Below are 115,343 nucleotides of genomic sequence, written 5' to 3'. Positions count from 1 at the left end.
ACAAGCCATCATCCATGTGTACCGCGATGCGATTCAGGCATTCTATCAGGCAGGCGTCCGTTACCTGCAGATCGACGACGTTTATATCGCCGGCCTTTCTTCACCGGAGATTCCATTCAGCGAAGGCGATTACGACCGCGACTATTTAATTGATTTGGCACTTCGCGTAACCAATGGCGCACTTGAAGGAAAGCCAGAGGATCTGACAGTGACAACTCATCTATGCCGTGGAAACTATAAGTCGAAATGGGCTTTCGAAGGCAGCTACGCCTTAATCGCACCAACGATCTTCGCAAAAGAAAAAGCGGACGGGTTCTTCCTTGAATATGACGATGACCGTTCCGGCTCATTCAAACCGCTGGAACATATTCCAGCAGGCGGCGCAAAAGTCGTCTTGGGCGTCTTCACCTCGAAGAACGGAGAACTGGAAGACAAGGAATCCATCAAAGCACGCGTCGCGGAAGCTGCCGAATTTGTGCCGCTTGAGCAATTATGCATCAGCCCGCAATGCGGCTTTGCTTCTACTCATCACGGCAACGAACTGACAGAACAGCAGCAATGGGATAAATTAAAGTATATTGTGGACGTTTCTAAAGAGATTTTCGGATGAATGGAGATGACAAAGCTCTTTGCCGACCCGGCAAAGAGCTTTGTTCTGACTTCAGATTCATCAGCTGAGCGTTTGTGGTCGTTCAGAGATATTTGGTGCCGTTCAGGCAAAATCCACAGAAGCGAAAATGTTTTTACTTTGATTTACTTCTTTTTTAAATGGCTATTAAGAATTTACAATATTAGTTATATAAACCTATTATCTGTATGGAAATTGACCAAAAAAGCAAATTTTTTAATATACTTCACGAAGATTGATTGACATTCTCAATTAGCCCTCTATAATTGGTACTGAGAATGATTTTCATTTAACTTCTCAACTACATAACAAAGGGAGAGACATCTATGAACAAACTTTTTTACCTTGTACTAGCTTTCTTGCTTCTTGTGTTAACGGCATGCGGAAACGGCGATGCATCCGAACCGGCAACAACTGATGCTACCGAGGAAGCGCCTGAAAGCACTGAGGTTAACTTATACACTGCAAGACATTATGATGTTGACGATGAACTGTATAAGAAATTCGAAGAAGAAACTGGCATTAAAGTAAACCTCATCAAGGGGGAAGCAGATGAATTGCTTGAGCGTATCAAACGCGAAGGCGATGGCACTGAAGCAGATTTATTCTTAACTGCAGATGCTGGACGCCTATTCCGTGCAAAAGACGATGGATTGCTTCAGGCAGTGTCGAGTGACCTTCTAAACGAGCAGATTCCAGAAAACTTCCGTGACACTGATCAAATGTGGTACGGCTTAACTAAACGCGCACGCGTAATTGTCTATGATAAAAACACAGTGAAACCCGAAGAGCTTTCAACATACGAAGCATTGACAGAAGATGCTTGGAAGGGCCGTGTATTGATCCGTAGCTCCGAAAATGTCTACAACCAGTCATTATTGGCTTCATTCATCGAGCTGGATGGTGAAGAGCAGGCAAAAGAATGGGCTGCAGGACTGGTGGAGAATTTCGCCCGTGACCCTGAAGGCGGAGACCGTGATCAAGCCAAAGCGATTGCTGCAGGAGTCGGCGATGTCGCCATTATGAATAGCTACTACTTCGGACAGATGCTGAATTCTGAAGATCCGGCTGAAGTGGAAGTTGCAGAAAGCCTCGGCTTATTCTTCCCGAACCAGGAAACGACTGGAACCCACGTAAATGTCAGTGGCGCAGGAGTTGTCAAGGCTTCCAAGAACAAAGAAAATGCCATTAAACTGCTTGAGTTCCTATCTGCTCCAGAAGCACAAGGAACGTTTGCAGAAGCCAATTATGAGTATCCGGTAAATCCACAAGTTGAGCCTTCTGAACTGCTGAAATCATGGGGCGAGTTCGAGGAGCAGGACATCCCATTATCTGTTTTGGGAGAAAACAATGCAAAATCGATTTTGATTTTTAATGAAGTAGGCTGGAAATAATCGTTATGCTGTCCCCTTGCTGTGTGTGTTTAGCAGCAAGGGATTTCTTGCGATTGGAAGGGTGTAGAGGAACATGCAAAGAAGATTAGCAAATGTAAATGTTTGGACGGTTGCAGCCATCGCTATTATCGCTGCCTTGTTTTTGCCGAACTTAACGATTGTAACGGGCCTGCTCACACCCTCCAATGAAAACTGGGAGCATATGAAAGAGTTCGTCCTATGGTCCTTCGTCAAAAATTCTGTGATTTTGGTTGTTGCTACTGCTGTATCGACGATTATCATCGGCCTGAGCCTGGCGTGGCTGATTGCCCAATACCAGTTCCCATTCCGTCGATTTTTGAAATGGGCATTGATCTTGCCACTTTCCATTCCACCTTTTATCGGTGCTTATACATACCATGGCATCGTCAATTATACTGGCGTGATCCAGACAACGCTTCGCGAGCATTTTGGCATGGCATTGAATCCGGCGCACTTCGACATCATGAACCTGCCAGGTGCAATTTTCATCTATACGATTTTTCTCTTTCCATATGTTTATACCATTTCTCAAGTTTTTCTGTCGCAGCAATCCGCTTCTTTAATTGAGAGTACCCGGTTGCTCGGAAAAGGGGCATGGCGAACGTTTTTCCAGGTCGTTGTTCCGATTTCCCGGATTTCCATCATTGCGGGCGCCAGTTTGGTTGTCCTTGAAGTGCTGAATGATTATGGAGTGGTGAAATACTACGGCATTCAGACCTTTACAACAGCAATCTTTCAAACATGGTTCGGCTTGGGCGACCTCGAAACATCCATTAAGCTCGCAGCTTCCTTGATGGGTTTTGTCATAGTGATCCTACTTATTGAAAAAATACTGAGAGGCAGACGGCAGTACAGTTATTCTTCCACTAAAGTTCGCCCCCTTCCGCTTATCCAACTGACAGGCTGGAAGGCATTTGCAGCAGCTGGCTATGGTTTCGCCATACTGGGCTTAGGATTTTTCATACCTGTTGCCCAGCTGATCGATTGGACGATTTTGACTTTTGGAACCATTCCACTTGATGATTTCATGGCTTATATGAGAAACTCCATCTTTGTGGCAGGATTCAGCGCCGCAGCCATTATCATTTTCGCATTGATCGTCGGCAATTTCGCCCGCCTTGTTCAGGGACGATTGGCTAAACTGCTGCCGAAACTGACAGTTCTTGGCTACTCTATTCCCGGAGCAGTCATTGCAGTGGCTGTCGTAACCGCCTTTGTCGCATTGGATGAGTTTCTGGCCCCGCTTTATCGAATGGCCGGCATGAATACAACACTCGTCCTCAGCGTCAGTATCCTGTTGCTTATCACTGCTTACATCATCCGCTTTTTCGCGATCGGCTTTAGTTCGATCGAGACTGGCTATGATAAAATCGGAACGGATTTTCAGGATGCTTCCCGCCTCCTTGGTGCCGGGCTGACGAGAACTTTTTTCAAAGTGGATATGCCCTTAATGAAAGGCGCGATTATCAGTGGCTTCATCTTAGTTTTTATCGATGTGCTGAAAGAAATTCCGTTAACCTTGATTTTAAGGCCGTTTAATTTTGATACACTTTCTACAAAAGCTTTTCAGTATGCAAGTGATGAAAAAATCATGGAAGCTTCCCAAGCTTCTTTATTGATTGTTGGCATCAGTGCTTTAGCCATCGTCATCTTTTATAAGTTTTTGGAAAAGGAGATGGATTGACATGTTTGTATCGATTGAAAACCTAAGCTTTTCCTATCCGAATACAAGAGTTCCTGCACTCGATAATTTCTCATTGCAGATTGAAAAAGGAGAAGTGATCTCGATTCTCGGAAGAAGCGGAAGTGGGAAAAGCACGGTTTTGCGTTTGTTGGCCGGGCTTGAAAAACCGTCTAATGGAAAAATCGCGATTCAAGATCAGGTTCTTGTTGATGACCGCAATTTTGTACAGCCTGAAAAGCGTGGAATCGGCATGGTGTTTCAGGACTATGCGCTGTTTCCTCATTTGACGGTTGCTGACAATATCTTGTTTGGTCTTTTCCGCCTGAAAAAAGCTGCAAAGCAGAAGCGCCTCCAGGAAGTCTTGGAGCTCGTAGAACTGCAGGGCTATGCAAAGCGCTATCCCCATCAATTGAGCGGTGGCCAGCAGCAGCGTGTAGCGATAGCGAGAGCACTTGCTCCAAACCCTTACCTTCTCTTACTCGATGAACCATTCAGCAATCTGGATGCAGAGCTGCAGGAGAAAATACGCAAAGAGTTGCGGGATATTCTGAAAAAAGCTAACATCACTTCCATTTTTGTCACGCATGATGAAAAGGATGCCCATATCCTCGCAGATCGGATTGTCAAAATCAGAAATGGCCGAACCAACTTTATCGGTCGCCCATGTGATTTGCTTGATGTTTATCGAAATGAAAAACAAAGTATTCCATCAGTATCAGAAGATAAAGAACTCTTGTATACCTGAAAAAAGCCAACGCCCGCTCTGTAAGCAGCGGTGTGTTGGCTATTTTTTATTCCTATTCGTTTCAATTTCGAAGCATTTATAGTCGTTTAAATGGATTTGTGGGCATTCAGGCAGATTTGTGGGCGTTCAAAAAAATTTGCAGTCGTTCAGCCAAAATCCATGCAAAAAAACCCAGCCGCCTGATAACAGCGAATGGGTTTCTTCTATTAATATAAGTATGGTTTAGTTTTCTCCAGCTGCCGATAAGCTTGCCGTTTTTTGCTTCAGATCATCCGTTTCAATCGTTTTACGGGCAACACCTGTCTCTATTGCTGCTCTAGCAACTGCAGCCGCAACTGCAGAAGCTACACGCAAATCAAATGGTTTCGGGATGACATAATCTTCATGCAGCTCATCTGTCTCCAATAAACCCGCTATCGCTTCGACAGCAGCGATTTTCATCGCGTCGTTGATATCTGTAGCCAGGACATCCAAGGCACCTCTAAAGAGTCCTGGGAAAGCCAATACATTGTTGACCTGGTTCGGGAAGTCGGAGCGTCCTGTGCCCACGACTCTGGCTCCCGCCCGCTTCGCCAAATGCGGAAGAATTTCAGGATTCGGATTGGCCATTGCAAAGATGATGGCATCGCTGTTCATGGTTCTGACCATCTCTTCAGTCAAAGCACCTTCTGCCGAAACGCCGATAAAGACATCCGCTCCGTGGATGACATCTGCCAATAAGCCTTCCTTGCGGTCGTAATTGCTCATTTCAGCCACTTCTTCTTTATATGGATTCATGCCATTTTTGCGCCCTTTGTAAATGGCACCTTTCGTATCACACATGATCAGATGGCCGAAGCCGAATTTACTCAGTAATTTAACAATGGCAATCCCCGCAGCTCCTGCACCGTTTACAACGATTTTGGTTTCCTGCACGTCCTTGCCCACCAATTTCAATGCATTGATCAGGCCAGCCAATGTAACGATGGCGGTGCCATGTTGATCATCATGAAACACGGGGATGCCCATCTCTTTTTTCAGGCGCTCTTCCACAATGAAACAAGTAGGGGCTGAAATGTCTTCAAGGTTGACGCCGCCGAAACCCGGTTCAAGCAATTTCACCGTTTGGATGATGGTTTCAGCATCTGTCGTATCCAGGCAAATCGGGAATGCATCCACTCCAGCAAATTCCTTGAACAATATAGCCTTTCCTTCCATAACCGGCAATGCTGCCAGCGGCCCTATATTGCCAAGTCCCAGGACAGCTGTACCGTCTGTAACTACAGCAACCATATTGCTCTTCATCGTATAGTCGTGGACTTTCGCTGGATCTGCAGCGATCTCCCTGCAAGGTTCAGCAACTCCTGGAGAATAAGCGAGGCTCAAGTCCCTTTCGTTTTCTACTGCCACTTTCGACCGAATCTCCAATTTCCCTTGATGCGTCCGATGCAATTGCAACGAGTCGTTTTTCAGCTTAGACATTTGCCTCATCTCCCTTTGTTTATAATTGTTCATTATAAAGGGTATTCGAATAATTGAAAGAGTTTTCGCTCAATTCGGGAAATTTCAGACTTTAGGCGGATAAAGCGTTAAAGGTTCATTACAAGGTTCATTTTCTTATTCTGACTATAAATTTCTGGCTCTTGTGAATCCCCTCAAAAACAGAATCGTTCCAATTGCTTTTTAACCATCTTTATATAGCTGTCCAGCCTCCATCAACCTTAATCGTTTCACCTGTTACAAAATTAGCCAAATTCGAAGCCAAATACAAAACCGCACCAGAGATGTCTTCAGGCTGTGATAAACCATCTAGCAAGATTCGATTGTCGACATCTTTTTTGAACTCCTTATCTTCAAACATACTTGCAGTCAGCTCAGTCTCGATAAAAGTCGGCGCCACTGCATTAACTCGAATCCCATGACTCGCCCATTCTACAGCCAAAGCTTTCGTCAACTGCACAAGGCCGCCTTTGCTCGAACAATAGGCAGCCCTTTTAATGTAACCGACAAATGCCATTTGGGAAGCAATGTTAATGATGCGCCCGCTCTGTTGTTCGAGCATGTACCTCCCCGCCGCCTGACTAGCAAAGAATGCCGTCTTTAAGTTCAAGTCCAGCACCGTGTCCCAATCCTCTTCTGTCACTTCCATTGCTGGCTTTGCAATATTGACCCCTGCATTATTAATCAGCACATCGACGGTTCCAAATTCGGACGCTGCTGTGTCAATCAGTTTACGGATTTCCACAATATCGCTTAAATCTCCGGAAACAGCTATGCATTTTGGATTGTGCTTTTGCAGCTCGGTCAGTGCTGACTCCAGAACAGTTTGATTTCTTCCGGAAATTACTACATTGGCTTCCAACTTGGCGAAAGTCAGTGCGATGTCTTTTCCAATTCCCCTACTGCCTCCAGTAACAATGACTGTTTTGTTTTTCAATTCGGAGAAATAGTCGCTCATTCAGATTTCCCCACTTTCAAATCATTTTTTAAAAAGTGAATTAATATCTGTTCCCGCTCTTCGTTCAACCTTACTGAAGTATCAGGATTCCAGGAATAAAACCCTTCTCCACTTTTATCGCCCAACTTGTTTTCTTCAACCAGCTTTGACAAAGTTTCACCTGAGCGTTGGTCTGTCGCCAAATCCTCGAACAAATAATTGGAAATTGCCGAGAAGACATCCAGTCCTCCCATATCCGCCGTCATAAGTGGTCCTGTAACAGGTAACCTGCGTCCGATACTGTAGGTAACTGCCGCATCGATATCTTCTTTTGAAGCGGCTCCAGCATCCAATAATGCCTGTGCCTCTCGGAATAAAGCATATTGCAGACGATTACCGATGAATCCTGGAATTTCCTTATTGAGCAATATCGGTTTCTTATTCATAACTTGTAAAAGTTCCATTGCCCGTTGAATGGTTTTTTCATTCGTATACTGACCTTTTACCACTTCTACCAATGGAATAAGGTGTCCTGGATTCCAAAAATGAGTCACCACAAAACGCTCAGGATGTCTCAGATCTTCAGCCAATAAACTCGGTTTGAAACCGGAAGTATTGCTGGCAATGATCACTTCATCTCCAATTATCTTTTCCAATCGATTATACAAATCTTTTTTCAGATCTAAAATCTCAGGTATGACTTCGATAATGAAAGTGGAGTTAGAAATTGCTTCTTCAAGAGAAGTGGTCAAGACAATGCCTTTTTTAATTTCTTCAGCCTGCTCAACTGTGATTAATTCGTTGTCTGTCATTACTTTGAGTTTATTACTTAGTCCTCTATCAGCATTTTTAAGATCTTGCTCATTGATTCCGAAAACTTTTACGATTTGGCCGACCCATGCCGCTGACAAGGCAATTGAATGGCCCATCGTTCCTGCGCCAAGGATTGAAACTTTCTCCATCATCTGCACCTCTCCATCTTTTACTTGATAAAAAAACTGCCCAACAAACTTTATCATGCATCGTTTGTTGGGCGGTTTCATCTTATAATCCAAGTGAGAATAACACTACTGCCAGGACAGCACCAAGCAATGGTACGACAACTGATAATGCACCGAATGCCGGATAAGCATCACGATGCGTCTCTCCAGCAATCGAACGAATGGTTGTGACTACATAGCCGCCTTGCGGCAATGAATCCAATGAACCAGAAGAAATAGAAACTGTTCGATGCAAGGCTTCGGGATCGACGCCCATATCCAAGTAATGAGGTGCCAGCAACGGCAATGCAATTGCTTGACCACCTGAAGACGATCCTGTCAGTCCAGCAATGACCGCTACTGCCAATGCTCCGCCGATCAACGGGCTTCCAGGGATTCCTGTCATCACATCAACTGCCGCTTCAAAAGAAGGTGTCACTCTGACAACTCCACCAAAACCAACTACAGCCGCCGTATTGGCGATAGCGATAACCGCTCCCATAGCGCCGTCACTAAAAGCTTTGCTAAGATTTTCGAAGTATTTTCGATTGATGAGATAGGTGCTTAAAATACCACCGCTCAACGCAATAATTAAAGCCGAAGTACCAAGGGAATCATGGAATATATACGAGATAATCAATACGACTAAAAGCGGAATCATACTCAAAAGAGGATTCGGCAATTCTTTTCGGCTTTCTGCAGAAGGATCTGTTTTTCTAGAAACAAAATGCTCACCTTTTGCTACTGCTTTACCAATCATCTTCTTCAACCACCAATAACCGAAAACCATCATAAAAATCGCTACAATTAAACTGACTTGCCATCCTGCATAAGGGGATGTCCCTAAAAATTCAATCGGAATCCAGTTCTGGATTTCCGGTGATCCAGCAGAGGTCATCGTAAAAGTCGTCGATCCGAAAGCCAGTGCCGCTGGAATAAAGCGCCGCGGCAAGTCCGCCTGTTTGAAAAGGCTAAGAGCCATTGGATAAACAGAGAACGCTACGACGAATAAGCTAACTCCACCATAAGTCAAAACTGCACAAGCAATTACTACTGCCAAAGCTGCTCGTTTCATACCGATTTTGCTGACAATCCATTTCGAAACACTATCAGCTGCACCGCTGTCTTCCATCACTTTACCGAAAATAGCCCCTGTCAGGAACATCAAATACCAGGAGGCGATGAACCCTGTAAATCCAGTCATGTAATTTGTTAAAAAGTTGGCGGCCCCTTCTTCAGCAAGCTGGGGAAACAAAGGTAGTCCATTTAGTACAGCTACAAACAAAGCAGTCAAAGGTGCTGCGATGAGCAAGTTCATTCCGCGCATCGTCAAATATATCAATAGAAGCAACCCGCCAAACATTCCAATCATGCCAAGCATTTATACTACCCCCATACCCTTCAAGTTAAATAAGTTGAACTTAATATATTCAATAAAAATTATCTTTCTTTGTATCTGATTCTTAGAAGAATGGACGATCAACCCTTTAATCCACTATATGCAGTTTATTTATTGCCATATCTTCTGACTCTGAGGAGTGCTTGTTCTGCATGTCCTGCGAAGTTTTCAAGCTGACACAAACGTGCCGCATATTCACCGATATATGCACTCGCTTCTGGTGTCACTTTCTGATAGGTGACTGTCTTAATGAATTTTCCGACCCACAATCCCCCGGTATAACGAGCTGCGCCTTTTGTCGGCAAAGTGTGGTTGGTCCCAATCACCTTATCACCGTATGCAACATTCGTTTCCGGTCCAAGGAACAAACAACCGTAATTCGTCATATTTTCCAGGAAGTAATCCGGGTTTTCCGTCAGAATCTCGACGTGTTCAAAAGCTAAGCGATCCGCTTCAATCCTTGCTTCCTCTATTGAATCAACTAAAAGGATTTGCCCATAATCTTCCCAGGAAACACTTGCAACATCTGCAGTTGGCAAAGTCTTTAATTGACGTTCGATTTCCTTCACCGTTTCATTTGCCAGTTCTTCTGATGTGGTAATTAAAGCACCAGGCGAAGTCGGTCCATGCTCCCCTTGACCCAATAGGTCCGTTGCCACCATCTCGGCATCAGCTGTGTGATCTGCTACGACTAAAGTTTCGGTAGGTCCTGCAAACAAATCAATTCCGACGCGTCCATACAGCTGACGTTTTGCCTCAGCAACAAACGCATTACCCGGTCCGACGATCATATCAACCGATTCGATGGTTTCAGTTCCAATCGCCATGGCTGCCATTGCCTGAATTCCGCCCAGCAAATAGATTTCATCCGCTCCGGCAAGTGACATCGCTGCAATCGTCGCATTTGGAATTTCGCCATTGATTGGAGGCGTGCAAGCGATTACACGTTTAACCCCTGCGACTTTAGCGGTCAAAACGCTCATGTGCGCTGAAGCAACCATCGGATAGCGTCCGCCTGGAATGTAGCAGCCTACACTGTTGACTGGAATGTTCTTATGGCCCAGAATGACACCAGGAATATTTTCGACCTCAATATCATGCATAGAAGCTAATTGCGCTTCTGCAAACTCGCGGATATTCTTTTGAGCAAATTTTATATCTTCAATGACACTATCCGGCACTTTGGAAACGATTTCATTTATCTGTTCGGTAGATAAACGGAAAGATTCAGGTGCCCATTTATCAAACTTCTCGGAAAGTTCGCGTACCGCTTGATCGCCACGCTCTTCTACATCCTTTAATGCTCCGGCAACAATTTGCGAAACCTTTGAATCGTTAGCGCTTACTTCTTCCTGTGATTTACCTGCTTTTAAGACTTTCATCATAATTAACTCCTCCATTTTTCAATATGAATACGTATGCAAAAGTGAGACTATTTAGATAGTATGTGAATATTTCTTGAAAGTCAACATCTATTACGTTGTTTTCCGTTCAATAAATGCACCTTCTATTTCCAGGATCCTTGCGGTGCCTGTATATTCGGCTATTTCAGCTAATAAATAATCAACTGTTTCTTCAACCATCTTTTCAATCGGCTGTTCCCATGTCGTCAGTTCATAGGCTGGCCATGATGCCATATCAATATTGTCGAAGCCAATGACCTTGACCTGCTTAGGCACTTGAATCCTTTTTTTCCGCAATGCATCCAAAACGCCCAACGCCATAATATCATTCGCCACGAAAAAAGCGGTGGGCAGCCTGCCATTTTCGATTATGGTAAGAGCTGTGGCATATCCACCTCCATAGGTGTAATCTGAAGAATATTTTGCATAACTCAGCTTATGCTGTTCCAACACTTCCCTGAAACCTTTTTCACGTTCCAGACTTGTTGATGTATTTTCATTTCCCGAAATATACGCCATATCCGTTGAACCTTCCGCGATTAAGTATTCAGCGATTACACGTCCAGCATTCAAATTGTTGCAGCATACTGAATAGAAATCAGATAAGTTTAATTTTCGATTAAAAAACACCAAGGGAATATGGTTCGCCTTGAAGCTCTCAGCTACCTTCAACGACATCGTGGCATCTGTAATAACCACCCCTGCGACGTTATAATTCAATAAAGTTTCGACGTCCTCTGTTTGGATTTCATCGTTATTGGTATGGACAAACAGCACACTGTACCCATGCTTTTTAAACGAAGCGGTGAATTGCGTCAACACTTGGGGATAAAATGGGTTTTCCACACCTTTCATCACCAGGCCGATGATTTTCGTCCGGCTTGTGATTAGGCTTCTGGCAAATTCATTCGGGCGATAGCCCAGCTCTTCAGCTGCAGCCAAAACTTTTTTACGTGTTCTTTCCGAAACTTTGGCTCCTTCAAAGTATACTCTGGAGACAGATGATTGCGAAACGCCTGCCAGCTTTGCAACGTCTTTTGCATTAATCGGAGGTTTCATTTGGTTCAACCCTTTTCCACTATTCTTGAATTCTAGCTTACACTAAATCCGACTATCTGACATCCGTTGTTTTTTGATCGATAAAAAGCCTGCCATTCCTCGGCAGGCGCTCTTTTTCATTCTGTTTCAAGCTCTTCCAAAACGGAGGTCACGACAAATTCCTCTTGGCCTTCCTCCTGCATCCGGTATTCACGTTTTATCTCGCCATAACCTTCGGCAAAATAAGATCTGCTGAGTGAATCTTCCTCACCTTCACGTTCGAGCACAACCACTTGCTCAAAATTTTTAAAAGGGGTTTCAACTGTCGCATCCGTTTCGACGACTGTCCGCTCTCCGATAACCGTTCCGGATTCCAATGGGAAGGTCAGGTAAGTCCGGATGGGCTCGAGCGCCTCCAGTTCTTCGCGTGTTGCTGTGTAGTCTTCGTAAAACTCAACTTTTTCTTCCACCAGTTCGATTGCATCTTCGCTCAGCCTGTAAACTCTCAGTGCTACGGTTCCGCCATTGTCTTCATAAACGGCCACATGCTCGCCTTCCAGATAAACTGTCCGAAGTGTAAAACTGGCGTACTCATTTCCTTCACCGAGAAAAGAAGCTGTCGACCCGTCCGGCATAAAATAATCATACGGATCTACAGTCGCTGCCTCCTCTTCAGAAGCAGGCTCACTTACGGCTTCTTCTGCACGTTCCGGGTCATCCGCCGTTATGTTGGTATCCGACCCTGGGGGAATCTGCACTTCCGGCTCTTCATTGCCACACGCTCCCAAAAGCAGCACCAACGCGAAACTGCAACTTAGTAGTCTGGGCATACGAATCCTCTCCTCTTAAAGAAGTGGTGTAGTGGACTGTTCGGCTTCCAGATACCGCTACAAATGAAATGAATCATCATAAAGCGGCTTCATGTGCAAATCATATTCTTTTTTTACATCTTCAATATCGTAGATTTTACCGGGATTGTCGGGGCTGTTCATTTGCTCTACCTGCTCATGGACCAAATCGGCAAAATACTTTCCACAGGCAATGTCATTTGGATACTTTGCCTTCACTTTAGCCACCAGCTCTTCATTGAGTGTTTGATTGAACGCATGATACATGGCGGCATTAACAATCGTCAACGATTTTTTCGAAGCATAAGACACCATATAATAATTCCCGTAACGGTCCTTGAGCAAATCCCTCTTCGCCACAATCTCCATAACTTCGCCCTCCTTTAGTTCTATACTGTTCCATACCCTTCCACCTGTTCAAAAAAACAGCCCGCGAAAATATCGCGCGGGCTGCTTTTCTTCTAAATATTCCTTCGTCTGGAAATAACACAAAGAGACTTTTAGATTGGCGTTCCTTAGTCCAGCAATTCCGGGTCTTTCTTATCCGATCTGCTGTGGGCCGTTCAGATGTGCATGAGAATATCGTTTTTCCATAAAGTCATAAGCGCCATAAGCGGATTTTTTCCGGTTTCTTCTTTCGGTCGAGAATGCCCCTTACATCGAAGACAATCCCTTGCTGTCCAAGCAATAAGCTCTCAAATTGCTGCCAGCCTCCTTCTTTATAGGGCTTATGCGGCACGGCCAATATAACGGCATGTGCCGGTTTCAACTGGTGCTCGCTTAAGATATTCGATTCGTAATAACGTTCTGCATCCTCTTCTGATGCATAAGGATCGGCCAACTGCACTTCAATGCCGTATTCCTTCAGCTCCTTTACGATATCAATCACCTTGGAATTTCGCAGGTCGGGGATATCCTCTTTAGAAGAAAGCCCTAATACTGTGACGCGTCCGTCCGCTATGCTGATATTCTCCTGAATCATTTTTTTGATCAGCGACTGCGCAATGAATCTGCCCATCCCGTCATTGATGTTACGTCCCGATAAAATCACTTCTGAGTTATAGCCGACCATTTTTGCTTTATTCGCCATATAAAATGAAGCCACCTCAATCCCGTGTCCACCGACCAGATCCGGAAACGCCTTCACGAAATCCCGTTTGCTTCCTGCTGTCTCCAAAACCTCTTGAGTATCGATTTTTAAGCGCTCGCAAATCAGCGCCAATTCGTTCATCAACGCCACATTGACATCCCGCTGAATGTTCTCGATCAGCTTTGCTGTTTCAGCAACACGGATAGACGGCGCTTTATGGATGCCGCCAGTCACGACACTTCCATATACAAGTTCCAGAAAATCCGTCACTTCTTCATTTTGCCCTGCCACTACTTTTTTTATTTTTGTAAAGCGGTTTTTTTTGTCTCCCGGTAAAATTCTGGCAGGGGAATAGCCAACAAAAAATTCCTTCCCGCTTTCAAAGCCTGAATATTTCTCCAGCAGCGGAATACAAATCTCCTCGGTCATCCCCGGTGCCACAGTCGATTCCAAGACTACTACCGCCCCTTTTTTCATATGTCCACCCACACATCTGCAGGCCCCTTCCAAAGCAGAAAGTTCCGGCAGCTTCTCTTCATCCATGGATGCCGGCACAGCAATGATGATGAATCCTGCGTCATTCAGATCCGTTGGGTCAGCCGTAAAAAGGATGGTCGATTTCCTGAACTCCTCACGGCTTACTTCATTCGTTTTATCCATGCCAATCGTTAAGGCCTGAACTCTCTCTATACTTGTATCGTAGCCGATGACAGGGTATTTTTGGTTGAAGGCAACCGCAACGGGCAATCCGACATAGCCCAGACCGACTACGGCTATTTTTAAGTTTTGCAACATAGCACTGAATATCCCCCTTTTTCTACTACCCAGACTCAAGCAGTGGAATTGTCTGAGCTGGTTGTTCCAATCCTCTGCAATGGCCGCTGTCTTTTCTCTTTTATGGAATCCAACAATCAGCTGTATTTTGTTTAGTTTATGCAGAAATCCGGGAATACCGAGCTTCCCTAGGCTCACATGGTGGATTCTTTAATTGGCAGAGCGGCTTCAGGGCATCCTGAATTTAGGCAAGATGTTTTAAAAAAAGTTCGGTTAAAGCAGGTTTTCTTTTTCCATCAGTGAAGTGATCAAAATGGGCTGGCCTTTTGAATTCAATGCCAGTTTCCATGAAATCACATCATCGACGTTATTGTGGATGTGCATGTTGATGGCAAAGGACTTGAGTCGATCGAAATGGGGAATGCTGCTGCCTGCGAACACAAAACGAGTCTGTGGATGCTTATCGATTTTTTCCAATGTATTCAAGTCATAGGCATGTGATTTCAAGTTCCCCTGATGATCCACCCCGCATGAGATGCCTCCGATTTCGTCTGCAAATCCAGAAGCACTTTCAACAGTGCCAATTTCCAAACTGCCTGACAGCAATGAAACCGTATTGTTTTCACAATATGTCACCAAATGAATGGTATTCAGGGCATAGGGATAGATTTTGTTCAGGAAAGGATGCTGTTCGATCATGTCATCATTCTGAAATGGCAGATCCCTTCCGAACTCGCCCACATCTTCTTTAAAATAAAGCTCGCTGTGATATTTTTCTGCGTCCATTTGCTCCACCCTTTCACGCTTTAGTTCTTTATAATCGAAATAACCAGTTCCTTCGCTTTTTCCTCCGGCATCGTTTTCAACTGTTTTAAAAGGCGTGCCACCTCTATTTGACTAAGCCGGTCTTGTGGGGAAAACCCGTTTCCGGTGTTTTTGTCTGTTTGCTGAATCAAATTGCTGCTTCCTAGCACTTCCCGCTCTCTTCCAGCATGAAGTACATTTTGTACCGCCTGGATGACTGACGCGTCCTGCTCAAACAAGTGATAAGGCTTTCCGCCATGTTGCCGATGATCCAGCTTGTCGGGCAAACGGATGATCATGTACGCTGTCAGACTCGTCACTGCGATGCTTTCAACAATTATTTCCGTCAACCGTTTGGCGGCTTCGCTAAGATTGCGGGGCTTTACTGCCTGCTCTGAGGAAACCAATACAAAAGTGCTGATGCGATACCGGTTAGCCGCTTCCGAAATATTATATATTCCATAAACATCGGAATACAGCGCCTCGGCATATTTCTCTTCCGTAATATCAATTTGCTGATGTCCAGCTGTATGATAGATGATGTCCGGCCGATGACGCCGGACTGCTTCAAAAAGCCGCTTCTTGTCCTGCATGTTTAGAATAATAGGGATAATTTCGGTATTCCTTTCCAACAGCTTCTGCAGCTGGTGCTCCACCAAATAGATGGAACGCGGTCCATCTCCAAGCAACAGGATCCGGTCAGGCTGATATTGGATCAGTTGCCGGCTGATTTCTGAACCGATCCGTCCGCCGGCGCCCGTCACCATGACAGTTTTCCCTGTTAAATGCGGTGCTGTCAGCAAGACCGCATCTTCAAGTTTTTCTTCAATATTTTCAAACCCGACCAGTATGAATTGACGGATTTGGCGAAAGAAGACAAGAAACGGTGGTAGAGAATGATGAAGAATTCCGAGTAATCGCTGTTTATGCACCTTCATTCATTTTCTCCCTTTCCTGTCGAATGGACCGAACTAGTTCGTATAATTGTGATAATAATAATTTTCTTTAGTCAGTGGATAATTATTTAATACGACACCCAGGATGAATGCTTTTGCAGTCGCTAAGGAATCACGCGCTTTTTCAACACTTTGCTTTTCAGATTTGCCGGTATTGACGACCAGCACCGTGCCATCGCATTTATTTGCCAAAATTTTGGAGTCCGTTACAGATAGAATTGGCGGCGAGTCAAAAAGCACGTAATCATACAATCCCCGCATCTCTTCCATCAATTCATCCAACGCATCCGACTCCAGCAATTCCGCTGGATTTGGTGGAATCTGTCCACTCATCAGCAGGTCCAAATTTTGAATGCCGCTAGCTTTCACTGAATGTTTGAGCTGTCCTTTTCTGAGTAATAAGTTGGAAAGCCCGGTATTATTCCCTAATTGGAAAGTCCGATACAACGTCGGCCGCCGCATATCCGCATCAATCAGCAATACCTTTTTGCCGGTTTCCGCAAAGACGATCGCCATGTTTGCAGCGGTCGTCGATTTTCCCTCCTCTTTAGAAGCAGATGTGAATAGGATGATCTTCGAATCCAGTCCAGGTGTCGAAAAGTTAATGTTGGTCCGGATGGTCCGGTATTGTTCAGCCGCAATCGATTGTGGATTAGTACGAGCCACCAATTTTCGCGGCATTAACCTTTTTGTCTTTTTCGTTTTCTGCATGGACATCCTTCTCCAATCTGTCTTTAAGATTTAATGGTTTTTCCATTTTTAAATTGCTGTCTACCGGACTGACCACTCCTAAAATCTGCAGTCCTGCCATTTCTTCGATATCCTCTTCAGAACGGACGGTCGTATTCAATTGCTCCAGGATCAACGTGATGCCTACCCCGAAGACCAATCCAATAATGGTTCCAATGGCCATGTTGAATACAGGGTCGGGGCGAATGGGCTTGGCATTCGGATTCGCTTCCGCTGCAGCCAGTACACTGACATTGTCCACCTTCATCATTTGCTTGATTTCCGTTTGAAAAACCTTCGCTGTCGTATTGGCGATCAGCACGGCCTGCTCCATCGACGAATCTTCAACGGACAAGGTGACTACCTGTGAACTTTCGATATTGTTGACTGTAATCCGTTCCGTCAGTGATGAAACCGAATCATTCAGCTCCAATTCCTCTATCACATTGGACAAAATCGCCGGACTTTTTATGATGACATTATACGTTCCGATCAATTGAAGGTTGGTGTCGATATCCAGACTGTCGAAATTCTGGCTGCCCTCCGTGTTTTGATTGATCAGGATTTGCGTAGTTGCCTGGTAAACCGGCTTCATGACGGTATAGCTCGCAACAGCACTAAAGACAATGAAAGCCAGTGTGACGAGAATGATCAATGCCTTTCTCTTTTGCATCGCTTTCAGGAATTTGTTGAGATTAAATGTGCTTTCCATAAGTAGATCCTCCTAAGATTTATCCTTTGTACGCTTAATAATAAGGAGCAAAGGTTAAATAATAGTTAAATAATCTTAAAATTCTAACAAAAGAGAATTTTTCGGACCTGATCACATATCCACACAAAAAAGCATCCGGCCTATGGAAGCCGAATGCCTTTCACTCCAATATGAATTTGTAGCCAAACCCTCGTACAGTTTGGATGAAATTTGGGTTAGCGGGGTCCTTTTCGATCTTTCTCCGCAAATTACTGATGTGCACTTTTACTGTCTGGACATCCCCTTCGGAATAATAGCCCCATACTTGATCGTATAATTGTTCAGCAGTCCAAACCCGATTCGGCGTCTGCGCCAGCAGCAGCAATAATTGAAATTCTTTATGGTAAAGCTTCACCGGCTTTCCCGCAATGTACAGTTCGCGAGCATCTACATGAATGTGAAGATCTTTGTATTTGATGATTGTCAGCTGGTCTTCTTCGGCATTCTTCCAGCCATTTCTCCGAAGTATGGCCCGTATGCGGGCCTCCAATTCATTAAAATCGAAAGGCTTGGTAATATAGTCATCACCTCCGGCTTCGAGCCCTTGAATCTTATACACCAGCTCTTTCCGATAACTGACAAAGAGAATCGGCAAAGTCGTCTTCATGCGGATTTTCTCACATACTTCCAACCCGTTCATACCCGGCATTTCGACATCCAGCAAGATCAGATCCGGCTTTTCCTTTTCCAGCAGTTCAAGGGCATGAAAACCATCTTCTGCCTGCAGCACGCTGTAGCCTTTCTTTAACAGGAATAAGCGCATCAATTCACGGATTCCTTCATCGTCGTCCACTATCAATACAGTAGCATCCATTTTTCATCCACCCCTTAATGGAAAGTCAGCGGCAATACAATGATAAAGACGCTTCCTTTCCCTTCTGTACTGTCTGCCCAAATCTGTCCTTTATGGGCTAAAATAATTTCTTTGGCAATCGCTAGTCCAAGGCCGCTTCCTTTATAGGCGGTCGAACTGTCAATCTTATAGAAACGATCGAAGATATAAGGCAAGGCTTCTTTATTGATGCCACAACCATTATCGCCAATCCGTATCACCAGTTCTCCGTCCATTTCTTCATTCAGTGATGCATCTTCATTATTTCCGGCCAGTATTTCAATAGATAAGGTGATTCTGCCTTCCTCTGCAGAGGTATGCTTGACAGCGTTCCAGAGGATATTCGAGATGACCTGGTCAAGACGATCCAGGTCAATAGCCAAAAGCGCTCGTTGGATATCATCCCGATTTTCCGTTCCGAGAAATTCGAACGCCCGCCCACTCTGTGTCACATCAGATGCCATGGATTCTACGAGACGGTCCAACCATCCCCGCAACTGTCTTTCCTCAAAGCGCAGCGTCATATTCCCTGATTTGTATTTGGTCAACTCCACAAGGTCTTCTGTCAGGCGTTCCAAAAGCAGTAGCTTTTTATGGATCATATCTAAATAGCGCGGATTATTCTCTTCGATTAAACTTTCTTTCACTGCTTGGATATAACTATGGATCAACGTAATCGGGGTGCCCAGCTCGTGGGAAATCGCTGACAGCATTTCATTTCTGGACTTCTCGATCTCCTGAATTTCGTCATTGACAGTCAACAGATTCATATTGGTGATTTCAAGTGCCATCGTCCGTTCTTTGACATTGCGTTCAAGAAAATAATTCAAGTTGGTGATTTCCTGTGTCAGGCTCCGCATATTTGCCAGGGTTTCGATGCGCAGTAAAAACTCTTCCTTGTCGCAGGGCTTCAGCAGATAATCATTTGCCCCAGCAGTAAAAGCTTCCTTTTTTTCACGCAGCCCATCCACATGCGAGAGCATGAGAATCGGCAGTTCTGTCAAGGTGAAGTCCAAGCGGATATGGCGGCATAATTCATCTCCTGTCATATCCACTAAATGTCCATCCATCACAATCAAATCCACCGGTTTATGCCCCAGCAGCTGCATCGCTGCTTTTCCACCTTCCACACCAACAGCCTGGTAGCCGGCTGACAGCAATTGGCGCAATAGGACAAGACGGTTGATTTCTTCCGAATCGATGACCAGAATGTGAAGATTTCTTTTTGTTGTACTTTCTTTCAGCATGGAATCAGCTAATTGGGATGCGGTCAATTCCTTTATGCCCGATTCGAAGCCATCCGAAAACTTCCATCCCAATTCATCTTTATGAATCGGCAAAGTGAAGCTGAAAGTTGAGCCGGTTCCCATATACGACTTGGCCTTCAGTACTCCTCCTTGAAGTTCCACTAGATTTTTGGCAATTTTTAACCCTGTGCTTTTATTTTCGTGCAGCTCTTCCTGTGCATCATCCCCTTCAAATAAAGAAGGAATCCGTTTCTCCTGGATGCCCGTTCCGGTGTCCTTTACTGATATTTCCAGCTGCTCTCCCAAAACGCGGGCTGAGACAGTGATCTCTCCTTTATGAGTATAGTTGATGGAATTGTCAATCAGATTATAAAGGATTTGCTGGACACGCTCAGGATCAGCCATTGCTTTCGGCAACGAAGCAGGAACGGTATGATAGAGCTCAACTGACTCAGACCGCAAAAGCGGCCGACACAGCGAGATAACCTTGTCGCATAACACGTCAATCGCAGTCACTTCCACATGCAGCTGCAGATGGGGCTGCTTCATTTTTGAAGAATCCATAACATCATTGACCAAATGCGCCATGTTTTTTCCGCTTGCCACCAGTTCTTTCAATTGATTTGCGACTAAAGGTGATATTTTCCCCACAGGGGATTCCTGAAGTGATTCCGCAATGCCGATCATGCCGTAAAGCGGCGTGCGCAAGCCATTGGTGGTGAATGCCAATAACTCATCTTTTCGCTTATTTGCATTTTTCAAGGTTTCGATTTCCATCAATTGGCGTTTATTCGCTTGACGTTCTTGATGAATATGCTTATCGAGATTCGTTCTTTCTTTTGCCAGCAACCCTTTTGAGGCAAACAACAGGCTAATTGCACTGACTAGATAAAGTACGTATGGCAACAGCTTTACATAGGGCAAAATAGCCGTAGCCGTCAGAAACGAAATGACCAATGCAGTGATGAATAGAAACAGGGAAAAAGCATAAGGAGCTGCGTAGGAAACTCCTTTGCTCCAGGCCGAAAGGGAAATCCCCAAAGATAGGCTGAACGACAGGAAAACGGCTATACACAAAAACACTCCAGCCATGGGATAAGAAAAAAAAGAAATTGCGATTGACAGCAAGACAAAGACAGCCAAGGCTTCAAACGATCCGATAAATCTGTGGCTTAGCAAAGCAGATGGCAATAGCTTCTTCGTGATGAACAGGGTCATGATGCCGGCTGTTCCAAAAAACACCCAGACAGTTTGTCGGATCATTCCTCCTATTTCCGGCCAAATATACGCAAGACTCAATCCAGTCCATGTTGACGCAACGACAAAGACCGATAGCGCCAGGACAAAGAGATACAGGAAGTTTTTTTGGCGATAATTGAAAAACCACTTGATGCAGCCTGCTGATAACAATAAGATCAAGCCGCCGAGTAAACCGATGATTGCAGTTGTCTGCCGACTCTGCGCATCAAAGGCTTCATGTTCCCAAATCGTTATCGGAAGATGCATCGCTCCCTGTGATTCAATTCTCATGAAAAATGTCGTTTCTGCATTCTCCAACGGCAACAGTTCGAAGACCAAATGATGATGGGGATGAGCTTTTTCTGAGTTCGAAACGGTAGTTCCCAACTTAACTACGTCAAACCCTCCCGAATCTTCGGGGGAATAAAGAATCGCTTCATCAATGGAGGGATTGGCAAGTTCAAGAAGCCATTCGTTGCCTTCTGACTGATCCTCAACAGTAAAGCTTAGCCAATAAGCAGCGGAGCTTAATCCAGCATTCGGAATTACTTCTTCATTTGAAATGAACTTCCAATTATGCGGAGGCTGCTGCAGCTCATTCACTTCAAATGTTCCTTGTCTATCCTCCAGGATTTGTAAATCCGTGATCAGAGGCATCTCTTTACCTTCTTCAGTTAAAGTTATGGCTCCACCGCGGCCAGTTTCTGCAGTCATTTTTCCGATAGCAAGAAAAAAGAAAGAAATCCAAAGAATGCAGCAAATTCTAATAAAGATAGAAGTTTTCCGATTGGATCCTTTCATTTTCTCACCTCAACTATTCGAATAATCAGTAAACTAAATTCCCTATGATTAGGTTGCGGGATTACTTAATAACTTGATGGTACAAAGCATTCCCTTAAAAACATAAAGGAAAAAAGGTATACTTGTTTATATAAAAAATACAATTTATGGATTTTTAGTAGGATGTATGATTTAACGAAATCATAACATTTTTCATAGAAAAAGAAAACTTATTTTGTATCTGAAAATTCAATCACTACCTTTTACCCACTATTTTTACCAATTTATAAGAATCCATTAAATCACATCATAAAAACTCTTAGCTTCCATCAGCTAAGAGTTCTGAAATTTCCCTGCTTATTTATGTTGCTGTCTACTCGTCAACGCTTTCAACTACACTTGCAGCCAACAGCTCTTTCAAGTAGCCGTCGACCTGGCCATGATAATCTTCACCTTCGCCGCCAAACAACCCGAAATGGCCTGCAATACTGGTAATCACTTTCAATTCGCTGTTCGGAATCAATTGCTGTTCTCTTTCACAATCACTCGGCGGAAAGAACATATCACGATCAATGGGCATTACAAAAGTCTTTGCTTTGATCCGACCCAGGGCTGCTGCCAGATCATTATTTGTATGTCGACTGACATCTCCCCGCTGCCATTTCCAGCCCATCACCAATAATGCATTCGGATCCATCAGCTGAAAGAACGGTTCCAAAAATCCTGCCATCAGCTCATCCACCGTTTCGACACCAAACAATCCCCATTTTTCCTGATTGAAGAATTCAGTGGTAAATCCCATTACAGCCCAAATATCCGCATGTCGTTTCAAGCCGTCTGCCACATCCGTATTGGATTGGTATTCTCCGTCATTCCAAGCAGGATCTGAAGTGATGGCATCCATCAAGGTTTGAGTGAAGATAAAATCATGGATAGTGTTTTTAGCAGTTCCTGCAATAGGTGCTGCACGTTTGACCATGTCGGGGTAGCGGACTGCCCATTCATAGGTTTGCTGGGCGCCCATAGAGCCACCCACCACTAAAGCCAGCTCCGTGATGCCGAAATGCCCAGTGATGAATTGATGCTGCGCCCGGACATCATCTCCGATCCGCACATGCGGAAAATTACTCATCCCGATCGGCGATGGACTATTATGGGGTGAACTCGATAAGCCATTGCCGAGCTGATTGACAACAATGATGAAATACAATTTCGGATCCAGCGCTCTGCCTTCGCCTATGTAACTCTCGTAATCCTTGCTGGTTCCGGAAAACCAGGTCGGCACTAAAATCGCATTGTTTTTTTCCGCGTTAAGCTGCCCATGCGTGGCATAGGCCAACTTACATTGGGGAATCACCCCGCCTTCCTCCAAACTGAAATCCCCCAATTCATACAAGTGAAACGGACCATGGTTTTCCTGCGAATAAAATGCATTCTCGATCATCACTGTCGCCTCCTTCAAAATATGAAACTTTCAGTATGAAAACGGAATAAAGGTTTGTCTAATTCCTTTTCCACCTATTTCCATTGTAACGTAAGTTTATTATAAAAACGACAGTTTTCAGAATATTGAAAAATAAAAAGCATGAGCTATTTCTGCTCATGCCGGACTCACGTGAAATGAATTTTTCTCCTTATTCTTTGCTTTATACATGGCCATGTCAGCACGTTTCATCATTACAGAAACCGAAACTTTTTCAGCTGGCGCAAGAGCGATGCCCATACTGATGGAGATCTTCAGCGATACTCCCTGCACCTCGATCGGCTTTTCCATCACCCGGTAAATGTGATCAGCAACTTCCGCCACTTGTTCTTTGCTTTCGATATCTGCCAACAGGATGACGAATTCATCTCCCCCCAAGCGCGCAGCCATATTCTGTCCATGAATGCAGCTATTCAACCGAAATCCGAATTCCTGGATGACGGCATCTCCTGTTTCGTGTCCCCATTGATCGTTGATTTCCTTAAAATCATCTATATCGAGGATAAGAACCGCTAAACTCTTTCCACACCGTTCATTGAGTTCCAACTGAGACTTTGCATACTCCTGGAAATTCCGGCGGTTCGGCAACTCTGTCAACGAATCGAAATAAGCGAAATGCTTGAGCTGGCTCTCATACTCTTTTTGGATGGAGATATCCCGCGCCACCATCACCATATGGTTAAATCGATCTTCTTCATCGAAAACGGGAGTACCGTTGATTTCCGACCAAACCCATCCCTTGTTTTTATGGAGGAGCCGCAACTGCATTAAGTAGGGGGTTCTGTTTTCTGCCGCTTCGTTGAAAGCCTGCTGGAGGAAATCGACATCGTCCGGATGCACATTGTAAAACGGCTTCTGTCCGACAATTCCATCTGCTTTATAGCCGTAAATAGTTTCTACTGAAGGTGAGACGTACAGATAATTTTTGTCCCGGTCCATCAATATGATGACGTCATGAACATTTTCAGCGATGATCCGAAAATTCTCTGCTCCTTCCTGATACAGGCTCGCCACCCTGTCCAGCTCCGTCATATCTTTGATAATCATATAGAAGCCCGTTTTTTTAGATTCCGGGTTTATTGGAATGAATTTGACTAAACAGACAATGAATGTGTCTGATTTAAAAGTGAATTTAAGGCGGCGATCATTGAATTCACCTGCGACCGCCGATAAGAAATGCTCGCTAGCTTGTTCCCGGTCTTTCAGCAAAATGAAATCAACAAAATTCTTTCCTGCCAGGTCTCTCATGAAAAACCCGCTGAGCTTCTGTCCCGTAGCATTTCCACCCGTAATGCAGCCTTCGGAATCTAAGGTAAATATTGCAGCCGCACTGCTGTCGAATAAAGGACGGTAGCGAGCGCTGCTTTCCTCCAACCGCTGACGGATTCCTTCACTTTGCAGTAAAGCGGTTTTCTCTTCAGTGACATCGGTTACAAGACCTACTATATGAGTACATTTACCTTCATCATTAAAGAAAGGTGTCAACAGGCTTTTCGAATAGAACAAACGATTTGCACGAGAATAATATGAATCTTCATAGCTGATACTGCAACTTCCCCGGAGAACTTCACTATATTTCCCCTTCAAAAACTCCGCTTTTTTTGCAGACTGGACTTCATCAATGGTCTTTCCAATTGAGGCTGGAGTAAGCAATGTCCGCTCCATTACTGCATTGTTGAGAAACTCATAAGCGAAAGAATCATTGTCATTTACTTTCACAACAAATACCATCTCTTTAATGCCTTCCATTAATATGCGTGCAAAAGATAATGAACCTGCTTCACTCGTCATGGCTGTTCCTCCTATTAACTTGCTGCTGACTCAGTTCCGAGAAAAACTCTTTTAATAGTGTAGCAGAAAATACTTCCAATTGAAACTTTTGACCTACCTATTATCAGAAATTTACTGGCTTCATCTTAATCGATATACCAATAGCCCGATGACAACCTTACTCTCTACCCATAGAAAGAATGGAAAGCTTAGTGGAACGGAAATGGGCCTTGCATTTTATAAGCGAAATAAGGTCCTGTTAATTGTCAGAAAGCAATGCCTTTTTCTGTCAACTAACCTCTTCATTGTATATAATAAAACCAAAAAGGGGAAAACGCATGTGCCTAATCAATCTTCAATTTCGGAACCACCCAACATATAAACTAGTTGTTGCTGCCAATCGGGACGAATTCTACGGACGGCCTGCTGCGCCCGCTCATTTTTGGGATGATGAACCCCATATTTTGGCTGGCCGTGACTTGACGGGGATGGGCACCTGGTTGGGCGTGACTAAGCACGGACGGATTGCCGCTTTGACAAACTTTCGGGATCCCACCAATCTGGAAGCAGGCCGGTTATCCAGAGGTGCAGTCGTCAAGGATTTTTTGGCAGGTACAGATTCTCCAGCAGACTATTTGCAGTCGATTGATCCGACACACTATGCCGGCTTCAATATCATCATGGGGGATGCAAGGAAACTGGTTTACTACAATAATATCCAAGACGAATCCTACGATATTCCACCGGGTACCCATGGACTGAGCAACCATTTCTTGAATACGCCCTGGCCAAAAGTGACAAAAGGAAAAGAGCGGCTTGCTTCCTATATGGCACAGACCGACCAGCCTGATATCGAAATACTCTTCACGATACTGGCGGACGCTGAACAAGCACCCGATACCCATCTGCCCGATACTGGAGTTGGATTGGATTTAGAGCGTATGTTGTCTCCCATGTTCATCAAAACGCCGGATTATGGCACACGATCAGCAACCGTGGTCCTGATTGCACATGACGGCACCCTCACCTTTGCCGAAAGAAACTACGAAAAAGGTGAATTCAAAGAAGACCATGTTTTCGAATTCAAAATTGAGCAAGAGAATACCGCAGAATAAGAAGAAGCCCGGCAATTTTCCTGAGGAAATGCCGAGCTTCTTCTTTTTCACCAAACTATTTATGTCTACACGCTTGAGTTTCGAACTTGTTCAGCAGCTTCACTTCGGCAGAAGGATTTGAGTATCTGCAATTAATCAGCTATTGCAGTCCGTAGAGCGGCACTCCATCTTCTTTCACTTGGATGCGCCAGACTTCATTTTTCGAGGATTCGGTGATATACAGGTAACCGTCGTGGAATGTCAGATTGGTCGTAAAAGTACCCGCATCTTCAGGCAGACGAATAGTTCCATAACTGAATCCATTTGCATCCTGAACAACAATTTCACCCGCCTGGAAATGGGCTACGTACAAATTGCCTTTTTCATCGACTGCCAAACCATCGGGCCCGATGCCCCCTTCGTAATATCCGAAGACAAACGGTGTTTCAGGTGAGGGTGGTGCATTCTTAGCTGGAACAGACAGAACGCTGTTTTTCGCAAATTCTGAGATATAAACACGTTGTCCATCAGCGGAAATCGCAACTCCATTCGGATAGGCGATCTTTTCTGCGAACAGTTCAGGCTCCGTACTGCCTGCCGGGAGATAGAAGACGCGTCCCACGGGATTGGTTGCACTCGAGCCCATCGGTTCCGTGAAATACAATCCGCCTTCTTCGTCGAATATCAAGTCATTCAATCCATTTAATGGTTTGCCTTTATAAGTGCTTACTGCAATTTCACTGTCTCCTGTTTCCGGATCATACGCATGAATCACTCCGGATATATCCGTAATGAAAAGGCGGCCGTCTTTATGAAACTTCGCGCCTACCGGACCCGGATATTCTTTCACATGCTTGACCTCGCCATCTTCCACTTTCAGAAGTTCCCCTGACATCGGGCTCACCATCCATATATTGCCCTCACGGTCGAAGTTGATGCCCTCCATGAACCCTTCTTTTCCAGCGACCACCTTTTCCCATTTGGCTTTGGATGGGATGATTTCCGAAATGTCATGCCGATCCCCTTTTGGCACAGGCTCTTTTTCATAAGTTGATTTGGCTCCCACAAACGTCGCTGCTGCCAGCAGAAAAACCATCAATAATGCGATTGCCAATCCTTTTTTCTTCATATCCAGGTCCCCCTTTTGTTAATGAACAAATTCATTTCACACTTAAAATGGTCTTTTCAATAAAGCGATCATGTTTTATCAATCATCTGAATCCAGCTGCTGTCGCCGAGATATGAAACTGCTCTTACAGAATATACAGGGGTGCTTCCCCTTAAACAACCAGAATAATTGGTAGAGAACAATAAATACTCAGTAACTATTTATCTGTTTTATTAAGTTTTTATTTGCTAAACTAAAGGATTACATGGCGTTTGAGGAAAACAGCCCCAACCTGTATCATCTACAAAATAGAGGATTAACAATCTTGTAAAAGGAGTGTTTTAAGTGGCGCCATCAATAGAGAAAGACAACGAATTTATACAGATTACAGACTTCGAGGAATTTGAGGAGACGTATCAGATAGATAAGGTGATCAAAACCAGCTCTTTGTATACAATAAAACTGATTTCCGGAAAAAACACTCCAGACTTTTGTCGGGAAGTTTTACTTCTTGAACATTTGCCAGCTAAAGAATCCGAGGCTTATCTTTGGATCCATAAGGTAAATTCCGACGCTACACAGATTGAAGTGATGAGAAAAATCAATACAGCTTTGGAAAGTTTTTTTGAAAAGGACAGCAAATAGCTACTGAAAAACACATAAAAAAGGAGATGGAAGGCAGAGTTTTCTGCCATTCCATCTCCTTTTCTCTGCAATTACCGCTTACTTTTTAGTGGAATCCATATTTCGGACACGTACTCTTCCTGGTAAGGATCTCCCTCCGGGTAAACCTCCAGTTCAGCGGTTCCGGCATTCTCATACTGATTGGATGGAAACCACTCCGAAAAAATCTGCTTCCACACTTTTGGCATAGCATCCGGCATCGCACCGTGCACTTCAAAGATCCCCCATGTTGATGCCGGTACTTCCAACTGAGAAAATCCTTCAGGCACGCTTTGAGTGCTTTCGGCAGCAATCCAATAATCCATGGTTTGGCCGTCCTGATAGTCGGCACAAATGCCCAACAATCCCTTGATTTCCCCATCATTCAAACTGGCGATTGTGCTGCTCGTGCCATGCTGATTCAGCTCCTTCCACATTTTCGGAATCCCTGCCATATTCTCTCCACCTGTCAAAGAGAACTGGCGTTTTATCCCGATTGCTTGAAAACTTTGCTTCTCTACAATGCGATACTTCATTGGATCTGCCCCTTTCAAATTTACTTGGATCACCAGTCGGTTAAAAGCTTGCAATTCCCCTAAGTTTTTTCTGGCTTCACTTGGCGTGACACCATGCTGCCGCCGAAACGCTTTTGAAAAAGCTTCGGGCGTGTCATAGCCATATTTGTAGGCGATATCGATGATTTTCCGATTCGTTGCCGACAGCTCCTGCGCCGCCAAGGTCAGCCTCCTTCTACGCAAATATTCAGCAACTGAACAATCCGTCAATATTGCAAAAGTCCGTTGAAAATGAAAAACAGAAGCGTTTGCCTGTGCGGCAATTTGATCAATCGTCAGCGCGTCTTCCATATGCTCTTCCATGTAATCAATGGCACGCTGCAGCGATTCCACCCATCCCATAACCCTCACTCCTTTAGCTGATTTTACCAAGCAAAGCGCTGCTCGTCCTGTCTTTTTGTGCTGACTGCAGACAGCATAAAACCCCAGACAGTAAAAAACGTTTGTAAGTGCATCAAAGCACTGTACAAACGTTCACAATTTACCAATGAATTGACTTTTGTTGAATTAAAGGCAAACATTTTAGAATCCACATTGCAGCTTATTCAAACGAAACCCGCATGCTTTCAAAAAGTCGCTTGTATTCCGGATACCAATGTTCCCATTCCAATGTCCGCTCAATTCCTTTTTTGTCAAGAAGGGCTTGAAGGACATCCAGGCAGACATGCCAACCCGCTACATCTTTCGGCGTATGGTCGGTGAGTGTCTGGATCGTTTCCACCAGCTTGAGCCGGGTTCCGCCTTCTTCCGGTGTAAGTTCGAACAGGACATGATCTTCGCCCCATTCAAACCCCAAACGTTCTCTTTCCTCATAATCCGTGATGGCCATTTTCTCGAAATTGCCATGCCCCATGTCAAATGTCAGGTAGCCATCTTTGCCAGATTGCTCTATCTGCAATCCTGCAAACCACCGATGAATCTTCTGATTGTCTGTCAGCATCTGCCAAACCTGTTCCGGTTCATGAGCCAGTTTCCGATCAAATACCGCTGTATATCCTTGTTGAGTTCGGGTGACCTCTGCAATCATTGGAATTCCTCCTTATTGGATTATTACTATACTTATACCCGAACAGGAGGAATGCAATCCGTTCGAGATGGGTATAATAAGAGCGAGGAGTTGAAGCAACATGAGATTAGGTTATGCCTGCATGAACACTGAATTGAAAACGATCTTCAGAACCTTGCGTGTAGCGACTGCAGAAGCGGAAGGAACTGGAAAGATAAAGGAATTGACGATGAAGAATTTCGAGACCACACTCGAAATCCTCCGTTGGAACCTGGAAAACGATATTTATTTCTACCGTGCATCCAGCTCGATCGTCCCACTATCCACCCATCCGATAAATGACTGGATCTGGTGGGAAGATCCAGAAGTACGGGCTATCACAGACGAAATCCGCTCAATTGTCGAAACACATGAGATGAGGGTATCTGTACATCCTGGCCAATACACTGTACTTAATTCACCAAAACCGGAAGTGGTACGAAAATCGATTGAAGACCTTGAATATCACGACAAACTGATTCAGCTGCTAGGCGGCTCGGATATCATCCTCCATACCGGTGGCGCATATGGTGATAAAGAAGCAGCCAAACAGCGTTTTGCGGAAGCTTACCTGGCATTGTCCCCAACCATACGCCAGCGGCTTCGATTGGAAAATGATGATAAGACCTTTACTGTCAGAGATGTTCTGGACGTCCACGCTGTATGCGGAGTGCCTGTCTGCTTTGACATCCATCATCACAACTGCAATAACGACGGCACACCGGTCGATTATGCAGAAATCCTGAAAACCTGGGAAGGCTACGGCACACCCAAAATCCATATCAGTACAGGCAAAGAAGGTTTTACAGATCTTCGCCATCATGACCTTGTTTCTGAAACGGACTTCAATGAATTATTGCTCCTACTCGGCGACACGGATGCGGACATCATGTTCGAAGCCAAACTGAAGGAGCAGTCTGTGCTTCCTTTTGTACGCCAATTATTGCGTAAATAAAACAGCAGTCTCCGCGGAGACTGCTGTTTTATTTATTTTCTGAGTTCGCAAGATTTGGGAATTCCAAGGTGAATTCCGTACCTTTTCCTTTTTCCGAGTCAACCAGGACTTGGCCATTCATTTGGCTGACGATGCTGTAAGTGACCATCAATCCAAGTCCGGTGCCTTTGATTTTATTTGAAAAATAAGGTTCTCCTAAGCGCTGCACTTCTTCTTTCGTCATACCGACACCTTTATCCGTCACTTCTACCCAAACTTTGGCAGGAGATGACTTCACTGAAATTGAAAGTGTCCCTCCATCTGGCATCGCTTCTATGCCATTCCGGATGATGTTGACCAATGCCTGCTGAAACTTATGGCGATCAACCAGGATTTCAACCGTTTCATCCATTTCAGCAAAATGCACTTCCACATCTTTTCCCGTGGCATATGGTGCCATGATTTTGAGGACATGACGAACTTCAGGAGCGACAGCAGTTGGCTCAAGCTGCCCATAAGTCGGCTTGGCATAGACAAGATAATCATCGATCAAATCTTCTGCAGCATTGATTTCCCTTAAAATCAGGTCATGAAACTCCACTTGTTTTTCACGGCTGTATTCGTATTCTTTCATCAGCTGAATAAAACCTTTAATGCTCTGCAAGGGATTTCGCAGTTCATGCGAGACCGCTGCAGCAAAATGGCTGACTGTCTCCATTTTTTCATGCTTCAGCAGAGAGTTATACATATATTCCTGTCTTTGCATATGTTCGATCAGCAAAGCCGTCAAAACGATGATTGTTCCCTGGTTGATCATCAGCATCACCCAAATTCCGATGATGTCGTGAAGGGGATCCCCAAAGAAGAAAGCACCTGCAAACATATTGAACAACAGCGAGACTATCGAAATGCAAAATACCAGCGCGATTTTCCCCAGCCGGTTGATGCGCATATACAAAGGCCGCAGAAATGGCACCCCGGCAGCGATGACAAATTGATTGAGGATCGCGATGTACATCCCATCCCCGCCGATAAAAATCCGGCCAATAGAGGATACAAGAAAAAGCATGGCCGAAACAATCGGACCGCCGTAGAGAGCTCCGACGATCATGGGTACTTGACGCAGGTCGAAAATATATTGGTCTGTCAAAAATTGATAGGGAAACAGCATACATAAAATAATTGAAATCGAAAAAAGAACGGTCATTGTAACGCGATGGCTGACGAAAAAATTTCGTTGGCCCGCTGTCGCCAGCATCTGATAGACGATGATTGGAAATATGATGAAAAAGATATTATTGATCATGCCTGTCATCATTGCTTCCATAGATGTCACCCTCATTTCTTTCCACTGCGTCATTCATTATACAATCCGAATTTATTCACTACCACCTTTTTCTCTATTCTCTTCCGTGCAATTGGTTTGACTTCTTATTCCTTAAACGGATGGACAGTCGTATCTTTCAGCTTCTTCAACAGCCGCTCACGTCTTTTCTTCATCCCCGCAAGTGAAATATTTTCCATAATGGCCAGTTCCGGAAGGCTGCAGCCTTTTACATACAGTGCTTCCAACAGCCGTTTTTCCTGCCCATTCAATTTACTCACTTCCAGCCACTCAGGCAGACCATCCACCATTTCTTCCCTGTCTTCCTCCTGGGCCCCAGTGCCTTTGTGGGGTAGTTGATCATTCCTTTTGGTTTCGCGCTTCAACTCATCAAGCATCGCTCCTTGGATACTGCGGTACGCAAAAGGGGTGAAATTTCCTTTTTCATCTTCAAAACGCTCCCACGCCTGCCATAGCGCGATAGTGCCGATTTGACGAAAGGTATCGTAATCACGGTAAATATGAAGCTTGCGGATAACCGCAGAAATCATCGGCGCATATTTTACAGCCACTTCTTCAAAGTCTTTCATGATCGTATCCTTCTGAACGTTCGTTTATTCCCGGGTACGTTCAGATTAAGATAAGAAGAGACTTGTATCCACTTGCTCAATAGGTCATTTGTCGTTATAAAAACTGAATACAAAGCTGACGCACAGTTTGTATGACCTAGGTAATTGTCAAAACAGTATCTATTTTCAGAAATATAGATTGCTTCACAAACTTGCGAATGGTAGAATTTTCATGTGTTGAGAAAGGGGAGCTCGTGACAGTGAAGAAGTATCATGAGAATTTAATTGATCGTTCGGTGTTGTTTGTTGAAAATTATTTTGAAACGGAGCGAAAGTCCAAAATTGTAACAAAGGATGGCGTTTTGTATTCCCAAGACTCGGTTCTGACCTTAATCGATAAGGCATGTATGATGTTTGCGTCGACATACGAAGGCCGAGTGAAAGCCACGCGGCATAATCTCAAGCAGCATCAAAAAACAACACTTCTCATCTCGGAAGATGGATTGGCCGCCTATCCCACCAAGTCTCCTGATAAACCTGACTGCGTCTGGATCTTCAACCATCATTACCGGCTGGAAGCAATAGCCCCAAACAGGACGCGTATCCTGTTTGACGAATTCAATGTTTCGACAGAGGTCAATGTCTCTATTGGCATCCTGCAAAAACAGCGAAGCCGAATGTATGAAATGATGTATTATTACTCAGACGTCCGCGAAAGAAATAGGTACTGACGCCACAAGTTAAGACACCTCTCTCTGCACTGGCTTGAAGGCCAATGCAGAGAAAGGTGTCTTTTTTATGTGTTTTAACTATGCGGGGGTGTTTGTTGCGGCTAGATGGCTGTCTGCGCTTTTCTTATTGCCTAGCTTCAACGGCCAATTCCTCGGGTTATAAGCCACTCTGGTGTCTAGTTCAGCGCCTAGCTCTTCGGGTCATAAGTCAACCCAGCTGTGTGGTAAAAAACGCCACTTCGCCGGGCTTCCTAAAACCTTATTGCTCCTGCAGCACTCTGTGCTTCGTCGCAAAGAGATGGCTCAAACTATCTTTGAGCCATCTCTTGCCTGTCAGAGCTAAACAGGCACTTCTACTTTTCGTGCTGTGCGGCTGAAAACACGCTGCTTCGCCTGATCGTCTTATTCCTTTCGGAGCTGAACGGCTGCCTTCGCTTTTCTTTATGTCCAGACTCCGGCAGCCAGCCCCTCGAGTCGCTTCACCCTTCCCAGCAATGGCAAAGAACGCCATTACCAGGAAGGCTTCCAGCGCTTGTCGGAGCTACATGGCTGCCTTCGCTTTTCTTTATGTCCAGACTCCGGCAGTCAGCTCCTCGAGTCGCTTCACCCTTCCCAGCAATGGCAAAGAACGCCATTACCAGGAAGGCTTCCAGCGCTTGTCGGAGCTACATGGCTGCCTTCGCTTTTCTTTCAAGCAGCATCATCCCTCATCAACAAAAAAGCGATTTCGATGGCCCAGTTGTTTAAATCAGCTTCTATCTCCGGCTCGGATACATAAAATTCAAAACGGCCGTTCCAGATTTCATCTTCCCCTTCCCACCGTTTATCGATGTCCAAGCCTTCCTGTACCGCCCATTGCTCCAGTGCATCAAGGGATTTATCCAGGTTGTCGGGGTGCCCTTTGTGCAAAGCGGATAAATAGGAACCGCCGGGTATATAGCTTGCCATCACACGTTGATCCCCTGTCACCATCCGTTTCACCGGTACCCCGACTTCCATCTTGTACTTTCCTTCTGAATCGCCCATGCACCAATAACGGAAAAATGGAGCTCCTGCGGGTTTAATCCCTTTCGCTTTCAGCCAGTCAAACAACTCTCCCACGAGCCCGTTGACTTCTTCCCAGTCCGACAGCCCCGCCAAAATCGGAATTCCGACGTAGGGTTGTTCTGTCCGTTCCTCAACAAATGGTTCACTGATATATTTCTGCACCATCCATCCCACTCCTCTGTATCCGAATCAAGCTACTACTAACTAGTATTCTATACCCGCCGAGACATTCCTTTAAATCGTCTCTGGAAATTTCGGGAAGCTCCAATCCTTAAAGGCTTCTTCTTTTATCAGCTGCAACATTCGACGGAGTTGAAAGCCAGCCATGAAATTGACACAAATTCTGAAGCTCTTCAAATTGACTTTGCCTAAGCTAAACTATAATCTGTAACAAGTGACTGACCGGTCACTATACATGACCAATTGGTTTAGGAGGGCTCTAATGGACAAAAGAACCGAAATAATGAAGCAGGCTGTGCACTTGTTTTCTTTGAAAGGCTTCCATCAAACATCTGTTCAGGAAGTAGCGCAAGCCGTCGGCATTTCCAAAGGTGCTTTCTATAAGCATTTCGATTCGAAGGAAAATATGTTTGTCGAAATTTTAAAGCAGTATCATGATGAAATCTCGACAGAAATTGCCAATTTCCAGCAGGTCCCCGGTTCCGACTCCAAAGATGTCTTCAAAAAGAAACTTGAGATTGAGATTGAACGGACCCTCTCCAATCAGGAATTTTTCATGATGGTATTCAAGGATTTACCGCTCAGTGACAGCGAAAAGTTGAGTTCTTTGTTCGGAGAACTGCGGCAGTCGACCATCACCCTGCACAAAACCATCTTGTTGGATACTTATGGAACGGATATTGAACCGTTTCTGCCCGATTTGGTGACGGTACTTGAAGGATTGATGCAGCAGTACATCATTACGCTGGTGATCGAGAAAAAGCATGTACAGATTTCAAGACTCGTCAATTTCATCACAGCTACCATTGATGCAGTAGTCGACAAATTAGAAACGATGGAACCAGTATTGACCGAGGCGCGTTCTCCGGCCGCGACGATGGAAGAAAGCTTTCAACAAGTTGCTGAAAAGATAAAAGCCTCTGAAGCAGATCCGGAAAAATTGCTGGCTTCACTAGATTTGCTGAAAGAGCAAGTCGGTAAAGAAGAGCCGCAGGATTTTCTGATTGAAGCTTTGCTGGTCTATCTGAAACAACATCCTACCATTAAGAATGAAGTCATTTACCTGGAGAATTTTATTTAACTTAAAGGAGCCAAGAACTTGAAGAAAATCATTGATTTTTCCCTAAATAATAAATTTGCGATATGGATTTTGACCATTATGGTCGTTGTTGCCGGCCTATATGCAGGATTGACGATGAAACAGGAATCCATTCCAAGCATCACTTTGCCTGCTGTAACTGTCGTCACTACCTACCCGGGTGCTGCACCTGACGAAATCATGGAAGAAGTCACCATTCCGATGGAACAGCGCATTCAAAATATGAACGGCGTCGAGCTGATGACATCCACATCGATGGCAAATGCCTCCACCATTCAAGTCCAATACGATTTTGATGTCGATATGGACGAAGCGACCCGCGAATTGGAAGATGCTTTATCCCAAATTTCGATTCCCGAAGCAGCCAATGAGCCACAGGTTTCCCGCCTCAGTTTGGATGCCTTTCCTATCCTGACATTGAGCATCAGCAATTCGGGTAGTTCACTTGAAGAGTTGACAGCCACTGTTGAAGACAATGTGCTGCCCGCCCTTGAAGGGGTATCCGGTTTGTCCGATGCACAGGTTTCCGGCCAGCGCGTGCAGAAAGTCACCATGGCCTTTGATCAGGAAGCTCTTGCACAATATGGCTTGACTGAAGAAACGATCCAACAATTGATCCAAGGTTCGAAGCTGACCTTCCCACTGGGATTGACGGAATTCGATGGAGAACTTAAAAACCTGGTCATCGATGGCGATATCACATCTGTCGATGATTTGAAAAACCTGCAGATTCCAGCGATCCCTCAAGCAGCAGCTGCTGCTCCAGGCGAAGTACCTGCTGCTGCTGCGGGTGCCGAGGATCCTGTTGCTCAAGCTTCGGCTGCACCTGATGCCGCTGCGGGCGCACAGCCCCCTTCTGCTCAGGCACCTGCTGCTGTTCCTACTGCCATTCCTACCGTCGCATTAAGCGAATTGGCGGAGATTGAAGTAGTCAGCGAAGCGGAATCGATTTCACGTACAAACGGTGAAGAATCAATCGGAATCTCGATTGTCAAATCGCCTGATGCCAATACCGTTGAAGTGGTTAATGAGGTCAAAGACATCGTCGCAGATGTCGAGGAAGAGTACGGTTTGACCGTTGCCTCTACTTTTGACCAGGGTGAACCCATTGAGAAATCGGTGGAAACGATGCTCAGCAAAGCGCTGTTCGGTATTTTATTCGCTGTCGTCATCATTTTGATGTTCCTGCGCAGCTTTAAAACGACATTGATTTCGATCATTTCCATCCCCTTGTCGTTATTGATGGCGATTTTCCTATTGAACCAAATGGATATCACCTTGAATATCATGACACTCGGTGCGTTAACGGTCGCCATCGGGCGCGTAATCGATGACTCAATCGTCGTTATTGAAAACATTTACCGCCGTATGGCCTTGCCGGGTGAGAAATTGCGCGGCAAAGAATTGATCCGTGAAGCAACACGTGAAATGTTCCTGCCGATCTTCTCATCTACGGTTGTCACGATCGCGGTATTCCTGCCGCTTGCACTGGTCAGCGGACAAATCGGTGAATTATTCCTGCCGTTCGCTTTGGCAGTCGTCTTTGCCTTATCAGCTTCGTTATTGGTCGCTGTTACCATCGTTCCAATGATGGCGCATTTGATGTACCGCAAGCAATTGCAGAATCTGGGCACTCCTAAATCCACACAAAGAGAGCATAAGCCAGGTAAAATGGCAGCCGGCTATAAACGCATTTTGGAATGGTCATTAAACCACAAAATCGTTACGTTCGGTGGAGCTTCCGTAGTCCTTGCGGCAAGTTTGTTCCTGATCCCGGTGATCGGTGTCAGCTTCCTGCCTGAAGAAGAACAGAAAATGGTCATGGCTACCTACAGCCCGGAACCTGGTCAGACGCGCGAAGATGTTGAAGCCGTTGCACTTGATGCAGAATCTTCCATTGACGGACGCGAAGGCGTTACCTCATACCAATATTCGCTTGGCGGAGGAAATCCGATGGCGGCAATGGGCGGAGGCGGAGATAATTCCGCGTTATTCTATATTGAGTATGATGATGAATTTGAAGCATTCAGTGACGAAAGCAAAAAACTGATTGAAGAATTGAACGGCTCCACTAAATCCGGAGAATGGGCAAGCCTGGACTTTGCTGCTATGGGAGCAAGTGGCCTGGAAATGTTCGTCTACGGAGACAACGTGGAAGATATCCAAACCGCAATCGATGAAATCCAGCCATTCATGGAAGATAACGATGGCCTGGAAAATACAGAATCCAGTTTGACTGAAGCTTATGACCAATTCACATTAGTGGCCAGTCAGGAAAGCTTGAGCGAAAGCGGCTTGACCGCAGCTCAAATCGGCATGGCGTTAAGTGGAGTCGGTGAAGCACCGGTGTTAACCACTGTCACGAATGAAGGCGAAGAGCTTAATGTCTATATCGAAACAGAAGAAACCGAGTATGCCGGGATTGATGATGTAACGGATGTAGAAATCCCGACCGCACTTGGAACGACGGTTACCGTTGGTGACGTCATGGAAGTGGAAGAAGGCAAATCGCCGGATACCATCAACCGCAGAGATGGGCAGATGTATGCTTCCCTGACTTCAGACGTCCTCGGCAACAATGCTGCTGAAATCACGGCTGATATCGATGGGCAGGTTGCAGAACTTGACCTGCCGGCTGGTGTATCAACTGACCATGGCGGCGTGACTGAACAGATCAATGAATCATTTACACAGCTTGGCCTGGCCATGCTTGCAGCCATAGCGATCGTTTACTTTGTACTGGTTGTCACTTTCGGCGGCGCACTCGCTCCGTTCTCCATCCTGTTCTCGTTGCCATTCACTGTAATCGGTGTTCTGGTAGCCTTATGGATCACAGGAGAAGCCTTGAGTGTCAACGCATTGATCGGCGTCTTGATGCTGATCGGAATCGTTGTCACCAATGCTATCGTCTTGATTGACCGGGTCATCCACATGGAGAAAGCGGGATTGACGACACGTGAAGCCCTTCTTGAAGGCGGCGTTACACGTCTGCGCCCGATCCTGATGACCGCTTTGGCTACAATCGGTGCGTTGATTCCGCTTGCCATCGGCGTTGAAGGCGGAGGCGGCGGATTGATTTCCCAAGGCCTCGGCATCACAGTGATCGGTGGATTGATCAGCTCTACTTTATTGACCTTGGTCATCGTACCGATCGTTTATGAAGTCGTGTCAAAATTCCGCAAGAAACAAGTCAACTAAATTTGTTGTGAAAGAAATTCAGGCAGCTCATTCGTGAGCTGCCTGTTTTTTTATGTATTTTTGGGCTGTCCGCACCTTATTCGGCCGTAACCGCACCTCAAATGGTGAATTCCGCACCTCGACGCCCCATAACCGCACCCCAAACGCTAAACTCCGCACCTCGCATAAAAATAGGCCGGTCTAATTGAACCGGCCTTTGCCATTATTGCTTTTTCAAATATTCAAGTACCGCTTCATCAATAAAGGCATCTTCCGACCAATGATCATCGAAGTTCTCGCGCAGCATAAAAGTTTTTAACGCTTCTTTCACGTTCGCATCATAGCTGTTGTGGGCAGCCGGCTCCAATAGACCGATTTTACCCAATTGCTCTACGACTGCTTCGAACACATCTCCTTCGATAGCCAGCCGATAGCCAGCTTTCCTTCTGATGGCGCAGCATACATTTTATGCAGCTCGTACAGCCGCTGCAATTCTTCAATCGGCTCCGGATGGTCATCAACGCGCAAATCGACTTTGACATCATTATAGCCGCCATACCCCGCGCCTTTTTGCAGCACATAAACAGCAGCCGACTGCTTGCCTCGGCTATCCCCTCCTGCGTGTTGAGCTGCGGCTATAGCTGCCAGCATGCGTTCGGCAAGCGTACCCTCCGATTCTTCAAAAGCTCTGCTCATTTCGCTGACGGTTTTCTCGCTGACGAGGATGTTTCCTTGGCAGGAGTGGTGCTTCCCTACTTTGTGCCCTGCCCAGTCGTAGCATTCATGTCCTGTATACGCACTCGCTTCACCATCCGAGTTGATGACAGCAACCTGACGCAAGCTTCTGCCGGGATCGTCGGCGACGAGTTTGTCGATCACTTCCTCAGGCGTCAAGCCTTTCTCCAACAGTTTCAAGCCTTCGGGCCCAAAAGCAGTATTCGCCCAGGATTGAGTGGCAACCGCTCCTACATTCGCTTTCGCCCATGGTACGACTGACCCGACTGCCAAAAACTTCGATTGGACCGCTACTCCAACTTCTCCTGTTTCCGGATCGGCGGCGACAATTGAAAATGTCGCGACTAACTTATCTTCATGTATGCTGTTCTTCATTTAACATCCCCCTTTTCTCTAGTTTAATCAAAACGTACAGAAAGTTAAATCCTTGAACTTTGTGACTAAACGAACTTGGTTATGTAATCAAATCCAATAATCCCAGAAATCATATAAACTATTTTTTCAGATTTAAATGATACTTTTTACACACACACATGGTATAATAGGATTATAAAAATCGAGTAAAACCCCACTCTCCACCCCTTGGTTTAATCTCTAATCGAGTCCCTCATACATACGCTGGAACATACTTCAGCGCACTAAATGAAGGGGTGAAAAAGATGCTCTCTAAATGGATTAAAGTCGCAGCAGCCATGTTACTGATCCTATTTACCGTATTGTCTTTCTCCAGCCAGTCACAAGCAGCTAGCTCCACCTATGTCACCAAAGGCAACACTGCCAGCAAAGTGGTCGCCCTCACTTTTGATGACGGTTCAGACGGCACGAACATCAACAAAATCTTGGATGTCCTGTCTGCCAATAATGTCAAAGCGACGTTCTTTCTTACAGGATCCGGTGCCAAAAATCACCCTTCCTGGATCAAGAACATTTCAGCCAAAGGCCACCAGCTCGGAAACCACTCCTATTCGCATCCTGATTTTACGAAACTCTCCGCTGCTAAGATAAAAAGTGAACTTGCTAGTACGGAAACGACCATTAAAGGTATAACCGGAAAAACGACCAAGCCAATTTTCAGAGCTCCATTCGGCGCATCCAACGCCTCTGTTCTTAAGGCAGTGGGCGATGCCGGGTATACCCATACCATTCAATGGAATATCGACACCGTTGACTGGAAAGGTGTTTCATCCACCCAAATCACCAATAAGGTCATGAACAATATCGTGCCAGGATCCATCGTGTTAATGCACACCGGAGCCGGAGCATCCGGAACTCCTGGTGCATTGCCGGGCATGATCAGCAAATTGAAAGCCCAAGGGTATAAATTCGTCACCGTCTCGGAAATATTGAACCTGTCTTCCGCTCCAGTGAGCGGCACCAAGTATACAGTGAAGGCCGGAGACACACTCTATAGCATTGCGAAGAAATACAATGTCACGGTGTCGGCATTGGCTAAAGCCAACAATATCACCAATTACAATCTGATCCGTGTCGGACAGGTGTTGACCATTCCAGGAAAAACCACTACGCCTCCCGCTACATCCGTAAAATACACGGTCAAAGCTGGCGACACACTTTACAGCATTGCGAAGAAATACAATGTCACGGTAGCGGCATTGGCTAAAGCCAACAATATCACCAATTACAACCTGATCCGTGTTGGACAGGTGTTGACGATTCCGGGCAAAACCACTGCACCTCCTGCCACGACCGTAAAACACACGGTCAAAGCTGGCGACACACTTTACAGCATTGCACGCACCTACAATACCACCGTCTCGAAAATTGCGGCGGCCAATAAAATCACCAATGTCAATTCAATTCGTGTGGGGCAAGTGCTGGTAATTCCGAGATAACTGCAGGCTGAAAAACAGCATCACCTTAACCGATAGCAAAAAGGAGCCGGAAGAAAATTTCCGACTCCTTTTTATATAGCTTTCGGTTTGTATAGAAATCTGCGATATAACTTATAGATCATCAATACCATTGCCAGTAGGAAGACAATCGCCAGGATCGGTGCGATGAATATCAGAATGGGGACAAACGTTGCCGTCGCATCTTCTGCTGCAGAGACAGCAGGACTCATCATCGCTGTTTCACTGACACCTTTAACCGCTGTAATCGTTGCATGGGAAGCAGTGGCTACCCCTCCACCCCCGATGATGGCGATGCTCCATTCCAAAAACGGGCTCATGTCCCCGATAAAAGAAGCGGTCAGCAGGATTCCTGCCAAAGCGGCAATCGGAGTTGCAATCATCTTCATGAATGAACCCACAGCCGGAATATAATTGACCGCGACTTCAAAAAGGGTGGCGACAGCAAATGCAATGATCGCCGGCGTGCTGCCGATCCAACTGAATCCTTCTGAAAGCGTCAGCCAGTCCACATGAACAAATATCCCGGTTATCAATAAAGGTGTAAAAATTCTAAAACCCACGGTTGCGCTTAATGCCAGACCGATGGCTATTGCAAGAATGGTTTCCATTACATCAACCTCCATCATTCTTGTTTTCTTCTAGTATACACGACCCAGAGTTCTGCCGGCATGCTCATCGTTTAGTGAATCGCGATCTTAAAGATGGAGAAATCTCTTTCCGAAATCTCCCTCATATAGGTTTTTGTACCCATTCTTTTTCCTGTTATCTAAGACTATAATATTCTAGATATTCCATTTATTACGCGTAGGAGGAAGAAAATGAAGCGTTTAGCCTTATTTTTATTAGTATTAGCAGTTGGGGTCAGTACGATGCCGCTATCAGCGTTTGCCATCAAAGCTGACGATGCACAATTTGACCGTCATTTGACTGAAATCGATTGGAAAAAGCAAGACTACCTCGACTATTTAACCGGCAAAGACTGGTCTTTAGAGGAATTTGAATCTGCAGATGAATTGGGAACTCCTTTAACGGAAGCAGGCATTCAGGCACTGCTCGGTGAATTGGAGATGACCCGCACTGAACTGAACGAGCTGCTTTATGAATATGGAGATCTCGAATACGGACAAGATGTTTTAGAGGGAACTTATTTGATTTTCATAGAAGATGTAAAATTCTTTGTTGAATTTTATTTGGAAGAGTACACAGGAACTCCGATCAATGCGGTAAATCTACAGGAGCTGATGGAGAGATACGGATTCACTTCGGAAACCGAGCTGGAAGAATATCTTCAGGATTATTCTGATTCACTGGCAAACTATGAGTATATCGAAGACTTGGAGTCTTCGCTTCTCTACTATTCCGAAATGGGCGAGTACGGATTCGATACTGAATTTCTCTTCACTGAACTCGGCTTGACGGAAGAAGAAGTGGAAAAACTGATCGCACATCTGGAAACCTTGGATTACGAAGATCCAGACTTTGAAAGCAAATTGGAGCAATTGAGCGACCGTATGGTAGCGGTCGACAATTTTGAAAGTGCTGATGAACTGACAGCAGAACAATTGGCTGAAATTCTGGATATCTACAGCGACATGACGGATTTGTTCGAAATAAGAACCGATCTATATTTCAGTAAAGACGGCCAGAAGGCACCGGTATCCTTAGCGACGCTGCTCACGCTGCAGTCAACTGAAGGTGCTGACCTTTTGATTGAAATCTTTAACCTGAAAGATGTATTCCTGGCGGATATTCTGCTGACTGCCGATATGTTCGGTTCTGAGTTGATCAACGAAACAGGAAAAGATTTAATCACAGTGGAAAATGCCATTGCAACTCCACCCGCGGTACAAAAACCGGTTGCACCTGCCACTCAAACTATAAAAGGCGGAAAACTTCCTGCAACAGCTTCAGATTTCGCTGTAAATTCATTGCTGGGACTGGCTTTGATTTTAGCTGGCATTGGTTTATTCCGTCGCTATAGAGCCCAAGGAATTTAATGATGGTTGACAGATCACAAAAAAGAACAAGCAAAAAACCGCTACTTCTTTTTCTGCCCCTTGTCCTTATTGTGTCCGGCTTATGGTTCAGCACCACCAGCACCGCGACATTTGTAAAAGGCTATCTGCTTTATAAAACAGGGAATGCCGAAGCAACGGTGGTCAGCAGCGAGCCTGCAACACAGCCAATCGAACTTCCGGAAGAGCCTAAAGAACAGGAAAGCAGCGGATCAGGCCCCAATCCCGAATATCCGGAAACTCCGGAAATCGGAGAGCTGATGGGAGAACTGATCATTCCAAAACTGGATGCTGCGTTGCCGATTATCCATGGCACCGACGAAGATGAACTGGAAAAAGGCGTCGGCCATTTTGCTGAAAGCGTATTGCCCGGAGAAAATGACAACTCCGTTTTATCGGGACATCGGGATACGGTATTCCGTGAACTCGGCGAAGTCGGAAAAGGCGATCTCCTGATTGTTAAAACGTACGCAGGAACCTTCACTTATAAAGTTCGGCAAGTACGGATTGTCGACGAAGATGACCGCACCGTGATTGTTCCAAAACCAAAAGCCATCTTGACCGTGTCTACCTGCTATCCATTCGATTACGTGGGATACGCTCCCGACCGGTATATACTGGTGGCTGATTTGATTTCGAGCAAGTAAAAAAGGAATTCCCATTCAACGGGAATTCCTTTTTTTCTCTATTCATTCTGGTAGGCTATTCTTTATTGACGATATCCGAAACATAATAGAAGCCATATTCATCCATGACGATCGTGTACATTTTGCTGCGTTCTTCCACAGACCAGATACCCGCTTCGTTCATCATGTCAAAAGCTTCTTCTGTATGGACCAGAGCGTAATCTTCATAGATTTCGATATCCATGATATCCAGTTTCGTGAAATTGTATTCCATGTTTTTGCCTGAAATATCTGCAATATATTCAGCAATCCCATTGTAGATTTCGCTTTGATAAACGAGCAGATTCTGTACATAGAAAAAATCTTCTTCTTCAAGCGATGTTTCATAATAATATCGGAAATCGCCGATAAACTCACTTAAGTTCGCTTCATCGAATTTCATTTCCAAGTCGATGTCGTACTCATAGTCTTCATCTTCATAACCGCTGAAGTCGTCATAAACCTTGAACAAAGCTGCAACTTCTTCTGCTGACATCGGAGCAGTAACCCATTGGGATAATTGCTCATACATCGAATACATCGGAATTGAAAAGCCGATTGAATCGCCTTCTTCAATCACCAGCGAATTGATGCCGATGACTTTACCGGTCGCTGCGTCTACCAATGGTCCCCCACTGCTGCCCGGAGCAATTTTTGCATCGATCTGGTAAATATTTTCGTAGGTGAATTCCTGATAGAAATCCCGGTCAATCCCTGTCAAATAGCCGATTGTTGCCGTATTCTCCATACCTGCCGGGCTGCCCAGCGCGATGACTTCAGTTCCTACATCCGTTGCTTCCATTTCAACTTCCAATGGCGTGATGCCTTCAAAAGCTTCCACATGGATCAATGCAATATCGGATTCATCGGAAATACCGACGACTGTCCCCGGGTGATCCTGCCCGTTGATGTTGCGGACGACTACATCTGTAAATCCGGCTACAGCATGGGCGTTGGTTACCACCATTCCCGTATCAGAGAACAGGAAACCGGACCCTTGTCCGCCCTCAGTCAATATGGTGTAAACTTTTTGCTGCGACTCCTTGATGATAGCTGTTTTTTCTTTCTTCTTAGGCTCTACTTTTTCCGGCTGTTCGGAAGGCGGCACGACGTTTTCCACTTTGGTTACAGTGCCTTCCACTGGTGCATCAGCTGGAACCGTTTCTTCAGGTTCTTCAACTTTTTCCACTTGGCCTTCTTCTGTTTCCGGTTCTTCTTTCACTTCAGGCGTTTCTGGCTCGGGCTCTTTTTCAGCTGCCTGTTCTTCTTCAGGCGGCTCTACAGGCTCTGCTTCCTCTCCCATAAATTGAGCAGATCCGATTCCGACTCCGAGCAAAGTCAATACCAGCACGATGGCGTAGATGAAATTCCTTTTTTTCTTTTTCTTGCTTCTTGTTTGTATCAACGAATGCCCGCAATCCTTACAGAATTTTGCGCCTTCCTCATTTTCTTTTCCACATTTATTACACGTCATGGCTGTACCTCCTGATGGACTAGCATAAATCCCATTAATTTCTTCCATTATAAACCTTATAACGTCAAACAACTACTCAGGGTTGCAAGATGTAACGAAGTCTTCGCATTTGTAATAAATCTATCTATTCAGAAGGTAATTTTATCATAGATAGCAGATTTACAATCAATAAAACCCTCCAAATGTAAAATTTTATTAATTAGACAGTGAAATTTCTATTTTTTATTCACTATAATTGACGCAGTTAAATTCTATATTTTGGTAATCTCCAAACTTAATTTCTTGCCGTGCAAAAAGCGCATAAAAACAGGGAATGCCTATTCGGCATCCCCTGCTAGTTTTGCATTCCGTTACATTTTATTGCTGTTCCACATCAATTCCGACCATTTTCTCCTGAACCGTCAACAGATTCCTAAAGTGATCGGCAACGGCCGGCGACTCTGCTTCTATTTCCTGCGACACCGTGTTCAGTTCCTGAATCAGCCCGTCCAATGTGGACTGATACTGCTGATACTGTTCGAAGCTGATGGTTTCTTCACCATCCAGTTCCTGAATCAGAACTTGAAGATCCTCTTCCAGTTCGGCTAATTGCTTCTCGTAGGGGCCTAATCTTTCCAGAACTCCCGCTCCCGGTTGATAAGATGGCTTTTGTTCTTCAGGTGCCGAAGCTGTCAGTGCCATGTAGGCTTGTGTATCCACTTGCGTCGTCAAAACAAATCCAAGGGCGAGAACAGGAACAGACATTTTCAAAAGCGAAGTTTTCAAATGATCTTCCTCCTTTAAAATGATTAGGCCTTGCATTCAGCTTATCCCATCTTCCGAACGCCGTAATCCCTTTTGCAGGAGTCTTTAGAATTTCTTAATCCTGGCTTTACAAAGCGTACACTATCCTCAATCGCCAAGTTCTTATATAATCAAAATATTATCATCCAGAGCCCTAACCTGAATCGTGTATGCAACCGCTTATCCGAAGCGGATACCCAGCTGGAGACAAGACTTGCCAATCTAAAGTAATGTGGAGTTTACTGGGAAAGTTTGATAAAATAAGCAAGTAGCAGCGGCATAGAAAAAGGAGATTATTATTCATGGTAACGTTATTTAAGCGATCAACTAAAACGAATACAAGACAGTTGAAAAAGTACAATCGGATCGTAGCAGCCATCAATGCACTTGAAGCAAAGTACCAGGCCATGTCCGATGAGGAACTTCAGCAAATGACTGCCATTTTCAAAGACCAAATAAACAAAGGAATCAAAATAGACAAGATTATTCCGGATGCTTTTGCAGTTGTTCGCGAAGCTTCTAAACGGGTGCTGAATATGCGCCATTTCGATGTTCAGCTGATCGGCGGACTTGTGTTAGCCGAAGGCAATATCGCCGAGATGCCAACAGGCGAAGGAAAGACGCTGGTATCTTCCCTTTCCGCTTATACGAGAGCATTGGAAGGAAAAGGCGTCCACATCATTACCGTCAACGAGTATCTGGCGAAGCGGGATTATGACCAGATCGGACAGATCCACCGCTTTCTGGGTTTGTCCGTCGGATTAAATCTTCCGGAAATGCTCAGCGACGAAAAGCAGGAAGCTTATCAAGCTGATATCACCTACGGGGTCGGCACAGAATTCGGCTTTGATTACTTGCGCGACAATATGGCGCCAACCTTACAGGACAAGGTACAGCGTCCTTACCATTACGCGATCATCGATGAAGTTGACAGTGTATTGATTGATGAAGCAAAAACACCGCTCATCGTCGCCGGCAAAATGAAAGCAAGTGCCGAACTTCATCATATCGCTTCGTTGCTTGCGCTTCGCTTTATCGAAAACGAGGATTTTGAATACGATGACGAAACAAAAGCAACTTCGTTAACCGATAAAGGCATCGAAAAAGTGGAAAAAGCCTTTGGTGTCGACAATCTGTATGAGCTTGAACACCAGACGCTTTACCATTACGTCATTATGGCGCTTCGTGCCCGTGTCATGTTTATCCGGGATGTCGACTATATCGTAAAAGATAATAAGATCCTCTTGGTCGATATGTTCACAGGGCGTACGCTTGAAGGCAGAACCTTATCAGACGGTTTGCATCAAGCCATCGAAGCGAAGGAAAAAGTCGAAATCACTGAAGAAAATAAGGCGCAGGCGCAAATCACTATACAGAATTTTTTCCGCATGTATCCTCATCTCTCAGGGATGACCGGTACCGCAAAAACACAACAGAAGGAATTTCGTGAGGTCTATGGCATGGACGTAGTAGAAGTGCCGACCAATAACCCAAGAGCCCGCATCGATTTACTGGACCGGGTATTCCAAACGATGGACCATAAATACAAAATAGTAGCGGAAGAAGCTGCTGAACGCCATCAAACCGGACAGCCCGTTCTTATTGGAACAACTTCCATTCTGCAATCCGAAGCTGTGGCTGCTTACCTGAAAGAGAAAAACCTGGTTTTCCAACTGCTCAATGCGAAAAGCATGGAACAGGAAGTCCATCTGATTTCGCAGGCAGGACAGTTGAACCAGATTACAGTGGCCACCAATATGGCTGGCCGCGGAACAGACATCGTCCTTGGTGACGGAGTTGCAGAACTTGGCGGGCTGCATGTAATCGGTACCGAAAAACATGAAAACCGCAGAATCGACAATCAATTGCGCGGTCGTTCCGGCCGTCAAGGCGATCCAGGTTCATCTCAATTCATCCTTTCTCTTGAAGATGATATGTTTAAACGCTTTGCAAAAGAAGATGTCGAGAAGTTCGAGAAAAAGATGAAAACCGATAAACTCGGAGAAATCACCAATAAAGAAATCCACGAACTGACGGATCGTACTCAACGGATTGTGGAAGGCTCCCACTTCTCCATGCGGGAGTACAACCTCAAGCTGGATGATGTGATCAACGAACAGCGCAAAATCGTCTATGGACTGCGAAACCGTGTGTTGACGGGCCAAGAGAATTTGGAATTGGTGCAGGGCATGGTTCGCGATGCCGCAGATTATGTAATCTCTGAAACACTTCCGGAAGACGATGATATTCAACTGGTCCATCTGGTGTCCATAAAACAAGACTTACAGCATTTGCTGGGCGAGCCCATTTCTGTGCCGGAAAAGGTCAATAAACGGAAAGACATCGATGTTGCGGTCGAACCATATCTTGAAAGCATTTCAGCATTTATCCTGGCTAGCCAGGACGATGAAAAAGTCCTCAGAACCATCCAGCTTGTCATGCAAACGCAAATTGATGCGATGTGGGTGAAGCACCTGGAATCGATGGCTCACCTCAAAGAAGGCATTGGACTGCGCTCTTATCAGCAGGAAGATCCGATGAGAATCTATCAAAAAGAAGGTCTTGAATTATTCGCTGCAAATTTCCAGAACCTGCGCTATTCAATCGCGTCGGAAGTATTGGGATTTTTGCGGAACTTGAATCGTCGTGAAAAGGAGCAGAAAAATTGAGTATTTTTTCTTTTTTCAATAAAACCGATAAAACCGGAAAGGATTCAATCGTCTCCTCTACAGAACTGGGCGAGGTTTCTGACACGAATCCTTCAGAAGCAGAAGATGTCACACCTGCTTTATCCATTTCCGAAAGTTGGGAAATCAGCAAGGAACAAGAATACGTACTGAAATTCCTGTCGAATGATTTGCCGCCTCTGCAGCCAAATCAATTATCTCTTGCAGGCATCGACATTGAAGCGGACCCGTACACGGATGATTGGAACGTCCAGGCATTTTTCCGTTCCTCCCTTGATCGTCCGATCACGATGGAAAAAGCGGAGTTGGTTTTACAGGATGCCGACAAAGAAACCATTGCTTCACAGGAATTCGATTTATCGGAATTAGGTTCCATTCCGCCGCTTTCAAACCGCCCTTGGATCTTTAAATTCAAGAAGGACGCCCTTCAAGTTTCCGAGATCCCTGCAGCTGGGTGGTCACTGGCGTTCAATGTCCAATCCCTTGTTCCCCATGCGGTGGATCTAGACGCATCTTGGGAAAAAGCATTGACAGACAAACAAAAATCAGGCTTAGCCGAACTTGTGAAAAAGTTGCCCGAACTGAAGCCTCAAGAATTGAACATCACTGGTTTTCAGACGAGATTTTCAGAAGACGGCAATTTAGCGGTTTCTGTCTTTATCCGCAATGGCTATTCCAAACAGATTGAATTGGAAAAATTGCCACTGGAGATTTTGGATGCAACCGGATCGTCGATTGTGAAAGGTTCATTCAACTTGGCTCCGCTTGTAGTGAAGGCCAATACCACAAAACCTTGGACATTTATTTTCCCGAAAGAAACACTGCAGGTGAGTAATCCTGATTTGTCGCGATGGACTGCCCGAATACCGCAATAAGAGGGAGTTTTTCATAATTCTTCTCTACCCAAAGAAAGTGGATCCTGTTTATGCGACAGGACCCACTTTTTTTTAGTTATCAAGTGCTGCTTTTCTGCAGACACATCAAAACGATGCTTTTGCCATCGACGTTCCGATCACCTGCAAAAAAGCATCAATATGCTCTTTAGTAGTGTCTGTTGAAAATGAAATCCGGATGAATTTCCGCGCGGCATCCTGTTCAATCCCAATGGCGCTCATAGCGGACATCGCCTCCCCGGCGCCGATTTTGCAGGCGGTTCCCGTTGAAATCGCAATTTGCTGGCGATTGCATTCGAGCATCATCCACTGTCCTTCAACATGCGGCAGGAGCAATCCTTGGATAAAAGGCGATTTCTTCGCTGGATTTCCGGTCAATAAAACTTCTTTCGGAAGCCTGTCCATCAAATGACGCTGCAGCTCTTCAGCATGCAACGCCGCTTCCCGCTGCTCGGCTACCGCTTCCTTCCCCGCAATCGTCGCAGATGTGATTCCCGGCACATCCACAGTTCCTGCGCGGAATCCCTCTTGATGCACCGTGCCTTCATAAACCGATTCCCAGTGGACGCCGGGATCCGCCCAAACGATCCCCACTCCTTTCGGTCCGCCGATTTTATGGCCCGAACAAACAGCGGAAGTGACACCCAGCTGCTCCAGATCCACTGGAATTTTCCCTACAGCCTGGACAATATCACAATGCAGCGGCACCTCTTTTTCTTTTGCATAGGCAGCGCAGTCTGCTACCGGCTGGATGGCTCCCATTTCCGAATTGACAAGCTGAATGACGATTAAGGCCGTTTGGTCTGTGATCAGTTTCCGGTACTGTTCGAAATCGAGGATACCTTCCGCACCAACCGGCACATAACGGATCCGGTATCCTTCCTTCTCCAGTTCATGCAAAACTGTCAGAACAGAAGCATGCTCGAGTGCCGTTGTCACGATTTCCCGTTTGCCTTCGCCCCTTCCCCGCAGCAGCGAGCGGATCGCCAATTGGTTGCCCTCGGAGGCATTGCCCGTAAAATACACGCCCTCGCTCCGGACATTCAGCAATCCTCCCCACATTTTTCGGCATGCCTCCAGCAGATTGTCAGCTGCCGAACCCGCATCGTGCAAACTTTGGGTATTTCCAAAAACCTGTTTGGCAGTCTCTGCATAAGCATCGATTGCTGTTTGGCGCATCGGAGCAGTTGCTGCATTGTCCAAATAAATCATCAATTATCATCAATTCCTTCACAAAGAAGATTTAAATCTTGTAATTACTTTATCTTTATGTCATTAATAGTGTCAAGACACTTGTAAAGGTAGTGTAAACTTATGGTTGATGTTTGTATCATTGGCGGAGGCGCTGCTGGCCTGATGCTTGCACATTCGCTTCCACCTTCCCTTTCTGTCACTGTCCTCACGAAAGAAAATCCATTTTCAAGCAATACAGCTCTTGCCCAAGGAGGCATTGCCGCAAGCATCGGGCTCAGTGATTATTCGGCGTCCCACGCAGCTGATACGCTTTCCGCTTCCGCGAACCATGCCGATGCAGAAAGGGTCGAAATCATGGTGCAGGAAGGCCAGCGCCTGATCGAAAAACTGATGTCCCAAGGCTTGCCTTTCGATGCCGATACCGATGGCCTCCCCTTGCTGGGACAGGAAGCCGCCCATTCCACCAGAAGAATTCTTCATGCAGGCGGCGACCAGACCGGCAAAATGCTGCTGCAGCATTTACTGGTTCAGACTGAAAACCAGGTCGAGCGCGTTCCATACAGCTCCGTGCTGGAACTGTTGATGAACGACGGTGAATGTACAGGTGTCTGCATAGAAGATGCCTTCGGCAAACGCACGGTCATTCAGGCACAGCATACCGTACTGGCGACCGGCGGCATCGGCCAGCTGTACAGCCAGACCTCCAACTCCACTGTCGCCACAGGTGATGGTCTATCTCTTGCTTATCACGCAGGTGCCGTGCTGGAGGATTTGGAATTCGTCCAGTTCCATCCCACCGTTTTCACGCTCAATGGCCAATCATGCGGGTTGATTTCCGAGGCCGTTCGCGGAGAAGGCGCCTGGCTCATCGATTCGGCCGGACAGCGCATCATGGCAGGCCTCCATCCACTTATGGAATTGGCGCCGCGGGATATTGTCGCCCGTGCCACCGAGCGCCATTGGCAACAGATTGGCCCGGTATTTCTTAATGCCAGCCACATTCAGCAATTTAAAGTAAAATTCCCTTCTATCTATAGGAATTGTATGAACCACCAGATAAATCCTGAGATCCACCCCATACCTGTTCGGCCTGGCGCCCATTTTCATATGGGAGGTGTCCGGACAAACGAATGGGGAGAAACAACGATTTCCCGTCTTTATGCCATCGGCGAAGTCGCGTCTACCGGTGTACACGGCGCAAACCGGCTCGCCAGCAATTCCTTGCTGGAAGGGCTGGTATTCGCAAAACGCCTGGCGGACAACATACAGACTTGCGGCTTCAGCCATAAAGAAACGGCTTTCCAGTTGGCGGAACCGACGAAGCAATTCTCCCTTCCCGCTGATCTGCAGTTGCGTATGACCCAGCAAGTGGGCATTTTACGAGAAGCAGGCGAATTAAAGAATTTCACTGCAGATTTTCCGTTATTGCGATTCGAGCTGCAGCAGTATCCAGCACAGCAAATCAAAATGATCCACCGTTATACAGCCAGCAGCCTGATTGCTGAAGCTGCGCTGTTCCGAAATGAAAGCCGCGGCGCACATTACCGCCACGATGTACCAAAGCCATCCGTGGACTGGACCGGAAAAACGGTAGGATTGTCGGTAAATGGAATAAAAATTGGAGAACGTCAAATACAGCAAAAGGAGGCGATTTCATGAATCGCTTAAAAGCGGAAGATGCCATCAAAAGTTTTTTACTGGAAGATATCGGAGACCGTGATGTGTCTTCTGTGTTATTCACCGAAGAAGATCGAGGCGAAGCGGTCGTTCGCTTGAAACAGGACGGCGTTGTGGCTGGGCTTGATTGTTTTAAATGGGGCTATCACTTGCTCAATCCAAATATCACAGTGGAATCCTTGAAAAAAGATGGAGATTTCGCGGAGTCCGGAGAAGCGATTGTCCGGATTCAGGGGCCCGTTGCGGCGTTGCTTGCGGGTGAACGCGTGCTGTTGAATCTGGTGCAGCGCATGAGCGCCATTGCGACCTTGACCGCTCAATGCGTTGAAGCCCTGGGTTCAACACATACCCGCATCGTCGACACCCGGAAGACCACGCCAGGGTTGCGGATGTTCGAGAAATACGCAGTTCGTGTCGGCGGTGGATTCAACCATCGGAACGGTCTGTACGATGCGGTTATGCTGAAAGACAATCATATCGCAGCCGCCGGTTCCATCACGCAGGCGGTGCAAAAGGTCCGTGCCGCACTGGGGCATATGACCATGATCGAAGTCGAAGTCGAGAGCCTGGCAGAGTTGCAGGAAGCAATTGCGGCACGCCCGGACGTCATCATGTTCGACAATCAAACACCTGATACCATGAAAGCCTGGATACAGCTCGTTCCGGAACCGATCCGTACGGAAGCTTCCGGCGGCATCGACTTGAACAATCTGGCGGCTTACCGCCATACCGGGGTCGATGTGATTTCCATCGGCGCTTTGACCCATAGCGTGCACAACCTGGACATCAGTATGAACCTGACCATTTCACAGAAGGAGGCAATTCACCAATGACTTTATTCCTGAATGAATTACAGCAGACGGACGCAATGCCTGAATCCTACTTGAAAGCGACGACTGAAGAGCTGCATGAACGCGCGAAACGCGCACGCGCTGAACTCGGCGACCGCTTATACATACTCGGCCACCATTACCAGAAAGACGAAGTCATCCGCTACGCTGACGTTACCGGCGACTCGCTCCAATTGTCGCAGATCGCGGGGCAGCAAAAGGCCGATTACATCATCTTCTGCGGTGTTCATTTCATGGCGGAAACCGCGGATATCCTAACAGAAAGAGAGCAGGCGGTCATCCTCCCGGACATGCGCGCCGGCTGCTCGATGGCGGATATGGCCAATATCGACCAGACCGAACGCGCCTGGACACAGTTGCAGGAACTGTTCGGTGATACCATCGTCCCGTTGACTTACGTCAATTCCACCGCGGCCATCAAAGCGTTTGTCGGACGCAATGGCGGCGCAACGGTCACCTCTTCCAATGCCGAGCCGATGGTGCGCTGGGCCTTGACGCAAAAAGAGCGCATGCTGTTTTTGCCGGATCAGCATCTTGGCCGGAACACGGCGGTCAAACTCGGCATTCCGCTCGAGCAGATGGCCATTTGGGATCCGATCAAGCAAAAGCTCGAAGCGCAATGTCCGGTTGAAGATGTGCGTGTCATTCTATGGAAAGGCCATTGTTCCGTCCATATGAATTTCCTGCCAAAGCATATCGACAATCTTCGGATGAATGAACCCGATCGCCGCATCCTAGTCCATCCGGAATGCACTTATGAAGTGGTCAGCCAATCGGATTTCGCCGGCTCGACGAAGTACATCATCGACATGATCGAAGCGGCTGAGGCCGGCACGAAATGGGCAATCGGCACCGAAATGAATCTGGTGAACCGCTTGATTGCCGATCATCCCGATCTCGACATCGTATCGCTCAATCCGTATATGTGCCCGTGCCTGACGATGAACCGCATCAATTTGCCGCATTTGACATGGGCGATGGAAGAGTTGCTGGAAGGGCGCGTCATCAACCGCATCCAGGTTGACCCACAAACGTCCATCGAAGCTAAACTGGCGTTGGAAAAGATGATGTGATTGGAGGAAGGCTGCGCGCCTTCCTTTTTTATTTGGCGAGGTGCGGTCTTGGGCGCTTTAGGTGCGGTTATCGTGGTGCGAGGTGCGGTCTTTGCCGTTTGAGGTGCGGTTATGCCTGCGCGAGGTGCGGTCTTTGCCGTTTGAGGTGCGGTCGCGCTTTTCGCACTGCACAATCCAGACAAAAAAACAGCCATCCCGCGAAAGGGATGGCTGTTTTTTAATGGGCTCGTGTCAATCGGCGGCTGCGGCCGTCGTATGGCAATTGTGCTCTGGAGCGTCCTTCTTTTTCTTCGATTTCACGCACGCGATTTTCAATCGCAGCTGAAACCAATCCGAGGATGGTGCCGAAAGCTGCACCCGCAACCACTTCAACTGGCTGATGGCCGAGCAACTCCTTCAATTCCTTTTCGCGTTGGACAAATTCAAAGCTAGGAAATTCTCCGGAAAACTTCACAAAGCTGTCTTCCAAATCATTGACCAGCCGTGCGATTTCACCCGTATGGCGGCGTATACCCTGTGCATCGTACATGACGATGACCCCGAATACGATGGCCAATGCTGTTTCTGTATGACGCGCGCCTTTATTGGCCGCTACGTATGAAGCCAGTGCCGACACACCTGCTGAGTGGGAACTTGGCATGCCGCCCGTCGTAAAGGCTTGCTTCCAATCCCACTCTCCTGTCACCGTTTTATGCGTGACAATCTTTAACGCTTGCGCCACTCCGATTGCACTTAAAGAGGTAATCATTCCCCGGTTCATTTTTCTCATCTGCTCATCCTCCAGTTTCAGCTTGGCAACTATCCAGTTGCCGTTCAATATACTTCTTTACCCATTATGGCTGGAGAATATGTGAAATCAACTAAAAATAGCAATATTTTTCGTAAAATACATAAAGTCGTCCCTAATTTACTTTCGATGCCAACTGAAGTGCGGTAAACTGTAAATCGGAAGCGACTGGATACTCTAAGCAGTTTCCAAAGTATCCAGCAGCATACCCAAACTACTCTATTCATAGTCATCGGATATAAAAGAACGGGGAATTTCATGAAAAAGATTTTAACAAAAGACTGGCGCAGCATTCTCATGTACCTGATCATGGGCGGCTTGACCACTGTCGTCAATATTGTGGTCTATTGGATCTGCGAAGTACAGTTCAATCTGGATTACCGCATATCAACAACCATTGCCTGGCTGTTCGCCGTCGTCTTCGCTTACCTTGTCAATAAACGCTATGTCTTCAAAAGCGTCACCACCAATTGGCGCGACCGTTTTGCAGAAATGAGTTCATTTTTTGGGTTCCGTGTCCTGTCCTTCTTCATGGATTTGGGCACCATGATGGTATTGGTCGGATTACTGAGCATCAACGGCACAGTCTCTAAAATTCTGGCCAATGTCATTGTGCTGGTCGCTAATTACATCTTCAGCAAGAAATTCATTTTCAAAGACCGCAATGCTCCAATCGCTGAAAAAGCACAACAATAAAAAAAAAGCTGGACAGGAGTGGTTTCCCTGGTCCGGCTTTTTCAGCGTTCCTTATAGACTTCCATGAGACCGACCCGCTTAACATCCATATTTATGATCCTCGGCAGCCTATAGAGATAAACAGACAGCACGAACATCCAGAGCTGCAGGGTGAAAATCGTGATCCGCTCCACTAATCCGGCATAAGGCAACTCATTATTCAATACAATCGGCGTCGCCACTCCTGCCAGCACGATGATGACCGCACATATAAGTGTAATCAAACCGATTCCCCTGAAATCTTTGGTCAGCCACAAACCATAACCGATGGCAAACAACGCACCGACTGTTGCAATCACCACAATGGCTGTAATTGCCAAATGCATAAAATTGCCGAAAGTCAGCACGGCTCCTCCCTGCTCCAACGGAAACAACGTATAGCCGATCAGTGAAGCCGTATTCATGATGATCAGCAGGATTGCGCCGAATCGGGCAATGCCAACAATTTTGTATTTGCGGAAAAGGACATAAACAGCTATTGAAAACAGGACAGCAAGAATGCCATACCCCAGCGTAAAGATCCTCAGCATTTCTGCATCCGGTGCCCCGTTGCCGGTCAGTTCACTGATTGTCTGCCGCACATGGCTATAGCCATCCCACAGGATGCCACCCATAATGACATGAGTGATGTAAAGGATCGCGCCGACCGCGCCGCTTAACGCCACTACCTGCCAGAAACTTTTTTGCCGCGCCCGCTTCATATGTTCACCAGCCTTTAATTTTTCTGAATATTTCATTATTATAACCTTTGTAAGAATAAACTTCTACATTACTGAAGTATGGTTTCAAACTACTACAAGAAAAAGCTGTGGTGCCATATAGTAAGGAAGGTCCACAGCTACTTGATTTCTTCTTCAGATTATTCCAGCGCTTTTTTGGCGTTGACCCGCCCATTCCCATATACATCGTCCCGCCCGATTTTCCCTAGATCATCTGCCGAAGAAAAAATCCGGTCTTCGATCTCTTTATTGCTAAGGGACGGCTGATCCGCTTTTATTAATGCTGCTACTCCCGAAACAATAGGGGCTGCCATCGAAGTTCCACTCAAGGGACCGAAAAGATTGCCAGGCAACGAGGAATAGACATCTGTTCCAGGAGCTGTAACGTCAATAGTAGGGCCTTTATTTGAAAATAAGGAGCTGGTGTCATTGCTGGTTACAGCTCCTACTGAAATAACATTGGCCAAGGAAGATGGATAATGCGCATTGCGCGTTCCATCATTTCCTGCGGCAGCCACAATGACGATGCCCTGCTTATGCGCTTTCTGTATCGCTTGATCCATCGCCTTGCTGTAATTATAGGATCCTAAACTCATGTTGATGATATCGACATTTGCCGCCATTGCATGCTCAATCCCGTGAATCAAATCGGAGGTATAGGCGTACCCTTCATCGTCGAACACATCTATCGGCAGAATCTTCGTGTGCGGGGCAACACCTGTACCCCAAATCCCGTTGTCAGCAGAACCTGCAATCAAACCTGCAACATGTGTGCCATGGAGGCTTGGGCTAATGGTTCCTGCCTGTTTTGTTAGCGCATCATACGGCGCTATAAACTGCTTTGCCAATTCAGGATGTGCGACATCCATCCCATCGTCAATCACTGCTACAACCACGTCGGCTGACCCTCGGGTCTGGTCCCATGCAGGAGCCGTTTCAATCCGTTGATGATGGTACTGAAGGCCGGAAAAGTCCGGGTCATTCGGCGTATAGGCCAACTCGATCCGGTAATCCGGTTCAACAAATTCAACATTCCCCCGCTCTTTCAACTCATCCATGAAAGCTTCAGCAGTTTTGCCTGCCGGTACTTCCAAAGCCGTCATAGCCGTCTGCCCCTTTCGGCTGACTGCAGAAGTATCCGCTGCACCAATAGCTGTTTGGTTCTCCTCTTTAAACTTCACAATCACCTGCTGTGGATCAGCTTTTGCAAAAGCAGCATTTCCGTTGACTGCAAATGCGGTGAACATTAGTAAAATAACAAATAGACACCTCGTTTTTTTCATGATTACGCTCCCACTCTCTTTATTTTTATCAAAATATTATTTTTTTATCAATTATAATGCAGGAGGAACTATTTTCCTAGTCCATTTCAAAAAAAAAACGTCCGCAATCAACTAAATGATTACGGACGGGACAGATTTATTTCAAACTTAAGCTTTGGGAGGAAACTTCAACGGGATGGACTGCTTCATACAATAAGCCTTCCAATTCAGCACGGTACTCCGCTGTTTGTTCAGCAGTCCAGCCAAGCAGGCTAGTCAGATAGGTGATGACCGCTTCTTTATGTGCATGCACCCAGTGGATATCAAAGTACAAGGCACCAGTACGGCGAATAAAGAAATCGATCGGCTTGAAGGCTGCTTCGTATTCCAGTGAATAACGGAGCATCGCATAGACTAAAGGATCAAGTCCGGCGCGTGCCGCTTCTTCCAGTCCGGTTGTATAGAAGCGCAGAACTTTATCGACATTCGCCCCGTAGCGGTTGACGAGCATACGCATCGCGTCATGTGTCAATCCCATACTTGCTGCCTGATGGATGCGGTCGGCCATAAAGGTTTCAAAACCTTTCGAACCGCCCACTTCGCCTCCGGAAATCGGCAGGCGTTTGGTCGAACTCTTCGGATACTTGGCTCCTTCTTCTTTCTGCAATTGTTCTGCCACCAAATTGATGATGCTTTCGCCCATTTTACGGTAGCCGGTCAATTTTCCGCCTGCAATCGAAATCAATCCGGAATCCGATACGAAGATTTCATCTTTCCGTGAAATCTCGGATGGGTCTTTGCCTTCTTCATGGATCAACGGCCGCAATCCAGCCCAGCTGGATTCGATATCCGCTTCTGTAATCGCCACTTCCGGGAACATGAAATCAATCGCCTTCAAGACATAGGTGCGGTCCTCGAGCGTCATCGTCGGATGGGCAATGTCCTGCTTGTAGACCGTATCTGTCGTACCCACATAGACTTTGCCCTGGCGCGGAATCGCAAACGCCATGCGGCCATCCGGCATATCGAAATAGATTGCCTGTTTCAGCGGGAAGCGGCGGCCATCAAAGACCAGGTGGATTCCTTTAGTCAGCTGCAATGTCTTCCCGAATTTCGAGTGGTCCTTGTCGCGCAAGGTATCGACCCATGGCCCTGCCGCATTGACGATTTTTTTTGCAAACAATTCATGGATCGTACCATCGATCTGGTCTTCCACTTGAATGCCGACAGTTTTGCCGTTGTCATAGATGAAGCTTTTCACTTTCGCGTAGTTCATTGCCATCGCACCTTTTTCGACAGCTTTTTTCATGACTTCCAATGTCAGACGTGCATCGTCGGTTTTGTATTCTACATAATACCCGCCGCCTTTGATGCCTTTTTTCTTCAATAACGGCTCGCGTCGCAAGGTTTCTTCCTTGCTCAGCATTTTGCGGCGTTCGCCCTTTTTGACGCCTGCCAAAAAGTCATAGACGCGCAGGCCGACGTTGGTGCTGAGTGGTCCAAATGTGCCGCCTTTGTAGAACGGCAATAACATCCACTCAGGAGTCGTGACATGCGGTCCATTTTCATAAACGATTTCGCGTTCTTTGCCGACTTCCGCGACCATCTTCACTTCAAATTGCTTCAAGTAGCGCAAACCGCCATGAACCAATTTAGTAGAGCGGCTGCTTGTACCCGCCGCGAAATCCTGCATCTCCACAACCGCTGCATCCATGCCGCGCACAGCTGCATCCAGCGCGATTCCGGCGCCTGTGATGCCGCCGCCAATCACCAATACATCCAGTTGCGTCTGTTTCATCTGTTCATAACGTTCATTTCTGTTCAAGCTTGAGAATTTCATAAATTGATCTGCTCCTTTTTTGTGTATGAGTTAAAGAATGAGTAAATACGTAATAGAAGCATACAGCGCTTCTACTTTACTTCCCTGTCCTATAGAAATTCACACTCTTCTTCTTTAAATCTAGTTCGAATCAACCTGTGTCGCTATTTCTACATATAAAAAGAGAGAACAAGGCACAGCTGCAGAATTACTTCTGCAAAACTGGCTTGGTCTCTCATAGTCTCCGGCCGTGTATCTCTCATTATTAACTTGTAGGTTATTTCGTTGGTTTGAATGATCGTGTTGCCGTTACCGCGTTTTTCCAGCCTTCGTAAAGCTCTTCGCTTTTTTCAGCCGGCATGTCGCGTGTAAAGGTCTTGTCGATCTGCCATTGTTGGGCGATCTCTTCTTTGTCTTTCCAGAATCCGACTGCGAGACCGGCTAAATAAGCTGCGCCTAGTGCTGTCGTTTCCTGGATCATCGGGCGTTCCACCGGAACATCCAGAATGTCGCTTTGGAACTGCATCAGCAAATCATTGCCGACCGCTCCGCCATCAACGCGCAAGGTCTTCAATTCGATCCCTGCATCTTCTATCATAACATCAACGACGTCTTTTGTCTGGTATGCGAGCGCTTCGAGCGTTGCGCGGATGAAATGGGCTTTCGTCGTGCCGCGTGTCAGGCCAAAAACAGCGCCTCGTGCATCCGTATCCCAATAAGGCGTTCCAAGACCCACAAAGGCCGGTACCATATAGACGCCTTCTGTCGATTCGACTTGCATCGCGTAATCTTCACTTTCCGGTGCACTTTCAATGATCTGCAATCCGTCGCGCAGCCACTGGATCGCTGAACCGGCGACGAAGATGCTGCCTTCAAGCGCATATTCGACTTTTCCGTCAACGCCCCAAGCAAGCGTCGTCAATAACCCGTGCTCGGATACAACGCCTTCCTCACCGGTGTTCATCAACATGAAGCAGCCTGTACCGTATGTGTTCTTCGCCATGCCTTTTTCAAAGCACGCCTGGCCGAAAAGGGCGGCCTGTTGATCCCCGGCCATGCCGGCAATCGGCACTTCGTGGCCGAAGAAATGATAATCGATGGTGTTGGCGTAGACTTCAGATGACTGACGTACTTCCGGCAGCATGCTTTTCGGCACGGTCAGGATGTCCAATAGCTCCTGATCCCATTCAAGGTCATAGATATTGTACATCAAGGTGCGGGATGCGTTGCTGTAATCCGTGACGTGCGTTTTTCCGCCGGACAGTTTATAGACCAGCCACGAATCGATCGTTCCGAACATCAAATCGCCGTTGTCCGCTTTTTCGCGCGCGCCTTCGACATTGTCCAGAATCCATTTTACTTTGGTTCCAGAAAAATAAGCGTCGATCAGCAAGCCTGTTTTCTTGCGGAACAATTCGTTCAGTCCCTGCTCTTTCAACTCGTTGCAGATGCCGTCTGTCTGGCGTGACTGCCAGACGATGGCTTTGTAGATTGGCTTACCTGTATGGCGGTCCCAGACAACTGTCGTTTCACGTTGGTTGGTGATGCCGATGCCGGCGATCTGGCTTGGATCGATATCCGATTTGCGCAGCACTTCTGCGACACATGCCAGGACAGATGTCCAAATTTCATTGGCATCATGCTCCACCCAGCCCGGTTTCGGGAAAAACTGCTGAAACTCCTGCTGAGCCGTCTCGAAGATTTCACCTTTATGGTTCAGTAATACGGCACGTGAACTGGTTGTGCCCTGGTCTATGGATAAAATATAATCTTTCGTCAAAACAATCTCCTCCAATGGTTATGAAACGATTTTCTCTTCTAATTGATCAGCGGTTGTCCGCTCTTTTTTCAATTCTACACTTGCTGCACCGAATAAAACCAGGAACAAGGCGACACTCATGATCCAAAACGGCAGTCCGTAGGCGCCAGTAAACATTGCTTTATAGAACAAAGCTCCGTAAACACCACCGAATACTGGACCCACAACCGGTACCCAAGCATAGGACCAGTCTGATTTGCCTTTGCCCGGAATTGGCAGCAAGGCGTGCGCAATGCGGGGACCGAGGTCACGCGCAGGATTGATGGCGTAGCCGGTTGTGCCGCCAAGCGACATCCCGATCGCAACGATCAACGCCCCGACAATCAGTGGATTCAGGCCTTCCGTGAATTCATTGGCTCCGATAAACAAGAGGCCCATGACCAATACAGCGGTTCCGATGATTTCACTAACTAGATTGGAGAATGGCCGGCGGATTGCAGGAATGGTCGCAAATACGGCAAGCTTCGTTTCCGCTTCCTTAGTCCGTTCCCAGTGCGGCAAGTAATTGAAGAAGACGATTACGCCTCCAATGATGGCGCCCAGAATTTGCGCTACTATGTAAACCGGCACTTTAGCCCAAGGAAAATCGCCGACAGCGGCAAATCCAAGCGTCACTGCAGGATTTAGATGTGCTCCCGAAAAACTTCCTACTGCATAAACGCCCATTGTGACTGCTAACCCCCAGGCAATGGTAACAACGATCCAGCCGCCGTTTTCAGCTTTCGAATCCTTTAATACTACTCCTGCTACAACGCCGGCACCAAAAATAATCAAAATCATCGTGCCGATCAGTTCTGCTAAAAATTCCGTCATTTTTTCGCACCCCTTTGTTTTTCGGTCGAGAACCATTTTCCGGAAAATACAAAAAGACCCACGCTGAACCGAGCCACTTCTCTATTGAGAAGCGCTCATTTCAGTGTGGGTCTCCATTTCTCCGACACAGTTCTTAACTTGTAAATACAAAGTTACCAGTTTGTGAAAACGCTGTCAACATTTTATAACTCCCAAAGTTCAGGCTGCGATGTCGAAATCGCTTTTGCCCCACCATCGTAGGCTAATTGGATGTCTTCTTTTGTGCGGATCAACCCGCCTGCTATTACTGGGATGCCTGTTTTATCAAACACTTCCTTGATGACCGACGGGATGATTCCCGGCAAAATTTCAATATAGTCCGGTTTTACTTGATTGATCAGCTTAATATTGTGTTCAAGCGCCTGGCTATCCAGCAGGAATAAGCGCTGAATCGTCAGCAGATTATTTTTCTTCGCCAACGCGATGACATTGCTGCGCGTCGAAACAATGCCGTCCGGTTTCACTTCCCTTACAAGATATTCAAAACCATAGGCATCCGTCTTCAGTCCCTGAATCAAATCCACATGCAGGATGACTTTCTTCTTGGCTTTTTTTGCTGCCTGCACCAATTGTTTCAGCTGTGCCAAGCGGATTTCCAAAAAGATGATGTATTCGTGGTTGCTGTCCAGCAAGCGTTCAAATTCCTTCATATTGCGCAAAACCGGCAAAACGCCTTTTAACTCATGCACCGAGTTTCCTCCTCAACTAATTTCCCAAAGCTTTATGTAACATTATCCGCCCAAACCGCTTCCCACTCAAAGATTTCGTATTCCCTTGCGCCTTCTGCCACGTAAGGATCCGTCTTCACCAATGCTTCGCAGTCTTGGAACGATTCAGCTTTATAAATGACCAGCCCGCCGGAGCCATCCGCAAACTTGCCGTTGACTGCCACTTGTCCACTGTTGCGCATGTTCTCCAGAAATGCCAGATGCTGCGGCCGAAATTTTTGGCTTTTATCAGCGTCTTTCATCGGCAATAATACTGCAAAATATTTCACGACAACGCCCCCTTTTCTTTATTATAAGGAGCTGAACCGAAAAAGTCTTTTCATGACACTAAAAACACTTTTCCAAGAAGATTCAATTGGCCTATTAAGATGAATGTGACGTTTCACTTCGTTTTATAGAACCACTTTGTGAAAATACCCAGTCTCTCCAGCCTCACTTCCCCATTTTTGTATATACAGTCCATTCCTCCTTAGATACAGTCCAAACGTGACAAATACTGTCCAATCTCACAAAAATACTGTCGAAGCCGTCAAATACACTCACCATATGAATAAATCCCAATCTATTTCATCTGTTTTTTTGCCAAAACATCGATTTCAAGCTTTCCAAACAGGGTAAACTGAGACTACTATACACCATCCAGAAGGAGCTGATTGGCTGTGCAGATGACCAAAAAAGGACCTCTCTATCAACTGACGTTCATGCCTCGTTTTTTCCCGGTGAATTGCTATGTGATCGATGAAGGAAACGAATTGACTTTAGTGGATGCTGCCTTAAGCTTTAACGCGAAACAGATTTTATTGACGATCAAAGTCATGAAAAAGCCGTTGACCCAAATCATCATCACCCATGCACATCCCGACCATATCGGTGCGCTGGATGCGGTCAAACGCGAATGGCCGGACGCCAGCGTCAGCATGTCTTCACGTGATGCGCGACTTTTGGCCGGCGACGCCAGCTTGCTTCCCGGCGAACCCGATTCGCCAATCAAAGGTGGGGTTCCCAAGAACATCGAAACACAGCCGGATCGGTTGCTCGAGGAGGGTGATCAGGTCGGATCCCTAAAAGTGGTCAATACGCCTGGCCACACCCCCGGTTCCATTTCGTTGCTGGACACACGAAACCAATTCCTGCTGGCCGGTGATGCTTTTCAGACACGCGGCGGCATTGCCGTGTCCGGAACATTCAAGGTGCTGTTTCCTTTTCCGGCTTTTGCCACCTGGAACAAGCGAATTGCCCTCGAAAGCGCCCGAAAAATCCGGAATCTGAACCCACAGCTGCTGGCGGTCGGGCATGGTGGAATGATTGATAAACCGATGGATGCCATCGATTTTGCCATCTTTGAAAGCGAAAAAAATGTTCAATAGAATTACATTCATCATGCACGAAAAAACCGTTTGCCAGAAGAGTCTTCCCGGCAAACGGTTTTGCTATTTCACCTCTTTGCGGCCAACGCGCATCAGCATGACGGGTCTTGGCTCATCCAACACTTCGTCGACTTGCCGCGTCTTGCGGAATCCGGTTTTTTCATAAGCCCGGATGGCCACTGTATTCCGGACGTCCGGATCAGTAACACAGAATTGGATTTTTGAATCCGCAAAGATGACTTCTTTCAGGAATTTCTGGAGCACTTTGGAACCCAGGCCTTTATTGCGATAGGTTTTGGCACCGATCAGCACATCCAGACCAGCGGCTTTTTGCAGCTCTTCGTATTTTTCGCAGCCGGGGTAGTCACTCCACTGGTAGGTCTGGATATACCCGATTGGTGTTTCTTCATAATAGATGATATAGGGCTTTGTCGGATCTTTGCCCTTGATGCTGTCTGTGAATTCCTGCACAAATTGCCCGTATGTCCCCCCTTGCGCATAGCCCCAAAACCGGGTCGTCGGCGGCTCTTTAGTGATCCATTCATAAAGTTGCGGCAAATGTTCCCGCCGCAATCGCCGGAAGCTGATTTTCCCTATATCCAAGCCCATCAAAACACCCCTTCCTTATTTTGTTACAGATCGGAAAGTCATTCCTCTTATTCCACTGAATAAATAAAAGCCTATTGTTTGTCCGATTTATCCACAGGTACTTTCAGGATTTCGTCCAGATGTTCAATCGGCAATGAAAAAATCGTCTCAACCGGTGAGTAATTTCCTGCCAGGCGGCCAATCGGTGCCAGCTTTTCCAAATTGATGCGGCCATTTTGATAAAGCTCATCTTTAATATGGAATTTAACCAGTCTGCCGATCACCAGGTAGTCGTCTCCCAATTGGATGATGTCGTGCAATTGGCATTCCATATTGACGGGCGCTTCCAGCACACGCGGCACAGAAATTTCAATCGATTCGGCAGCCGTTAAACCTGCATATTCGAATTCATCAATTTCCCGGGATAAATGTTCACCGCTTTTGGCCATTTCATTGGCCAGCGGAGCTGTCACAATGTTAATGACAAATTTCCCATTTTCACGGATATTCTGCAGCGTATCCTTCACAGTACCGGTACGCTCCTCTACACCTTCTCCAACAGAGAACGCCAGCATCGGTGGATTCCGCGATACAACCGTAAAAAAACTGAAGGGAGCTAAATTTGCGATGCCATCGGAAGACATGGTGGACACCCAGGCGATCGGCCGAGGCACGACACTGCCAATCAAGAGTTTGTAATTCTGTTTTGCTGTCATATTCAACGGATCAATGATCATTTTACAGCCATCCCTTCGTCTTTCTCACTTATCCTTCTTTTCCCCTTCTGGTGGATTTTAAATCAGCTCTACTCACCATCAGTTCCCGGTGAATCCAACAAATCCATCTCTTCACTTTGCACAATAAAACATTTTTTTACCGATACTTCCCACCTGTCATTTCATCTGTTCTGGGACTATAATTTGGTTAAAGGCAAAGGAGGTACACCTTATGGACACGGAGCACAAACTGAAACAATGGCAACAGGCTGGATTGTTGGAGAAAGAGACTGCAGAACGGATTTTGGCGTTTGAGAAGCGTCAGCCCGCCCCCAAAAAGCTGCCGCTGCTTTTGATGATCGGTTTGGTTTTTCTATCCTTGGCGATCTTCAGCTTTGTTGCAGCGAATTGGCAGGCGATCCCGGACTTGGCAAAAGTACTGCTGATGCTGGCTTTGATGTGGCTTTTCTACACCATTGCCCATTTCTCTGAGAAGAAAGCATTCGGCTCGCCCCTTCTTTTCAGGGTCATCGGTCTTGCGATGTTCGGCGCTGCGCTGCTGACGGCTGCCCAGACGTTCCACTTCCCACTGGCGAATTCCGTTTTGCCTTGGGCGATGTTTCTGGCAACGCTCGCCCATTATTTTTACTGGCGGCATCTGATCTATTCCGTCATCGGATTTTTCTTCGGCGCTCTTGTCCTGCTATCGTTCATGCCCGACATCGGATGGCTGGAATGGATCCTTTTTATCGCCGTTGCAGTAGCGTGGTTTTATTTCAGCAAAGAATTTGCACCTGTTGTTTTTAGCTGGATCCTGTTGTTCGCTTCCGGATTCATGCTATGGGGATTGGTCGACTACGACAGCGTCTTATGGCCGATTTGGACGTTGTTCGCACTCGTCCTGCTCCTTCTTATAGTTCCTGAAACCAAACAGCGAATGATCAGGCCGCTTTATCTGATTGCAGCCGGCATGCTGATTGTGGTGTACTTAGCGGTTCGCGGACAAACCTTCATCGGCTTGATCGAAGAAAGCCAATTAGGAGAAGCTATCGCTTTAGCAGTTGTCGGAATCGGCGTGCTTCTTCTCAGCTTCTTCAAATTCCGTTCCCTCATGTGGGTAGCCGTTCCCGGCGTCATCGGATTGCTGCTCTTTGACGAAACCGCCATCGGTCTGGCAGTGGCTGCTGAATTGTCCGCCCTTGCTTACTTGATCATTGCGCAGCGGCAAAATGAACCCTTAGGATTGGGCTTTGTCTATTTCATCATCGTCCAATTCGTCATCTACATCATTTACGCGTGGGAACGGCTCGACATGTCCGTCTTCTTCCTCATCGGTGCTTTGCTGTTATTCCTTCTGTCAGCGGTAGCCTGGTGGGTCAATCGCAGGAAAGAAGGTGCCACACCATGAAATCCTGGCTCTTCCCGATTCTCCAAACAGCAGTAGTCGTAATCTTACTCATCAGTTATTACGCAGCCTCCTGGTTCGGCGAGCAGTATGTCTTAAGGGCCGAACCTTATGACCCGTTCGATCCATTTTATGGAGAGTATGTAATGCTGCAGTATCCCGACTTGATATCGACAACTGTTACAGATGATGATTCGGTTTACTTTACTCTAAAGGAATCAACTGACGGCTATGCTGTCATCGACCGCCTTGAAACTGAACCCTTTTTCGGAGCTATTAAAGGATCTGTTTTTGGTGGCAGCGTCACGGCTCCCCAATTGGAGCAATTCTATGTAGAACAAGGCTTAGGACCGGACCTCGAATCAGCGCGCAACCTTGAGGTGACTATCGACGTTTCCAGCTGGGGCACCATTCGCCCAGTCGATCTGCGGGAGCGCTCAGAGTAAGGCCATAAAAAAAGTTCAATCAGAAAGCTGATTGAACTTTTTTATTCACTTGTCAAATTCTATTAGCCTTCCGCTCCATAATACTGTGCATAAGCCGCATCTTTTTGCACGTTGACATTATTGATCACCGCTCCAAGCAATCGGGCTTTAGTGGAAGCGTTAATCGCTTCTTTCGCTTTGATTGCGTGCTCTTTTTCTGTCCTGCCCGAATCTACCACTAGAATGGTACCTTCGCATTTGTTTGCTAAAATCACGCTATCGGCGACAGATAAAACCGGAGGCGTATCAAAGATCAGTAAATCATAAACATCCAACGCCTGCTCAAAAAGAATGTCCATGTTATGGGAGCTCAGCAGTTCTGCCGGATTTGGCGGAATGGGTCCGCAGGGCAAAAGATCGAGATTTTCAATTTCAGCGGATTGGATTGCCACTTTCAAAGCAATTTGACGGGCCAATACATTGGATAACCCACGTGTATTAGTAATTTTGAACGTATGATGCATCGTGGGTTTTCTCATATCCGCATCGATGAACAGAACACGTTTACCTTCCTGGGCAAACACAATCGCTAAATTCGAAGCGGTGGTCGACTTGCCTTCCGAGTGAGAAGCGGAGGTGATGGCCAGCGACCGGATATCTCCATCAGGAGAAGAAAAGTGGATATTCGTCCGCAAAGTTCTGAACTGTTCCGATACACGCGATCTTGGATTGGTGAATGCGATCAATTTCCTGTTTTTCACTTCAGGTTTACTCTTCTTTTTAACCATCCACTTATGCCTCCCTGCGTTTAAAGGCAATCGGCTCATTGGCCGGAATGTCTTCTTCTTCGTTCATTGGTGAGATTGCACCTAGTACAGGAATCCCCAAAACATCCTGAATGTCCTTTTCGCCTCTGAGTGTCGTATCCAGATACTGCAAAATCATTGCGATGGCTGCACCGATCAGAAGACCGACAATTGCGCCCAGCAAAATATTCAGTGGAGGATTTGGCGATACCGGTGTTTGATTTTCCATAACTACAGCCGGTGACAAAATTGAAACATTGTCGACGTTCATCAATTCCATAATTTCCACTTCGAAAATTTGCGCGGTTTGGTTTGCGATTTCAACAGCTACTGCAGGGTCTACATCCTCTGCTATGATATTGAGCAGCTGTGAGCTTTCCGCAAATTCGACGGTCACTTTATTCTGCAACTCTTCATAAGACATATCCAAGCCCATTCGGCTGATTACTTGTTCAAGTATCACCGGACTCGTTATGATTTCGCTGTATGTACCGACCAATTGCAAATCGGTTTCTATACTTTGCGTGTTCAGCCCCGCTTCATTCTGCTGCTGACTGATCAGAAGTTGTGCAGATGTTTGATAGATGGGCGTAATCAGGTAATACGATATCAATGCCGTGATGATCATGAATGCGATAGTAATAGCCAGGATCAAGCGAATCCGATTTTTTAAAATAAGATAAACTTCACGTAGGCTGATGGTTTCTATCATTTCGCCATCCCTCCTTTCAATTAAATATGCATTACCGTCTTTAAGCGGCCGCACCTAATCGGAAATTGATTATTTTCTGCGATTGATCTAGCTTACATTTCTCTATCCACTCAGCTATGGGACATCAATTTGAGTGATTGATGTCCCATGTTTTGAGCCTATAGCCCACTGTCATTGGCGATCAATATATATAAGTTCCATGTGCCGAATGCCCATGGATCAACCAATGAATGATCAAGTCACAACCGATCTATCTTACCGATTTCTCACTTTCCTTCAATACGCGTCTTTTGAACCGAACAGCACCAGAATCGTTTTGAATATCAGTTTAATGTCCATCATTGTATTTCGATTACGGATGTAATCCAAATCCATCTCGACCCATTCCTGAAAACTGATATTGCTTCTTCCGTTAACTTGCCAAAAACAAGTTAATCCTGGAGTTACGCTGATTCGCTGCTTTTCATAATTCGTGTACTGGGCCACTTCGTCAGGCAAAGCGGGTCTTGGTCCGACTATGCTCATGTCCCCCTTTAGCACATTGACCAATTGAGGCAATTCATCGATGCTTGTTTTTCTGATGAACTTCCCAATTTTTGTAATCCTTGGGTCGCTTTTGATTTTGAACACCGGTCCTGATGCTTCATTCTGCTGCAGCAAAGAGGCTTTCAGATCTTCCGCATTGCAGACCATGGATCGGAACTTATACATATCAAAGGATCTGCCATGTTTGCCGACTCGTTTCTGCTTGAAGAATACTGGACCCTGAGGATCCTCCATTTTAATCATCAGGCCGACAATCAGGAACAGCGGAATTAACAGAATCAGCCCCACTAACGAACCGGCGATATCCAGAAAGCGTTTCGTATACAAATAACCATTGCTGGTATTGGTTTTTACGCTTTCAAACACCATTTCGCTGTACCTTGTATTGATATTCATCTTTTCTTTTTCAGGAGCGGACACTGACATTTGAATCACCACTTTCATCTAAAATTCCTATTATTGATCAAATGGACGTTGCCTCAATCAATTTGGCTGCAGCAGGCCTGCCGATTGAATGATATTCGACCCCATTGTTTTCCATCGCTTCTAACGTGAAACAATTTCTTCCGTCAATAACAAGTGGTTTCGCCATTTTACTGAACACTGTCAGCTCAACATTCTTGATTTCATCCCAATCGGTTAAGATCAACGCAGCATCACTTCCTTCTATCGCTTCATCAATAGAGTCAGCATAACGAACCAGTGGATTCAGCATGGATTTTGCATTGTTCATCGCAACCGGATCATAAGCAATAACATCTGCTCCCTGCTTGATCAATTCTTCGGTAACCAGTATAGAAGCGGATTCCCGCATATCATCTGTATTCGGTTTAAAAGCAAGGCCCAACACAGCAATTTTTTTACCGGAAATATCAGGAAGACAGCTGTTCAATTTGCCGATCAATATCCCTTGCTGTTTTTTATTGACATTGACCACGCCTTTCAGCAATTCAAACTCATATTTAACATTCCCCGCAATTTGTATCAAGGCTTTTGTGTCTTTTGGAAAACAAGATCCACCGTAGCCGATTCCCGCTTTCAGAAACTGGCTGCCGATTCGTTGATCGAGTCCCATGCCTGTTGATACATTCTCTATATTGGCACCTAGTAATTCGCAAATATTGGAAATTTCATTGATAAAGCTGATTTTAGTCGCTAAAAACGCATTGGACGCATACTTAATCATCTCAGCACTTTTGATATCCGTTTTAAAGATGGGTATCCCGAATGGCTCGTTGATCTGTTCAATCACACGAAAGGCATGTTCGCTTTCAGCACCGATGACAATCCGGTCTCCATGAAACGAATCATGGATTGCGGAGCCTTCTTTCAGGAATTCAGGATTCGAGACGACCTCAACTTGCAGGCCATGCTTTAAATGGGTTTGTATAATTTCTTTGATCAAGTCATTTGTACCAACGGGGACCGTGCTTTTTGTGACAACAATGACATTGCCCTCGACATTTTTTGCAATGTCTTTGGCTGCCTGGGCTACATAGGATAGATCTGCAGATCCATCCTTATTTTCCGGCGTCCCCACAGCGATATAGATGACATCTGCCCGCTGGAGCCCTTCCCGGTGAACGGTAGTGAAGCTTAAGCGCTGTTCATGGATATTTTTTGTCATCAATTCACTTAATCCTGGCTCATAGATGGGTGAGAGACCCTGCTGCATTTTAGTGACTTTGTCCTGATCGACATCAATACAGATTACCTGATGTCCAATTTCAGACAAACTCACACCCGTTACCAACCCGACATATCCAGTTCCGATTACTGCTATATTCATACGGATGCCTCCAAATTAAAGTAGTTGTGCAGCTGATTTTTCAGCCATCAGTTCCTTTATAATGCTTTCTACATCTTTGCCAAATTCAGGACTGTCCAAAGCGAATTCGATGGTTGTCCGCAAGAATCCAAGCATTTCTCCTACATCATAGCGTTTGCCTTCAAAATCGTAGGCGTAGACACTCTGTATCTCATTAAGCTTTTGAATGGCATCCGTCAACTGGATTTCTCCACCGGCTCCGGCACTTTGAGTACCAAGGAAATCAAAAATTTCAGGATCCAGAATATAGCGTCCCATAATCGCCAGATTCGAAGGAGCAGTTCCGGGTTTCGGCTTTTCTACAAAATTGCTGACCTGGTAACAGCGCCCATCAACCGCACTCGGGTCGATGATTCCATACCGATGTGTTTCATGATCGGGAACCTGCTGAACGCCGATAATGGATGATTGCATTTTGTCGTATTGGTCAATCAATTGCTTTAAACAAGGTTTCTCAGCTTTTACGATGTCATCCCCCAACAGCACCGCAAATGGTTCGTTGCCGATAAACTTGCGCGCGCTCCATACTGCATGTCCCAAACCCTTCGGCTCTTTTTGGCGGATATAATGGATTTCCACATTAGAGGTATGCTGTACCTTTTCCAGAAGTTCGAACTTGCCCTTTTTGAACAGGTTGTCCTCCAGCTCGAAATTCTTATCGAAATGATCTTCAATAGCCCGCTTTCCTTTACCGGTTACAATGATGATATCTTCGATGCCTGAAGCAATCGCTTCTTCCACAATGTATTGAATGGTCGGTTTGTCTACAATTGGCAGCATTTCTTTCGGCATAGCTTTTGTCACTGGAAGAAATCGGGTACCCAGGCCAGCTGCCGGAATAATTGCCTTCGTCACTTTTTTTGCCATTTAATCCACCCGCCTTTTATTTTTTCGAGTCATCGATTCCTATCCTTTTAATGGGTTAAAACCTGCTTTTTATTAAAAAACAGGTTCTTTTGTACTTAACTCGTTAAATATTGTCCCATTGTAACATCGATAGTCCTCAAAATATAGTTTAATTATTGAGAATTTTTGAATTTAACGGAATAAATAGTCTTAAATAACTACTTTAACCCCCCAAAAAAGATTGAATCCCCATTTTTATATATTTTAATATTCTGATAATTCAGAACCTGCTTACGTATGTGAAACGATCATCTCTAATTCTCCATCAATAAAATAATTCCCGATTGTCGCAGGAACGATGAAATTATCCCCTTTTTTCACAGACGACACACTTTCCTCCGTCACGATCTGCCCCGTTCCATTAATGACACTGACCAAAAGGAAACCAGTCGTTAACGGCACTTCCACTTTTCCACCGAGCATCCAATGGTAGACTGTGAAGTACTCTCCTTCCACCAAGCGGGTTGACTCCAGATTATTCAACTGCTCCTTCAGATTATCCTGCGCAACTTGCTGATGCGGACAGGTCATAACCGTCATCGCCTCTTCCAAATGCAATTCACGTTTCCTGCCTTCCGGGTCAACACGATCGTAATCGTAAAGCCGGAATGTAATATCAGAGCTTTGCTGGGTTTCCAAAATCACAATGCCTTTTCCGATGGAATGCAGTGTCCCGCTCGGAACATAAACAAAATCACCTTTTTTCACTTTTATACTTTGGAACAACTTTTGCCATTGCCCCTCGCTTACCAGCTGCTGAAATTCTTCACGCGACTGCGCTTGGTGTCCGATAATGATTTCAGCGCCTTCTTCACAATCCAGAATATACCAGCACTCTGTCTTGCCGTACGGTTTGTGCGCAAGCTCTTTAGCGTAATAGTCATCCGGATGCACTTGGACTGACAATTGATCATTCGCATCCAGAATCTTCACCAGCAACGGAAAATCGCTGTCGGTTGATTCAGAACCGAATAGTTGAGGATAATTCCGCCAAACCTCCAACAAGCTTTTCCCCTGTAGTTCGCCATTCATGACGATGGACGGTCCATTTTCATGCGCGGAGATGACCCACGCTTCCCCTGTCGTTTGAGAAGGAATATCGTAATCAAATAATTCCTGAAGTTTTCCTCCACCCCAAATTCGTTCTTGAAAAACCGGCTTTAAAAAAACGGGCTCCCTGTACATGAACTTCCCTCCCACCTTAGACATGACAATCTGTTATTCCAGACACATCTTATTTCCCGTCATTTTATCCGTGTCGAGCGTTCAATCTGACTTTGCAGATCGCTTCGATTTCATCCCATTCATTTGAAGTGCGGTAAATGTCTTCTTCGATCAACTCACTGCCGGTTTGAACTTCGATGATTTCCATATTGGTCGTCGCTTTCAAGGTGTGCTTCGCTCCCAGCGGAATATGGATGACATCACCCGTTCTGACATGACTCAATTGATCATTGAAAACAAAGATCCCTTCCCCTTTGACAATGGTCCAAACTTCACTGCGTTTGTAATGCATCTGATAGCTGAGATTTTTACCGGCATTTATACCGAGGCGTTTGATCAGAACCTCATTTCCTTCTGCGTACCGCGTATATTCCAACACTCGGTACCAGCCCCATCTGCGCTCTTCGTACATCGGCCGGCTATTGAAACCTTCGACATACTCCTTCACTTTCGTGCTGGCATCCTTATCCGTCACCAAAATCCCATCCGGGCTCGCCGCCACGACCACATTATCCAAACCGAGCAAAGTTATTGGAATACCAAGTTCATTGACGATATGGGAATTTTCCACTCCCTTACCGATAATTCCTTTCCCAGTTACTTGAACCGCCATTTCTTCTGTCAGTGTATTCCAAGTCCCTAAATCCTTCCAATATCCGTCGTATGGCAAGGAGATGATATGCGATGCGCGCTCGACCACTTCATAATCGAAGCTATTTTTAGGCATGCGATGGTAGTTTCTCAGCAACTGGGAATATTCGACCGGCACCCCTCTTTCCTTCAATAGGTCGATGATGTAGCCCAACCTGAAAGCGAAGACCCCGCAATTCCACAGAGCATTTTGATTAATCAATTCTTCCGCCTGCTGTTCCGTTGGCTTCTCTTTGAAATAATCAACTGTCAAATATGCATCACCCGATTTATTGTCTGGAATAATATAACCATATTTCGCAGAAGGGTAAGTCGGTTTTACGCCCATCAAAGCCAAGTCGGCTCCTGAGTCAATCAAAGCATTCTCCAAATCCTGCACACGTCCGAAAAACCGGTTCTCAACGTAAGGATCCACCGGCAACATGCCCACCACTTCATCCAATCCGCATTTCTGAACAGAATAAAGATATACTGCAGCCAGTGCAATAGCCGGGAATGTATCTCTCCTTTCCGGCTCAGTGACCACATGCACATCCTGTCCCAATTGCGATTTAATCATATCCACCTGTGAACCACTGGTGGCAATGATGGAATTCTCAGCCATCCCTGTTTCTTCAATCTGTTTCCAGACCCGCTGAACCATGGAAACTTTATTGCCATCCTCATCACTCAATACTTTTAGAAATTGCTTTGATCGTGCGTCATTGGAAAGCGGCCATAGGCGTTTCCCTGATCCACCAGATAATAATACTAATCTCATCGTAAGCCCTCCTTCTCTATCTGCTGCTTTAATCAAACATTAGTTACTTATGCTCACCATTTTTAAAAACAGAGTAATTACATACAAATCATATAGGTAATTTATATCTGTTATAAAAATTAAGTAATCATATTTTCATATTAATTGAGAAAGGTATAACCGTATTATATATATAAATACCTAATAATTCAATATTATTTTCTAATTAATTAGAAATATCAGATATATTTACCTATTCTATATCCCTCGAAGGATTAAATCAAGGGTTATTAGTTATTTTATTATTCTTATTTTTCAGAAATTAAAGACAAATCGTTTCCGACGCTTTTAGAGTTGCTTCTCCTATTTTCTTTTGAAAGTTTACTAGAAAATTCGTGCACAAAAAAAACGCTTCCGTGGAATCAATTGATTCCACGGAAGCGTTCTGTTTTTCTATGAAATTACTTTACGGGCGGCTCTCAGCCTGATAGCTTGTCTCCAGCTGCGGCGTGCTGCCGGCAACCGACTGCAGCACATCTCGGTATTTGTTGATGGAGGTATCTCTTGTCAAATTCTCTTCGAGATAAGCACGCCCTTTCAAACCCATCGCTTTCAGTTCCTCCGGATCCAAAGTCCGCAAGTAATTGATCGCATGGACAACGCCCCGATAATCTTGAGGTTCGATGACCACTCCCGCTCCACTCTCAAAAATCAAACGCTGTACTTCACTGCCCTGCTCGAGGACACCGAGAACTGGTTTGCCGGCCGCCATGACACCATAGATTTTACTCGGCACAGAAACGCCTTTGATGCCTTTTTGGTTGACGACCAAATGAACATCCGCAGCATTCAAGGAATACTTAAGAAATTCTTTTGGCTGATACGGAAGGAACATAACGTTCTCCAGATTGTTTTCTTCTGCATATGCCTCGATCCGCTGCTTGACCGCACCTTCCCCAATAAACAGGAAGACAATGTCAGGCTGGTCAGCAAATTCCTTAGACACTTGAATCAAGTTTTCCAAGTCGTAATAGAGGCCTAGATTTCCTGAATACATAACGATGAACTTGTCCTGAAGCCCATGAGTTTCCAGAAATTCACGGATGGCGGGTTCATTTTTTTCAAGCGGAACAATGGCATGCTCGTCTGTCCAATTGCTGATGACGGTGTGGCTCGGCACTTTTTTATCCACATAACGCCCCTTTAAAGTTTCAGCCATGTCTTCGCCAACCAGCAATACCTGGTCGGCGTAGCTGCAATTTAGTTTGTCGACTGCTTTAGCGATCTTGAAGACGGCCTGATTATTTGTATATGCCACAGCCTGCGCTTGTTCAGGATTAAAGTCATGGACGCTGTAGATATGCCGTGAACGTTTCAGTAGCTTGCCGATAGTTCCGATCAATCCGCCCAATACTGGCGGCTGGGAAATCGTAAAAATGACATCCGTTCCTTTTTCTTTCAACAACGCGAGATTCGCCAATATAAAATAAGACGAGATGTATTTAATCCGGCTGACTTTGGAGTTTTTATCCACCTCAGGCAGTTTGATTCGAACCACTTTGATGCTTTCCAAATAACCTTCTTCAAAAAGCTTCTTGCCGTTGTAGTTTTCACCGGCATATCCCGGCTGTGCTGCAATGACTGTAATATCAAAATCATTTTGAAGGCGCCCAGTCAGTTCAGTCATCAACTGGCTGGTCGCCGCAAGATCTGGATAAAAGTAGTTTATGACAAACGTAATCTTTTTTTTGCGTAGCATATGAGCCTTCCTTTCCCGGAAAAGGCGCAGAAAAATGCGCCATTTCCATTTAAAGTTCGTCGAAAATGGCTATCAAAGAATCAGTATATTTGTCCTCTGTATAATACTCTTCGAACGTTTCCCGACTCATTCTTCCCAGGCGCATACGTTCGGCATCATCGATCACCAAGTTTTTAATGGCCTCTTTGACGCCTTCCACTGTGGGATCGATGACGACACCGCAGTCTTTGATCAACTCCGCGATAATTCCCCGGTCAGAGGAAATAATCGGCAGACCTGCGGCCATCCCTTCAATAATGGACATCGGTTGGCCTTCGACCTTGTATTTGGTCGGCAGCGCCATCATATCCGATTCCAGGAAAAAACGTTTTTTCTCTTCTCCCTGTTTAAGGCCATGGTATTGGATGCGCTGATCCACTTCATTCACTGCAATGTAACGCTTCACTTCCTGGAATTCACTTTCATTTTGGATGCCACCAACCAGATCAAGACGGAGATCGTGCCCTTCCTGAATCAGCGCAGTAGTTGCTTTGATCAGCTCCACGTAGCCTTTTTCAAACATCAAGTTGCTCAAATACAGAAGGGAAATCCCCCTTTTTTTCTTGCCTTGACCTACTTCACTCTTGAGAATGAAATCTGCAGGTATGCCGTTGGATACCACTTCCACGCGTTTCACATGACCACGGTAATTGGGAGCTAGTTTTCCGCCCAGCACAATGCCGACATCGATTTTCCTTAAGGCATTGACGATGAATTTCTGCGCGATTCCAGAAGTTGCGTCAATAGTTCCACCAAGATTATTGCCATGCAAATGAGTGACCACTTTGCCGCGTCCCAGCACTTTACAGGCATGAATCATCATGCAATCCCGCAACAGCCCCATTTTTGTCTGGGAGATGGAAATGTACAAAATCGGATTTTTCATAGCCAACGACAGGAATCCCGAGTAAAGAATGGCAAAGGAATCCGTAAAAAGTTTATCGAAAGAAAGAGCACCGGGATGTTCAAAATCCTTTCGGCTCAAATTGATTTTCTTCACCTTGTACCGCTGGTGAAGTTTCTCTGATTTATATAAGGATTGAAGAGCGATGCTTTCTCCTAATATAGGAGGAGGCAAAGGCCCGACAAAAATCAAATTGCCTTTTTTTGTTCCAGCCACGCGGACTCACCTCTCATTAATTGACGTCTTGCCCAAGAACTTTCCTGGCAAGGAGCAAGCACTTATGTGAACTGTCCCGTCAATGGGGATCAGTGGATTTCAATGCCGGCTTGTCCACTAACTCTTTTTCAAAAGATGCAATGACAAGATAGAGGATGATGAAAATCGGCATGATGATGACCAACGGCTTGATGTAATAGATATAGCCGTACCAGAACACCCTGGCAATGGTCAAAACGATCCAATAATAACCGAGTGCAATCCCCAAATTGCCGAAGAATTTCTTCAACAAGTAAGCAGGGACAAATAGGACCGCATAGGTCACAAACGGAGCCACTATCAGCCCGATGATTTCGAAGTTCAAATAAAATTCACCATAGACGAACAATCCATAATTGGTATGGATAAGCGATGCAACGAGATGCGCCGCTTCCGGGCTTTGGGACTCTATCCCAAAAAAAGATGGAATCAGCTGCGGTATATAGTCGATGAGCGTGTAGTAATTGCCGTAGGAGTGCGTCACTTCCATCGCAGCAGCTGTGGAATAGACAAGATCCTGGACTGTGGGGTAGTTGACGAGAATGGATACGGAGTCCAAAATTGCCTCTACATTAAAGACCAACCCCGAATGCCGAACCAACCCTAAATACGAAAATAGCAATAGTCCAACAGCAATCAATGCGACATTTCTAAACGAAAATTTCGACTTGATGACACCTGCTCCTTTTGAAGCGGTCAAAAGCAGATACAAAATCAACAGCAGACCTAAAATATCAACTCTGGCATAATGGGACAGGAGCCAGAAAGGTACAAACAAGAGCGCAAATTTTCGAATTGCACTGTTTTTGACACCCATCAGCACGAAGAAATAAGAAATGACGACCACCGAGTTCCAAGCGTTTCCAGGCAATAGGCTCGGGGACAGGTCATGATAGGATTTTCCCGGAAGATCCGGCAAATAGATAATGGAAGAGACAATCGCTAAAGCACTGAAAAACCAAGTGGCCAATAAACTTTGAACCGTCCCTGAATAGAAAACCAAAATTTTGGCATCATAATTTCGATAGGTTTTATTGGTCATCCACAGCAAAGTCGACCAGACGTAATAGAAAAACAATGCGCCGAATGCTAAGGTATAGAAATGCTTTTCAATCAGGTGCGTGCGATCATTGAATAAGGGCTGAACTTCTCCGATCGGACCGAAGCCCAGTATACTGATGACCGGCAAAAATAGCAGCACCAGTGAAAAAGCGGCAAAACCCACCTTAAAGATGTAGAGGTCCATAATGAATTTAAAGGAAAAAATAATTAAAATGAATAGGTTCCATGGATCTTCGGTATTGAAAATCTGGCCCGCCCGAAGTAAATAATAGATTACTGAAATCCCAGTTAATAAATTGACGATGATATACAGGACTTTTTCAAATCGATCATCGGCCTCAATATGCTTTTCCATCGTCTCATTCCTTTATTTATAATTTCCTTCCCCCGACAAGCAAAAGCTTGCCTAACCGGCGACTTCCAATTTCAGGATGGGGTAGTCACAGATAACAGGTGGGATTTCCTGTTATTTTTTTTGGACTGTGTATAGAGGTATAATAATGCCCTCCTATTCAAAAAAGTGCATAGGTAATAGAACACAAACTTCACTGACAGCCGATCATCCCTAAAGCCTTCCGTAAGCACTTTTCTGGATAATCGAATCGTTTCTTTGTTTTGCCCGATAATCCCAGTCCGGAAAACGACTTTCCAAATCGTTAGAACAAAACGGTGAAAAGTCGATTTCTGTTGCTTTACCGCCAGGGCTTTGTACTTTTCAAAAATACTCAGATGTCCATTGAGCACTGATTTTTTATTGGTGGTAATACGTTCCCCACTATGGTGATAAAACAACACCATATTATCTTTGACAAAATCGAATTTCGTCACTTGCGCCAGCCGTATGTACAAATCCCAATCCTGGCAACTTGGCAACCCGGCATCAAAACCTTGCACCTGGTCCAACACTTCTTTTCTCACCAATACGGATGATGTCGTGTCGATGCAATTGGACTCGAACAGTTTCGGCAGTATGTCGCCCCGGTATTCAGGAACGATTTTACGGGTAGGCTGATTGTTTTCATTGACCACCTGCACTCCCGTATAGACCACTCCCACGTCGGGCTGTTCTTCGAATCGCCCGAGCTGCTTTTCCAACTTTTGCGGAAGCCATTGGTCATCCGAATCCAAAAAGCCGATAAAATTCCCCGTAGCCCGTTTGATTCCGGTATTTCTGGCTTCCGAACCGCCTTTATTGATGTCATGCTTGAGATAGATGATCCGATCATCTTCCATTTCTTTGACGACTGTCGCCGTATCATCTGTCGAAAAGTCATCGATGATGATGATTTCGAAGTTTTGATGACTTTGGTTTTTCAGACTTTCCACTGCTTTTTTCAGCAACTCCGATCGATTATACGTCGGAATAATAACGCTGACTTTATCATTTAAGGTCACCATAAGATTTTATCCCCCCACCCAATAAGGAACCCGCTTTGATTAATACTCAGTGATGGCGCTCTTTTCTTCTTTCAATAGATGACAATCATGCGCAACCATTATTTGTACAAGTTCTTCAAACGAAGTGGAAGTAGGATTCCATCCAAGCAGATTTTTCGCTTTTGTAGGATCGCCTAATAATTGCTCGACTTCTGCCAAGCGGAAAAATTCTGGATTCACTTCCACCACGACTTCCCCCGTTTTCGCATTGATGCCTTTTTCGTCAATCCCCTCACCTTGCCATTCCACTTCGATTCCGGCATGTTTGAAAGCCAATGTCGCAAATTCGCGGACAGTATGCATCTCCCCAGTCGCAATGACGAAATCCTCCGGTGTTTCATGCTGCAGAATCAGCCACATGCACTCCACGTAATCTTTGGCATATCCCCAATCCCGCTTGGCATCCAAATTCCCCAAGAGAATTTTATCCTGCTTGCCATTGGCGATTCGTGCGACCGCCATCGTAATTTTACGCGTGACGAAAGTTTCTCCGCGGCGCTCTGATTCGTGGTTGAACAGGATGCCGTTGACCGCAAACATATCATAGGATTCACGGTAGTTTTTCGTAATCCAGTAACCGTATAATTTTGCTACGCCATAAGGCGAACGCGGATAGAATGGCGTTGTCTCCCTTTGCGGAACTTCCTGGACTTTGCCATAAAGTTCCGATGTGGATGCTTGGTAAATGCGCGTCTTTTTCTCCAATCCCAGAATACGGACCGCTTCCAGAATGCGCAAAGTTCCGATGCCATCCACATCCGCTGTATATTCAGGAGTCTCGAACGATACCTTCACATGGGACATCGCCGCCAGATTATAGATTTCATCCGGTTTGATTTCGCTGATCAAGCGGATGATATTAGAGGTATCGGTCATATCCCCATAATGGATATAGAAATTCTCGCTCGACTTTAATTCCTCAATATACAGATGCTCAATACGCCCGGTATTGAAGCTCGAACTTCGGCGAATGATGCCGTGCACTTCGTAGCCTTTTTCCAATAAGAAATCCGATAGAAACGAACCGTCCTGTCCGTTAACGCCAGTAATCAATGCCTTCTTCATAATCTTCCCCCTCAATTCGTCAACAATGTATTGTTCTCTATGTGTTCCACAAACCATGTATAGGCCATTTTCAATCCGTCATCCAATGGGATCTTCGCTTCCCAGCCGAGGCTTTTCAGACGGCTGACATCGACCAATTTACGGGGAGCTCCATCAGGTTTTGACGTGTTGAAGACGATTTCCCCATCATACCCAATCGTTTTCCCGATTTTCTCAGCCAACTCTTTGATGGAAATATCTCTGCCCATCCCAATATTGACCAAATCACTTCCACTGTATGTGTTCATCAAATAAATCGCGGCATCCGCCAAATCATCGGAGTACAGAAATTCACGCTTCGGCGTTCCAGTACCCCAAACCTCCACAGTAGGCGCATTGTTCAATTTAGCTTCATGGAATTTCCGGATCAATGCCGGCAGAACATGTGAACTGTTTAAATCGAAATTATCGTGTGGCCCATATAAATTGGTCGGCATGATGGAAATGAAATTCGTTCCATGCTGCCGGTTATAGGCCTGGCACATTTTAATGCCGGCAATTTTTGCAATTGCGTAAGCTTCGTTTGTTGGCTCGAGTTCGCCCGTCAATAAGGAATCCTCTCTCATTGGCTGCGCCGCCAATTTTGGATAGATGCATGTACTCCCCAGGAACAGCAATTTTTTGACGTTGTACTGGTGAGCGGCGTCAATGACATTTGTCTGAATCATCAAATTGTCCCGGATGAAATCTGCCGGGTAATCGTTGTTCGCCACGATCCCCCCCACTTTAGCAGCTGCCAGAAACACATAATCTGGCTGCTCTTGTTCAAAAAACGCATCCACCTGATCCCGCATCGTCAGGTCAAGCTGTTTACTGGTCCGAAATACAAGGTTCGTATAACCGTTTTCCTGTAAATTCCTCATAATTGCCGATCCTACCAGCCCGCGATGGCCAGCAACGTAAATTTTTGAATCCAACTTCATAAATACCCCACCTTTTTTCAGCGTCTGCCATGTATAAATCCATGGATGCTGGTGTCTTTTTCATGCCCATGTACAGATAAGATAAATATAAAACCGAAAAATCGTCAATGTACCCAAGACTATATGCTTATTATCCGATTTTATTTTTCCATTCTACCATAGAATAGTCTAAATATTTCATATTATTTTGATTATTCGATAATTAATGTGATTCTGAGGTATCCCCCGTTTAAACCCAACTTTTCTGCATCACTTTATCCTTCTTTAACTGCTGTTCTTTTTTGAAAAAAACCTTTCATTTCCGCTACCAGTTCCCGTTGGTTCAGAATCATCAGCACCCCGTAAACTAACATGCCGATACTGGTGTCGATGACAATGATTCCAACTGGTCCAACCCCTGTTAACTGGGCATTGATGATATACAAAGGAGCCAACATGATCGCTGAGTGGATCATCGGCTTGGCGATCGATAACGTCAATTCACCTAAACTGTTTCCGATGATATGGCGGATCCGTACAAAATAGCTGACATAGAAAAGTACCATCCTCAAGAGTCCGACCGCTAATGCTACGACGACGATTTCCCCCGATAAACTGGCCAGAAAAACGACGACCGGAATGATAGCCAGTTGAACCAATTGCCAGTAGAAGCTCCATCTCACCTTCCCGACAGCAATGAATAAGCTGCCGCTTGGATTCCCCAATGCCTTGAACAAACCATAGAGACAGAGGATTTGGATGATGATGATGCTCTCCGACCAATCCTTCCCCAGCATAAGCGGCACAGCATACGGAGCCAGTACAATTACTCCCGCGAGCAGCGGTGCGTTGAAGCTGGTCAGCATGTTGGTGATCAGCAGATATGCTCTGCGCAATTTGGCACTGTCCAGCTGGATTTTCGAGAATACCGGAAAAGCTACCCGGTTGATCATGGAATTCAGTTTTTGGACCGGCTGCATAATAAGATTCATAGCCATACTGTAATAGCCGAGCGCCACAGAGCCCAAAGTGATCCCAATGATCACCTGATCAATTTTCGTGGTGAAATAATTGATGCTCGTGGAGCCAAGCCGGTACATGCCAAATGATACGAAGCCTTTAATGGCTCTCCATGAGAAAACGAGCTGCGGTCTGGTTTCCGGATTCCGGTAGCCGCCGATTACCCAGGGAACACTTCTGAACAGCGACATGGCGATATGTCCATATACAAGCGACCAGGCACCGAGATCCGTGAAGGCTGCCAGGTAAATGGTCAACAGCACACCGATTGTCGTCGCCAGAATTTCATTTTTAGTGATTTGGGCGAATTCCAACTTTTTCGTGGCGAGTGTCTGAAACTGCAGCCCGAACGGCAGGATCAGAAAGCTGATGCCGACCACTTGAATCATCGGTGTCAGACTGGCTTCATCAAACAACAGCGCAATCACAGGAGCAGCCCCCAAAAGAATAAGAAACAACACCACTCCGACGAAAATAGAAAACCAGTACAGGCTGGAGAGCTCAAGTTTGGTGATTTTCTCTTTTTGGATGATGGCGTCCGTGATGCCCATTTCCAGGAACAGCTGCGAAAACTGGATGACGATCTGTACCATGGCGATCAGCCCAAAAACTGCCGGTCCCAGAACCCTGCCCAAAATCAGCAATTGGCCGATCTGCAGGATGCTGGTAACGAGCATTGATATTGAAGTGAGTTTCACACTGCTCACTGCTTGATTTTTCAAAGATGCCATAGGCCATTCCTCTAATCGCGTTTAATATAGAATCTTTTTCCACATATTCCGTCGCTGCTTGGGAAATATTCCGTACGGCCTGTCTTCTGTAAAATCTTCCGGAAATCCGTTCAAATCAAACGAATCACGGACATTCGGCGGCCGCTCCTTGTATTGATAAAGGAACTCGAAATCAATGACCTTCAGTCCTTCAGATGTCAGCAGGATATTCCCCGGATGGAAATCGATCAGCGCATACCCTTTGTTATAGAAGAATTCATTGATGCTGAAAATCTCCTGTTTATGCTTCCGTTTTAGAATCTGCTTTTTGATGTGCCAACTTTCCGTCACTTTATTGGTCTTGAGGTAAGGAACAATGATGTAATTTTCACCGCTGTCGATTAGTTTGGGAATGAATTCGCATTCCTTGCTCAGCTCCCCGTAAACGAACTTCTCACGTTCCAAAAACCGTTGCTTTCCTGCCTTATAGGTTTTTTTCACCGCTTTTTTCCCTTGGTATTCAATGACTTCAACTTTGGCGCGCCGCTTTTTCTCGGATACATCCGCAATGACTTTTTCATGCGTCCGGTAAGCATTGTCCCATTCAGTGACGATGCTTCGAACTTCCTGCAGGAGATCTGGAGCGACAGCGGAAATGTAATCCAAAGCTTCGATTTCGTCATCGGCACTGTGCAGCGGATTGGCCCGTTCTTCTTTCGACAAGCTGAAATTAATTTCTGACCGCAGTTGCTCTTTCAATAAATAATGTTCATTCGAGACATGCGGGTATTTTTTCTTCATTTTTGCGTTCAGCGGTTTCGGGTGATAATCATACATGACCAGCAAAGTGGATGGTTTTCCGCCACTCACCGGCCATGGACCCTGACCCCAATTCCCACCCCGCATGCTTTGGGCGGCGTTTCGTTTCTGCTCCTCATCAAGCCGGACCGCCTGGATAAGGCATAAGCCATTCCGTTCGAACCAGTCGATGATTTTCGGAGTCAGCTGACGCTCCTCTGCCCATTCCCGAACGACAAACACCATCAATTCTCCGTCTTTTTCGAAATTGTGTTCATTCGATTTGATGATGGATTCCAACCAATTGCCGCTGACGCCGATCAATTTCCGGATAGTGTCCGTCGAAGGCGCCCATCCTTCCTCTTCCAGAACCTGATGGAGGGATTCCAGGCTGATTTCTTCGAGTGCAGTACCGGTTTCATCAGCCAGCTGTTGAAGGACTCCGGGGTAATCATGGTCTTGCGGAATCTTCTTGACGATGCCTCCTGTTTTTGCCGGGATTCCGGATTTTTCACCTTTGTGGTAAACCGCGTGGTACATCAGGCTAAGAAAATAATGGCGTTTAGACGGAACAAAGTACTTGCTGTTCCACAATTCCCGTCGGTCCACTATCGTTTCAGCAATATACGGTGGATAATAGGCGATATTCTTAAAGTTGCTGCCTGGCAGACCGCCTACGCTATAAATATCAAACGGCAAGATGCCGACCCTCTCATTCAATAAATCCCGCACTTTTTCAATATGTTCGTCTGAAATCAACAGATCCACGTCTTCGTCCAGATCAAGGAAAGGCAGTTCATCAAACCAGCGCAGAATCACATAATCGAGTTTCCGTTCGTTGAGAAGCTCGAAAAAGTTTTCGAGGCCAAGCTCGGGCGACAGGTATTGGCGCGCCGCCTTTTCTTTTTGGTGATCCCGTTTGAAGACGATGCCAGTCCGAGCTTTCCCGGAAACGTCGGAAAACGTTTCAAAATGGAAAGCCCATTTTTTCTTCCTGGCCAGTTTATATGCCCACAGCGGCAGGAAACTGGCGCGATCAATGATTCTAGACGGGATGAACAGAATCAAATCCGCTGAAGAATGGAAAGCATTTTTCAAATCCAGAAAGTCGGCTTTATTGATGATCAGCACTTCTGCATTGTTTTTATAGGTCAATGTCTTTTCATTTACGTAATACAGATCAGCATCCCGGCCACTTTTTGGCTCCTCTGTACAGATCCCAAGGAAATTTGTATAACCCAAAGCTGCCAACTGTTTTTTCAGACTGCTGGTTTCAGCATTGTATTCCAATATTTTCACTGTTTGGTTCCCAGGATATGAACCTTTTATATATCCACTGATTGTCGGCTGATTTGCCATCATCCTATTCCCCCTTATCCACTTGTGTAAAAGACAGGGCGCACTTTCTTATTTCCGCGCATATTGCCTGTCAAAATACTGCTGATATTCGCCGCTGATGATTTGTTCCCACCATTCCTTGTTTTCCAAAAACCAGTCGACTGTCTGGGCGATGCCGGTTTCAAAATCATAGACCGGCCGCCAGCCAAGCCTTTCGATTTTTGTCGGATCGATGGCGTACCGCTTGTCATGGCCAAGGCGATCTGCAACAAACTCGATCAAGTCTTCAGATTTGCCTAAAGCCTCAATAATGGTGCGCACTACTTGGAGATTGGTCCGTTCGTTATGGCCGCCGATATTGTAGACGGCACCGATTTCGCCGCTGTGCATCACCAGATCGATCGCCGAACAATGATCCAGGACATGCAGCCAATCACGGACGTTTTTGCCATCTCCGTAAACCGGCACCTTCTGGTCATTCAAGACACGCGAAATCGTCAAGGGGATCAGCTTCTCCGGAAAATGGTAGGGTCCATAATTATTGGAGCAGCGCGTGATATTGACCGGCAGACCGTAAGTTTCGTAATAGGCCCTGACCAAAAGATCGGAAGAGGCCTTGCTGGCGCTATATGGGCTGTTCGGCTGCAGCGGCGTTTCTTCCGTAAAGAAGCTTGCCGGGTCAAAATCCAGCTCGCCATAGACTTCATCGGTTGAGACATGGACAAATTTCTTGATGTTCGCTCCTTTAGCTGCATCCAGCAACACTTGCGTCCCCAGAACATTGGTCCGGATAAAAATCTCCGGATCCGTAATCGACCGGTCGACATGGCTTTCCGCTGCAAAATGAACGACATAATCAAAATCCACCTGCTCAAACAATTCACTGACCGCCAGGCGGTCAGCGATATCGATATGGACAAAGCTGTAATTCTCATTGGTTTCGATTTTCTGATGCTTTGTCAGATCCCCAGCATACGTCAACAGATCCAGATTGTAGATATGGTAAAGCGGATATTTTTCAGCCATGTATTGGACAAAATTCCCTCCAATAAACCCTGCTCCGCCAGTTACGAGTAGCTTTTCCATAGAGGCGCCCCTTTTATGATTTATAGTGTAATAAGGTTTTTTCAGAAGCAATATCCAATAGATACTGGCCATAATCCGTTTTCTTCAAAGGCTGCGCCAATTCAATCAACTGCGCTTGGCTGATATAACCTCTCCGGTAAGCGATTTCCTCAAGGCAGGCAACATACAGGCCTTGTCTTTTTTGGATAGCTTCCACGAAATTGGAGGCTTCCAGCAAAGCTTCATGCGTCCCTGTATCCAGCCACGCCAAGCCACGCCCCATGATATTAACCTGCAATTCCCCTCTATTCCTGTATTCCTCAACAATGGAAGTAATCTCTTTTTCTCCGCGCTTTGAAGGGGTCACGCCTTTAGCAATTTCAACCACTTGATTGTCGAAGAAATAAAGGCCGGGAATCGCATAGGACGACTTCGGCTGCTCCGGCTTTTCTTCAATGGAAAGGATGTTCATTTCTTCATCCACTTCCACAACACCATAAGCTCTCGGATCCGCAACATGACAGCCGAAAATGATGCTGCCTTTTGTCAGCTCCGCCGATTCCTGCAGCCAACTACCGAAATCCGATCCATAAAAAACATTATCGCCCAGCACCAGCGCAACAGGTGAGTCGCCAATAAAGCTTTCGCCGATCGTAAAGGCTTCGGCCAATCCATTAGGTTCTTCCTGGATGGCATATTCCAGTTTAATGCCCAGCTTTTGGCCATTGCCGAGCAGGCTCAAAAATCCGGAGATGTCCCGCGGCGTAGAAATGATCAGGATTTCCTTGATTCCCGCAAGCATCAGGACTGACAGCGGATAGTAGATCATCGGTTTATCGTATACAGGCAGCATTTGCTTTGAAATCGACTTGGTCAACGGGTAAAGGCGCGTCCCTGTTCCGCCAGCTAATATAATTCCTTTCATCATAGATCCCTCATTTCTTAGATTTGAGATAGGCTTTTCTGGGTGATATGCAGTTCCCGGATGATGCTGCAGATTTCCTCGACAGATCCAATCGGCAAATCACCGTAATAAGGCATCGCCAACACCTGTTGGACAGCCTGCTTTGCATGTGGCAGGTTTTCTGGCCGCGCTGACGGCAATTCGCTGTACCATTCAAAATCGCTGCATAAAGGATAGAAATACTTTCTTGCAAAGACATTGTATTGCTGAAGCACCTTATGCAAGTTGTCTCTCGAATGGCCAAACGCCGCTTCTTCTATTTCAATCACAAAATACTGATAACTGCTGGATTCATCCTCCAGCGTTGTCAAAACCCGGACGCCGTCAATGTCCACCAGATTTTCTTGGTAGGCTCGTTTGATCGCGTGGCGCTTTCTGCGTTCTTCCCCTATCACCTTCAACACTTCGATCCCGACACCCGCCTGGACTTCATTCATCTTGGCGTTCAGTCCGGACAACACCACTTCCTCGGCATTGGCGATTCCGAAATTCCGCAGCAGGTCCAATTGTTTATCCAAGGCCGGGTCGCTGTAGGCCAATGCCCCGCCTTCAATCGTATTAAACAGCTTCGTGGCATGGAAGCTGAACATCGTCATATCACCGAAGCTGCTGATCGGAACACCATCAATTTTAGAACCAAAGGCATGCGCCCCATCATAAATCACTTTCAGCCCATGCTTATCGGCGATCGCCTGTATCTTTTCCACATCACATGGGTTGCCGAAAACATGGACACCCAGGATGGCAGTTGTTTTTTCGGTAATCAATGCTTCGATTTTATCGGCATCGATATTGTATGTCGCTGGATCGATATCGCAAAATACGGGAGTCAAATTATTCCAATCTAAAGCCTGCACAGTGGCAGGAAATGTAAATGGCGTCGTGATGACTTCGCCTGTCAGCTTTAATGCTTTCAAGCCCAGCAGCAAAGCCATCGTTCCGTTGGAAAACATGGAGATATGGTCGGTCTCCAGGTATTCCTTCAGTTCGCGGCTCAATTCGTCATGTTGCGCACCGAAGTTCGTCAACTGCTTGCTGTCCCACACTTGTTTCAAGCGTTCCGTAACACCAGTGATGTCCGGCAATAAAGGTCGCGTGACATAAATCGGTTGTTCAAAAGCTTTAGCCATTACATTCCCTCCCGAGGTATGAATCTATTTTCTTTCGTTCATCCCGTCTTAGCGGGTTTTATCTTTTTTATCATCGGTACCAGCAAATCGTAAACTGTATCAAATTCCTTTATTTTCAACAGCTTGCTAATGAAAATGTAAAGCACGACGCCCAAGCCGATCTGCAGAATGAGCGTTAGCAGTTCTGAAAAAGGCAAGAGCTTCCCAACCCCATAAACAACCGCTCCCATCCCGACTGAAATTGCATAAATCGGCAACAGATCCCAGATTTGTTCTTTGGCGCCGTATGAAATCTCCCGTCCTGAAAAGTAAATATTGATGAACAGGGAAATATACGAATCAAGGACAATCGTGACCACTAAAATGGTGATCCCCCAGTCCATCCAGATGACAACCACTATCAATATCGTCGGTATGATGGTCTTAATGATCTCCAGATAGAGAAATAGATCTGAACGTCCTTTGACTTGCAGAACATTCAAATTCAGTGCATGAATCGGATACAGCATGCCGGCGATGCACAGGAGCTGGAAATAAGGAATCATGGTTGCCCATTTCTCACCGAAGATCAGGAGAATCAACGGTTCCGCCACTGCCGCTACACCGATCATGATTGGAAAAATCAGAAACCCTGAAAGCTTGATGACTTTCTTGAAGCTTTGCTTCAGCCGCTCTTCTTGGTCCTGGATCCCACTCAATACCGGGTAAGTCACCCGCTGGATCGTCGCCGTCAATGTTTGTGTCGCCACATCGCTGAATTTTGCGGCATTCGTGTAATAACCCAGGGAGGTCGCCGAATATTGCTTTCCGATGATCAAGTAGTAAATATTGTCATAGGCGGTATCGATTAATCCCGAAACAAGCAGCTTCCAGCCGAACCCAAACAACCGCTTGAATGATGCCGTACTGAATACCAAGGAAGGCAGCCACCTTCTATAAAAAATCAGCAACAGCGCCTGAACCCCGTTCAACGCCAACATACGGACGACTAAACTCCAGACTCCAAAGCCCAGCAGCGCCATCGCCACCGCAATAATCCCCGACGACACACTTGCCGCCATATTGACTTTCGCCTGAACTTTGAAATCCACTTCCTTGGTGAACATCGCCCTTGGGATAATCGAGAATGCATTGATGATCACGCCCAATCCCAACACCCTGACAAGAGCCGTCAATTGCTGTTCCTCAAAAAAGTTGCTGATCAACGGCGCCGATAAGAACAGCACGCCATAAATTAAAATAGAAATGCCCAAGTTAAAATAAAAAACGGTTGAATAATCAGTTTGATTGGCTTTTTGATCTCGGATCAACGCTTGGGTGAAGCCACTGTCGACTAATGAATTGGAAAGAGCGACAAACACTAGGATCATTCCGATAATCCCGAAATCTTCAGGCAACAACAACCTTGCCAAGATGATCTGGATAATGAATTGAATTCCCTGATTGCCTATCATATCCCCGAAGCTCCACAGGAGACCGCTGACCGTCTTTTTCTTCAATGACTTTTCCTGTTTCATCTGCCGGCTCCTATCAAAGAAAACTCCAATGCAAATTGGGCAGAACAAATACCTCAATGTTCTGAAATTTCAATTCTATCATTATTTAATCATATTAAATAGGCAAATGACATAAAATCCACCTTTAATTTATTGACCTCCATTTCAGATACGCTACTTTGTGCTTATTTATATTTCTTAAATATCATTCTAACATACCATAAGTCATAAATAACAGATAATTTAGATTATTTTTTATTTTTATTATGTAAATTATTCCACTCTCTTTTATCAAATCGAAAAATCAATAGGTTTATAACCGGAATCTTAAGTAAGATTCTCCATTTTACTGTTAGATACTTCCTATTTTCCGGAAATATCATATCGAGGAGATTGTTTGTCTGTTCGTAGGTCAATTTGACCGTTTTACAACCACGCAAAAAAAGAGGAGGTTTCCAATTTATTCCACCTCCTGTTCTATTCAGTTGAGATGCCAGACGCTAACCCCACCCAACACTTTTCCAACGATTTTGGACGCACCTATCCTTTCCAGATTCCCCTGTGTCAAAATGGCAGATAAAAAGGCGGTTTCGGATAGCGTTGTTGCCCGCTATCCGAAACCGCCTTTTCTTTATATCGTGGTCACAAATTTTGTTCAGATGGTGATTCGTTTAAAGATCCGCTTGAAGAATTCCGGCTTCATATAGAACTGCCTGTAGCCTTTTTTCAAAGTCTCTTTGATTTCCAGCTGCTTCAAGAGGATGTAGAAGCGATCCCGCCTTTTGGTGCGGTTGATGGCTTTATCGTATTTGAAATTCGTGAATGCATTTATTTCATCGAGTAATGCCGCGACTTCCTGCAGGTGTTTTTGCTTAGCAGAATTGTCGGTGAGCTGCACATCCGTCCAGGAACCTTTGACTTCCACACGATAGGCAGACATATTCCGGTCCATGTAATAAACCGTCCCATTTAACGCACCGCAAATGACCAGTGGGTAATCCCCAATCGGGGCATTCAAATAATATTCCGGCATTTCGGGAATTTTCTCACGGGAATACATGATCGAATTGGTGGCAAACAGTTCCCCACCACCTTCAATCACTTCTTCTACGGAATAAATTTTGTCTTTATGGCTCGGACGTATGGCAGCGACGGTTTTCTTAGTCACTGCTGAGACCTTCTCGGCAGCATGGACGCACATGCTGCATTCGGGGTGGGCCTCCATATAGTCCACTTGCCGCTGCAGTTTTTCCGGGTCGGTCCAGTAATCATCACCTTCACAAACCGCCGTATACTTTCCTAATGCACGTGCACCATTGAACAACTCAAAAGGAACATCTTTCGAATACTGGTTTTCAGTCTGGTAGATCGGCTTGATGATATCCGGATACTTTTGTTCATAGCTTCTGATGATTTCAGCTGTCCGGTCAGTGGATGCATCATCATGGACTAAAATTTCATAGGCGAAATCCGTTTTCTGCATCAACATGCTGTCCAATGCCTCCGCTATAAAATTCTCGTGATTATAACTGTTGCACTCAATACTCACCTTTATCTCATTTGCCATAAATTACAGACCCCTCTACAGTTAAGTAAGTTTTGTTATCAGCTATAATGACTCGGGCCAAGCCTCCACTGTCAGGTTCAGCTGAACAGAATTCCAACAAATCTTGTATACACATCGTATTTTAGCATAGAAAAACACTATAAACGGATTATTCAGATAACTTAACACCAAATTTACATCTTTGTAAAATACATCCGTTCACTCATCTTTCGCTATAAAATTTTCTTTTCCATACATTTCTTTCAACTCTTCATCTCGCAGGATCAAGTTGTTTTCTTCCACTGTATTCCCCCGTATGACATGCCCTTCTCCCACATTGATATAGATTCCCCGCTCCGAGTTTTCCCTCGGATTGATCGCCAGGTTATTGAGGATGCTGATATTATTGCTCGGCGTCATCAGGTTGTTTCCTCCATCACCTGGCCGAACCGCTATATTGTATTCATTGTCGTAGACCAGATTGCCTTTGATGACATTGGACTCTGCCCCGTTTTTAACATCGATGCCATAATAAAAACCGCTGACCATATTCCCTTCAACTGTACTGTTTTTTTCACTTTCCACAGTAATGCCTTGCTGATCTGTGTAGCCCGGGCGATTTTCAGTCACTACGCAGCCTTTTACCAGATTGTGTTTGCCGCCGCCGAATAAGGAAAGATGGCCATCCCCTGAGTTTCTGACGACACAGGATTCAATTGTGTTGTAATCCGATGCAAAATTGATGATGCCGGAACCATAATTCGATTCACTCGTCACATTTCGGATGATATTATCGTTGGAATGGTGCAAGTGAATGCCTTGGGAAAAGTTTTTCGTATAAATATTTTCAATTGAGCTTTCCTGGCTGTCCTGAAGTAAAATGGCAATATTAGAAATCAGCGATCCATTCTCAGGCAGTTGATCCCCCATCAAAAATCCACCTTTCAAATGGACATCTGCTGTGCCGGTAATCCAAAACACGCCATATTCGTCCGCCGATTCCGTCTTCAAAATCGCCTGGTCCATGATGATGGTGATTGGCTTAGAAATTCTCAAGGCAAAATAACTGTCTCCATATCCAGTACTGGCCTTCAAATCAGGATTTTTGGTCAATTTGTAAATACCCGGCGGAATGTGCATCTTCCCACCTATTGGCGTTTCATCAATTGCCCGCTGAATTGCCTGTGTATCGTCAGCCACTCCATCACCTTCTGCTCCAAATTGTGTTTTAGCATTAATCTTCTCTTCCGCAAAGAACGTACTTTGACCCATAACAAAAACAGTCCCCAATCCAAAAATCCCCAGTATGCAAAGAAGCAAGTAAATGGTTTTCTTGTTGATCATCGATGTCTCTCCTTCAACCTAATCGCTTTATTGAAAGGCCATAGCCCAATTAAATACTGATTACTTCTAGTATAAGGCAACTTTTCTTTAAATGCACACTTTTCCGAATACTATATTTTTAAAAATATTACCCATATTCTCCGTTATTCTATCCTATGTCCTAAAGATATCTCCATTTTTCTGTATATAAAAACGACATTTACCCTCGCATTTACCTATAATATTCGCTATACTCACTATAACAGCTTATTTAATTGAAAATTTAGTCATTTGAAACAAGAAAAAGAAAGCTGTAGGGCGGAACATTGGGAGAAAGGATAGATTGTTAAATTCTCCTAAAAAATAACAAGGAATGAGGTTTTATTTTGAGGGATGTATTTTTTAAAAAAGATTATGCCGAGCTATACGAGGAGATTGACGGAGGGAACTGTGAAGTTTTCGAATTTGAACATCCCCTAGGATCGGTCTATCATCAATTCATCAAACGAGCAATTCCTGTCCAATTGGAGGGGGGTCCTTATTTCGACCTTCTCACGCCTTACGGCTATGGAGGCCCAGTCATCACTGAACTGAAGGACAAGACGCGAAAGGATGAACTGGTGACCTATTTCTGCCAGGCTTTTCATGCTTATTGCCAAGAGCAAAATATCGTCAGTGAATTTGTCCGCTTCCATCCGCTAGCCGGCAACGCCGTGGATTTCAAGTCCTGCTACCACGTCCTCTTCAGGCGCCATACGACTGGCGTCACGCTGAAAGGATTCGAAGATCCAGTACAGGAGGAATTTTCCGGTTCAACCCGCAAGAGAATCCGGAAGGCGTTAAAGGACGGCGTAACTTATCGGCTCACAATAGATCCACCTGACCTGGATCTGTTTCAGGAAATCTATCTCAAAACGATGGAACGGGTCGGCGCGGAAGACTTCTATTTCTTCGACGACGCGTACTTCCAAAAGATGCTTGATAATTTAGGCGATCAGCTAATATTGGTTGAGGCTATTTACGACTCCCAAGTGATTGGTGCAGAGCTCCATTTCCACTCGGGTCCCGTCATCCATACCCACCTGTCAGGAACCATTGATGGCTTCAATCACCTGTCGCCCGTTTATGTCATGACCTACGCCATTGTGCTCTGGGCAAAAGAACACGGTGTGGAATTTATCCATTCAGGCGGCGGAGTCAATCCCGGCCCCGATGACTCGCTGTACAAATTCAAAAAAAGATTCGGCAAAAATACTGAATTTGATTACTATGTCGGCAACAAAATTTGGAACGAAAAAATTTATCAACAATTGGTCCATGCGACAAATTCCAATCTGGAAAACGAACTCTTCCCGGCCTATCGGTGGCCACAAAAACAAATTGAAGAAGCAGCAATAAAAACGGTAAGCAGATAATCCTGCTTACCGTTTTTATGGTATTATTTTTTTGAGAATGGGCAGGAGCAGTCCATAAACCGTCTTCAGTTCGGCGACCTTTGCAATCCAGCAAGCGGCGATGTATAACATGATTCCAGCAGCAACCTGCAGCAGCAATTGGATCAGTATGCCTGTCTCCAACAGTGCACCAAGCGCCCACACCACAATCCCCATTACAAAGGACATCAGGTAAACCGGCAGCAGATCCTTCACTTTTTCTGTAGCCGGATAAGCCACTTCCCGTTTCGAGAAATGGCTATTGACGAAGAATTCCAGATAGGTGTTCAAAATGGCGGCTGCAATCAATCCGATCACGCCCAATTCCAGCCAAACCGCCAGAGCCAGTAGAATCGTCAATGAGATTTTATTGATGATTTCCAACTGCAGATACAAGTCGGATCGGCCTTTTACCTGAAGAATGCTCAAATCGAGCGCCAATATCGGATACAGCATCCCGGCAATGGACAGCAATTGAAAATAAAGGACCATCGGCAGCCATTTTTCACCGAACACCAATAATACAAGAGGTTCCCCGACAGCGGCCATTCCCACCATCATCGGAAAAATGAGAAAAGCCGCAAGTTTTGTGATATTTTTATATGACTGTTTTAACCGTTCGTGTTCATTCTGTATGCTGCTCAGCACCGGATAGGTCACCCGCAGTATGGTAGCTGCCAAATTTTGCGAAACGATTTCACTGAAACGCGAAGCATTTGTATAAAAACCCAGTTGTGCAGCAGAATACTGCCTGCCGATAATCAGAAAATAGACATTCGTGTAAAAGGTATCGATCAACCCTGATACAAGAAGCTTCCAGCCAAAACCGAATAACCGCTTGAACGAAGCGACACTAAAAACCAAGGAAGGAATCCATTTTTTCGTGAAGACAAAAAGCAAAGACTGGATGGCGTTCAACGATAATTGACGCAGCACCAGACTCCAAACACCGTATCCTGCCATCGCCAGCCCAATCGCGATGACTCCGGATATGATACTGGCACTCAAATTTATCGCTGCCTGTGCTTTGAAATTCACTTCTTTCGCGAACATCGCCTTCGGAATGATCGCTAATGAGTTGATGACAATCCCGATGGATAATACCCGCACCAGGGAGACCAGCTGCGGTTCGCCGAAAAAGCTGCTGATGACGGGAGCTGCAGCATAAAGGATTCCATAAATCATCACAGAAATAAGCAGATTAAAATAAAAGACCGTTGAATAATCCGCCTGGCTGGCATTGCGTTCACGGATCAACGCCTGCGTAAAGCCGCTGTCGACCAGTGAATTGGACAGCGCGATAAATACCAGGATCATGCCGATCAGTCCGAAATGTTCGGGCAGCAGCATACGCGCTAAAATGATCTGAATCAGGAACTGGATGCCTTGATTGCCGACCAGGTCACCGAAGCTCCATGCCAAACCGCCGATCGTCTTCTTTTTCAATGAAGGTTGTGGTTCCATTTGATGATCTCCTATCCCCCAGTCCCGTCACCTATGCAACTGCATTTACTGGATTAATTTCCATTTTGCTTTGCGGACGCTGTCTGCCACATTGGGGAAAAAGCGTTTCAACTGCAGCAACATGCGCTTTTTGGCACCTAAATCCAGGTAGATTTTCCGGAATTCGCCGCGTTTTGCAGCCTTAAAATTCCCCTGTTCCAATAGGAGGGAAAACTGGTAACCCCGCTTTGCTTTCATGAGGGAGTCATTGTAGTTGAAGTGGGTATACTTATTGATCTCATCCAGCATTCTTTCCATATCATAATAATGATTGATCCGTTTCATAGCGGTAGCCAGTTCACGTTCTGTCCAGGATCCCTTGACCCCCACCCGGTAAGCTGACATATTGGCATCCAGATAATCCACCGTTCCATGAAGCGCGGCTAAAATGACCAACGGGTAATCACCTACTACTGCATTCAAGTAGAAAGGAGCCAGTTCCGAAACTTTTTCTTTTGAATAGACCATGGAATTCGTGGCAACCAGGTCGCCGCCTCCTTCAATCACGCGTTCAACGGAAAAAATGGCATTTCCCTGTTCCGGCCGCACAGTGGAAAGGATTTTTTTCTTATCGGACAACACACGATCAGCTGCATGGACAGTCATGCTGCATGCCGGATGCTCTTCCATGTAATCAACCTGCTTCTGCAATTTGCAGGGATCTGTCCAGTAATCATCACCTTCGCAGACGGCAATGTATTTTCCTTTTGCCCGGTTGTGGTTGAATAATTCAACACGGACTCCTTTTGAATATTGGTTCTGGGTTTGGTAGATCGGTTTGATCAAAGAGGGATACTTGTTTTCATAGTATTTAATCACTTGAGGGCCATGATCGGTAGAGGCGTCATCATAAATCAGGATTTCAACGTCAAAATCCGTCTTTTGCATGAGGAAACTTTCAATTGCTTCGGCAAGGTAATCTCCGTGATTGTAGCTTGTACAAACTATACTGACCAGCGGTTTTGTTGTCATAAATTCTCACTCCTTTAGGTTTTAAGCAATACACATCACTGAAGCCGAATAAAGGGAAGGCAAAATGACCAAAAGGGAAAAAATGATGAATAGCATCATAACCGATACTTTATGCCCACTATCACCATCTTTTTTTCATCTTAACACATAACAAATCGATAAATATAGATAATTCGTATTATTTCGAAAATAACATATACTTTACAATTATTTAATAGTATTTTTACATTCCCAATAATTCCCTAATAAAATGGGAGCACTCTTCTCTGCTGGAAGCTGTTTTTGACAGGATTAAAAAATCTCCTTGAGCTGTCGAGCTGCTCAAGGAGATTTAGGTGATAGTATTATTTCGAATGCCATGTCCAGGCACTGGAAATGATGGTCCTCAAATCATATGCGGGTGTCCAGCCTAATGCAGCTTTGATTTTATCGGATGATGCGATCAATGTAGCCGGATCTCCGGCACGCCGCGGTGCATATTCGATGCTTGCCTGTTTGCCCGAAATCTGCTGGCAGGAGCTGATGATTTCATTGACTGAATAACCTGCTCCATTGCCGAGGTTATAGGTTTCATTGGCAACTTTTCCATCAACCATTCCTTCATAGGAAAGGATGTGCGCCCGGGCCAAATCCGTGACGTGGATATAATCCCGGACACACGTTCCGTCAGCTGTGTCGTAATCCGTGCCGAATACGGAAATTTTGTCGCGCTGTCCAAGAAGATGCTGCAGCACGATGGGGATCAAGTGGGATTCCGGGTCATGGCTTTCACCGATTTCGCCTGACACATGCGCACCCGCAGCGTTGAAATAACGCAGCACGACATACTGGAAATCATGGACATGCGCGATATCTGCTAAAATCTGCTCGACCATCAATTTCGACCGCCCATAAGGATTGATCGGGTTGGTTGCCGTTTCTTCCGTGATCATCTCTGTATCGGGAATGCCATAGGTCGCGGCCGTCGATGAAAAGATGAAGCGTTTGACGCCATGCTCAACCATTTTCTCGAGCAGCACCAATGTGGCGTTGACGTTGTTGCGGTAATATTTTAAGGGATTTTCCACTGACTCGCCGACCAGGCTATTGGCGGCAAAATGGAACACAGCGTCAATGCTGTATGCCGTGAAGAGTTCATCCAGAACCGCTCGGTCGCCCAAATCCCCTTTGATGAAAATCGCCCGTTCATCAACCAGATGCTCGAAGCCTGTCGTCAAATTGTCCAGCACCACTACTTCGTATGTATCCACCAATTCCTTCACCGTATGGCTGCCGATATACCCCGCGCCGCCGCAAACTAAAATTGCCATGAATCCTATTCCCCCTTTTTTCTTCTAGAAAATCCTAATATGACCAATTGTACCATTAGCGGAAAATTTACATGCGGGTTTATTTCGATAAAGCGGTCGACCGCACCTCGTTTGCCCAAAACCGCACTTCAAACGGCATGAACCGCACCCCATACCCGAAAGTCCGCACCTCGAAGGATGATTTCCGCACCTCAACCACCCTTTTCCGCACCTCACGCTTCCGATGCAATAAAATTCACACTAAAAACACGTTTCCGCGAAGCCGTTGCCGGCTTCAGCAGGAAACGTGTTCAGTCTTCTTCAGGCACGTAATGATTTTGATCTTCGTAAATTTCCATATCTTCTTCCGGAATGGCCAAGTGGCCGGTATTCAGGGTATTGCCGATGACGACATGACCTTCTCCTGCCCCGACATAAATTCCATAGTGGGAATTATCCCGCGGGTCCACGGCCATATTGTTCAGAATTTGCGTATCGTAGCTCGGCAATTGAAGGTTTTCACCACCGTCGCCGCCGCGTACAGCGATATTGTATTCATTGTCGAACACGATATTTGACTCGATAATATTCGATTCCGAAGCATTTTTGACATCGATGCCGTAGTAGAATCCACTGACCGTATTTTTTTCGATCAAACTGCCAATTTCACTTTCCACCGTGATTCCCTGCTGATCGGTATAACCCGGGCGGTCTTCAGTAACCATGCAATTCACCACATGATTATCTTCGCCACCTCCATACAAAGATAAATGGCCGTCACCGGAATTTCGCACCACACAGGAATCGATGAGGTTTTGGTCAGAATCAAAACTGATAATCCCGGACCCATAGTTAAACTCCGAAGTTACTTTCCTGACAATATTATGATCCGAATGATTAAGATGGACACCCTGGGAAAAGTTTTTCATGTAAGTGTCTTCAATGGAGCTATTGTTTGTATAGAGAAACAGAATGGCAATATGGGAAGTCAATGAACCGTCTTTTGGCAAACGCTCACCCATCAGAACGCCGCCTTTTAAATGGACATCTTCTGTTTCATTGACCCAAAACACACCATAATCATCATCCGTATCCGTCTGGAAAATAACCTCTTCCATCAAAATCGTAATCGGCTTTGAAATCTTCAAAGCAAAATAGCTGTCACCATATCCTGTAACGGCTTTAAGATCAGGGTTTTTGCTGAGTTTGTAGACGCCCGGAGTGATTTCCAGCGTTCCTCCAGCAGGTGTTTCGTCAATAGCGGCCTGAATTTCCGCCGTTTTGTCTGTTGCCTCATCCAGATTGGCACTGTAACTTTCTTGCCCATTTTCCGCTTCTTCGTTCTGCGTAAACTTTTCAATCATCAAAAAGAAATAACTGAATCCGGCGATACCCAAAAGCACCAGCAGGACAAATCCAAATGTTTTTGCTTTCATGCCAATCACCTCCTTTGGTGCATAATGCTCTTATTACCTATCATACATAATATAGGCTGAAAATAACAGTTTGATATCTGAAAATTCAATAAGCTGTCATTAAAAGGGTAATAAGCACTAAAAAACACCACACTCAGAGTTGCTCTGAAGGATGCGGTGTATTGCGTTCTGCATTATTTTCTTTATTGTTTTCCGGCTGTTCGATCGGTTCTAAGTCCGGTTCTTCCGATAGGGCAGGTTCAGTGTCACTGCCTTTACTGCGCGCCAGCAATTCTTCTCGATGATTGTATGTGGCATCTTCCCTCTTCGAACTAGCTTTTCCCAAAGAGAAAACAACGGCCATCACAAACAGAAAGCCGCCGGTAATCAACGTCCACATACAATCCACCTCTTTTTGCGTAACCCGGTTGCTGTCATTTACGTTCTACTCCTTACCGTTTCAATAATTCTTTCGATTTATACCATCTTACGCTAAATTTCTGGAATTTACTAGATTCATTTGTACCAGAAAATTGAAACCATACCTGCCTATCGATTCAATACTGGTAGAATTGTTTATCAGGTTTCTGTTTTAATCTGCTCGTTCTTGCTCTTTTTCTTTTGCAGCCGCCACAATTTATCGCCAAGGGCATAAAACACGGCACCCAAGCCTGCACCGGCACTGTCAATCAATACATCTCTCACTTCGCCGCTCCGTCCTTCGATGAACAATTGATGGATTTCATCTGTCACCGCGAAAAGGACACACATGCCAAATCCCAGCACCAATTGCTTCATCCCGTAGAAACCACTGCTTCTCCAGGCGTTCAGGCTTAACAGGCTCAATAGGAAATAGGCGATAAAATGCGCATTTTTCCGAACAAAAGTATGGAAATTTTCACTATCAAACTCTAAATTCGGCGCCATTTGATCAATAAAACTCAACAATGCAGCTACGACGCCTGAACTTAAATCGCTTGAAGCAGAACCCGGTTGATGGGAAAGATAAAAAATAACGGCCATCCAGGAAATGGCCGCGATCCAGGAAGTACATTTATAGGGTGTCATATGACAAATCCTTTACTGTTAAAATCGATGTTTATCCCTATTATAGCATCCGTCACCGAAATCGGAAGCTGACTTTTAGCCGAATAAAAAAAGCCTGCCAAAAAACAGCAGACTTTCTTCCATCTAAATCAGCGAACGTTGATGCCCACCTGTTCACGGGCTGCAGTTTTCGAGCGATAGGCCGGGAATGAGCCGTCTTCCATTTTTGACCCTACAGTTTTGCATAGCAGATCGTAAATTTCCTGGTTCCAGATTTTGTAGCTGACATGGAAGGTGAATTCTGTATTTTTGCCAAATTGCTTTTTAAAAAGGTACAAGGGATCATCGGCTTCCCCTGTCACACCTCCACCTTCGTGGATCAGCTCCATGCCTTGTTCTTTCCCCCACATCACCAGCGCATAACGCATAACGAAAGCTGCAGATAAATGGTGGTACTCTTCCAGCGTGCCCGACAAATGGATATGGATGGTTTTTCCCGAGACCAAGTTAAGCCCCATCGCAATGATCTTCCCTTCATAAAGCACTTCCGTCAGCACGATCTGTTCGCCAAAGTAATTGAGAAGATTCTCGAAATATTCATCGTTAAAATAATACACGGTAGCTGCATTTTTTCTTTTCATGGTCGAATAGTAGATTTCCTTGAATTCCTCCAGATCGGGAGGGTTTACGGTGACACGGTACTCTACCCCGGCCTCCAACGCTTTACGGATGCTTTTTTGCTTCGACTTGGAGAATTCGGACTTCACAGGGTTGTCGTAATCCTTCAAATTGGTACCGGTCGTATGGCGACGGAACGTCAAGTCATAGCAGCTGCTGAAATCCTGGGCATTGGTGAATAAAGGGTGGAACCGGACAAACTCGCAGACAATGTTCTCTTTATGGCAAAATTCTTTAAAAGCATCATTGAAAGCTTGAACCACCTGACATTTATGTACTTCTTCACAATCGGTGATGCAAGGTCCCCCATACCCATACGGCGTGCTGATATCGTAATAGGTTTCTTCGTTGATGCACACGGAAATAAGCCGCTTGATGAACAAATGACTTACTTTCCCCAAGGGATGTTCGAATTTAAATACCTCGCACGTACCTTGTTCGATTTGTTCATACAACCGCCCGTAATTCTGTTCAAAATAAATATCATCCACTCTGAAGAGGCCTCCTTGTACCGAAGCTTTTCTGAAAGCAAAGGTAGACTTATTACACGCTAATTTCCATCTGTTTACAATTTCTATTCTTTATTTAGATAGTTTATCACACTCCTACGAATTATCCACCCTAAAAACAGATTTTTTAGATTATTTGGATTATATCACATCTATTAAAAGACCTAGCTTCTGTAATTTTTTATGCAAAAACCCGTATTCAGCTGCAGAATGCTTAGCTGAATACGGGTTTTAAAAGTCGATTATTTATTTTCTTTCGTATAAGATTCCTGCAGTTTTCTTTCGAACAACTCCAATAATTGATCTCTCAGTTCAGGACGCTTCAACGCAAATTCAATGGTCGTTTCAATAAATCCATATTTTTCGCCGACATCGAAGCGGTGTCCATCAAATTCATAGGCATAAACGGACTGGACTTCGTTGAGCATCTGGATGGCGTCCGTCAATTGGATTTCTCCACCTGCACCAAGCTGATGTTGACCCAAAAACTCGAAAATTTCAGGCGTCAGGATGTAGCGGCCCATAATGGCGTAATTTGACGGCGCTGTTCCCGCCTCCGGCTTTTCGACAAAGTTATCGACTTTGATCAATTTGCCGTCGATGGAAACCGGATTGATGATGCCGTAGCGATGGGTTTCATCTTCAGGTACCTGCTGGACACCGATGACACTTTTGCCGGTCAACTCGTTTTGCTTCATCAATTGAGCCAGGCATGGTTCGTCATTTTCCACGATGTCATCACCGAGCAGGACCGCGAACGGTTCGTTGCCGATAAATCGGCGCGCCGACCAAATCGCATGGCCAAGGCCCAGCGGTTCTTTTTGGCGGATGTAGTGGATCTCCACATTTGAGGTTTCCAGGACAGAATCCAGCATATCGATTTTCCCTTTTCTCATAAGGGTTTCTTCGAGTTCAAAGGCATGATCGAAATGATCTTCGATGGCACGTTTGCCTTTTCCGGTGACGATGATGATGTCTTCAATTCCAGAAGCGATTGCTTCCTCTACTATGTATTGGATCGTTGGCTTATCGACAATCGGCAGCATTTCTTTTGGCATGGCTTTGGTGGCAGGTAGAAACCTTGTGCCAAGTCCTGCAGCCGGAATGATTGCTTTTTTGACTTGCATTCCTTCACCTTCTCATTCATATTTTCTGATCACGTATTGTTTAATAATAACATTTTTCCAGGGTAAAGCTAATATTTGAAAAAATTTCTCTTTCATATTCAAAAATTACCGGACGTAAGCAATGAAATAGTAGGACAAGAGGCTGGATTCAGATTTATTATCAGAAATTTAAAATTACAAACAAACTTCTATTAAGATGCTAAAATATATGTACCATTGGTCCGTAATTATATTAAATATTTTCTAATTATCATGTATAATTCCCTATTTCCAATAGATTATCGAAAGGAAGTGTGAACCAGATGAATGCCATACCATTATCCTATGATCCCGCTTTAATCTTCCTTTCTATTGCAGTTGCTTTCATTTCGGCTTACATTGCTTTAAACATCAGCGGAATGCTGTTTACCACAGTTGGAATCGCACGGGTCAAGTGGATTATGCTCGGTGCCCTCATCATGGGGCTCGGTATTTGGTCGATGCATTTTATCGGGATGCTCGCTTCTCATTTATCCATGGAAGTAAGTTATAATACCCCGCTTGTCATCGCTTCGATACTGCCCGCCTTATTCGCGAGCGGAATTGCTTTCGCCATCACCAGTAAGCCACAGGTCCTAAAAACCGAAGTTCTGGCTGGTGCCGTGCTTATTACGACAGGTATTATCGCCATGCATTATATCGGGATGGCGGCCATGCAGCTGCAGGCCACTGTCCAATACGATCCCTTGTTGTGGATCTTATCCGTGGTTGTCGCTTTAGCTTCTTCTCTTTTGGCCATGTTCTTGCTGTTTTATTCACGGAACCGCCATGGTTTCTTTGGGTTAAAGATTGTCAGTGCGGCATTGATTGCCACTGGTGTAGCCGGTATGCATTACATCGGCATGGTTGCTGCACGTTTTGAACCTGCCGCCCACCATATGCCAGTGGCTGCCAATTCGATGAACAATAATTATATCGCTTATAATGTCGGCATCGGCATGGTCCTGATGCTGATGATTGCCATCCTGAGCATCCGCAGCGAAACGAAAGTGAAATCCCTGTCTGATGAATACGGCCGCCAGTTTCTGTCGGTCATCGAATCCGCTAAAGATGGAATCGTGGTCACCGATGCCAAAGGGATTGTCATGCAATGGAATAATGGCGCACATCATCTTTTCGGCTATACCAAAGATGACATTATCCAACAGGATGTGCGCCTGATTTTCCTAAGGCCCCATCAAGACGCACGGCAACACGAACACATTGACACAGTTGGCAAAACCATTGAGCTGACCGGCTTGAAAAAGAATGGAAATCCGTTTCCCGTTGAACTATCAACAGGAACATGGCATACGGCTAAAGGCGATTATTACAGCCTCATCATCCGTGACATTACTGACCGCAAAGCAACTGAAGAAAAAATCAGCAACCTCGTTTACCTCGATTCGCTGACAGGGCTTCCAAACCGGCGCTTGTTCAACGACCGGCTTGAATCTTCAATTGCTCAGGCATCAGAAAACGCTGCTGTTCTGACAGTCCTTTATCTGGACCTTGACCAGTTCAAGCTGGTCAATGATACATATGGCCATCAAACCGGCGATCAGCTGTTGGTGGAAGTGGCGGAACGCATCAATTCCTGCCTCCACAAAGCGGATACCTTAGCCCGTCTTGGCGGCGATGAATTCATTGTGCTGCTGCCAAACGCTGACTATACACAGGCGCAAGCTACCGCACAGAAAATACTGAAAGTCTTAAACGAACCTTTCCTACTGAATAACGAAACCGTTTTCACTACCCCATCAATCGGTGCGAGTCTTTTCCCGGCAGACGGCAAAGACCCGGAAGCGCTGGTAAAAAATGCCGACATCGCTATGTACCGCGTCAAAGAAGAAGGCAAAAACAATTTCCAATTTTTCACTTCCGAAATGAACGACTTGATTTCCAGGAAGTCAAAAATCGCCATGAGCATTCGCAAAGGCTTGGAGCTTGGTGAATTTACGGTTCATTACCAGCCGCAGATCGATATCAAAACCGAAAAAATCATTGGGGTTGAAGCGCTGGTCCGGTGGTATCACCCCACATTCGGTCAGATCTCCCCTGCTGAATTCATTCCCATCGCAGAAGAGAATGGCATGATTCTTTATATCGGCGAATTTGTTCTCCGGACTGCCTGTCAGCAGAACAAAGACTGGCAGGACGCTGGATTGGATCCGTTCCGGGTCGCTGTCAACATTTCGGCCAAGCAATTTTCACACGGCAATATCGCAGCAGTAGTGACTTCCGCATTGGACGATGCAGGCCTGGCTCCTGAATTTCTTGAGCTGGAATTGACCGAAAGCATCATTCAAGGTGCGAAATCCGCAATTTCAAAAATGCAGGAATTGAAGGCTATGGGCATCCATCTATCCATCGATGATTTCGGCACTGGCTATTCTTCACTGAGCTACTTGAAACTGTTTCCTGTTGATACGCTGAAAATCGATCAGCATTTTACGCGCAATATCCATAACGACCCGAAAGATGCAGCACTGGTCGACACCATCATTCAAATGGCCCACAATCTGAAGTTGAATGTCATCGCGGAAGGTGTAGAAACCAGCGAACAGCTGGCATTCCTGAAAACCAAAGATTGCAACCAGGCTCAGGGGTATTATTTCCAGAAGCCCCTGCTCCCTGAAATGATCGAACAACTATACTTGAAAGTATAGCCTAACAGCCCTTGCCTGAAGTATGACTTCCAGGCAAGGGCTGTTTTAGTTGCTGTCCAGCAGTTTCGACAAAGGATGGATTCCGAGACTTTGAATGATGAGTGACAGGATGACCACGGAAAAGCTCAGCGAAATCAGTTCATCAGCCGCTCCTTCCTGCGCCATCGCTCCCAGCTGCAGCAACAGGAACACGGACATCGACCCGCGGATACCGGACCAGGCGATGAGCAGCGACTTTTTCCATACGTCCTCAGACTGCCTTCCTCTAGCCACCAATTTGAACGTGCCTCCGACAATGAGGAACCGGATGGCGATGCTGGCGAATAAAACGGCGAGTGCCAGACCCCAATTTCCCCATGCCAGATGTTCCGTTGCTTCAATGCCAATCAGCAAAAACAGCAATGCCAGCAGCGAAGGTTCAACGACGCTCCAGAATCCGGACAGCGACTCACGGTAATGGTCTTCTTTATTGGTATGGGAAAATTCCCAGGATAGCATAACTCCCGCCGATACGGTCGCCAGAACACCCGAAAAGCCGAGGCTTTCAGCCAGCTGAAAGGCACCGTATGCCAGGACGATGCTGAGCATGACCTGGTAATCCCGGTGATGGGTGATATGGACAGCCTTGCTCAATAGCCATCCGACCGCAAGCCCCAGTATCACGCCACCTGCTGAGACATAGACGAACTCCCCTAAAATGGAAAGTACATCAAGTGAATGCGAATCAAGGTACATGCCTGCCAAAACAGTGAACAGGACGATGCTGGTTCCGTCATTGATCATGGATTCCCCATCAACGATATCAGCAATGCTTTTGTCAGGTGAGGACTTCTTTAAAATCGAGACCACCGAAGCCGGATCGGTCGGCGCCAAAATCGCCGCAATCACCAGTGCCCCTGCCAGGGAAACAGAAAAGAACCAGCCGCCGATCCAATAGACGGCCAGTCCGACAAGCACAACCGCCAGTCCTAGCCCGACCGTACTCAGCAAGCCAATGATGGCGGAATTCCTGCGCAAAGCATCCGTCGAAAACTGATACGCAGAAACAAACAATAAGCCAGGCAGAAAGACATCGTAGATCAATGTCTCCGTCACTTCAATATCATTAAAAGATGGAATGAACGATAACCCGATGCCGATCAGGACAAGAACGACCGGTACAGGAAAATTCTCTTGCTTTTTATCAATCGTGAATACCAAATATCCGATGCACAACAAAATCGTCACGATTGCTGCCGACATGCCGATCCCCTCCAACAATTGACTTCCATAAAGTCAAAGATTTCCCTTAAACAGGGGCTTTTAAACAGAGCTCGGGTATTAGGTCCAGCAGCCAAGATGGAGCTTCGTTTCTGAAACGTCATAAAAAACAGGCAGCCCAGTGGTTTACTGGGCTGCCCGCTGCTCGTTTATTCAGTTCACCGTTCAGCTGGAAATGAAAACGTGCCGGTGGACCTGCTCTTATTTAGCGGTCCGCTTCTTTAGCTGTTCTTCTTCCTCTTCTTTCAGGCGGCGTTTGACCTGCAGATAGGATGTCAATTCTGCCAACTCCTCTTGGTTTACCAGCTGGTCATCCACCACCAGATTGATGGACGACAAATCGGCAACTTGCTGAAGATCGAGTTTGTTGGAGATCTGGTCACGCTCCAGCAAAAAGTCTATAGATACTTTATAGTAATCGGCCAGCAACTCCAAATGAGAAATGCTTACTTGCTTTTTGCCGCTTTCGTACCCCCAAATCACCGTTTTCGCAAAGCCTAATTCCAAGGCCAACTCATCTACACTCAAGTGTTTTTCTTCCCTCAGACTCTTCAATTTCTCTCCTATTCTCTTCATTTCGGGCGCCCCCTCTATTTCCATTGACCGTTATACAATCATTATATTATTCCCCTATGTTACCACGGTGAAACCGGATAACTAGCTCCATTTTAAATTTGAGTCTGAATACTCATTAAAATTCTGAAATTTTAGATAAATTAGCTTTTCTTTGTGGTAAAATGTAATTACTTTTAAAATGAAAGGTAGGTAGTATGATGCTGAAGAAACTGATCTACATATTATTTGTAGCACTTATCCTGATTATCATCATGGGCGAAAAGAACTTTGAAACGATTGAACTGTCGGAAGAAACGGCCTTGCTGCCTGGAACCGAGAGCTCCCGGGCAGAAGCTGCCGATGAACCTGCACCTGCCAACTTTTCTGAAAAACTCGCAGCGGGCACTCCGGTAACCATTGTCTTTCTTGGCGACTATGTTACGTCCCCCGATTCGTTGCCAGATGGCAATCCCAATCACGTGTCCTTGCTGAGTGACTGGTTCGACAATAAGTACCCGGACCAGGTGACGGTCATCAATTCCGGCATGAACGCCAACACCATTTCTCATATGAAGGACCGGGTGGCCAGCGACGTCCTGAACCACTCCCCTGATTTGGTGGTGATTTCCGCCGGATTGAATGACGCGCTTGGCGGCTGGAAGATTCCTGTCGAGGAGTATGCGAAAGACTATCAAGGAATCGTCGAAGAAATTACCGCTTCCGGCGAAACGGAGGTGCTGATCCGGACACCGAATCCGACACTTTCCTACATTAAAAATAGAGAAATGATGAAGTATATTCAGGAAACCCGCAAATTGGCAGCTGCAGATAATGTTCATCTTTTCGACTTCTACGAAGTGATGGCTGGAGATGTCCACGCCAAGAACATCGCTCAGACCCATTTGATGCAGAACGAAATGCACCCCAATACAAAAGGGCAAGCTTACCTGTTCGATAAGTTTAAAGTCTATTTGGCGATGGAACTGATTAAGCAGTAAGCATCCACTAAAAAGAGCCTCCCCCAGTGAAATCAATGATTTCGTCGGAGGAGGCTCTTTAGTTGATTATTTCACCAATAGGTTTCTGGCTTCTCTGAATTCCTTGATGTGGTGATCGATGATGTGCCCGTTTTCAATGACCACAGAATCGCGGATCAGGTCGGTCCAATTGCCTTCGACAAAATTATCGACCATCGGCGAGAATCCTTCGCTCAGCACTTTCGTGACCGTGTGCGGGAACATCGCCGGCGTGTTGTCCACTGTGTAATGGATGATGCCATCCACTGTATAGACGGGATCATCGATGGTCGACGGACGGGACGTTTCGATCTCCATGTTCGGGTCGCAGCTGACATCGACGATCATCGCGCCTTTTTTCAGGCGTTTCAAATCTTCTTTGTAGATGATGCGGTCGGTGCGTGTCGTGTCCCACATGACGCAGTTGACGAGAACGTCATAATTGCCCATATTCTTGATGAACAGCGATTCCAGCTTGCGTCCATAGACATCCACATCAGCACCTAAGCCGTGAAGGATGCGCAATACGCCTTTGGTCGTGTGGCCATTTCCAAGAACCGCCACTTTCGTTTCGTATGGCATTTTGCCGCAATATTGATAAGCTTGCAGAATCGCCGCTTCCCCGGCAACTTCACGGTTGCGGTAGAAGATGTAACGGCCGTCTTCAAACATTTCCTCCCAGGCAACCACAGTGTGGTCTCCTGCAAGCACCGAGTCTGTGAACGCGATATCCTGAACTGCATGAGCCCAACCAATCAAGAGTTTTCCAGGCGCCAATTGATCGAAATAATCCGCATTGCCCAATTTTACATCGACAATGGCGTCACATTGCAATACTCTTTCGCGCGAGACGAATTGAGCGCCGGAAACCTCATATTCGGCATCGGAAAAACCAAGGGCCTCACCATAGCCGACTTCAAAGAACAACTGCTTGATGTTCTTGATGTTCGGCATGTCCTTCGGCAGAAGCGCTCTTCTTTTTTCATTGTTTTTATGACTGATGACAAATCCTATTGTGTACATAATAAAACCTCCAATTGATGAATGTTGTTAGATCCTGATCGGCTGATAATAGACATTTCGTACAGAATCGACCGGACAACCCTCAAAAATTGTCGAGTGAATTAATATATTCATATCGTTTCCGTATAGCTGATCTATTCTGCATCATACCATAAACCGGAAAAATTATAAGTACTTTGTAATACGAAATTTAAATAAAGATAATGAACGTTCACATTCAGGGAATCGATTCTTGACCATGATGAACCTGTGGGCTCTGCAAGCTTGAAAATGCTGTTGATGAACGAAATTTGCTGGCTTGGAGATGAATGCTGGTGCTATAGGAAAAACCACTCAAGACAGGAGTGCTTATTTCGATTGGATCAGCGCCTCTCTCCGTAAAGCCCGAAAATCGTTGGATGCCCAAAAGATTGGAAAGCGCAGGCTTGCGCTTTCCGCTTTTTCTTTTGTCCATCTATCTCAGATTTGGCTCAAGCCGCAGAAAGCGCCGGCCGGGTATTCGATGATGGCGTAGCTGCCGGACGTGATGGCGCCGTCCGGTTGGCGGTGTACGATGCCGCCGCGATCCTGGCACATTTCGATGCTTTGCTTCAAATCGGCGACGGCGAAATAGACGATCCACAGCGGCGGTAAGCCTTCGTTGACTCCGGCCTGATGGCAAATGCCGGCTGCCGGGTTGCCATCAGGTGTGTTCATCATGTAGTCGGCATATTCGCCCATCGGAAAATCACTGTGCTGCCAGCCGACGACCGCTTTGTAGAAATCGCGGACCCCCTCTGCATGATGGACAGTCAGATCTGAGGAAATGATGGAACCGGGCTGAATCTTGTTTTCTTCTGCCATTGAAAACACTCCCTTTTTATTTTCTATCCGGAATCATTCGCCACAACGATTTCAAAATCCTTTAAATTCCAATGAATAAAGAGATATGGTCCGGCTCCAGCTGACATTAAAAAGAGAAGAAGCCTTTTCGCTTCTTCTCTCTAACTGTTATAACTCAATTGTTTTTTAACCATTTCCACCAAATAGGCCATATCCCCCACCCCATAACGCTGGTCACAGGGCAAAGGCAGGATATTCGCCGCGTACTGGTATTCGATGCTGTCTTCCGGACAGTCGTCGAGGACATTTGGCCATAAGAGCGGAATGTAGATTTTATGCTCCGCCAGCCGGTTTCTGATTGGTATGCCGTCTTCCACCAGCAACGGGTAGGCGAAAGCGCCATCCGGCATGACGAGTTTCAGGGAATTCTCCCCATCCAGCTGGTTTTCCAGATAGGCATAGTTTTCATTCCGGATCCGGCAGCTCCGGTCGTAGTCGATGGCGCCCATCAAATTGTGCGTCACTTTGGACATTGCCCGAAGAGGCGTTTCCCCGAGGACGTCATCATTATCCTGAAAATCGGTATAATGCTCACTGCCCGTCCTTTCGTAACGGCCGAGTATATGCTTCATGCGCCCTTGGGATAGGTCCTGTTCGAGTTCTTCGTGCAGAATGGCATCGGTCGCCAAATACGCCCCATCCGGCACACCAAAAAACTTGCGGCAAGAGTAGATTGTGTCGATGCCAGGCAGCGGCTTCTGGAAAAAAGCCTGACTATGATCCAGAATCACCTGGCCATAATGCTGCTTCAGCGCACGCGTTTTTTCCTCTGAGATTTGTCCGTAAAAATTAACTATGTACAAATATTCCCCCGGCTTCAGCTTTACATCGAGAATCGGCTGAAACTCTTGATCCACATGATAATACTCGAATTCATAGCCATGCTTTTCCAGCAATTGGCTGACTGAGTCGCACAAGTAATAGGGAATGTACAACTTCGTTATGCGGCGTGCCTTCAGCAGATACAGCAAAGCATTTCTGCCCGTATTGAGTGCGATCAAATCGCTGTGAAATTCTTTATGAGCCAACTCTTCCATTCCAAAATATCCGCCGATTTCCTTCATCTCGGATCTCCTTTCAACCATCAAATTTTAAGTGGGGAGGGCGTGAACGCACCTCAAATGGGGGCAACCGCACCTCGTCATAAAAAAACAATTTATCCCTGCAAAATGAAAAATAACCGCGGAATGCCGGTTCAGTGAAATTTCCGGAGAAAATAGGACACTCATCCTCTTTCTTGGAACGCCAAACTTTCATCCAAAGGCTTTCTGATTCAGTAGCGTTTTTTACTGCTTGCGAACCTGATGCTATTTTATCATTCTACCCACAAAGAATACAGACAATTGAGATAATTTATATTAAGAGTGGACAAAAATAAAAACGCCGCCCGATTCGGCAGCGTCTCTTCATCTAAACATCTTCCTGGAACACGGCAAGCGGCAAAACTGCACTCACAATATACTGGCCCGCATCGACGATTTCGGAGATTTTGAGATCAACGCACAGGCTGGACAACAGATAAGCATCCTTCGGCTCGAGCCCGTAGTTCCCGGAGATGTGGTCCACCATCGCACGGATGGAATCGCGGGCGGCTTCCATCAAGTCGGGGCCGACACCGGTCGTTCCGTAAAAGCCTTTATGGTCGACTTTCGGCGTCAGTGCGCCGGCTGTCTGGAACTGCGGCGCTGGAATCGTCTTGCCTTTGAGGAGGCGGAATCTCAACGATGCCTGCATCGGGCATTCGAGTGCGGTCACGCAAACTTCGCCGTCGCCTTGTGCGGCATGGGCATCTCCACAGCTGAACATGGCACCCGCCACCTGCACCGGCAAATACAGCTTCGTGCCGACGGTCAATTGCCGCGTATCCATATTGCCGCCGAACGTTCCGGGCGGCATGATGGCCTGCCCTTCGGCGTTAGACGGACCAACACCCATCGTACCAAGAAACGGGGTGATCGGCACTTTGATGCTGTCGCTGAAATGGATAAATTCGCCGTCACTTAAATCGAAAGTCCTCAAGTAAGCATCCGGAAACTCTTCGGGCAGCAAGCCCAGTCCCGGCAAAATCGCCATCCACCCCCAGCTTCCTGGCGTCAAATCGAGGATTTCCACTTCCAGCGTGTCGCCCGGTTCCGCCCCCCGGATCTCGACCGGTCCTGCGAGAGGGTAGACTTTCGCCCAGTCGAGCGTGGCGATGTCGTCGGTCGTGGAATCCTTATTGAATTGGTTGTCCGCCACTTCCCGGGTGGAGAAATCCACCTGGTCCCCGCTGTCGATCGTCAGCACCGGCTGCGGATCTTTGTCCCACGTGTAATGGACGCGGTCTTCGGGGAATTTATGTGTCTTGGCCACTTGTCATCACCTTTTTCTCTTGTTTTTAGAGTAGAAATAACGTTATTTTTCCAGTTAGATGGATATACTTTCTATATTCGGTTAAATACTTTCCCTTTTGCTGCAGTTACTTTCTGATCCAGCCTAAATACTTTCTATTGGGAGCAAATTACTTTCCAAAACAAATAAATCCTTAGCCGCCCAAACCCAGGAAAGCGCAAACCTGCGCTTTCCGCTTCAGAATCGTATTTATTGTGCTGCGGAACACATTTTATTCGTAGTGAATCGCATTCCAGCCCTTATGGATCGTATTTGGCGCGCAGTGGATTGTATTCCATGCGCAATGAGTCGTACTAGCCAAGCACTTTCAAACTTGGCTTCTGGCCTTTCATCAGTTCGAGCTTTTCGATCGCATAGGCGACGTTGAGGACCTTTTCCTCCTGGAACGCAGGACCCATGATCTGCAAACCGACCGGCAATCCATCGCGGACGCCGCACGGGATGCTGAGTGCGGGCAGGCCGGTGAGATTTCCAGGTCCGGTAAAGCGGATGACTTCGTCCAAAAAGCTCAGGGCCTGGCCGTTGATGTCGACGGTGCTGTCGCCGATCGGCGGTGACAGGAACGGCAAGGTCGGGGAAATGAGCACGTCCACTTTTTCAAATGCCGCTGCAAAATCGAGATCCAGCTTACGGCGGATCTGCTGAGCCTGCACGTAATCGACGCCCGACATCAACTCGCCCACCTCCAGTAAAAAGCGGACATCTTCTCCGAATTTCTCCGGCTGCTTCACCAGATTGTCGTGGTGGACGGCGCTCGCTTCAGTTGTGATGGTGACGAGCTCCGCAAATTCGGCCATTGCAAGCGACGGAATCCGGATCGGCTCAATCCGCGCACCCAGCTTCTCCAGCTGCTGCAGCGCATTTTGCACAGCTTCATTGACACGGTTATCGACATTCTTGAAGAAATAGCCTTCCTCAATGCCGATGACCAGCCCTTTGACGTCTTCATTTAACCCTCCGGAATAATTTCGCGTCGGCTGGTCGACGGAAGTCGGATCTTTCGGGTCGTAGCCGCCAAGCACTTCCAAAAGCAGCGCGGCATCAAAAACGGTTTTCGTCATCGGCCCGATATGGTCGAGACTCCACGACAGCGGAAAACAGTCGTATTTGCTGATGCGGCCATGCGTCGGCTTCAGGCCGATGATGCCGCAGCTCGACGCCGGAATCCGGATCGAACCCCCAGTATCCGTACCGAGCGAAGCGATCGACATGTTCGCCGCCACCGCAGCACCCGACCCGCCGCTCGAGCCGCCTGGAATCTTGCTGAGGTCCCACGGATTCTTACAGGCGCCGTAATGCGGATTGGTGGTCGTCGCGCCCCAGGCATACTCGTGCATATTGAGTTTGCCGTGGAAGGTCACGCCCGACAGCTTCAGCTTCGACACGACTGTCGCGTCAAAGTCAGCAATAAACCCTTCGTGGATTTTCGAGCCCATCGTCGTCGGCTCATCCTTGAAATACAAAATATCCTTCAACGCCATCGGAATGCCGTGCAGGAAGCCGCGGTAATTGCCGCTTTGGATCTCCTGCTCCGCCTGTCTCGCCGACTCCAGTGCCTGTTCTTTCTGCACGCGAATAAATGCATTGACATC

100 protein-coding genes (2 of these 100 running past the window's edge) are annotated in these 115,343 nt (G+C 45.9%); 25 read left to right on the top strand and 75 right to left on the bottom strand.

Annotation, left to right across the window (positions count from 1 at the left end):
* From ACRC6Q_RS05325 to ACRC6Q_RS05310, 4 genes are all read left to right on the top strand, one after another.
* A protein-coding gene (locus ACRC6Q_RS05325; protein ID WP_431466008.1) for a 5-methyltetrahydropteroyltriglutamate--homocysteine S-methyltransferase crosses the window boundary here: on the top strand, positions 1-610 show its 3' portion. 497 nt of this gene lie to the left of the window's left edge; the window shows 610 of its 1,107 coding nt (coding positions 498-1,107); the start codon falls outside the window, past its left edge; its stop codon occupies positions 608-610.
* A gap of 344 nt (positions 611-954) precedes the next feature.
* A complete protein-coding gene (locus ACRC6Q_RS05320; protein WP_223634238.1) occupies positions 955-2,022 on the top strand; it encodes a Fe(3+) ABC transporter substrate-binding protein in 1,068 nt (355 codons plus the stop codon).
* 73 nt (positions 2,023-2,095) lie between these two features.
* On the top strand, positions 2,096-3,727 hold the full coding sequence (locus ACRC6Q_RS05315) for an ABC transporter permease (RefSeq protein WP_223634240.1): 1,632 nt from the start codon (positions 2,096-2,098) through the stop codon (positions 3,725-3,727).
* A gap of 1 nt (position 3,728) precedes the next feature.
* The gene (locus tag ACRC6Q_RS05310) at positions 3,729-4,472 is read left to right on the top strand and encodes an ABC transporter ATP-binding protein (protein ID WP_223634243.1); all 744 of its coding nucleotides are present in this window, start codon (positions 3,729-3,731) and stop codon (positions 4,470-4,472) included.
* A gap of 222 nt (positions 4,473-4,694) precedes the next feature.
* On the opposite strand, the gene ACRC6Q_RS05305 is transcribed toward ACRC6Q_RS05310, so the two are convergent.
* The 17 genes from ACRC6Q_RS05305 to ACRC6Q_RS05225 all read right to left on the bottom strand — a co-directional run bounded on the left by ACRC6Q_RS05305 (position 4,695) and on the right by ACRC6Q_RS05225 (position 25,032).
* Complete coding sequence (locus ACRC6Q_RS05305; protein ID WP_223634246.1) at positions 4,695-5,933, bottom strand: NAD(P)-dependent malic enzyme; 1,239 nt, start codon at positions 5,931-5,933, stop codon at positions 4,695-4,697.
* Between the two features lie 211 nt (positions 5,934-6,144).
* Positions 6,145-6,909, bottom strand: coding sequence for an SDR family NAD(P)-dependent oxidoreductase (locus tag ACRC6Q_RS05300; protein WP_223634249.1), 765 nt, complete (start codon positions 6,907-6,909; stop codon positions 6,145-6,147).
* On the bottom strand, positions 6,906-7,853 hold the full coding sequence (locus tag ACRC6Q_RS05295; protein ID WP_431466007.1) for a 3-hydroxyacyl-CoA dehydrogenase family protein: 948 nt from the start codon (positions 7,851-7,853) through the stop codon (positions 6,906-6,908). Before ACRC6Q_RS05295 ends, ACRC6Q_RS05300 begins: the two co-directional genes overlap by 4 nt.
* 79 nt (positions 7,854-7,932) lie before the next feature.
* Positions 7,933-9,249 (bottom strand): GntP family permease, encoded by a 1,317-nt coding sequence (locus ACRC6Q_RS05290; RefSeq protein WP_223634252.1) that lies wholly within the window; start codon positions 9,247-9,249, stop codon positions 7,933-7,935.
* A 125-nt stretch (positions 9,250-9,374) separates the two neighbouring features.
* Positions 9,375-10,652, bottom strand: coding sequence for a histidinol dehydrogenase (gene hisD / locus ACRC6Q_RS05285; RefSeq protein ID WP_431466006.1), 1,278 nt, complete (start codon positions 10,650-10,652; stop codon positions 9,375-9,377).
* A gap of 90 nt (positions 10,653-10,742) precedes the next feature.
* Complete coding sequence (locus tag ACRC6Q_RS05280; RefSeq protein ID WP_431466005.1) at positions 10,743-11,729, bottom strand: LacI family DNA-binding transcriptional regulator; 987 nt, start codon at positions 11,727-11,729, stop codon at positions 10,743-10,745.
* 116 nt (positions 11,730-11,845) lie between these two features.
* Positions 11,846-12,538 carry a hypothetical protein gene (locus ACRC6Q_RS05275; protein WP_431466004.1) on the bottom strand — a complete coding sequence of 231 codons (693 nt, stop codon included), beginning with the start codon at positions 12,536-12,538 and terminating at the stop codon, positions 11,846-11,848.
* A 57-nt stretch (positions 12,539-12,595) separates the two neighbouring features.
* The gene (locus ACRC6Q_RS05270) at positions 12,596-12,925 is read right to left on the bottom strand and encodes a hypothetical protein (RefSeq protein WP_223634261.1); all 330 of its coding nucleotides are present in this window, start codon (positions 12,923-12,925) and stop codon (positions 12,596-12,598) included.
* 229 nt (positions 12,926-13,154) lie between these two features.
* Complete coding sequence (locus ACRC6Q_RS05265; protein ID WP_223634263.1) at positions 13,155-14,441, bottom strand: nucleotide sugar dehydrogenase; 1,287 nt, start codon at positions 14,439-14,441, stop codon at positions 13,155-13,157.
* A 252-nt stretch (positions 14,442-14,693) separates the two neighbouring features.
* Positions 14,694-15,206 (bottom strand): sugar-transfer associated ATP-grasp domain-containing protein, encoded by a 513-nt coding sequence (locus ACRC6Q_RS05260; RefSeq protein ID WP_431466003.1) that lies wholly within the window; start codon positions 15,204-15,206, stop codon positions 14,694-14,696.
* Between the two features lie 20 nt (positions 15,207-15,226).
* Complete coding sequence (locus tag ACRC6Q_RS05255) at positions 15,227-16,162, bottom strand: polysaccharide biosynthesis protein (protein ID WP_431466002.1); 936 nt, start codon at positions 16,160-16,162, stop codon at positions 15,227-15,229.
* 33 nt (positions 16,163-16,195) lie between these two features.
* The gene (locus ACRC6Q_RS05250; RefSeq protein ID WP_317851897.1) at positions 16,196-16,891 is read right to left on the bottom strand and encodes a CpsD/CapB family tyrosine-protein kinase; all 696 of its coding nucleotides are present in this window, start codon (positions 16,889-16,891) and stop codon (positions 16,196-16,198) included.
* The gene (locus tag ACRC6Q_RS05245) at positions 16,833-17,621 is read right to left on the bottom strand and encodes a YveK family protein (protein WP_431466001.1); all 789 of its coding nucleotides are present in this window, start codon (positions 17,619-17,621) and stop codon (positions 16,833-16,835) included. Before ACRC6Q_RS05245 ends, ACRC6Q_RS05250 begins: the two co-directional genes overlap by 59 nt.
* 160 nt (positions 17,622-17,781) lie before the next feature.
* The gene (locus tag ACRC6Q_RS05240) at positions 17,782-18,474 is read right to left on the bottom strand and encodes a response regulator transcription factor (RefSeq protein ID WP_223634277.1); all 693 of its coding nucleotides are present in this window, start codon (positions 18,472-18,474) and stop codon (positions 17,782-17,784) included.
* 14 nt (positions 18,475-18,488) lie between these two features.
* Entirely contained in the window at positions 18,489-21,635 is a 3,147-nt protein-coding gene (locus tag ACRC6Q_RS05235) for an ATP-binding protein (protein ID WP_431466000.1), read from the bottom strand.
* Positions 21,636-22,131: 496 nt separating this feature from the next.
* Positions 22,132-23,202: an alpha/beta fold hydrolase gene (locus ACRC6Q_RS05230; RefSeq protein WP_431465999.1), complete on the bottom strand. Its 1,071-nt coding sequence runs from the start codon at positions 23,200-23,202 to the stop codon at positions 22,132-22,134.
* Positions 23,203-23,358: 156 nt separating this feature from the next.
* Positions 23,359-25,032 carry a sensor domain-containing protein gene (locus ACRC6Q_RS05225; protein ID WP_223634292.1) on the bottom strand — a complete coding sequence of 558 codons (1,674 nt, stop codon included), beginning with the start codon at positions 25,030-25,032 and terminating at the stop codon, positions 23,359-23,361.
* Positions 25,033-25,349: 317 nt separating this feature from the next.
* On the opposite strand from ACRC6Q_RS05225, the gene ACRC6Q_RS05220 reads away from it, so the two are divergent.
* The gene (locus tag ACRC6Q_RS05220; protein ID WP_223634301.1) at positions 25,350-26,126 is read left to right on the top strand and encodes an NRDE family protein; all 777 of its coding nucleotides are present in this window, start codon (positions 25,350-25,352) and stop codon (positions 26,124-26,126) included.
* Between the two features lie 139 nt (positions 26,127-26,265).
* Here the strand turns inward: ACRC6Q_RS05220 and ACRC6Q_RS05215 are convergent, their stop codons facing one another.
* Entirely contained in the window at positions 26,266-27,234 is a 969-nt protein-coding gene (locus tag ACRC6Q_RS05215; RefSeq protein ID WP_223634304.1) for an SMP-30/gluconolactonase/LRE family protein, read from the bottom strand.
* Positions 27,235-27,558: 324 nt separating this feature from the next.
* Here ACRC6Q_RS05215 and ACRC6Q_RS05210 point away from each other — a divergent pair, with 324 nt between their 5' ends.
* A complete protein-coding gene (locus ACRC6Q_RS05210) occupies positions 27,559-27,858 on the top strand; it encodes a hypothetical protein (RefSeq protein ID WP_223634307.1) in 300 nt (99 codons plus the stop codon).
* A 71-nt stretch (positions 27,859-27,929) separates the two neighbouring features.
* Here the strand turns inward: ACRC6Q_RS05210 and ACRC6Q_RS05205 are convergent, their stop codons facing one another.
* Together ACRC6Q_RS05205 and ACRC6Q_RS05200 are read right to left on the bottom strand one after the other, a co-directional pair.
* On the bottom strand, positions 27,930-28,793 hold the full coding sequence (locus ACRC6Q_RS05205) for an effector binding domain-containing protein (protein ID WP_431465998.1): 864 nt from the start codon (positions 28,791-28,793) through the stop codon (positions 27,930-27,932).
* 199 nt (positions 28,794-28,992) lie between these two features.
* On the bottom strand, positions 28,993-29,478 hold the full coding sequence (locus ACRC6Q_RS05200; protein WP_223634313.1) for an SRPBCC family protein: 486 nt from the start codon (positions 29,476-29,478) through the stop codon (positions 28,993-28,995).
* A 100-nt stretch (positions 29,479-29,578) separates the two neighbouring features.
* On the opposite strand from ACRC6Q_RS05200, the gene uvsE reads away from it, so the two are divergent.
* Positions 29,579-30,451: a UV DNA damage repair endonuclease UvsE gene (gene uvsE, locus ACRC6Q_RS05195; protein WP_223634316.1), complete on the top strand. Its 873-nt coding sequence runs from the start codon at positions 29,579-29,581 to the stop codon at positions 30,449-30,451.
* 28 nt (positions 30,452-30,479) lie between these two features.
* Here uvsE and ACRC6Q_RS05190 read toward each other — a convergent pair whose 3' ends face one another.
* Together ACRC6Q_RS05190 and ACRC6Q_RS05185 are read right to left on the bottom strand one after the other, a co-directional pair.
* Complete coding sequence (locus ACRC6Q_RS05190) at positions 30,480-31,757, bottom strand: sensor histidine kinase (protein ID WP_223634319.1); 1,278 nt, start codon at positions 31,755-31,757, stop codon at positions 30,480-30,482.
* A 104-nt stretch (positions 31,758-31,861) separates the two neighbouring features.
* Positions 31,862-32,344, bottom strand: a complete 483-nt coding sequence (locus tag ACRC6Q_RS05185) for a sigma-70 family RNA polymerase sigma factor (protein WP_223634322.1) — start codon at positions 32,342-32,344, stop codon at positions 31,862-31,864.
* Positions 32,345-32,583: 239 nt separating this feature from the next.
* Between ACRC6Q_RS05185 and ACRC6Q_RS05180 the strand changes: the two genes are divergently transcribed.
* On the top strand, positions 32,584-33,054 hold the full coding sequence (locus tag ACRC6Q_RS05180; RefSeq protein WP_223634325.1) for a competence protein ComK: 471 nt from the start codon (positions 32,584-32,586) through the stop codon (positions 33,052-33,054).
* A gap of 690 nt (positions 33,055-33,744) precedes the next feature.
* On the opposite strand, the gene ACRC6Q_RS05175 is transcribed toward ACRC6Q_RS05180, so the two are convergent.
* Complete coding sequence (locus tag ACRC6Q_RS05175) at positions 33,745-34,266, bottom strand: GyrI-like domain-containing protein (RefSeq protein WP_223634328.1); 522 nt, start codon at positions 34,264-34,266, stop codon at positions 33,745-33,747.
* A 277-nt stretch (positions 34,267-34,543) separates the two neighbouring features.
* Between ACRC6Q_RS05175 and ACRC6Q_RS05170 the strand changes: the two genes are divergently transcribed.
* Both ACRC6Q_RS05170 and ACRC6Q_RS05165 read left to right on the top strand, forming a co-directional pair.
* Entirely contained in the window at positions 34,544-35,362 is an 819-nt protein-coding gene (locus ACRC6Q_RS05170) for a TetR/AcrR family transcriptional regulator (protein ID WP_431465997.1), read from the top strand.
* Between the two features lie 18 nt (positions 35,363-35,380).
* Positions 35,381-38,578 (top strand): efflux RND transporter permease subunit, encoded by a 3,198-nt coding sequence (locus tag ACRC6Q_RS05165; protein WP_431465996.1) that lies wholly within the window; start codon positions 35,381-35,383, stop codon positions 38,576-38,578.
* A gap of 202 nt (positions 38,579-38,780) precedes the next feature.
* Here the strand turns inward: ACRC6Q_RS05165 and ACRC6Q_RS05160 are convergent, their stop codons facing one another.
* Together ACRC6Q_RS05160 and ACRC6Q_RS05155 are read right to left on the bottom strand one after the other, a co-directional pair.
* Positions 38,781-38,966 carry a putative peptidoglycan binding domain-containing protein gene (locus ACRC6Q_RS05160; RefSeq protein WP_431465995.1) on the bottom strand — a complete coding sequence of 62 codons (186 nt, stop codon included), beginning with the start codon at positions 38,964-38,966 and terminating at the stop codon, positions 38,781-38,783.
* Positions 38,948-39,667, bottom strand: coding sequence for a DUF1028 domain-containing protein (locus ACRC6Q_RS05155; protein ID WP_431465994.1), 720 nt, complete (start codon positions 39,665-39,667; stop codon positions 38,948-38,950). The genes ACRC6Q_RS05160 and ACRC6Q_RS05155 overlap by 19 nt, the downstream gene beginning before the upstream one ends.
* A 284-nt stretch (positions 39,668-39,951) precedes the next feature.
* Between ACRC6Q_RS05155 and ACRC6Q_RS05150 the strand changes: the two genes are divergently transcribed.
* A complete protein-coding gene (locus ACRC6Q_RS05150; protein WP_223634336.1) occupies positions 39,952-41,145 on the top strand; it encodes a LysM peptidoglycan-binding domain-containing protein in 1,194 nt (397 codons plus the stop codon).
* A gap of 71 nt (positions 41,146-41,216) precedes the next feature.
* On the opposite strand, the gene ACRC6Q_RS05145 is transcribed toward ACRC6Q_RS05150, so the two are convergent.
* Complete coding sequence (locus tag ACRC6Q_RS05145; protein ID WP_223634339.1) at positions 41,217-41,774, bottom strand: DUF4126 domain-containing protein; 558 nt, start codon at positions 41,772-41,774, stop codon at positions 41,217-41,219.
* Positions 41,775-41,984: 210 nt separating this feature from the next.
* On the opposite strand from ACRC6Q_RS05145, the gene ACRC6Q_RS05140 reads away from it, so the two are divergent.
* Together ACRC6Q_RS05140 and ACRC6Q_RS05135 are read left to right on the top strand one after the other, a co-directional pair.
* Positions 41,985-43,163 carry a processed acidic surface protein gene (locus ACRC6Q_RS05140; protein ID WP_431465993.1) on the top strand — a complete coding sequence of 393 codons (1,179 nt, stop codon included), beginning with the start codon at positions 41,985-41,987 and terminating at the stop codon, positions 43,161-43,163.
* A gap of 2 nt (positions 43,164-43,165) precedes the next feature.
* Positions 43,166-43,828: a class D sortase gene (locus tag ACRC6Q_RS05135; RefSeq protein ID WP_431465992.1), complete on the top strand. Its 663-nt coding sequence runs from the start codon at positions 43,166-43,168 to the stop codon at positions 43,826-43,828.
* Positions 43,829-43,883: 55 nt separating this feature from the next.
* On the opposite strand, the gene ACRC6Q_RS05130 is transcribed toward ACRC6Q_RS05135, so the two are convergent.
* Entirely contained in the window at positions 43,884-45,320 is a 1,437-nt protein-coding gene (locus tag ACRC6Q_RS05130) for a trypsin-like peptidase domain-containing protein (protein ID WP_431465991.1), read from the bottom strand.
* Between the two features lie 357 nt (positions 45,321-45,677).
* Positions 45,678-46,085, bottom strand: a complete 408-nt coding sequence (locus ACRC6Q_RS05125) for a hypothetical protein (protein ID WP_431465990.1) — start codon at positions 46,083-46,085, stop codon at positions 45,678-45,680.
* A 320-nt stretch (positions 46,086-46,405) separates the two neighbouring features.
* Between ACRC6Q_RS05125 and secA2 the strand changes: the two genes are divergently transcribed.
* On the top strand, positions 46,406-48,772 hold the full coding sequence (gene secA2, locus ACRC6Q_RS05120; RefSeq protein ID WP_431465989.1) for an accessory Sec system translocase SecA2: 2,367 nt from the start codon (positions 46,406-46,408) through the stop codon (positions 48,770-48,772).
* Positions 48,769-49,665: an accessory Sec system S-layer assembly protein gene (locus ACRC6Q_RS05115; protein WP_431465988.1), complete on the top strand. Its 897-nt coding sequence runs from the start codon at positions 48,769-48,771 to the stop codon at positions 49,663-49,665. The genes secA2 and ACRC6Q_RS05115 overlap by 4 nt, the downstream gene beginning before the upstream one ends.
* 105 nt (positions 49,666-49,770) lie before the next feature.
* Here ACRC6Q_RS05115 and ACRC6Q_RS05110 read toward each other — a convergent pair whose 3' ends face one another.
* A complete protein-coding gene (locus ACRC6Q_RS05110) occupies positions 49,771-50,895 on the bottom strand; it encodes an IscS subfamily cysteine desulfurase (protein ID WP_431466322.1) in 1,125 nt (374 codons plus the stop codon).
* Between the two features lie 102 nt (positions 50,896-50,997).
* Between ACRC6Q_RS05110 and nadB the strand changes: the two genes are divergently transcribed.
* Genes nadB through nadA form a run of 3 tightly spaced genes read left to right on the top strand, consistent with a single transcriptional unit; the run spans position 50,998 to position 54,478 of the window.
* On the top strand, positions 50,998-52,536 hold the full coding sequence (gene nadB / locus ACRC6Q_RS05105; protein ID WP_431465987.1) for an L-aspartate oxidase: 1,539 nt from the start codon (positions 50,998-51,000) through the stop codon (positions 52,534-52,536).
* Positions 52,533-53,387: a carboxylating nicotinate-nucleotide diphosphorylase gene (nadC, locus tag ACRC6Q_RS05100; protein WP_431465986.1), complete on the top strand. Its 855-nt coding sequence runs from the start codon at positions 52,533-52,535 to the stop codon at positions 53,385-53,387. Before nadB ends, nadC begins: the two co-directional genes overlap by 4 nt.
* Positions 53,384-54,478 (top strand): quinolinate synthase NadA, encoded by a 1,095-nt coding sequence (gene nadA, locus ACRC6Q_RS05095; protein WP_431465985.1) that lies wholly within the window; start codon positions 53,384-53,386, stop codon positions 54,476-54,478. Before nadC ends, nadA begins: the two co-directional genes overlap by 4 nt.
* Positions 54,479-54,695: 217 nt before the next feature.
* Here nadA and ACRC6Q_RS05090 read toward each other — a convergent pair whose 3' ends face one another.
* On the bottom strand, positions 54,696-55,247 hold the full coding sequence (locus tag ACRC6Q_RS05090) for a divergent PAP2 family protein (protein ID WP_223634362.1): 552 nt from the start codon (positions 55,245-55,247) through the stop codon (positions 54,696-54,698).
* A 276-nt stretch (positions 55,248-55,523) separates the two neighbouring features.
* Here ACRC6Q_RS05090 and ACRC6Q_RS05085 point away from each other — a divergent pair, with 276 nt between their 5' ends.
* Positions 55,524-55,961 (top strand): GtrA family protein, encoded by a 438-nt coding sequence (locus tag ACRC6Q_RS05085; RefSeq protein ID WP_223634364.1) that lies wholly within the window; start codon positions 55,524-55,526, stop codon positions 55,959-55,961.
* 41 nt (positions 55,962-56,002) lie between these two features.
* On the opposite strand, the gene ACRC6Q_RS05080 is transcribed toward ACRC6Q_RS05085, so the two are convergent.
* The 7 genes from ACRC6Q_RS05080 to ACRC6Q_RS05050 form a co-directional block, all read right to left on the bottom strand.
* Positions 56,003-56,737, bottom strand: coding sequence for a DUF998 domain-containing protein (locus tag ACRC6Q_RS05080; RefSeq protein ID WP_223634366.1), 735 nt, complete (start codon positions 56,735-56,737; stop codon positions 56,003-56,005).
* Positions 56,738-56,859: 122 nt separating this feature from the next.
* A complete protein-coding gene (locus ACRC6Q_RS05075) occupies positions 56,860-58,002 on the bottom strand; it encodes a S8 family peptidase (RefSeq protein ID WP_431465984.1) in 1,143 nt (380 codons plus the stop codon).
* Positions 58,003-58,138: 136 nt separating this feature from the next.
* Positions 58,139-59,821 (bottom strand): glycerol-3-phosphate dehydrogenase/oxidase, encoded by a 1,683-nt coding sequence (locus ACRC6Q_RS05070; RefSeq protein WP_223634370.1) that lies wholly within the window; start codon positions 59,819-59,821, stop codon positions 58,139-58,141.
* A gap of 256 nt (positions 59,822-60,077) precedes the next feature.
* Positions 60,078-61,580: a glycerol kinase GlpK gene (glpK, locus tag ACRC6Q_RS05065; protein WP_223634373.1), complete on the bottom strand. Its 1,503-nt coding sequence runs from the start codon at positions 61,578-61,580 to the stop codon at positions 60,078-60,080.
* Positions 61,581-61,598: 18 nt separating this feature from the next.
* Positions 61,599-62,432 carry an MIP/aquaporin family protein gene (locus tag ACRC6Q_RS05060; protein WP_223634375.1) on the bottom strand — a complete coding sequence of 278 codons (834 nt, stop codon included), beginning with the start codon at positions 62,430-62,432 and terminating at the stop codon, positions 61,599-61,601.
* A gap of 182 nt (positions 62,433-62,614) precedes the next feature.
* Positions 62,615-63,160: a glycerol-3-phosphate responsive antiterminator gene (locus ACRC6Q_RS05055; RefSeq protein WP_223634377.1), complete on the bottom strand. Its 546-nt coding sequence runs from the start codon at positions 63,158-63,160 to the stop codon at positions 62,615-62,617.
* 32 nt (positions 63,161-63,192) lie between these two features.
* Complete coding sequence (locus ACRC6Q_RS05050; RefSeq protein ID WP_223634379.1) at positions 63,193-63,468, bottom strand: YciI family protein; 276 nt, start codon at positions 63,466-63,468, stop codon at positions 63,193-63,195.
* Positions 63,469-63,858: 390 nt separating this feature from the next.
* Between ACRC6Q_RS05050 and ACRC6Q_RS05045 the strand changes: the two genes are divergently transcribed.
* A complete protein-coding gene (locus ACRC6Q_RS05045) occupies positions 63,859-64,566 on the top strand; it encodes an MBL fold metallo-hydrolase (protein WP_431465983.1) in 708 nt (235 codons plus the stop codon).
* Between the two features lie 63 nt (positions 64,567-64,629).
* Here the strand turns inward: ACRC6Q_RS05045 and ACRC6Q_RS05040 are convergent, their stop codons facing one another.
* Positions 64,630-65,175 (bottom strand): GNAT family N-acetyltransferase, encoded by a 546-nt coding sequence (locus ACRC6Q_RS05040; protein WP_223634385.1) that lies wholly within the window; start codon positions 65,173-65,175, stop codon positions 64,630-64,632.
* Positions 65,176-65,246: 71 nt separating this feature from the next.
* Positions 65,247-65,891, bottom strand: a complete 645-nt coding sequence (locus tag ACRC6Q_RS05035; RefSeq protein ID WP_431465982.1) for a flavin reductase family protein — start codon at positions 65,889-65,891, stop codon at positions 65,247-65,249.
* Positions 65,892-66,102: 211 nt separating this feature from the next.
* Here ACRC6Q_RS05035 and ACRC6Q_RS05030 point away from each other — a divergent pair, with 211 nt between their 5' ends.
* Complete coding sequence (locus ACRC6Q_RS05030; RefSeq protein WP_431465981.1) at positions 66,103-67,278, top strand: DUF2157 domain-containing protein; 1,176 nt, start codon at positions 66,103-66,105, stop codon at positions 67,276-67,278.
* A complete protein-coding gene (locus ACRC6Q_RS05025; RefSeq protein WP_223634393.1) occupies positions 67,275-67,721 on the top strand; it encodes a GDYXXLXY domain-containing protein in 447 nt (148 codons plus the stop codon). The genes ACRC6Q_RS05030 and ACRC6Q_RS05025 overlap by 4 nt, the downstream gene beginning before the upstream one ends.
* 62 nt (positions 67,722-67,783) lie before the next feature.
* Here ACRC6Q_RS05025 and ACRC6Q_RS05020 read toward each other — a convergent pair whose 3' ends face one another.
* The 21 genes from ACRC6Q_RS05020 to ACRC6Q_RS04920 all read right to left on the bottom strand — a co-directional run bounded on the left by ACRC6Q_RS05020 (position 67,784) and on the right by ACRC6Q_RS04920 (position 93,985).
* Complete coding sequence (locus ACRC6Q_RS05020) at positions 67,784-68,488, bottom strand: CpsD/CapB family tyrosine-protein kinase (RefSeq protein WP_223634396.1); 705 nt, start codon at positions 68,486-68,488, stop codon at positions 67,784-67,786.
* Positions 68,489-68,492: 4 nt separating this feature from the next.
* Entirely contained in the window at positions 68,493-69,218 is a 726-nt protein-coding gene (locus tag ACRC6Q_RS05015; RefSeq protein WP_223634399.1) for a YveK family protein, read from the bottom strand.
* 276 nt (positions 69,219-69,494) lie between these two features.
* Positions 69,495-70,208 carry a sugar transferase gene (locus tag ACRC6Q_RS05010; protein ID WP_223634402.1) on the bottom strand — a complete coding sequence of 238 codons (714 nt, stop codon included), beginning with the start codon at positions 70,206-70,208 and terminating at the stop codon, positions 69,495-69,497.
* A 19-nt stretch (positions 70,209-70,227) separates the two neighbouring features.
* Positions 70,228-71,553 (bottom strand): UDP-glucose dehydrogenase family protein, encoded by a 1,326-nt coding sequence (locus tag ACRC6Q_RS05005; RefSeq protein WP_431465980.1) that lies wholly within the window; start codon positions 71,551-71,553, stop codon positions 70,228-70,230.
* Between the two features lie 15 nt (positions 71,554-71,568).
* The gene (gene galU, locus ACRC6Q_RS05000) at positions 71,569-72,459 is read right to left on the bottom strand and encodes a UTP--glucose-1-phosphate uridylyltransferase GalU (protein WP_223634408.1); all 891 of its coding nucleotides are present in this window, start codon (positions 72,457-72,459) and stop codon (positions 71,569-71,571) included.
* Positions 72,460-72,729: 270 nt separating this feature from the next.
* Positions 72,730-73,683 carry a mannose-6-phosphate isomerase, class I gene (gene manA, locus ACRC6Q_RS04995; protein WP_431465979.1) on the bottom strand — a complete coding sequence of 318 codons (954 nt, stop codon included), beginning with the start codon at positions 73,681-73,683 and terminating at the stop codon, positions 72,730-72,732.
* A 64-nt stretch (positions 73,684-73,747) separates the two neighbouring features.
* A complete protein-coding gene (locus tag ACRC6Q_RS04990) occupies positions 73,748-75,133 on the bottom strand; it encodes a sugar phosphate nucleotidyltransferase (protein WP_431465978.1) in 1,386 nt (461 codons plus the stop codon).
* Between the two features lie 445 nt (positions 75,134-75,578).
* Positions 75,579-76,871, bottom strand: a complete 1,293-nt coding sequence (locus ACRC6Q_RS04985; protein ID WP_431465977.1) for a glycosyltransferase family 4 protein — start codon at positions 76,869-76,871, stop codon at positions 75,579-75,581.
* A gap of 49 nt (positions 76,872-76,920) precedes the next feature.
* Positions 76,921-78,030, bottom strand: coding sequence for a glycosyltransferase family 4 protein (locus ACRC6Q_RS04980; protein ID WP_431465976.1), 1,110 nt, complete (start codon positions 78,028-78,030; stop codon positions 76,921-76,923).
* Positions 78,031-78,109: 79 nt separating this feature from the next.
* Positions 78,110-79,486, bottom strand: coding sequence for a hypothetical protein (locus tag ACRC6Q_RS04975; protein ID WP_431465975.1), 1,377 nt, complete (start codon positions 79,484-79,486; stop codon positions 78,110-78,112).
* 71 nt (positions 79,487-79,557) lie between these two features.
* Positions 79,558-80,529, bottom strand: coding sequence for a glycosyltransferase family 2 protein (locus tag ACRC6Q_RS04970; RefSeq protein WP_223634421.1), 972 nt, complete (start codon positions 80,527-80,529; stop codon positions 79,558-79,560).
* A 39-nt stretch (positions 80,530-80,568) separates the two neighbouring features.
* A complete protein-coding gene (gene gmd / locus ACRC6Q_RS04965; protein ID WP_223634423.1) occupies positions 80,569-81,633 on the bottom strand; it encodes a GDP-mannose 4,6-dehydratase in 1,065 nt (354 codons plus the stop codon).
* A gap of 11 nt (positions 81,634-81,644) precedes the next feature.
* Entirely contained in the window at positions 81,645-82,595 is a 951-nt protein-coding gene (fcl, locus tag ACRC6Q_RS04960) for a GDP-L-fucose synthase (protein ID WP_431465974.1), read from the bottom strand.
* 254 nt (positions 82,596-82,849) lie between these two features.
* Positions 82,850-84,325: an MOP flippase family protein gene (locus ACRC6Q_RS04955; RefSeq protein WP_431465973.1), complete on the bottom strand. Its 1,476-nt coding sequence runs from the start codon at positions 84,323-84,325 to the stop codon at positions 82,850-82,852.
* Positions 84,326-84,346: 21 nt separating this feature from the next.
* Positions 84,347-86,464 (bottom strand): hypothetical protein, encoded by a 2,118-nt coding sequence (locus tag ACRC6Q_RS04950; RefSeq protein WP_223634430.1) that lies wholly within the window; start codon positions 86,462-86,464, stop codon positions 84,347-84,349.
* Between the two features lie 45 nt (positions 86,465-86,509).
* Complete coding sequence (rfbB, locus tag ACRC6Q_RS04945; protein ID WP_431465972.1) at positions 86,510-87,526, bottom strand: dTDP-glucose 4,6-dehydratase; 1,017 nt, start codon at positions 87,524-87,526, stop codon at positions 86,510-86,512.
* A gap of 13 nt (positions 87,527-87,539) precedes the next feature.
* The gene (gene rfbA / locus ACRC6Q_RS04940; RefSeq protein ID WP_223634891.1) at positions 87,540-88,430 is read right to left on the bottom strand and encodes a glucose-1-phosphate thymidylyltransferase RfbA; all 891 of its coding nucleotides are present in this window, start codon (positions 88,428-88,430) and stop codon (positions 87,540-87,542) included.
* 17 nt (positions 88,431-88,447) lie between these two features.
* Positions 88,448-89,599: a DegT/DnrJ/EryC1/StrS family aminotransferase gene (locus ACRC6Q_RS04935; protein ID WP_431465971.1), complete on the bottom strand. Its 1,152-nt coding sequence runs from the start codon at positions 89,597-89,599 to the stop codon at positions 88,448-88,450.
* A 38-nt stretch (positions 89,600-89,637) separates the two neighbouring features.
* Positions 89,638-91,116, bottom strand: coding sequence for a lipopolysaccharide biosynthesis protein (locus ACRC6Q_RS04930; protein ID WP_431465970.1), 1,479 nt, complete (start codon positions 91,114-91,116; stop codon positions 89,638-89,640).
* A gap of 634 nt (positions 91,117-91,750) precedes the next feature.
* Complete coding sequence (locus ACRC6Q_RS04925) at positions 91,751-92,662, bottom strand: glycosyltransferase family 2 protein (protein ID WP_431465969.1); 912 nt, start codon at positions 92,660-92,662, stop codon at positions 91,751-91,753.
* Positions 92,663-92,860: 198 nt separating this feature from the next.
* Positions 92,861-93,985 carry a right-handed parallel beta-helix repeat-containing protein gene (locus ACRC6Q_RS04920; protein WP_431465968.1) on the bottom strand — a complete coding sequence of 375 codons (1,125 nt, stop codon included), beginning with the start codon at positions 93,983-93,985 and terminating at the stop codon, positions 92,861-92,863.
* Between the two features lie 365 nt (positions 93,986-94,350).
* Between ACRC6Q_RS04920 and ACRC6Q_RS04915 the strand changes: the two genes are divergently transcribed.
* A complete protein-coding gene (locus tag ACRC6Q_RS04915; protein ID WP_223634448.1) occupies positions 94,351-95,379 on the top strand; it encodes a peptidoglycan bridge formation glycyltransferase FemA/FemB family protein in 1,029 nt (342 codons plus the stop codon).
* 15 nt (positions 95,380-95,394) lie between these two features.
* Here ACRC6Q_RS04915 and ACRC6Q_RS04910 read toward each other — a convergent pair whose 3' ends face one another.
* The 8 genes from ACRC6Q_RS04910 to galU (ACRC6Q_RS04875) form a co-directional block, all read right to left on the bottom strand.
* Entirely contained in the window at positions 95,395-96,861 is a 1,467-nt protein-coding gene (locus ACRC6Q_RS04910) for a lipopolysaccharide biosynthesis protein (RefSeq protein ID WP_431465967.1), read from the bottom strand.
* A 45-nt stretch (positions 96,862-96,906) separates the two neighbouring features.
* Entirely contained in the window at positions 96,907-97,872 is a 966-nt protein-coding gene (locus ACRC6Q_RS04905; RefSeq protein WP_431465966.1) for a glycosyltransferase family 2 protein, read from the bottom strand.
* A gap of 344 nt (positions 97,873-98,216) precedes the next feature.
* On the bottom strand, positions 98,217-99,182 hold the full coding sequence (gene galE / locus ACRC6Q_RS04900; RefSeq protein ID WP_431465965.1) for a UDP-glucose 4-epimerase GalE: 966 nt from the start codon (positions 99,180-99,182) through the stop codon (positions 98,217-98,219).
* Between the two features lie 290 nt (positions 99,183-99,472).
* Positions 99,473-100,597: a right-handed parallel beta-helix repeat-containing protein gene (locus tag ACRC6Q_RS04895; RefSeq protein ID WP_431465964.1), complete on the bottom strand. Its 1,125-nt coding sequence runs from the start codon at positions 100,595-100,597 to the stop codon at positions 99,473-99,475.
* Positions 100,598-100,730: 133 nt separating this feature from the next.
* Positions 100,731-100,976: a hypothetical protein gene (locus tag ACRC6Q_RS04890; protein ID WP_223634459.1), complete on the bottom strand. Its 246-nt coding sequence runs from the start codon at positions 100,974-100,976 to the stop codon at positions 100,731-100,733.
* A 179-nt stretch (positions 100,977-101,155) separates the two neighbouring features.
* Positions 101,156-101,644 carry a VanZ family protein gene (locus tag ACRC6Q_RS04885; RefSeq protein WP_223634461.1) on the bottom strand — a complete coding sequence of 163 codons (489 nt, stop codon included), beginning with the start codon at positions 101,642-101,644 and terminating at the stop codon, positions 101,156-101,158.
* Positions 101,645-101,772: 128 nt separating this feature from the next.
* On the bottom strand, positions 101,773-102,792 hold the full coding sequence (locus ACRC6Q_RS04880; RefSeq protein WP_223634463.1) for a GNAT family N-acetyltransferase: 1,020 nt from the start codon (positions 102,790-102,792) through the stop codon (positions 101,773-101,775).
* 260 nt (positions 102,793-103,052) lie between these two features.
* The gene (galU, locus tag ACRC6Q_RS04875; RefSeq protein ID WP_223634465.1) at positions 103,053-103,937 is read right to left on the bottom strand and encodes a UTP--glucose-1-phosphate uridylyltransferase GalU; all 885 of its coding nucleotides are present in this window, start codon (positions 103,935-103,937) and stop codon (positions 103,053-103,055) included.
* A gap of 302 nt (positions 103,938-104,239) precedes the next feature.
* Here galU (ACRC6Q_RS04875) and ACRC6Q_RS04870 point away from each other — a divergent pair, with 302 nt between their 5' ends.
* The gene (locus ACRC6Q_RS04870; RefSeq protein ID WP_431465963.1) at positions 104,240-106,624 is read left to right on the top strand and encodes an EAL domain-containing protein; all 2,385 of its coding nucleotides are present in this window, start codon (positions 104,240-104,242) and stop codon (positions 106,622-106,624) included.
* A 45-nt stretch (positions 106,625-106,669) separates the two neighbouring features.
* Here the strand turns inward: ACRC6Q_RS04870 and ACRC6Q_RS04865 are convergent, their stop codons facing one another.
* Positions 106,670-107,866, bottom strand: a complete 1,197-nt coding sequence (locus tag ACRC6Q_RS04865; RefSeq protein WP_431465962.1) for a cation:proton antiporter — start codon at positions 107,864-107,866, stop codon at positions 106,670-106,672.
* A 219-nt stretch (positions 107,867-108,085) separates the two neighbouring features.
* Positions 108,086-108,460, bottom strand: coding sequence for a helix-turn-helix domain-containing protein (locus tag ACRC6Q_RS04860; protein WP_223634473.1), 375 nt, complete (start codon positions 108,458-108,460; stop codon positions 108,086-108,088).
* 197 nt (positions 108,461-108,657) lie between these two features.
* Between ACRC6Q_RS04860 and ACRC6Q_RS04855 the strand changes: the two genes are divergently transcribed.
* Entirely contained in the window at positions 108,658-109,437 is a 780-nt protein-coding gene (locus ACRC6Q_RS04855; RefSeq protein ID WP_431465961.1) for an SGNH/GDSL hydrolase family protein, read from the top strand.
* A gap of 66 nt (positions 109,438-109,503) precedes the next feature.
* On the opposite strand, the gene ACRC6Q_RS04850 is transcribed toward ACRC6Q_RS04855, so the two are convergent.
* From ACRC6Q_RS04850 to ACRC6Q_RS04830, 5 genes are all read right to left on the bottom strand, one after another.
* On the bottom strand, positions 109,504-110,478 hold the full coding sequence (locus tag ACRC6Q_RS04850) for a N(5)-(carboxyethyl)ornithine synthase (protein ID WP_223634480.1): 975 nt from the start codon (positions 110,476-110,478) through the stop codon (positions 109,504-109,506).
* A 459-nt stretch (positions 110,479-110,937) separates the two neighbouring features.
* A complete protein-coding gene (locus tag ACRC6Q_RS04845; protein ID WP_223634893.1) occupies positions 110,938-111,321 on the bottom strand; it encodes a VOC family protein in 384 nt (127 codons plus the stop codon).
* 140 nt (positions 111,322-111,461) lie between these two features.
* Positions 111,462-112,424: a hypothetical protein gene (locus ACRC6Q_RS04840; RefSeq protein WP_431465960.1), complete on the bottom strand. Its 963-nt coding sequence runs from the start codon at positions 112,422-112,424 to the stop codon at positions 111,462-111,464.
* A gap of 346 nt (positions 112,425-112,770) precedes the next feature.
* Positions 112,771-113,712 (bottom strand): acetamidase/formamidase family protein, encoded by a 942-nt coding sequence (locus ACRC6Q_RS04835; protein WP_431465959.1) that lies wholly within the window; start codon positions 113,710-113,712, stop codon positions 112,771-112,773.
* A 332-nt stretch (positions 113,713-114,044) separates the two neighbouring features.
* Positions 114,045-115,343, bottom strand: the 3' portion of a protein-coding gene (locus ACRC6Q_RS04830; protein WP_431465958.1) for an amidase. The gene runs 120 nt beyond the window's last position; the window shows 1,299 of its 1,419 coding nt (coding positions 121-1,419); the start codon falls outside the window, past its right edge; it ends in the stop codon at positions 114,045-114,047.

It is taken from the genome of Planococcus sp. SE5232 (assembly GCF_050686535.1).
Lineage (GTDB): Bacteria > Bacillota > Bacilli > Bacillales_A > Planococcaceae > Planococcus.
The sequence above is the reverse complement of the archived record's forward strand: the minus strand, read 5'-3'. Positions and strand labels throughout refer to the sequence as shown.

What these genes read in the sequence shown, in the direction of transcription:
- ACRC6Q_RS05320 (WP_223634238.1), top strand. Translation starts at nt 955, where the DNA reads ATGAACAAACTTTTTTACCTTGTACTAGCTTTCTTGCTTCTTGTGTTA.
- ACRC6Q_RS05315 (WP_223634240.1), top strand. Translation starts at nt 2,096, where the DNA reads ATGCAAAGAAGATTAGCAAATGTAAATGTTTGGACGGTTGCAGCCATC.
- ACRC6Q_RS05310 (WP_223634243.1), top strand. Translation starts at nt 3,729, where the DNA reads ATGTTTGTATCGATTGAAAACCTAAGCTTTTCCTATCCGAATACAAGA.
- ACRC6Q_RS05305 (WP_223634246.1), bottom strand. Translation starts at nt 5,933, where the DNA reads ATGTCTAAGCTGAAAAACGACTCGTTGCAATTGCATCGGACGCATCAA.
- ACRC6Q_RS05300 (WP_223634249.1), bottom strand. Translation starts at nt 6,909, where the DNA reads ATGAGCGACTATTTCTCCGAATTGAAAAACAAAACAGTCATTGTTACT.
- ACRC6Q_RS05295 (WP_431466007.1), bottom strand. Translation starts at nt 7,853, where the DNA reads ATGATGGAGAAAGTTTCAATCCTTGGCGCAGGAACGATGGGCCATTCA.
- ACRC6Q_RS05290 (WP_223634252.1), bottom strand. Translation starts at nt 9,249, where the DNA reads ATGCTTGGCATGATTGGAATGTTTGGCGGGTTGCTTCTATTGATATAT.
- hisD (WP_431466006.1), bottom strand. Translation starts at nt 10,652, where the DNA reads ATGATGAAAGTCTTAAAAGCAGGTAAATCACAGGAAGAAGTAAGCGCT.
- ACRC6Q_RS05280 (WP_431466005.1), bottom strand. Translation starts at nt 11,729, where the DNA reads ATGAAACCTCCGATTAATGCAAAAGACGTTGCAAAGCTGGCAGGCGTT.
- ACRC6Q_RS05275 (WP_431466004.1), bottom strand. Translation starts at nt 12,538, where the DNA reads ATGCCCAGACTACTAAGTTGCAGTTTCGCGTTGGTGCTGCTTTTGGGA.
- ACRC6Q_RS05270 (WP_223634261.1), bottom strand. Translation starts at nt 12,925, where the DNA reads ATGGAGATTGTGGCGAAGAGGGATTTGCTCAAGGACCGTTACGGGAAT.
- ACRC6Q_RS05265 (WP_223634263.1), bottom strand. Translation starts at nt 14,441, where the DNA reads ATGTTGCAAAACTTAAAAATAGCCGTAGTCGGTCTGGGCTATGTCGGA.
- ACRC6Q_RS05260 (WP_431466003.1), bottom strand. Translation starts at nt 15,206, where the DNA reads ATGGACGCAGAAAAATATCACAGCGAGCTTTATTTTAAAGAAGATGTG.
- ACRC6Q_RS05255 (WP_431466002.1), bottom strand. Translation starts at nt 16,162, where the DNA reads ATGAAGGTGCATAAACAGCGATTACTCGGAATTCTTCATCATTCTCTA.
- ACRC6Q_RS05250 (WP_317851897.1), bottom strand. Translation starts at nt 16,891, where the DNA reads ATGCAGAAAACGAAAAAGACAAAAAGGTTAATGCCGCGAAAATTGGTG.
- ACRC6Q_RS05245 (WP_431466001.1), bottom strand. Translation starts at nt 17,621, where the DNA reads ATGGAAAGCACATTTAATCTCAACAAATTCCTGAAAGCGATGCAAAAG.
- ACRC6Q_RS05240 (WP_223634277.1), bottom strand. Translation starts at nt 18,474, where the DNA reads ATGGATGCTACTGTATTGATAGTGGACGACGATGAAGGAATCCGTGAA.
- ACRC6Q_RS05235 (WP_431466000.1), bottom strand. Translation starts at nt 21,635, where the DNA reads ATGCCTCTGATCACGGATTTACAAATCCTGGAGGATAGACAAGGAACA.
- ACRC6Q_RS05230 (WP_431465999.1), bottom strand. Translation starts at nt 23,202, where the DNA reads ATGATCGAGAATGCATTTTATTCGCAGGAAAACCATGGTCCGTTTCAC.
- ACRC6Q_RS05225 (WP_223634292.1), bottom strand. Translation starts at nt 25,032, where the DNA reads ATGACGAGTGAAGCAGGTTCATTATCTTTTGCACGCATATTAATGGAA.
- ACRC6Q_RS05220 (WP_223634301.1), top strand. Translation starts at nt 25,350, where the DNA reads ATGTGCCTAATCAATCTTCAATTTCGGAACCACCCAACATATAAACTA.
- ACRC6Q_RS05215 (WP_223634304.1), bottom strand. Translation starts at nt 27,234, where the DNA reads ATGAAGAAAAAAGGATTGGCAATCGCATTATTGATGGTTTTTCTGCTG.
- ACRC6Q_RS05205 (WP_431465998.1), bottom strand. Translation starts at nt 28,793, where the DNA reads ATGGGATGGGTGGAATCGCTGCAGCGTGCCATTGATTACATGGAAGAG.
- ACRC6Q_RS05200 (WP_223634313.1), bottom strand. Translation starts at nt 29,478, where the DNA reads ATGATTGCAGAGGTCACCCGAACTCAACAAGGATATACAGCGGTATTT.
- uvsE (WP_223634316.1), top strand. Translation starts at nt 29,579, where the DNA reads ATGAGATTAGGTTATGCCTGCATGAACACTGAATTGAAAACGATCTTC.
- ACRC6Q_RS05190 (WP_223634319.1), bottom strand. Translation starts at nt 31,757, where the DNA reads ATGGAAGCAATGATGACAGGCATGATCAATAATATCTTTTTCATCATA.
- ACRC6Q_RS05185 (WP_223634322.1), bottom strand. Translation starts at nt 32,344, where the DNA reads ATGAAAGACTTTGAAGAAGTGGCTGTAAAATATGCGCCGATGATTTCT.
- ACRC6Q_RS05175 (WP_223634328.1), bottom strand. Translation starts at nt 34,266, where the DNA reads ATGGTGCAGAAATATATCAGTGAACCATTTGTTGAGGAACGGACAGAA.
- ACRC6Q_RS05170 (WP_431465997.1), top strand. Translation starts at nt 34,544, where the DNA reads ATGGACAAAAGAACCGAAATAATGAAGCAGGCTGTGCACTTGTTTTCT.
- ACRC6Q_RS05155 (WP_431465994.1), bottom strand. Translation starts at nt 39,667, where the DNA reads ATGAAGAACAGCATACATGAAGATAAGTTAGTCGCGACATTTTCAATT.
- ACRC6Q_RS05150 (WP_223634336.1), top strand. Translation starts at nt 39,952, where the DNA reads ATGCTCTCTAAATGGATTAAAGTCGCAGCAGCCATGTTACTGATCCTA.
- ACRC6Q_RS05145 (WP_223634339.1), bottom strand. Translation starts at nt 41,774, where the DNA reads ATGGAAACCATTCTTGCAATAGCCATCGGTCTGGCATTAAGCGCAACC.
- ACRC6Q_RS05140 (WP_431465993.1), top strand. Translation starts at nt 41,985, where the DNA reads ATGAAGCGTTTAGCCTTATTTTTATTAGTATTAGCAGTTGGGGTCAGT.
- ACRC6Q_RS05135 (WP_431465992.1), top strand. Translation starts at nt 43,166, where the DNA reads ATGGTTGACAGATCACAAAAAAGAACAAGCAAAAAACCGCTACTTCTT.
- ACRC6Q_RS05130 (WP_431465991.1), bottom strand. Translation starts at nt 45,320, where the DNA reads ATGACGTGTAATAAATGTGGAAAAGAAAATGAGGAAGGCGCAAAATTC.
- secA2 (WP_431465989.1), top strand. Translation starts at nt 46,406, where the DNA reads ATGGTAACGTTATTTAAGCGATCAACTAAAACGAATACAAGACAGTTG.
- ACRC6Q_RS05110 (WP_431466322.1), bottom strand. Translation starts at nt 50,895, where the DNA reads ATGATTTATTTGGACAATGCAGCAACTGCTCCGATGCGCCAAACAGCA.
- nadB (WP_431465987.1), top strand. Translation starts at nt 50,998, where the DNA reads ATGGTTGATGTTTGTATCATTGGCGGAGGCGCTGCTGGCCTGATGCTT.
- nadC (WP_431465986.1), top strand. Translation starts at nt 52,533, where the DNA reads ATGAATCGCTTAAAAGCGGAAGATGCCATCAAAAGTTTTTTACTGGAA.
- nadA (WP_431465985.1), top strand. Translation starts at nt 53,384, where the DNA reads ATGACTTTATTCCTGAATGAATTACAGCAGACGGACGCAATGCCTGAA.
- ACRC6Q_RS05090 (WP_223634362.1), bottom strand. Translation starts at nt 55,247, where the DNA reads ATGAGAAAAATGAACCGGGGAATGATTACCTCTTTAAGTGCAATCGGA.
- ACRC6Q_RS05085 (WP_223634364.1), top strand. Translation starts at nt 55,524, where the DNA reads ATGAAAAAGATTTTAACAAAAGACTGGCGCAGCATTCTCATGTACCTG.
- ACRC6Q_RS05080 (WP_223634366.1), bottom strand. Translation starts at nt 56,737, where the DNA reads ATGAAATATTCAGAAAAATTAAAGGCTGGTGAACATATGAAGCGGGCG.
- ACRC6Q_RS05075 (WP_431465984.1), bottom strand. Translation starts at nt 58,002, where the DNA reads ATGAAAAAAACGAGGTGTCTATTTGTTATTTTACTAATGTTCACCGCA.
- ACRC6Q_RS05070 (WP_223634370.1), bottom strand. Translation starts at nt 59,821, where the DNA reads ATGAAATTCTCAAGCTTGAACAGAAATGAACGTTATGAACAGATGAAA.
- ACRC6Q_RS05060 (WP_223634375.1), bottom strand. Translation starts at nt 62,432, where the DNA reads ATGACGGAATTTTTAGCAGAACTGATCGGCACGATGATTTTGATTATT.
- ACRC6Q_RS05040 (WP_223634385.1), bottom strand. Translation starts at nt 65,175, where the DNA reads ATGGGCTTGGATATAGGGAAAATCAGCTTCCGGCGATTGCGGCGGGAA.
- ACRC6Q_RS05035 (WP_431465982.1), bottom strand. Translation starts at nt 65,891, where the DNA reads ATGATCATTGATCCGTTGAATATGACAGCAAAACAGAATTACAAACTC.
- ACRC6Q_RS05030 (WP_431465981.1), top strand. Translation starts at nt 66,103, where the DNA reads ATGGACACGGAGCACAAACTGAAACAATGGCAACAGGCTGGATTGTTG.
- ACRC6Q_RS05025 (WP_223634393.1), top strand. Translation starts at nt 67,275, where the DNA reads ATGAAATCCTGGCTCTTCCCGATTCTCCAAACAGCAGTAGTCGTAATC.
- ACRC6Q_RS05020 (WP_223634396.1), bottom strand. Translation starts at nt 68,488, where the DNA reads ATGGTTAAAAAGAAGAGTAAACCTGAAGTGAAAAACAGGAAATTGATC.
- ACRC6Q_RS05015 (WP_223634399.1), bottom strand. Translation starts at nt 69,218, where the DNA reads ATGATAGAAACCATCAGCCTACGTGAAGTTTATCTTATTTTAAAAAAT.
- ACRC6Q_RS05010 (WP_223634402.1), bottom strand. Translation starts at nt 70,208, where the DNA reads ATGAAAGTGGTGATTCAAATGTCAGTGTCCGCTCCTGAAAAAGAAAAG.
- ACRC6Q_RS05005 (WP_431465980.1), bottom strand. Translation starts at nt 71,553, where the DNA reads ATGAATATAGCAGTAATCGGAACTGGATATGTCGGGTTGGTAACGGGT.
- galU (WP_223634408.1), bottom strand. Translation starts at nt 72,459, where the DNA reads ATGGCAAAAAAAGTGACGAAGGCAATTATTCCGGCAGCTGGCCTGGGT.
- manA (WP_431465979.1), bottom strand. Translation starts at nt 73,683, where the DNA reads ATGTACAGGGAGCCCGTTTTTTTAAAGCCGGTTTTTCAAGAACGAATT.
- ACRC6Q_RS04990 (WP_431465978.1), bottom strand. Translation starts at nt 75,133, where the DNA reads ATGAGATTAGTATTATTATCTGGTGGATCAGGGAAACGCCTATGGCCG.
- ACRC6Q_RS04985 (WP_431465977.1), bottom strand. Translation starts at nt 76,871, where the DNA reads ATGCTACGCAAAAAAAAGATTACGTTTGTCATAAACTACTTTTATCCA.
- ACRC6Q_RS04975 (WP_431465975.1), bottom strand. Translation starts at nt 79,486, where the DNA reads ATGGAAAAGCATATTGAGGCCGATGATCGATTTGAAAAAGTCCTGTAT.
- ACRC6Q_RS04970 (WP_223634421.1), bottom strand. Translation starts at nt 80,529, where the DNA reads ATGGTGACCTTAAATGATAAAGTCAGCGTTATTATTCCGACGTATAAT.
- gmd (WP_223634423.1), bottom strand. Translation starts at nt 81,633, where the DNA reads ATGAAGAAGGCATTGATTACTGGCGTTAACGGACAGGACGGTTCGTTT.
- fcl (WP_431465974.1), bottom strand. Translation starts at nt 82,595, where the DNA reads ATGAAGTTGGATTCAAAAATTTACGTTGCTGGCCATCGCGGGCTGGTA.
- ACRC6Q_RS04955 (WP_431465973.1), bottom strand. Translation starts at nt 84,325, where the DNA reads ATGGCATCTTTGAAAAATCAAGCAGTGAGCAGTGTGAAACTCACTTCA.
- ACRC6Q_RS04950 (WP_223634430.1), bottom strand. Translation starts at nt 86,464, where the DNA reads ATGATGGCAAATCAGCCGACAATCAGTGGATATATAAAAGGTTCATAT.
- rfbB (WP_431465972.1), bottom strand. Translation starts at nt 87,526, where the DNA reads ATGGAAAAGCTACTCGTAACTGGCGGAGCAGGGTTTATTGGAGGGAAT.
- rfbA (WP_223634891.1), bottom strand. Translation starts at nt 88,430, where the DNA reads ATGAAAGGAATTATATTAGCTGGCGGAACAGGGACGCGCCTTTACCCG.
- ACRC6Q_RS04935 (WP_431465971.1), bottom strand. Translation starts at nt 89,599, where the DNA reads ATGGCTAAAGCTTTTGAACAACCGATTTATGTCACGCGACCTTTATTG.
- ACRC6Q_RS04930 (WP_431465970.1), bottom strand. Translation starts at nt 91,116, where the DNA reads ATGAAACAGGAAAAGTCATTGAAGAAAAAGACGGTCAGCGGTCTCCTG.
- ACRC6Q_RS04925 (WP_431465969.1), bottom strand. Translation starts at nt 92,662, where the DNA reads ATGGCAAATGAGATAAAGGTGAGTATTGAGTGCAACAGTTATAATCAC.
- ACRC6Q_RS04920 (WP_431465968.1), bottom strand. Translation starts at nt 93,985, where the DNA reads ATGATCAACAAGAAAACCATTTACTTGCTTCTTTGCATACTGGGGATT.
- ACRC6Q_RS04910 (WP_431465967.1), bottom strand. Translation starts at nt 96,861, where the DNA reads ATGGAACCACAACCTTCATTGAAAAAGAAGACGATCGGCGGTTTGGCA.
- ACRC6Q_RS04905 (WP_431465966.1), bottom strand. Translation starts at nt 97,872, where the DNA reads ATGACAACAAAACCGCTGGTCAGTATAGTTTGTACAAGCTACAATCAC.
- galE (WP_431465965.1), bottom strand. Translation starts at nt 99,182, where the DNA reads ATGGCAATTTTAGTTTGCGGCGGCGCGGGGTATATCGGCAGCCATACG.
- ACRC6Q_RS04895 (WP_431465964.1), bottom strand. Translation starts at nt 100,597, where the DNA reads ATGAAAGCAAAAACATTTGGATTTGTCCTGCTGGTGCTTTTGGGTATC.
- ACRC6Q_RS04890 (WP_223634459.1), bottom strand. Translation starts at nt 100,976, where the DNA reads ATGTGGACGTTGATTACCGGCGGCTTTCTGTTTGTGATGGCCGTTGTT.
- ACRC6Q_RS04885 (WP_223634461.1), bottom strand. Translation starts at nt 101,644, where the DNA reads ATGACACCCTATAAATGTACTTCCTGGATCGCGGCCATTTCCTGGATG.
- galU (WP_223634465.1), bottom strand. Translation starts at nt 103,937, where the DNA reads ATGCAAGTCAAAAAAGCAATCATTCCGGCTGCAGGACTTGGCACAAGG.
- ACRC6Q_RS04870 (WP_431465963.1), top strand. Translation starts at nt 104,240, where the DNA reads ATGAATGCCATACCATTATCCTATGATCCCGCTTTAATCTTCCTTTCT.
- ACRC6Q_RS04865 (WP_431465962.1), bottom strand. Translation starts at nt 107,866, where the DNA reads ATGTCGGCAGCAATCGTGACGATTTTGTTGTGCATCGGATATTTGGTA.
- ACRC6Q_RS04860 (WP_223634473.1), bottom strand. Translation starts at nt 108,460, where the DNA reads ATGAAGAGAATAGGAGAGAAATTGAAGAGTCTGAGGGAAGAAAAACAC.
- ACRC6Q_RS04855 (WP_431465961.1), top strand. Translation starts at nt 108,658, where the DNA reads ATGCTGAAGAAACTGATCTACATATTATTTGTAGCACTTATCCTGATT.
- ACRC6Q_RS04850 (WP_223634480.1), bottom strand. Translation starts at nt 110,478, where the DNA reads ATGTACACAATAGGATTTGTCATCAGTCATAAAAACAATGAAAAAAGA.
- ACRC6Q_RS04845 (WP_223634893.1), bottom strand. Translation starts at nt 111,321, where the DNA reads ATGGCAGAAGAAAACAAGATTCAGCCCGGTTCCATCATTTCCTCAGAT.
- ACRC6Q_RS04840 (WP_431465960.1), bottom strand. Translation starts at nt 112,424, where the DNA reads ATGAAGGAAATCGGCGGATATTTTGGAATGGAAGAGTTGGCTCATAAA.